The 113995-nt window shown below is 58.7% G+C and carries 111 protein-coding genes and 2 pseudogenes (1 of these 113 cut by a window edge); 44 read left to right on the top strand and 69 right to left on the bottom strand.

The features are described 5' to 3' along the window. The 20 genes from fliG to GHO32_RS09700 all read right to left on the bottom strand — a co-directional run. Positions 1 to 757, bottom strand: the 5' portion of a protein-coding gene (fliG, locus tag GHO32_RS09795; protein ID WP_048371424.1) for a flagellar motor switch protein FliG. Its footprint begins 266 nt before the window's first position; the window shows 757 of its 1023 coding nt (coding positions 1-757); the start codon lies at positions 755 to 757; its stop codon lies beyond the left edge, outside the window. Beyond that, positions 750 to 2540 carry a flagellar basal-body MS-ring/collar protein FliF gene (fliF, locus tag GHO32_RS09790; protein ID WP_048371426.1) on the bottom strand — a complete coding sequence of 597 codons (1791 nt, stop codon included), beginning with the start codon at positions 2538 to 2540 and terminating at the stop codon, positions 750 to 752. Before fliF ends, fliG begins: the two co-directional genes overlap by 8 nt. A gap of 15 nt (positions 2541 to 2555) precedes the next feature. Beyond that, positions 2556 to 2888 (bottom strand): flagellar hook-basal body complex protein FliE, encoded by a 333-nt coding sequence (fliE, locus tag GHO32_RS09785; RefSeq protein WP_153336188.1) that lies wholly within the window; start codon positions 2886 to 2888, stop codon positions 2556 to 2558. Positions 2889 to 3179: 291 nt separating this feature from the next. Then, positions 3180 to 4541 (bottom strand): sigma-54 dependent transcriptional regulator, encoded by a 1362-nt coding sequence (locus GHO32_RS09780; RefSeq protein ID WP_153336192.1) that lies wholly within the window; start codon positions 4539 to 4541, stop codon positions 3180 to 3182. A 5-nt stretch (positions 4542 to 4546) separates the two neighbouring features. Then, entirely contained in the window at positions 4547 to 5692 is a 1146-nt protein-coding gene (locus GHO32_RS09775; protein ID WP_153336191.1) for a PAS domain-containing sensor histidine kinase, read from the bottom strand. A 281-nt stretch (positions 5693 to 5973) separates the two neighbouring features. Then, complete coding sequence (locus GHO32_RS09770; RefSeq protein WP_153442825.1) at positions 5974 to 7449, bottom strand: sigma-54 dependent transcriptional regulator; 1476 nt, start codon at positions 7447 to 7449, stop codon at positions 5974 to 5976. 179 nt (positions 7450 to 7628) lie between these two features. After that, entirely contained in the window at positions 7629 to 7922 is a 294-nt protein-coding gene (locus GHO32_RS09765) for a hypothetical protein (RefSeq protein WP_048371434.1), read from the bottom strand. A gap of 18 nt (positions 7923 to 7940) precedes the next feature. Further along, on the bottom strand, positions 7941 to 8336 hold the full coding sequence (gene fliS / locus GHO32_RS09760; protein ID WP_048371436.1) for a flagellar export chaperone FliS: 396 nt from the start codon (positions 8334 to 8336) through the stop codon (positions 7941 to 7943). 96 nt (positions 8337 to 8432) lie between these two features. Next, positions 8433 to 9794 carry a flagellar filament capping protein FliD gene (gene fliD, locus GHO32_RS09755; RefSeq protein ID WP_153336186.1) on the bottom strand — a complete coding sequence of 454 codons (1362 nt, stop codon included), beginning with the start codon at positions 9792 to 9794 and terminating at the stop codon, positions 8433 to 8435. An 82-nt stretch (positions 9795 to 9876) separates the two neighbouring features. Continuing rightward, positions 9877 to 10227 (bottom strand): flagellar protein FlaG, encoded by a 351-nt coding sequence (locus GHO32_RS09750; RefSeq protein WP_153336185.1) that lies wholly within the window; start codon positions 10225 to 10227, stop codon positions 9877 to 9879. Positions 10228 to 10299: 72 nt separating this feature from the next. Continuing rightward, positions 10300 to 11784: a flagellin gene (locus GHO32_RS09745; RefSeq protein WP_153336184.1), complete on the bottom strand. Its 1485-nt coding sequence runs from the start codon at positions 11782 to 11784 to the stop codon at positions 10300 to 10302. 307 nt (positions 11785 to 12091) lie between these two features. Beyond that, positions 12092 to 13021: a ketoacyl-ACP synthase III gene (locus GHO32_RS09740; RefSeq protein WP_048386068.1), complete on the bottom strand. Its 930-nt coding sequence runs from the start codon at positions 13019 to 13021 to the stop codon at positions 12092 to 12094. 374 nt (positions 13022 to 13395) lie between these two features. Beyond that, entirely contained in the window at positions 13396 to 14985 is a 1590-nt protein-coding gene (locus tag GHO32_RS09735) for a flagellar hook-associated protein 3 (RefSeq protein WP_153336183.1), read from the bottom strand. Between the two features lie 14 nt (positions 14986 to 14999). Continuing rightward, positions 15000 to 17045, bottom strand: coding sequence for a flagellar hook-associated protein FlgK (gene flgK, locus GHO32_RS09730; protein WP_123752022.1), 2046 nt, complete (start codon positions 17043 to 17045; stop codon positions 15000 to 15002). 10 nt (positions 17046 to 17055) lie between these two features. Continuing rightward, the gene (gene flgJ, locus GHO32_RS09725) at positions 17056 to 18309 is read right to left on the bottom strand and encodes a flagellar assembly peptidoglycan hydrolase FlgJ (protein WP_153338216.1); all 1254 of its coding nucleotides are present in this window, start codon (positions 18307 to 18309) and stop codon (positions 17056 to 17058) included. Between the two features lie 10 nt (positions 18310 to 18319). Beyond that, positions 18320 to 19429, bottom strand: a complete 1110-nt coding sequence (locus tag GHO32_RS09720; protein ID WP_153336744.1) for a flagellar basal body P-ring protein FlgI — start codon at positions 19427 to 19429, stop codon at positions 18320 to 18322. A gap of 11 nt (positions 19430 to 19440) precedes the next feature. After that, positions 19441 to 20136, bottom strand: coding sequence for a flagellar basal body L-ring protein FlgH (gene flgH / locus GHO32_RS09715; protein ID WP_048371453.1), 696 nt, complete (start codon positions 20134 to 20136; stop codon positions 19441 to 19443). 21 nt (positions 20137 to 20157) lie between these two features. Beyond that, positions 20158 to 20943 (bottom strand): flagellar basal-body rod protein FlgG, encoded by a 786-nt coding sequence (gene flgG / locus GHO32_RS09710; protein WP_048371455.1) that lies wholly within the window; start codon positions 20941 to 20943, stop codon positions 20158 to 20160. A gap of 46 nt (positions 20944 to 20989) precedes the next feature. Further along, positions 20990 to 21730 (bottom strand): flagellar basal body rod protein FlgF, encoded by a 741-nt coding sequence (locus tag GHO32_RS09705; RefSeq protein WP_048371638.1) that lies wholly within the window; start codon positions 21728 to 21730, stop codon positions 20990 to 20992. 303 nt (positions 21731 to 22033) lie between these two features. Continuing rightward, positions 22034 to 23596, bottom strand: a complete 1563-nt coding sequence (locus tag GHO32_RS09700) for a sigma-54-dependent transcriptional regulator (protein WP_048371457.1) — start codon at positions 23594 to 23596, stop codon at positions 22034 to 22036. A 303-nt stretch (positions 23597 to 23899) separates the two neighbouring features. On the opposite strand from GHO32_RS09700, the gene phhA reads away from it, so the two are divergent. The 6 genes from phhA to GHO32_RS09675 all read left to right on the top strand — a co-directional run bounded on the left by phhA (position 23900) and on the right by GHO32_RS09675 (position 28139). Continuing rightward, on the top strand, positions 23900 to 24691 hold the full coding sequence (gene phhA / locus GHO32_RS09695; protein WP_123752020.1) for a phenylalanine 4-monooxygenase: 792 nt from the start codon (positions 23900 to 23902) through the stop codon (positions 24689 to 24691). 47 nt (positions 24692 to 24738) lie between these two features. Beyond that, positions 24739 to 25095, top strand: coding sequence for a 4a-hydroxytetrahydrobiopterin dehydratase (locus GHO32_RS09690; RefSeq protein ID WP_153336746.1), 357 nt, complete (start codon positions 24739 to 24741; stop codon positions 25093 to 25095). After that, positions 25095 to 26291, top strand: a complete 1197-nt coding sequence (locus GHO32_RS09685) for an amino acid aminotransferase (RefSeq protein ID WP_153329233.1) — start codon at positions 25095 to 25097, stop codon at positions 26289 to 26291. The genes GHO32_RS09690 and GHO32_RS09685 overlap by 1 nt, the downstream gene beginning before the upstream one ends. Positions 26292 to 26516: 225 nt before the next feature. Further along, the gene (locus GHO32_RS26820) at positions 26517 to 26648 is read left to right on the top strand and encodes a hypothetical protein (RefSeq protein ID WP_256665532.1); all 132 of its coding nucleotides are present in this window, start codon (positions 26517 to 26519) and stop codon (positions 26646 to 26648) included. Positions 26649 to 26738: 90 nt separating this feature from the next. After that, entirely contained in the window at positions 26739 to 26915 is a 177-nt protein-coding gene (locus tag GHO32_RS09680) for a hypothetical protein (RefSeq protein ID WP_153336747.1), read from the top strand. Positions 26916 to 26951: 36 nt separating this feature from the next. Further along, complete coding sequence (locus tag GHO32_RS09675) at positions 26952 to 28139, top strand: MFS transporter (RefSeq protein WP_048386086.1); 1188 nt, start codon at positions 26952 to 26954, stop codon at positions 28137 to 28139. A 36-nt stretch (positions 28140 to 28175) separates the two neighbouring features. Here the strand turns inward: GHO32_RS09675 and arfB are convergent, their stop codons facing one another. The 8 genes from arfB to GHO32_RS09635 all read right to left on the bottom strand — a co-directional run bounded on the left by arfB (position 28176) and on the right by GHO32_RS09635 (position 35637). Beyond that, a complete protein-coding gene (gene arfB / locus GHO32_RS09670; protein ID WP_048371466.1) occupies positions 28176 to 28589 on the bottom strand; it encodes an alternative ribosome rescue aminoacyl-tRNA hydrolase ArfB in 414 nt (137 codons plus the stop codon). Between the two features lie 87 nt (positions 28590 to 28676). Beyond that, positions 28677 to 30095, bottom strand: a complete 1419-nt coding sequence (locus GHO32_RS09665; protein WP_153336748.1) for an amino acid permease — start codon at positions 30093 to 30095, stop codon at positions 28677 to 28679. Positions 30096 to 30751: 656 nt separating this feature from the next. Continuing rightward, positions 30752 to 31948 carry a 23S rRNA pseudouridine(2605) synthase RluB gene (gene rluB / locus GHO32_RS09660; RefSeq protein WP_048371470.1) on the bottom strand — a complete coding sequence of 399 codons (1197 nt, stop codon included), beginning with the start codon at positions 31946 to 31948 and terminating at the stop codon, positions 30752 to 30754. Between the two features lie 144 nt (positions 31949 to 32092). Beyond that, positions 32093 to 32275, bottom strand: coding sequence for a DUF1289 domain-containing protein (locus GHO32_RS09655; protein ID WP_048371472.1), 183 nt, complete (start codon positions 32273 to 32275; stop codon positions 32093 to 32095). An 83-nt stretch (positions 32276 to 32358) separates the two neighbouring features. Continuing rightward, positions 32359 to 33291 (bottom strand): SMC-Scp complex subunit ScpB, encoded by a 933-nt coding sequence (scpB, locus tag GHO32_RS09650; protein WP_153336267.1) that lies wholly within the window; start codon positions 33289 to 33291, stop codon positions 32359 to 32361. A 12-nt stretch (positions 33292 to 33303) separates the two neighbouring features. After that, entirely contained in the window at positions 33304 to 34002 is a 699-nt protein-coding gene (locus GHO32_RS09645) for a ScpA family protein (protein ID WP_178113870.1), read from the bottom strand. 128 nt (positions 34003 to 34130) lie between these two features. After that, a complete protein-coding gene (locus tag GHO32_RS09640) occupies positions 34131 to 34760 on the bottom strand; it encodes an L-threonylcarbamoyladenylate synthase (RefSeq protein ID WP_178110058.1) in 630 nt (209 codons plus the stop codon). Positions 34761 to 34773: 13 nt separating this feature from the next. Next, positions 34774 to 35637, bottom strand: coding sequence for a PHP domain-containing protein (locus GHO32_RS09635; RefSeq protein WP_368668438.1), 864 nt, complete (start codon positions 35635 to 35637; stop codon positions 34774 to 34776). An 84-nt stretch (positions 35638 to 35721) separates the two neighbouring features. Between GHO32_RS09635 and GHO32_RS09630 the strand changes: the two genes are divergently transcribed. The 5 genes from GHO32_RS09630 (at position 35722) to GHO32_RS09610 (ending at position 39457) form a co-directional block, all read left to right on the top strand. Beyond that, complete coding sequence (locus GHO32_RS09630; protein WP_123752013.1) at positions 35722 to 36324, top strand: septation protein A; 603 nt, start codon at positions 35722 to 35724, stop codon at positions 36322 to 36324. A 1-nt stretch (position 36325) separates the two neighbouring features. Next, positions 36326 to 36625 carry a YciI family protein gene (locus tag GHO32_RS09625; protein WP_048371486.1) on the top strand — a complete coding sequence of 100 codons (300 nt, stop codon included), beginning with the start codon at positions 36326 to 36328 and terminating at the stop codon, positions 36623 to 36625. A 63-nt stretch (positions 36626 to 36688) separates the two neighbouring features. Continuing rightward, positions 36689 to 37366 (top strand): response regulator transcription factor, encoded by a 678-nt coding sequence (locus GHO32_RS09620; protein ID WP_048371487.1) that lies wholly within the window; start codon positions 36689 to 36691, stop codon positions 37364 to 37366. A gap of 251 nt (positions 37367 to 37617) precedes the next feature. Next, positions 37618 to 38046 (top strand): Spy/CpxP family protein refolding chaperone, encoded by a 429-nt coding sequence (locus GHO32_RS09615; protein ID WP_048371489.1) that lies wholly within the window; start codon positions 37618 to 37620, stop codon positions 38044 to 38046. 79 nt (positions 38047 to 38125) lie between these two features. Beyond that, positions 38126 to 39457, top strand: coding sequence for a sensor histidine kinase (locus tag GHO32_RS09610; RefSeq protein ID WP_368668437.1), 1332 nt, complete (start codon positions 38126 to 38128; stop codon positions 39455 to 39457). Positions 39458 to 39524: 67 nt separating this feature from the next. Here the strand turns inward: GHO32_RS09610 and GHO32_RS09605 are convergent, their stop codons facing one another. After that, the gene (locus tag GHO32_RS09605) at positions 39525 to 40085 is read right to left on the bottom strand and encodes an NAD(P)H nitroreductase (protein WP_048371492.1); all 561 of its coding nucleotides are present in this window, start codon (positions 40083 to 40085) and stop codon (positions 39525 to 39527) included. Positions 40086 to 40202: 117 nt separating this feature from the next. Here GHO32_RS09605 and GHO32_RS09600 point away from each other — a divergent pair, with 117 nt between their 5' ends. The 3 genes from GHO32_RS09600 to GHO32_RS09590 all read left to right on the top strand — a co-directional run bounded on the left by GHO32_RS09600 (position 40203) and on the right by GHO32_RS09590 (position 43402). After that, complete coding sequence (locus GHO32_RS09600; RefSeq protein WP_048371495.1) at positions 40203 to 41657, top strand: TrkH family potassium uptake protein; 1455 nt, start codon at positions 40203 to 40205, stop codon at positions 41655 to 41657. An 18-nt stretch (positions 41658 to 41675) separates the two neighbouring features. Beyond that, the gene (locus tag GHO32_RS09595; protein WP_153336270.1) at positions 41676 to 42431 is read left to right on the top strand and encodes an AraC family transcriptional regulator; all 756 of its coding nucleotides are present in this window, start codon (positions 41676 to 41678) and stop codon (positions 42429 to 42431) included. Between the two features lie 77 nt (positions 42432 to 42508). Further along, positions 42509 to 43402 carry a DMT family transporter gene (locus GHO32_RS09590; RefSeq protein ID WP_153336271.1) on the top strand — a complete coding sequence of 298 codons (894 nt, stop codon included), beginning with the start codon at positions 42509 to 42511 and terminating at the stop codon, positions 43400 to 43402. On the opposite strand, the gene GHO32_RS09585 is transcribed toward GHO32_RS09590, so the two are convergent. After that, positions 43396 to 43683 (bottom strand): SelT/SelW/SelH family protein, encoded by a 288-nt coding sequence (locus GHO32_RS09585; RefSeq protein WP_048386108.1) that lies wholly within the window; start codon positions 43681 to 43683, stop codon positions 43396 to 43398. The genes GHO32_RS09590 and GHO32_RS09585 overlap by 7 nt on opposite strands. Positions 43684 to 43753: 70 nt before the next feature. Between GHO32_RS09585 and GHO32_RS09580 the strand changes: the two genes are divergently transcribed. Beyond that, entirely contained in the window at positions 43754 to 45937 is a 2184-nt protein-coding gene (locus tag GHO32_RS09580; protein WP_153336279.1) for a patatin-like phospholipase family protein, read from the top strand. 94 nt (positions 45938 to 46031) lie between these two features. On the opposite strand, the gene GHO32_RS09575 is transcribed toward GHO32_RS09580, so the two are convergent. Together GHO32_RS09575 and recQ are read right to left on the bottom strand one after the other, a co-directional pair. Beyond that, positions 46032 to 46466 (bottom strand): MarR family transcriptional regulator, encoded by a 435-nt coding sequence (locus tag GHO32_RS09575; protein ID WP_048371505.1) that lies wholly within the window; start codon positions 46464 to 46466, stop codon positions 46032 to 46034. Positions 46467 to 46582: 116 nt separating this feature from the next. Next, a complete protein-coding gene (gene recQ / locus GHO32_RS09570; protein ID WP_153336272.1) occupies positions 46583 to 48712 on the bottom strand; it encodes a DNA helicase RecQ in 2130 nt (709 codons plus the stop codon). A 273-nt stretch (positions 48713 to 48985) separates the two neighbouring features. On the opposite strand from recQ, the gene GHO32_RS09565 reads away from it, so the two are divergent. After that, positions 48986 to 49573: a YecA family protein gene (locus tag GHO32_RS09565; protein WP_048371508.1), complete on the top strand. Its 588-nt coding sequence runs from the start codon at positions 48986 to 48988 to the stop codon at positions 49571 to 49573. A 4-nt stretch (positions 49574 to 49577) separates the two neighbouring features. Beyond that, on the top strand, positions 49578 to 49976 hold the full coding sequence (locus GHO32_RS09560) for a YbaN family protein (protein WP_178113866.1): 399 nt from the start codon (positions 49578 to 49580) through the stop codon (positions 49974 to 49976). A 30-nt stretch (positions 49977 to 50006) separates the two neighbouring features. Here GHO32_RS09560 and GHO32_RS09555 read toward each other — a convergent pair whose 3' ends face one another. Together GHO32_RS09555 and GHO32_RS09550 are read right to left on the bottom strand one after the other, a co-directional pair. Further along, positions 50007 to 50612 (bottom strand): tRNA-uridine aminocarboxypropyltransferase, encoded by a 606-nt coding sequence (locus GHO32_RS09555; RefSeq protein WP_153336273.1) that lies wholly within the window; start codon positions 50610 to 50612, stop codon positions 50007 to 50009. A 16-nt stretch (positions 50613 to 50628) separates the two neighbouring features. Beyond that, positions 50629 to 51522 carry a LysR family transcriptional regulator gene (locus GHO32_RS09550; protein WP_048371511.1) on the bottom strand — a complete coding sequence of 298 codons (894 nt, stop codon included), beginning with the start codon at positions 51520 to 51522 and terminating at the stop codon, positions 50629 to 50631. Positions 51523 to 51761: 239 nt separating this feature from the next. On the opposite strand from GHO32_RS09550, the gene speB reads away from it, so the two are divergent. The 3 genes from speB to GHO32_RS09535 all read left to right on the top strand — a co-directional run bounded on the left by speB (position 51762) and on the right by GHO32_RS09535 (position 54592). After that, positions 51762 to 52712 carry an agmatinase gene (gene speB / locus GHO32_RS09545; protein WP_123752006.1) on the top strand — a complete coding sequence of 317 codons (951 nt, stop codon included), beginning with the start codon at positions 51762 to 51764 and terminating at the stop codon, positions 52710 to 52712. A gap of 280 nt (positions 52713 to 52992) precedes the next feature. Then, positions 52993 to 53187, top strand: coding sequence for a hypothetical protein (locus GHO32_RS09540; RefSeq protein ID WP_153336274.1), 195 nt, complete (start codon positions 52993 to 52995; stop codon positions 53185 to 53187). A 25-nt stretch (positions 53188 to 53212) separates the two neighbouring features. After that, positions 53213 to 54592, top strand: a complete 1380-nt coding sequence (locus GHO32_RS09535; protein ID WP_153329257.1) for a sodium:solute symporter — start codon at positions 53213 to 53215, stop codon at positions 54590 to 54592. 79 nt (positions 54593 to 54671) lie between these two features. On the opposite strand, the gene GHO32_RS26815 is transcribed toward GHO32_RS09535, so the two are convergent. Both GHO32_RS26815 and GHO32_RS09530 read right to left on the bottom strand, forming a co-directional pair. Then, positions 54672 to 54797, bottom strand: coding sequence for a PA1414 family protein (locus GHO32_RS26815; RefSeq protein ID WP_256665531.1), 126 nt, complete (start codon positions 54795 to 54797; stop codon positions 54672 to 54674). Positions 54798 to 54922: 125 nt separating this feature from the next. Continuing rightward, positions 54923 to 55825, bottom strand: coding sequence for a LysR substrate-binding domain-containing protein (locus GHO32_RS09530; protein ID WP_368668436.1), 903 nt, complete (start codon positions 55823 to 55825; stop codon positions 54923 to 54925). 103 nt (positions 55826 to 55928) lie between these two features. On the opposite strand from GHO32_RS09530, the gene GHO32_RS09525 reads away from it, so the two are divergent. Next, positions 55929 to 57110 (top strand): MFS transporter, encoded by a 1182-nt coding sequence (locus tag GHO32_RS09525; RefSeq protein ID WP_153338215.1) that lies wholly within the window; start codon positions 55929 to 55931, stop codon positions 57108 to 57110. On the opposite strand, the gene GHO32_RS09520 is transcribed toward GHO32_RS09525, so the two are convergent. Both GHO32_RS09520 and GHO32_RS09515 read right to left on the bottom strand, forming a co-directional pair. After that, positions 57058 to 57987 (bottom strand): DMT family transporter, encoded by a 930-nt coding sequence (locus GHO32_RS09520; RefSeq protein WP_153335078.1) that lies wholly within the window; start codon positions 57985 to 57987, stop codon positions 57058 to 57060. The two genes, GHO32_RS09525 and GHO32_RS09520, sit on opposite strands and share 53 nt — an antisense overlap. Before the next feature lie 39 nt (positions 57988 to 58026). Further along, positions 58027 to 58863: a S1 RNA-binding domain-containing protein gene (locus GHO32_RS09515; RefSeq protein WP_048371524.1), complete on the bottom strand. Its 837-nt coding sequence runs from the start codon at positions 58861 to 58863 to the stop codon at positions 58027 to 58029. A 347-nt stretch (positions 58864 to 59210) separates the two neighbouring features. On the opposite strand from GHO32_RS09515, the gene GHO32_RS09510 reads away from it, so the two are divergent. After that, positions 59211 to 59390, top strand: a complete 180-nt coding sequence (locus GHO32_RS09510) for a hypothetical protein (RefSeq protein WP_048371526.1) — start codon at positions 59211 to 59213, stop codon at positions 59388 to 59390. Between the two features lie 182 nt (positions 59391 to 59572). Continuing rightward, entirely contained in the window at positions 59573 to 60295 is a 723-nt protein-coding gene (locus tag GHO32_RS09505; RefSeq protein ID WP_048371529.1) for a TorF family putative porin, read from the top strand. Between the two features lie 259 nt (positions 60296 to 60554). Here the strand turns inward: GHO32_RS09505 and GHO32_RS09500 are convergent, their stop codons facing one another. Beyond that, positions 60555 to 61901 (bottom strand): DEAD/DEAH box helicase, encoded by a 1347-nt coding sequence (locus tag GHO32_RS09500; protein WP_048371531.1) that lies wholly within the window; start codon positions 61899 to 61901, stop codon positions 60555 to 60557. A gap of 191 nt (positions 61902 to 62092) precedes the next feature. On the opposite strand from GHO32_RS09500, the gene GHO32_RS09495 reads away from it, so the two are divergent. Then, complete coding sequence (locus GHO32_RS09495; protein ID WP_153335079.1) at positions 62093 to 63376, top strand: mechanosensitive ion channel family protein; 1284 nt, start codon at positions 62093 to 62095, stop codon at positions 63374 to 63376. 50 nt (positions 63377 to 63426) lie between these two features. Here GHO32_RS09495 and GHO32_RS09490 read toward each other — a convergent pair whose 3' ends face one another. The 3 genes from GHO32_RS09490 to GHO32_RS09480 form a co-directional block, all read right to left on the bottom strand. Further along, positions 63427 to 63990, bottom strand: coding sequence for an alpha/beta hydrolase (locus GHO32_RS09490; RefSeq protein ID WP_153335080.1), 564 nt, complete (start codon positions 63988 to 63990; stop codon positions 63427 to 63429). 90 nt (positions 63991 to 64080) lie between these two features. Next, complete coding sequence (locus GHO32_RS09485) at positions 64081 to 64941, bottom strand: carboxylate/amino acid/amine transporter (RefSeq protein WP_153335081.1); 861 nt, start codon at positions 64939 to 64941, stop codon at positions 64081 to 64083. A 229-nt stretch (positions 64942 to 65170) separates the two neighbouring features. Continuing rightward, positions 65171 to 65770: an FMN-dependent NADH-azoreductase gene (locus tag GHO32_RS09480; protein WP_153335082.1), complete on the bottom strand. Its 600-nt coding sequence runs from the start codon at positions 65768 to 65770 to the stop codon at positions 65171 to 65173. Between the two features lie 175 nt (positions 65771 to 65945). Here GHO32_RS09480 and GHO32_RS09475 point away from each other — a divergent pair, with 175 nt between their 5' ends. From GHO32_RS09475 to aqpZ, 4 genes are all read left to right on the top strand, one after another. Next, positions 65946 to 66869: a LysR family transcriptional regulator gene (locus GHO32_RS09475; protein ID WP_048371541.1), complete on the top strand. Its 924-nt coding sequence runs from the start codon at positions 65946 to 65948 to the stop codon at positions 66867 to 66869. A 170-nt stretch (positions 66870 to 67039) separates the two neighbouring features. After that, positions 67040 to 67636: a peptidylprolyl isomerase gene (locus tag GHO32_RS09470; RefSeq protein WP_153335083.1), complete on the top strand. Its 597-nt coding sequence runs from the start codon at positions 67040 to 67042 to the stop codon at positions 67634 to 67636. Positions 67637 to 67726: 90 nt separating this feature from the next. Beyond that, positions 67727 to 69559, top strand: coding sequence for an ABC transporter ATP-binding protein (locus GHO32_RS09465; RefSeq protein WP_153335084.1), 1833 nt, complete (start codon positions 67727 to 67729; stop codon positions 69557 to 69559). A gap of 201 nt (positions 69560 to 69760) precedes the next feature. Beyond that, positions 69761 to 70504 carry an aquaporin Z gene (aqpZ, locus tag GHO32_RS09460; protein ID WP_153335085.1) on the top strand — a complete coding sequence of 248 codons (744 nt, stop codon included), beginning with the start codon at positions 69761 to 69763 and terminating at the stop codon, positions 70502 to 70504. An 18-nt stretch (positions 70505 to 70522) separates the two neighbouring features. Here the strand turns inward: aqpZ and GHO32_RS09455 are convergent, their stop codons facing one another. Continuing rightward, positions 70523 to 71647: a GNAT family N-acetyltransferase gene (locus GHO32_RS09455; protein ID WP_153335086.1), complete on the bottom strand. Its 1125-nt coding sequence runs from the start codon at positions 71645 to 71647 to the stop codon at positions 70523 to 70525. Positions 71648 to 71970: 323 nt separating this feature from the next. On the opposite strand from GHO32_RS09455, the gene GHO32_RS09450 reads away from it, so the two are divergent. Continuing rightward, complete coding sequence (locus tag GHO32_RS09450) at positions 71971 to 73263, top strand: putative porin (RefSeq protein ID WP_048371551.1); 1293 nt, start codon at positions 71971 to 71973, stop codon at positions 73261 to 73263. 113 nt (positions 73264 to 73376) lie between these two features. Here GHO32_RS09450 and GHO32_RS09445 read toward each other — a convergent pair whose 3' ends face one another. The 4 genes from GHO32_RS09445 to hrpA all read right to left on the bottom strand — a co-directional run bounded on the left by GHO32_RS09445 (position 73377) and on the right by hrpA (position 79519). Further along, a complete protein-coding gene (locus tag GHO32_RS09445) occupies positions 73377 to 73610 on the bottom strand; it encodes an anti-sigma factor (protein WP_153335087.1) in 234 nt (77 codons plus the stop codon). Next, positions 73604 to 74215, bottom strand: a complete 612-nt coding sequence (locus GHO32_RS09440) for an RNA polymerase sigma factor (RefSeq protein WP_153335088.1) — start codon at positions 74213 to 74215, stop codon at positions 73604 to 73606. Before GHO32_RS09440 ends, GHO32_RS09445 begins: the two co-directional genes overlap by 7 nt. 138 nt (positions 74216 to 74353) lie before the next feature. After that, a complete protein-coding gene (locus tag GHO32_RS09435) occupies positions 74354 to 75475 on the bottom strand; it encodes a beta-ketoacyl-ACP synthase III (RefSeq protein ID WP_368668435.1) in 1122 nt (373 codons plus the stop codon). A 132-nt stretch (positions 75476 to 75607) separates the two neighbouring features. Then, positions 75608 to 79519 (bottom strand): ATP-dependent RNA helicase HrpA, encoded by a 3912-nt coding sequence (gene hrpA / locus GHO32_RS09430; RefSeq protein ID WP_153335090.1) that lies wholly within the window; start codon positions 79517 to 79519, stop codon positions 75608 to 75610. Positions 79520 to 79690: 171 nt separating this feature from the next. Here hrpA and GHO32_RS09425 point away from each other — a divergent pair, with 171 nt between their 5' ends. Continuing rightward, positions 79691 to 80557 carry a DMT family transporter gene (locus GHO32_RS09425; protein ID WP_153329334.1) on the top strand — a complete coding sequence of 289 codons (867 nt, stop codon included), beginning with the start codon at positions 79691 to 79693 and terminating at the stop codon, positions 80555 to 80557. A 74-nt stretch (positions 80558 to 80631) separates the two neighbouring features. Here the strand turns inward: GHO32_RS09425 and GHO32_RS09420 are convergent, their stop codons facing one another. The 3 genes from GHO32_RS09420 to cysK all read right to left on the bottom strand — a co-directional run bounded on the left by GHO32_RS09420 (position 80632) and on the right by cysK (position 84006). Beyond that, entirely contained in the window at positions 80632 to 81498 is an 867-nt protein-coding gene (locus GHO32_RS09420; RefSeq protein WP_153335091.1) for a DMT family transporter, read from the bottom strand. 344 nt (positions 81499 to 81842) lie between these two features. Continuing rightward, complete coding sequence (locus GHO32_RS09415; RefSeq protein WP_123751988.1) at positions 81843 to 82781, bottom strand: aspartyl/asparaginyl beta-hydroxylase domain-containing protein; 939 nt, start codon at positions 82779 to 82781, stop codon at positions 81843 to 81845. A 250-nt stretch (positions 82782 to 83031) separates the two neighbouring features. Beyond that, entirely contained in the window at positions 83032 to 84006 is a 975-nt protein-coding gene (cysK, locus tag GHO32_RS09410) for a cysteine synthase A (RefSeq protein ID WP_153335092.1), read from the bottom strand. 198 nt (positions 84007 to 84204) lie between these two features. Between cysK and GHO32_RS09405 the strand changes: the two genes are divergently transcribed. Then, entirely contained in the window at positions 84205 to 85050 is an 846-nt protein-coding gene (locus tag GHO32_RS09405; RefSeq protein WP_123751986.1) for a MoxR family ATPase, read from the top strand. 21 nt (positions 85051 to 85071) lie between these two features. Continuing rightward, positions 85072 to 86250: a VWA domain-containing protein gene (locus GHO32_RS09400; RefSeq protein ID WP_153335093.1), complete on the top strand. Its 1179-nt coding sequence runs from the start codon at positions 85072 to 85074 to the stop codon at positions 86248 to 86250. Between the two features lie 474 nt (positions 86251 to 86724). On the opposite strand, the gene GHO32_RS09395 is transcribed toward GHO32_RS09400, so the two are convergent. From GHO32_RS09395 to GHO32_RS09370, 6 genes are all read right to left on the bottom strand, one after another. Beyond that, positions 86725 to 87642, bottom strand: a complete 918-nt coding sequence (locus tag GHO32_RS09395; protein WP_153335094.1) for a biotin-dependent carboxyltransferase family protein — start codon at positions 87640 to 87642, stop codon at positions 86725 to 86727. Continuing rightward, positions 87639 to 88343: an allophanate hydrolase subunit 1 gene (locus GHO32_RS09390; RefSeq protein WP_153335095.1), complete on the bottom strand. Its 705-nt coding sequence runs from the start codon at positions 88341 to 88343 to the stop codon at positions 87639 to 87641. Before GHO32_RS09390 ends, GHO32_RS09395 begins: the two co-directional genes overlap by 4 nt. Further along, positions 88340 to 89092: a 5-oxoprolinase subunit PxpA gene (locus GHO32_RS09385; RefSeq protein ID WP_368668434.1), complete on the bottom strand. Its 753-nt coding sequence runs from the start codon at positions 89090 to 89092 to the stop codon at positions 88340 to 88342. The genes GHO32_RS09390 and GHO32_RS09385 overlap by 4 nt, the downstream gene beginning before the upstream one ends. A 185-nt stretch (positions 89093 to 89277) precedes the next feature. Beyond that, positions 89278 to 89811, bottom strand: a complete 534-nt coding sequence (locus tag GHO32_RS09380; protein ID WP_048371575.1) for a DUF2937 family protein — start codon at positions 89809 to 89811, stop codon at positions 89278 to 89280. Between the two features lie 11 nt (positions 89812 to 89822). Beyond that, the gene (locus tag GHO32_RS09375) at positions 89823 to 90599 is read right to left on the bottom strand and encodes a class II glutamine amidotransferase (RefSeq protein WP_368668433.1); all 777 of its coding nucleotides are present in this window, start codon (positions 90597 to 90599) and stop codon (positions 89823 to 89825) included. Positions 90600 to 90635: 36 nt separating this feature from the next. Beyond that, complete coding sequence (locus GHO32_RS09370) at positions 90636 to 91130, bottom strand: hypothetical protein (protein WP_048386295.1); 495 nt, start codon at positions 91128 to 91130, stop codon at positions 90636 to 90638. Between the two features lie 100 nt (positions 91131 to 91230). On the opposite strand from GHO32_RS09370, the gene GHO32_RS09365 reads away from it, so the two are divergent. After that, a complete protein-coding gene (locus GHO32_RS09365) occupies positions 91231 to 93276 on the top strand; it encodes a S9 family peptidase (protein WP_153335097.1) in 2046 nt (681 codons plus the stop codon). A gap of 75 nt (positions 93277 to 93351) precedes the next feature. On the opposite strand, the gene GHO32_RS09360 is transcribed toward GHO32_RS09365, so the two are convergent. Next, positions 93352 to 93648 (bottom strand): hypothetical protein, encoded by a 297-nt coding sequence (locus tag GHO32_RS09360; RefSeq protein ID WP_153335098.1) that lies wholly within the window; start codon positions 93646 to 93648, stop codon positions 93352 to 93354. Between the two features lie 82 nt (positions 93649 to 93730). Here GHO32_RS09360 and GHO32_RS09355 point away from each other — a divergent pair, with 82 nt between their 5' ends. The 3 genes from GHO32_RS09355 (at position 93731) to GHO32_RS09345 (ending at position 95399) form a co-directional block, all read left to right on the top strand. Beyond that, positions 93731 to 94417, top strand: coding sequence for a spermidine synthase (locus tag GHO32_RS09355; RefSeq protein ID WP_048371582.1), 687 nt, complete (start codon positions 93731 to 93733; stop codon positions 94415 to 94417). Between the two features lie 52 nt (positions 94418 to 94469). Beyond that, the gene (locus GHO32_RS09350; protein WP_048386174.1) at positions 94470 to 94844 is read left to right on the top strand and encodes a YajD family HNH nuclease; all 375 of its coding nucleotides are present in this window, start codon (positions 94470 to 94472) and stop codon (positions 94842 to 94844) included. Positions 94845 to 94928: 84 nt separating this feature from the next. Further along, a complete protein-coding gene (locus GHO32_RS09345; RefSeq protein ID WP_048371586.1) occupies positions 94929 to 95399 on the top strand; it encodes an RNA methyltransferase in 471 nt (156 codons plus the stop codon). Here GHO32_RS09345 and GHO32_RS09340 read toward each other — a convergent pair. The 8 genes from GHO32_RS09340 to GHO32_RS09305 all read right to left on the bottom strand — a co-directional run bounded on the left by GHO32_RS09340 (position 95396) and on the right by GHO32_RS09305 (position 101617). Continuing rightward, complete coding sequence (locus GHO32_RS09340; RefSeq protein WP_048371588.1) at positions 95396 to 96445, bottom strand: AI-2E family transporter; 1050 nt, start codon at positions 96443 to 96445, stop codon at positions 95396 to 95398. The two genes, GHO32_RS09345 and GHO32_RS09340, sit on opposite strands and share 4 nt — an antisense overlap. 73 nt (positions 96446 to 96518) lie before the next feature. Further along, positions 96519 to 97337 carry a DUF4892 domain-containing protein gene (locus GHO32_RS09335; protein WP_153335099.1) on the bottom strand — a complete coding sequence of 273 codons (819 nt, stop codon included), beginning with the start codon at positions 97335 to 97337 and terminating at the stop codon, positions 96519 to 96521. A gap of 112 nt (positions 97338 to 97449) precedes the next feature. Further along, entirely contained in the window at positions 97450 to 98304 is an 855-nt protein-coding gene (locus tag GHO32_RS09330) for an alpha/beta fold hydrolase (RefSeq protein ID WP_153335100.1), read from the bottom strand. Positions 98305 to 98316: 12 nt separating this feature from the next. After that, positions 98317 to 99117 (bottom strand): alpha/beta fold hydrolase, encoded by an 801-nt coding sequence (locus GHO32_RS09325; RefSeq protein WP_153335101.1) that lies wholly within the window; start codon positions 99115 to 99117, stop codon positions 98317 to 98319. Positions 99118 to 99226: 109 nt separating this feature from the next. Further along, complete coding sequence (locus GHO32_RS09320; protein WP_153335102.1) at positions 99227 to 99670, bottom strand: hotdog fold thioesterase; 444 nt, start codon at positions 99668 to 99670, stop codon at positions 99227 to 99229. 121 nt (positions 99671 to 99791) lie between these two features. Then, positions 99792 to 100244 carry a phosphohistidine phosphatase SixA gene (sixA, locus tag GHO32_RS09315; protein WP_153335103.1) on the bottom strand — a complete coding sequence of 151 codons (453 nt, stop codon included), beginning with the start codon at positions 100242 to 100244 and terminating at the stop codon, positions 99792 to 99794. After that, positions 100241 to 100573 carry a DUF4389 domain-containing protein gene (locus GHO32_RS09310; RefSeq protein ID WP_153335104.1) on the bottom strand — a complete coding sequence of 111 codons (333 nt, stop codon included), beginning with the start codon at positions 100571 to 100573 and terminating at the stop codon, positions 100241 to 100243. Before GHO32_RS09310 ends, sixA begins: the two co-directional genes overlap by 4 nt. An 18-nt stretch (positions 100574 to 100591) precedes the next feature. Further along, positions 100592 to 101617, bottom strand: a complete 1026-nt coding sequence (locus GHO32_RS09305; protein ID WP_048371600.1) for an NAD(P)H-dependent glycerol-3-phosphate dehydrogenase — start codon at positions 101615 to 101617, stop codon at positions 100592 to 100594. A 236-nt stretch (positions 101618 to 101853) separates the two neighbouring features. Here GHO32_RS09305 and GHO32_RS09300 point away from each other — a divergent pair, with 236 nt between their 5' ends. The 5 genes from GHO32_RS09300 (at position 101854) to GHO32_RS09280 (ending at position 107211) form a co-directional block, all read left to right on the top strand. Further along, positions 101854 to 103752 (top strand): ATP-binding protein, encoded by a 1899-nt coding sequence (locus GHO32_RS09300; RefSeq protein WP_153335105.1) that lies wholly within the window; start codon positions 101854 to 101856, stop codon positions 103750 to 103752. Positions 103753 to 104000: 248 nt separating this feature from the next. After that, positions 104001 to 104516 (top strand): 3-hydroxyacyl-[acyl-carrier-protein] dehydratase FabA, encoded by a 516-nt coding sequence (gene fabA / locus GHO32_RS09295; protein ID WP_032859207.1) that lies wholly within the window; start codon positions 104001 to 104003, stop codon positions 104514 to 104516. An 11-nt stretch (positions 104517 to 104527) separates the two neighbouring features. After that, positions 104528 to 105748 carry a beta-ketoacyl-ACP synthase I gene (fabB, locus tag GHO32_RS09290; RefSeq protein WP_048371603.1) on the top strand — a complete coding sequence of 407 codons (1221 nt, stop codon included), beginning with the start codon at positions 104528 to 104530 and terminating at the stop codon, positions 105746 to 105748. Between the two features lie 126 nt (positions 105749 to 105874). Next, positions 105875 to 106291 carry an OsmC family protein gene (locus GHO32_RS09285; RefSeq protein ID WP_153335106.1) on the top strand — a complete coding sequence of 139 codons (417 nt, stop codon included), beginning with the start codon at positions 105875 to 105877 and terminating at the stop codon, positions 106289 to 106291. Between the two features lie 59 nt (positions 106292 to 106350). Beyond that, complete coding sequence (locus GHO32_RS09280; RefSeq protein ID WP_153335107.1) at positions 106351 to 107211, top strand: pirin family protein; 861 nt, start codon at positions 106351 to 106353, stop codon at positions 107209 to 107211. Positions 107212 to 107226: 15 nt separating this feature from the next. On the opposite strand, the gene GHO32_RS09275 is transcribed toward GHO32_RS09280, so the two are convergent. Next, entirely contained in the window at positions 107227 to 108546 is a 1320-nt protein-coding gene (locus GHO32_RS09275) for a Na+/H+ antiporter family protein (protein ID WP_048371609.1), read from the bottom strand. 305 nt (positions 108547 to 108851) lie between these two features. On the opposite strand from GHO32_RS09275, the pseudogene GHO32_RS27175 reads away from it, so the two are divergent. Both GHO32_RS27175 and GHO32_RS27170 read left to right on the top strand, forming a co-directional pair. Then, positions 108852 to 110141, top strand: a pseudogene (locus GHO32_RS27175) (HAMP domain-containing protein); the annotation flags it as partial. Positions 110142 to 110243: 102 nt separating this feature from the next. Next, on the top strand, positions 110244 to 110999 hold the full coding sequence (locus GHO32_RS27170; RefSeq protein ID WP_371924473.1) for a methyl-accepting chemotaxis protein: 756 nt from the start codon (positions 110244 to 110246) through the stop codon (positions 110997 to 110999). Between the two features lie 45 nt (positions 111000 to 111044). On the opposite strand, the gene GHO32_RS09265 is transcribed toward GHO32_RS27170, so the two are convergent. The 3 genes and pseudogenes from GHO32_RS09265 to GHO32_RS09255 form a co-directional block, all read right to left on the bottom strand. Beyond that, positions 111045 to 112364 carry a sensor histidine kinase gene (locus GHO32_RS09265; RefSeq protein ID WP_368668432.1) on the bottom strand — a complete coding sequence of 440 codons (1320 nt, stop codon included), beginning with the start codon at positions 112362 to 112364 and terminating at the stop codon, positions 111045 to 111047. Continuing rightward, positions 112363 to 113029, bottom strand: a pseudogene (locus tag GHO32_RS09260) (response regulator transcription factor); the annotation flags it as partial. The gene GHO32_RS09265 and the pseudogene GHO32_RS09260, both read right to left, overlap by 2 nt. Beyond that, on the bottom strand, positions 113029 to 113346 hold the full coding sequence (locus GHO32_RS09255) for a PepSY domain-containing protein (RefSeq protein WP_371924470.1): 318 nt from the start codon (positions 113344 to 113346) through the stop codon (positions 113029 to 113031). The pseudogene GHO32_RS09260 and the gene GHO32_RS09255, both read right to left, overlap by 1 nt. A gap of 186 nt (positions 113347 to 113532) precedes the next feature. On the opposite strand from GHO32_RS09255, the gene queD reads away from it, so the two are divergent. Further along, positions 113533 to 113889, top strand: coding sequence for a 6-carboxytetrahydropterin synthase QueD (gene queD / locus GHO32_RS09250; protein WP_048386287.1), 357 nt, complete (start codon positions 113533 to 113535; stop codon positions 113887 to 113889). Positions 113890 to 113995: the final 106 nt, after the last annotated feature.

The following is a 113995-nucleotide window of genomic DNA, read 5'->3' as shown; positions in this document are numbered from 1 at the left end:
GGTCGTCGACATCGGCCAGGTTGTTGAAGACGAACATCAGGTCTTCGATCTGCCCGGACAGGTCTTCGTCGATGTCGCGGATCGAGTCCATCAACTGCGCTTCCATCGAGCTGTCGAGGAAGTTCATGATGTCGGCGGCCCGCTTGATCCCGCCCAGCGAGGTTCGCGCGGCGTTGGAATTACCGGCGAACTGTTTTTCGAGGATCTGGTTGAGCTCTTTTAACGCCGCCGGTTGCACGGTGTTGAGCGAGGACACGCGCAGGATGATGTCCAGCCGCGCCTTCTGATCGAAATGGCCGAGCACTTCGCCCGCCTGATCGGGGTCGAGGTAGGCCACCACGATGGCCTGGATTTGCGGGTGTTCGAAGCGGATCACGTCGGCCACGGCGCGCGGCTCCATCCACTTCAGGCTGTCGAGGCCGCTGGTGTTGCCGCCCAGCAGAATGCGGTCGATCAGGCCATTGGCCTTGTCTTCGCCGAGGGCCGACGTCAGCATTTTGCGAATATAGCTGTCAGAGCCGACGCCGAGACTGGTCTGATCGCCGACGATTTCGACGAACTCGCTCATCACCTGCTCGACTTGCTCACGGTGCACGTTGCGCATTTGCGCCATCGCCACACCCACGCGCTGCACTTCTTTGGGCCCCATGTGCCGCAACACTTGCGCGGCATCGGCTTCGCCCAGCGACAGCAGCAAAATCGCCGCCTTGTCGACCCGGGTCAGCTTGGCATTGGCGGCAGCTCGGTTATCACTCATCGGCGTTGATCCACTCTTTGACGACCTGGGCCACGCGGCCCGGGTCTTCGGCTACCAGACTCTTGATGGCATTCAGTTGTGCGTCATAGCCTTCGCTCGGGCTTGGCAACATGATGCTTTGCGGCCCGCCCAGGCTCACGCGATCGTTGGCCAGCTCACCGTCCAGACCGCCCATGCCGGCCATTTCGGCATCGCTGCCGATGCCCGCCACCTGCTTGTTACGGCCGTTGCCGGTGATGTTGTTGAGCACCGGGCGCAGCACGCCGAACACCAGCACCAGAATAAACAGCACGCCCAGCACTTGCTTGACCACATCCCAGAACCAGGGCTGCGAGTAGAACGGGATATCGGCAATCACTTCGCCGCGCTCGGAAGAGAACGGCACGTTGATCACGCTCACGCTGTCCCCACGGCTGGCATCGAAGCCCACGGCGTCCTGCACCAGGCGGGTGAAGCGCGCCAATTGATCGGCGCTCCACGGCGTGCGGGTGACCTCGCCGTTGGCCGGGTTGACGATGGCCTGATCATCGATGACCACCGCCACCGACAGGCGATTGACTTTGCCCTGCTGCTGTTTGGTGTGGCTGATGGAGCGGTCGAGCTCAAAGTTGCGGGTCGACTGCGAACGCTTGTCGGCCGGGTATGGCGCCAGCATTGGCTGACCGGTGGCCGGGTCCATGATTTGCTGGCCGTTGGCATCCAGCAACGGCTGGCCCGGCTGTACCATGCCTGCGCCTGCTGCTCCGGCCTGACCGGTTTGCTGCGGCGCGGTGGCCGGGGCTGGCGGCTGATTGCTCAACGCCCCCGGTACGCCTTGCGGGCCGTTGCTGGCGGTGCGTTGTTCGTTGGTGGATTGCTCGCTGCGCAAGGCGGGCTGGTCAGGGTTGAACTGCTCGGAGGTGGACTCGACCGAGCTGAAATCAACGTCTGCCGACACTTCGGCCTTGTAGCGATCATTGCCCAGCACCGGCTGCAGGATGTTGTGCACGCGCTGGGTGAGCATGCCTTCCATGCGGCGGCTGTAATCAAATTGCTTGCCGGCCATGGTCAGCTCGGAGTTTTCCGCCTGATCCGAAAGCAGGTTGCCCTTTTGGTCGACCACGGTGACCTGGGACTTGATCAACTCCGGCACGCTGGTGGCCACCAGATTGATGATCGCCATCACCTGCCCCGGCTCCAGCGAGCGGCCAGGATACAGCTCAACCAGCACCGAGGCGCTGGGCTTGCGCTCATCGCGCACGAACACCGAGCTTTTCGGGATCGCCAGGTGCACGCGGGCAGCCTTGATGTTGTTGAGGCTAGAAATGGTCCGCGCCAGTTCGCCTTCCAGACCACGGCGATAGCGCGTGGCTTCCATAAACTGGCTGGTGCCCAGGCCCTGGTCTTTGTCGAGGATTTCGAAGCCGATGTTGCCGTCTGAAGGGGTCACGCCTGCGGCCGCGAGCTTGAGCCGCGCCCGTGAGACGTCATCGGCCTTGACCAGCAAGGCGCCGGAATTGGGTTCAACGGTGTAGGCAATATCGGCGGCGGCCAGGGTTTCCATGACCTGCTTGGCGTCCATCCCGGCCAGGCTGCCGTACAGCGGCCGGTAATCGGGCTGTTGCGACCACAACACCACGGCAAAACCGATTGCCACGCTCGCCGCCAGACCGACCATAAGGCCGACCTGACGCAACATGGTCATCTCGGCCAGGTTGTCCAGAAAGGACAAGCCGAACAGCGGCCCTTTGCCGCCACCCAGGCCTGACTTGGCCGGAACGTTTTCCGGAAGTGCATCTGCCATGACTTAATATCGCCCTTAAACCGGCATCTGCATGATGTCTTGGTACGCCTGAACCAGCTTGTTACGCACTTGCGTGATCGCCTGGAAAGACACGCTGGCCTTTTGTGAGGCCACCATCACGTCGGTCAGGTCGACACCGCTTTTACCGATTTCGAACGCGTTGGACAGCTGAGACGACGCTTGCTGCGTCTCGCTGACCTTGTTGATCGCGTTGCCGAGCATGTCGGAGAAGCTCGGTGCACCCGCTTGCGGAGCAGCCTGCACAGCCGATTTGGGTTGAGCCATGGCGTCCATTTGCATGGCCCGCATATCCAACATCAATCGATTAAATTCAATACCTTGGCTCATGGACAATGGCCTCCGCCGACCTGCATTTTTTTGACACTTTCACTGCTCGTAGTGAGGTATAGCAACAAGGGTGCCAGCTCTTTGTCGTTTTCGCACGATTAACGTTACAAAACATCGCAAAGGATAGGTTGAACATCAAAAGCCCCTCTCCCTGGCCCTCTCCCGAAGGGAGAGGGAACTGACCGGGGGATGCCGGTGCTTTGCTGCAATCTGCAAGTCTTGCTCTGAATCCAGAAACACCCGAGATAAAGCTCCCTCTCCCTCCGGGAGAGGGTTGGGGTGAGGGGTTTTTCAGGTTGCGGCAAACAAGTACGCCTCAACATCCATCCCCGCATCACGCATTTGCGCCAGCTTGTAGCGCAAGGTGCGCGGGCTGATGCCCAGACGCTCGGCCGCTTCTTTGCGCCGACCGCGCTCGGCACGCAAGGTGTCGATGATCATTTCAAACTCATGGCGGCGCAGGTCGTCGCCCAACGCGCCGGACGACTCGACCGGCGCCACCGCAGGCAGCGGCGCATACGTTACCGGCCCGGCCAGGCAGAAGTCGGCCGCTTCAATCAAGCCGCTTTGTTGCAGGATCAGCGCCCGCTGAATCGCGTTGTCCAGTTCACGCACGTTGCCCGGCCACGGGTAACCCACCAGGCACGCCTGAGCCTGCGCCGAGAAACGCACCGGGGCATGCTTCATTTTACTGATGTGCTTGGCCAGCAGCCGCTCGGCCAGCGGCACGATATCGGCGGTGCGTTCGCGCAACGGGCGCCAGGCCAGCGGGAACACCGACAACCGATAGTACAAATCTTCGCGGAAGCGCCCCGCCGCCACTTCCCCGGCCAGGTCACGGTTGGTGGTGGCGATCACGCGGATATCCAGGGCAATCGGCTTGCGCCCGCCCACGCGCTCGACTTCACGTTCCTGCAACACCCGCAGCAACTTGGCTTGCAGGCCCAGGGGCATTTCCGAGATTTCGTCGAGCAACAAGGTGCCGCCATCGGCCTGTTCGAACTTGCCCGCCTGCGCTGCAATGGCGCCGGTAAACGAGCCTTTTTCGTGACCGAACAAGGTGGCTTCGAGCATGTTGTCCGGGATCGCCGCGCAGTTGATCGCCACGAACGGCTGATTGATCCGGCTGGAATGCTGGTGGATGTAACGCGCCAGCACTTCTTTACCGGTGCCCGACTCCCCGGAAATCAACACCGTCGAGTCACTTTTAGCCACCCGCGCCGCCAGCGCCAACAGCTGCGTACTGGCCGGTTCAACCGCCACCGGGCCTTCGCTGTCTGCCGCGCCCAGGCTGCCCAGCGCATGGCGTGCCACCAGATCAAGCAAGGCTTTGGGTTCAAACGGCTTGACCAAGTAATCCGCCGCACCTTGACGCATGGCATCGACGGCACGCTCTACCGCGCCGTGGGCGGTCATCAACAGCACCGGTAACTGCGGATGGCTGGCGCGCAGGCGGCCCAGCAGTTGGTGGCCGTCCATGCCCGGCATGTTGACGTCGCTGACCACCAGGCTGAAGGCTTCGCCCGCCACCGCTTGCAATGCTTCTTCGCCGGAACCGACGGCCTTGAAGTCGTGGCCGGCCAACAACAGCGTGTCGGCCAGCGCTTCACGCAAGGCGCGGTCATCCTCGACCAGTAGCACTTTGATTTGCATCGCCATCAGTTAGCCTCCCCTGCAACGGCAATCAGCGGCAAGCTGAGCAAGGCACAGGTGCCTCGCCCCAGCCGCGAACGTAAGCCCAGATCACCCTGGTGCGCACGCACCACGGCGGTGACCACAGCCAGACCGAGCCCGGTGCCGGTGGCCTTGGTGGTGAAAAAAGGTTCGCCCAAGCGCTCCAGCACTTTGGGTTCGATGCCGCTGCCGCTGTCGCTCACGCACAGGCGCAGCTGGTTGTCGCGGGCATACAAGTGCACCTTGAGGCGCACCGCACCGGCTTGCAGGGCGTTTTCGATGAGGTTGAGCAGCGCGCCCACCAGCGTGTCGCGGTTGCACAGCACCAACCCGCCGTGCACATCGCACTGCCAACGCATTGACACACCCTCAACGTGGGGCTGTGCCGCTGCCTGCAATGCCTGCATCAAGGCTTTGGGGGAAACCCGATCCGCCAGCGGCAGTTCGCCACGGGCAAACACCAGCATGTCGCGCACCTGGTGTTCCAATTCGTGCAGGCGCTCTTTCAAGCGCCCGGCAAAGCGCTGCTGGGTTTCGACCGGCAGCGTTTGTTCAGTCAAATGGCTGGCGTAGATCAACGCCGCCGACAAGGGCGTGCGGATCTGATGCGCGAGGGAGGTGACCATGCGCCCCAGCGACGACAACCGTTCGTGCCGGGACAACTGATCTTGCAAGCGCCGGGTTTCTGTCAGGTCGTTGAGCAACACCAGTTGCCCCGGCTCCGGGTCCAGCGAGCGGGTGGCAATCGACAGGCGACGGCCGTCTTTGAGCGAGATTTCATGGCCATCGTCTTCACGCGGCGCGAAGCAGCGGGCAATTACCTGGCGCCACAATTCACCTTGCAGCGGCAACCCCAACAACTCGCACGCCGCCGGGTTGGCCTCACTGACCAGGCCGCGATCATCGATCACGATAACGCCGCCAGGCAGCAAGTCCAGCAGGTGCTGCAAGCGATTGGCCAGCCGCTGGTTTTCTGCCAGCTCAGCCACGCGCCGCTCACCGGCCAGCGCCAGCTCGCCTTTAAGCTCGGCAACCCGGGCTTCCAGCAGGCTGTAGGAGTCGGTCAACTGGGTCGACATCTGATTGAACAGCGAGAACGCCTGCTCAAGCTGCGCCGCGTTGGCGGGCATGTTGCTCAGAGACGCGGCAGCCCCTGCGAGATCAGGGACCGAGGACTGTTGGGCGGCGTGGGGCATGGGACGTTCTCGCTTGGCTGACCGTCATAAAACGGTTCGTTAACCCAAGCAAAGCAATACCCGTGCCCGAAAAATAACATTGCCGAACTGAAGGGGATTGTGTTGATGCAGATCAAAGGATTGAACTGGACCTTGTAGGAGCGAGCTTGCTCGCGAGCTTTTGTTTTAAAGATCAAAAGATCGCGAGCAAGCTCGCTCCTACAGTTAGGGCGGGGTTAGTCGTCGCCCTGCTCTTCGCCTTCGCGGCGGCTCATACCGTATTTGCGCATTTTTTCAACCAGGGTGGTACGACGGATCCGCAGGCGCTCGGCCGCGCGGGCGACGATGCCGTTGGCGTCGTCCAGCGCTTGCTGGATCAAACCTTGTTCCAGCCCGCCCAGGTAGTCCTTGAGGTCCAGGCCTTCGGGCGGCAGCATCGCGCCGGTGGTGAAGTCCGGCGTGTGGCTGTTGATGGCGACGCGCTCTTCCATGTCACTGCGCAAGCTGTCGACCAACTGCTCGTCTTCATCGTCGACATAACGGAATTTTTTCGGCAGCTCTGCCACGCCAATCACGCCATAGGGATGCATGATCGCCATGCGCTCAACCAGGTTGGCCAGCTCGCGGACGTTGCCCGGCCAGGCGTGGCGGCACAGGGACATGATGGCGCCCGAGTTAAAGCGGATCGAGCCGCGCTTTTCGTGTTCCATGCGTGAAATCAGCTCGTTGAGCAGCAGCGGAATGTCTTCCACCCGCTCACGCAAAGGGGCCATTTCAATCGGGAACACGTTGAGGCGGTAGTACAAGTCTTCGCGGAAGGCGCCGACCTCGATCATGCTTTCGAGGTTTTTATGAGTGGCCGCAATGATCCGCACATCGGCGCTTTGGGTTATGTTGCTGCCCACGCGCTCAAAGGTGCGTTCCTGCAACACCCGCAGCAGTTTGACCTGCATCGGCAGCGGCATGTCGCCGATTTCATCGAGGAACAGCGTGCCGCCATTGGCCAGTTCGAAACGCCCGGCGCGGCTGGTGATGGCCCCGGTGAACGCGCCCTTCTCATGGCCGAACAGCTCACTTTCAAGCAGTTCGGCCGGGATCGCCCCGCAATTAACCGGCACAAACGGCGCATCGCGGCGCTTGGAATGGTAATGCAGGTTGCGCGCGACCACTTCCTTGCCGGTCCCGGACTCGCCGAGGATCAACACGCTGGCGTCGGTGTCGGCCACTTGCTGCATCATCTGGCGCACGTGCTGGATTGCCCGGCTGGTGCCGACAAGGCTGCGGAACAGGTTGGGTTCACGATGCCGACCGCGCTCACGGGCCTGATCGTACATTTCACGATAGACCTGGGCACGGTGCAGCGAATCGAGCAATTTGCTGTAGCTGGGCGGCATTTCGAGACTGGACAGCACACGGCGACGCTGGTCGTCGGGCAGCTCGGTCGAAGAAATATCACCTAAAAGCAGAATGGGCAGGAACTCATCCCAGGCTGCGAGTGTCTTAAGCAGGCTTGAAATTCCGCCAGCAGCGCTCACCGTGCCAATCAGCACGCAGAGCACTTCACGGCTGGACGACAAGCCTGTAACCGCCTGCTCCCACTCGTGACTAGGGCTGGTTAAATTCTCTTCGCCGAGAAAACTTAAAATTACCGCCAAGTCATGGCGGCGGACGCTATCGTCATCGATCAGCAGAATTTTGGTTTCACGCCACATGCAATAGCAACTTCCCTAGTCAACTCAGCGCTCCGGATAATGTGGAGCACACTAGCCGCCTCGATCCTGTTGGATGTGTGAGGCGACTGAAACAGAATACGTACTAGTTAAGTCAAAAAAACATACACAGTCAAATTTATGACGCCGCAACAACGGATTAACCCTATACTTCTTATGCCTTAACCAAACAAATGGTAAACCTTTGAAGCATTTTTTGCTTGGTTGATCTGCGCCATTTGCTCGACTACCAGTTGCCGCTCATCGGTAGCAGCCTCCAGCAGCATGCGATACACCACTAACAACCCCTCCAGATTTTCGCGTAGCACCGCTTCATCCAGCGGGCGTTCGTCGAGTACTGTCTCAACACATTCACGGCACGCCGAGTCCAGCTCGCCGATGGCATCCCAATTGCGCGCGGCCAGGGCATCGATCAGCGCGTCGCGGGTTTCTTGAATTCGTTGCAGCTGGCTCATGACGCACTCCTCAGGCCATTAGATTGATTGCGGGGCGATCTCGTCCCAGCCGCTTTTCACCGTGATCAGCAGGCGCGCGACTTCGTCGATGATTTCAGGATCGTTTTTGATATTGGCCTGGGTCAGACGCACGGCCATGTATTCATAGAGGTCATCGAGTTGCTGCAGCGCCGCCTTGTCGTCGGTCTTGTCAGCATCCAGGCCTTGGCGCAAACCGCCAATAATGTCGACGGCTTTGGTCAGCAACAGTGCCTTCTGCGGGATATCACCACGACTCAACGCACCTTTGGCCTGGGCCATGCGCTCCAGACCGCCTTCCATCAGCATTTGAATCAAGCGATGAGGGCTGGCTTCAGAGATTTGAGCGTGGGAATTGACCTTCTGATACTGACGAAGGGCGCGCATCGGGTTCATGTTTCTACCTCATCACAAATGGGCTAAGTCTTACTTCTTATGTCGGCGCCGGGGCTCAAAGCTTTAGCGCTCAAGCCGCATCAGGCGCCCAGAACATCAACTATCCGACTTGGGGTTATTCAGCGAGTTAAGCGTGGTCATGATGCTGGAACTGCTGGCGTTGATCTTCGCGATCAGGCCGTCCATCGCCGTGTATTTGGCGGTCAGCGTGGTTTTCAGCGTGTCCATGCGGCTGTCCAGCGCTTTTTGCTGCTCGGTCAGATCGGTCAACTTGGTGTTCAAGTCGGCGGCACGGGTGGTCAGCAACCCGCTGGTGCCGACATAACTGTCCGTGGCCTTGGTCATGCGCGTGATCAAACCGGTGTCGCCGGTGAACACCTTGGCAATCTCGGTCGGACCATTGGGGGTCGCCACTGCGGCGTTCCACTTGGTGTCATCGAGGGTCAGCAAACCGGTTTTCTGATCGGTACTGATGCCCATTTGCGCCAGGTTGCCCACGGTGGAACCGCCGGAGTTTTGCAACAGCTCGCTACGAATGCCGTTGACCAATTGGCGCATTGACGAATCACCGGTCAACGCACCGGTTGTGGTCGTGGCCGCATCACCGGTTGCCGTTACCTTGGTCTGGGTGTTGATGCTGGTCATCAGTGCGTTGTAGGCACTGACAAACGACTGCACCGACGTTTTCAAAGTGGTGGTGTTAGACGCTACGGTAATGGTCGACGGCTTGGTGTCCAGCAACTCAAGGCTCACACCACTGATGGCCGAGGTGATCTTGTTGCTCTTGGACTCCATGGCAATGTTGTCGATGGTGTACTCGGCGTTGACCGGCGGTTTTCCGGCGTCATAGCCAGTTGCCAGCTCGGAATCGCCACTGAGGGTAATGTCCGTGCCCTTACCGGTGGTTTGCGAGCTGATGACCAGACGCGAGCCGTTGGCGTCGGTCAGCACGTTGGCACTGATGCCCTTGGACTGCAGCTGCGTGTTGATCGCGTCACGGGTCTGCTGCATTGTCGCACCCGCCGGGACCTTGACGTCGTAGCTGCTATCGGACTGCGAAATGGTCAGCGTGGTGTCTTTGCCGCTGGAGTTCACCACGGCAGAGCTGCCTTCGAACACCTTGCTGGTGACCTTTGAGGCCGTCGCCAATTGCGTAACGTTAAGCGCATAGGTACCGCTTGCGGCTTTATCGCCCAGAGTGACTTTGGAAATTTTCTCGTCAGAAGAAGTACCCGCAAGCCCGTTGAAACTGGCTTCCGTGTTGAGTTTGGCGATGGCCGTACGATACGTTTCAAGCGACGCCTTGACCGTGCCCACCGCAGACAGCTGAGTGGTGGTCGTGGTTTGCAGCTTGGTTATTTGCGCCTGCTTGGGGGCTTTTTCAGCATCCACCAACGCTTTGACGATCCCTACCGTATCGAAACCCGAACCGACGCCGGTAATCGTTGAACTGGCCATCTTTATTCTCCTTGTTCGGTGGCTGTCGCTTTATTGGCTAAGAACAGCGAAGCCACAAACACCATCACATTTCATGCCACCTTCAAGCGCTGGCGTTAAAAAGCAGGCTGTTGGGGTCTGCCAGATTTTGCGCCAACTTAAGGGCCACTTCTGAAGGTAGCTGGCGAATCACTTCACCGCTTTGGGTGGCGATGACCTTGACCACCATGATGCCGGTGGTGTCATCAATCGAAAAATCCAGCTGACGCTGGTGAGACTGCGCGAAGTCGCGTAAATCACTGACCGCTTTTTCAACCTCGATACGCTCAGGCGGCTTGCCTGGCGGCACGATGTCACTGGCATCAGCCCTGGCAATGGCGGCTGGTGCTGGCGCGGGGCTGGACGGCCCGACGGCGGTTGGGTAGGCGGAATTCAGTTTGATGCTCATGTCCATGTCATCACCTCACCACTGAAAAAACAAAAGGGCACGTAAACGCGCCCTTCCGTTATCAACCGTGCGCTGAAATTACTGAAGCAGCTTCATCACAGCGGATGGCAGCTGGTTCGCCTGGGACAGGATCGCAGTGGACGCCTGTTGCAGGGTTTGTTGCTTGGTCAGCTGAGCAGCTTCGGATGCGAAGTCAGTGTCCTGAACACGGCCCAGAGCAGCGGTCGAGTTCTCGGAGATGCTTTGCAGGTTGGCCACGGTGCTGTCGAAACGGTTTTGTACGGCACCCAGTGCAGCACGTTGAGTATCGATCTGCTCGATCGCACCCGACAGCGCCTGGATGGTTTTCTGAGCCGAGTTGGCGTCCAGAATGCTCAAGTCAGCAACGCTGGATTCTTGGCTGACGGCTTTTGTAACACCAAGATTCGGCGCAGTACCAACAGCGGCAGCAGCATCCAGACCCAACTCTTTCAGACCCGATGCGGTGCTGCCATTGCCAACCTTGATGTCCTTGGTGGAGAACAGACTCAGTGTGCCATCATCCTTCAGACTGGCTGTTACGCCGGTGCTTGCACTGTTGATGGACGAAACAACATCAGCAATGGACGAATTGGCAGCGAATTTGATATCGGTACCGTTCAGGTTGATAGAGGACGCTTCGGCAAGCTTAGGAGCGCTCGTGCCGGCTGCCAGGCCGATCTTGCTCAGTGCACCTGCACCATCAGCACCGTCACCGTTTTCCAGCTTGATGGATTTACCGTCAAGCGAAGTCAACTGCAGACGACCTTCTACTACTGTTGCTTTAACCCCGGTACCAGGTACAGGTGGTGTGTCAGCGCTATCAGCAGTCGCCTTGTTAATTTCACCAGCAACTGCTGTCGCATCAGCCAAAGCGGCTGTCAATTTAATGGTAGTGCCATTGATTTTGATATCTGCAGCACTGCCCAACCCCGCAGTACCATCAGCAGCACCAGGATAAGTCACAGCCTGACCCGTTACCGAAGCCGTCAACGAGGTCTTGGTACCCGAAATGGATGCTTCGCTCGAAGTACCCTTCAACGATGCAGCACTGATGTCGCTCATGCCGAAGGTGATGGTCTGGTTAGCATCCGCGCCGACCTGAAAGGATTGGTTCTGGAACGAACCGTCCAGGATGTTACGGCCACCGAAAGTGGTGGTTTGGGCAATACGGGTCAGTTCACCAGTTTTTGCCGTGAATTCTTGCTGCAGGGCAGCACGGTCGTCGGCGCTTTTGTCACCGTTGGACGCTTGCAGGGCCAGTTCACGCAGACGTTGCAGAATGTTGGTCGACTCTTGCATCGCGCCTTCAGCGGTCTGTGCAATCGAGCTGGCGTTGTTGGCGTTGGCAATCGCTACGGTCATGCCTTTGGTCTGCGAGGTCAGACGGTTGGCCATCTGCAGGCCAGCGGCGTCGTCTTTGGCGCTGTTGATTTTCAGGCCGGAAGACAGACGGGTCATCGAGGTGCTCAGCGCATCACCGGCTTTGTTCAGGTTTTTCTGAACGGTCAGGGACGTGACGTTGGTGTTTACGGATAAAGCCATGACGAAATCCTCATTAGATAAATACTGCGGCTTCCGGCCCTGGCAACCGCCGGGTGTGGCCTAGAGAACCTTCGTAATAGTTATCGTCGTGATGGCAGGATGCTTGAGGGCTTTTTTGATTTTTTTTACAGGCGGGGTTTCATGCCTTGTGTTTCAAGGGGTTGCGCGTTGCCTGTAGGAGCGAGCTTGCCTCGCGATCTGTTGATCTTCTAAAAGATCGCGAGGCGAGCTCGCTCCTACAGAGGCGATGGAACGCAAAACGCCCAAGGCTTTGCGGCCTTGGGCGTTTTGTGTTTCAAGCGAGTGTTTAGTCGCGATAGATGATCGCCGAGCCCCACGACAGGCCCACACCGAACCCGCTCAGCGCGACGCGCTTCCAGGCGGCGTCCATCACGTGTTTTTCCAGCAGCAACGGGATGCTCGAGGACACGGTGTTGCCGGTCTCGACCATGTCTTTGATGAATTTCTCTGGCTCGCTTTCTTCAAAACGACGGGCCACGGCGTCAACAATCGCTGCGCTGCCCTGGTGGATGCAAAACGCGTCGATGTCTGTGGCTTTGAGTTCGGACTCGTCCAGCAGTTCGTGCAGGTGCGCCGGGACTTTGACCAGAGCGAAGTTGAACACCTGGCGGCCGTTCATAAAGAACACGCCATCGCTGACTTTCAGGTGCGGTGCGCCCGAGCCGTCGGTGCCGAATTTGGCTTTGCCCAACTGCCAGGTGGCGTCTTCGCCCATCCAGGTGGCGGTGGCGGCGTCGCCAAACAGCATGGTGGTGTTGCGGTCTTCAGGGTCGACGATTTTGGAGTACGGGTCGGCGGTCACCAGCAAGCCGTTTTTCAGGCCCGCGGCTTCCATAAAGCCTTTCATGGCGTAGATGCCATAGACGTAGCCCGAGCAGCCCAGAGAGATGTCGAACGCGGCCACGTGGGTAGGCAGGCCCAGCTTGTCTTGCACGATGGCGGCGGTGTGCGGCAGGCCTTCGGCGTCACCGTTCTGGGTGACGACGATCAGCGCGTCGATGGATTCACGCGAGAGCTGCGGGTTGTTGGCGAACAGTGCGTTGACGGCTTCTACGCACAGGTCTGAGGTTTCCTGGTCAGCATCTTTACGCGGCAAGAAGGCCGAGCCAATCTTGCCCAGAATGAAGTCTTCGTCCTTGGAGAACTTCGCGCCCTGAGCGTAGTTGTCTACGCCGTTTGCAGGCACGTAACTGGCGATGCTTTTAATGCCAATCATTGTGGCTTCCCAATACTAATAGCTGGAGATCACCCGCTCAGCTAACCGAGGGGCGTTGACAATAAGAGGGCTTCGTCGCGCAAAAACAGCGGCGAAATGGGCACCTGACACCTGCAAAAAACCACACAAATCAGCTGAAAATAGCCCGGCGCCCGCCCAAACGTTTCACACGATACAGTGAAGATGCGCGTTGTGACTCATAGGTCACTCTAATTTGTGTGGTTTTATACAAAAGATTTCAGAGAAGTTGTAGTCGCTGTCGAGGCACGAGGCTGCGATGCGGGCCGCAGGACCGCCAAAACGGGGGTCGCTTCGCAACCCATCGCAGCCTCGTGCCTCGTGCCTCGTGCCTCGTCAGCGACTACGGGTTTAGATCACAGCTGGTTGAACAGGCTGAGCTGGGAGATTTTGACGAACGCCAGTTGCGAGGCTTCGAGCATGGATTTCTGGAAGGCCAGTTGGGTGGCCGCGCTCGCGGTGTCGGTGTTGCCGATGGCCGCGGTGGTGGAGTCGTTGGCCAGGCCCATGCTGGTGTTTTCGTCGAATTGAATGTCCACCGCGTTCAATCGCGCACCGATTGAGCCGCGTGCGGTATCGATGCTGGCGCTGGCGTTTTTCAGGTTGCCAATCGCGGTGTTGATTGCGTCACGCTGCATGCGCGAAGCCGCCACGTCTTTTTCACTCGGCACCACTAACGCCTTGCGCAGCTCGCTAATGGTGTCCAGCGCGCTCTGGCTCTGGTGGTTGTTGTTGCTGACGACAAACTGGTCGCCCGAGGCCGGGGTGCCGGTGAAGTCAAATTTGACGCCCATAGCCTCCAGCGAGCCATCGGCCAGGGTGCCCTTGGCAATCGACTTGCTGCTGTCGGTCAGCGGCTGTGCGTAGACCTCGTACTCGGTGGCGCTGGTGAACTTGATCACCGCACCATTGCTCGGAAAGCTGTCGCTGTAGGTGCCCGCGTTGCTCACGTTGGAACCGGTGATTTGCGCCGTCGAGCTGTTGCTCGGGGTGCGCGAGGCATTGAAGGTGTCGGGCTTGGCTTGCAGGGTGAAGGTATGGCCCTTGACCGCCGCGTCCTGGTCGGTCGGGGCAATGTCCTTGAGGTTCAGGTTGATGTCAAAGGACACCCCGCGCAGGCTGATGCTGTGCGCGCCCTCTTTGGTCGAATCGAACACGCCGTTGCCCGGGATCTCCGAGGTCACGTCTTTGCCGTCGGCATCTTTGAGGGTGTATTGGGTGCTGCTGGTGAATTCCAGGGTATACGGCTGGCCTGCGGCAAAGCTCTTGTTGAACACCGCGCTGGAGGTCACCAGACCCGATGACACCGCAACCACGCCCTTGTCCGGCACCACCGCGCCGTCCGGGTCGAGCATCGGCTGCAAGGTGCTCTGGGTGCGCCCGGTGTTCACCGAGTTCTCCATAAAGCTTTTGGCCGTGTCGCTGCCCGCCAGGGTCAGAGTGTCCGAAACCTTGAGGTTGAGCTGAGTGTCATCGCCCTGATAGGTGTAGGTGCCATCGTTGTTGCGGATGTACGGCTGGGTGTCGGTCTTGGAGCCCGAGAACATGTAGTTGCCCGCGGAATCTTTGCTGTTGAGCAGGCTGAACACCTGATCTTCGATGCTGCCCAGTTCGTTGGCCACCGCCAAGCGGTCGGCGTCGTTGGTCAGACCGCCCGCCCGCAGCGCCAGCTCACCGGCTTTTTGCAGGGAGTTATTGATGCTGTCGAGCACGCTTTCCTGGTTGCTCAGCGACGACTTGATGCTGTCCATGTTGGCGGAGTACTGGCCCAGCATGTCCTTTTGCTGCTGCAGTTGCAGCAAACGTGCGGCGCCCACCGGATCATCGGCAGCGGTCTGGATGCGCACGCCAGAGTCGATCTGCTGCTGGGTCTTGATCACCGACGAGAAGTTGTTCTGGTAGGTGGTGCTGGTCGACTCAAAAAACTGGGCAGTGGAAATACGCATCGTCGAGTGCTCCCTTAAAGACTGTTGATCAGCGTGCTGAAGGTTTCTTGCGCCGCTTTGATGATTTGCGACGATGCGGTGTAGTACTGCTGGAACTTGACCAGGTTGGAGGCTTCTTCGTCCAGGTTGACCTGCGACACCGAGTTGCGGGTTTGCGTGGCGTACGCCAGGGCGGCCGTGTTGGCGGTGCCGTCGACGCTGGCCTGGCTGGCTTTGCCGCCGACCTTGGAGACCAACTGGCTGTACGAGGTGCCGAGGCTCGCCCCGCCTCCACCGCCGGTCACGCCCACGGTCTGTTTGGTTTGCAGGCCCAACAGCTGGTTGGCGTTGCTGTTGTCCGCCTTGCCGTCCTTGTTGAAGCGAATATCAAAGCTGTCCCCTTTGGCCGGGGAGCCGCTGAGGGTGGTGTCGAAGTTGACGGTTTTCGGCGTGCCGTCCGGGTTGGTCACCGCCGCGCCCGAGGCATCAAGCACCGGCACCTTGATCGTGACTTTGTTGTCCTGGCCCGGAACGATGGTGCCTTCGCCGATCTTCTCGCCCTTTTCATTGAGGATGCGATAGCCCTGAGTACCGCCGCTGGCTTCGTCAAAGGCAATGCGCACCGGCATCGCACCTTCGATTTCGCTTTGCGCTTTGCCCAAGTCCGCGCCGCCATAAATATTCAGCGCTTGCGACAGGCTCAGGCCGCTCGCCGCGCCGGTGCCGCTGTTGGAGCCGCCTTTAACGGCCACCAAAGGCCCGGCGAACGCCAATTTACTGGCATCGGTCATTTGCACGTTGAGGCTGCTGGCGCCATTGGCGGTGGGGCTGACTTTGAAGCTGTCGCCCTTGCTCAACGCGCCGCCATTGAGGCTCATGCTGAAGCCGTCGATCACCGCCGGCGGGTCTTGATCGAGCTTGAAGGCGCCCATGTTGGTGCCGTCCGAGCGCTTGACCGTGTACTCGTTGTCGCTGGTGAACGTGACCTGATAGTCGTAGGTGGTCAGTGCGCCGCTGTTGGTAATTTTTACATCGAGGTTGCCCGAGCCTGCGCTGTTGCCAGTCGCGGCCAGGCTGCGCTGGCTGATGGCCTTGTCGCTGTTGATGCTGCTGAACAGAGACGAGCCAAACTCACCGTTGGCGTCCAGCCCCTGCCCCAACTGCTGGTTGAAGGCATCGGCCAACACAATGGCCGTGCGCCCCAGTTCATTGATGGACGGAGCCAGCACGTCTTCGCGATAACGCAGCAGGCCGCCGATTTTGCCGCCGGTGAGCACCGAAGTGACGTCGGAGCTGGACTGCGGGTAGTTGATCTGGATGCTGAACTGGCTTTTGTCGGTTTTGCTGGGCACCGCCGACAAGGTGTTCGAGGTATTGCCCTGCACCAGCGCCTGACCGGTGCCGAGGGTGATGTCGTACACGTTGTCGTGCTCTTGAACCGACACCCCGACCAACTCGTTGAGGGTGCGCACCGCTTCGTTGCGAGCATCCATCAGGTCGTTGGGAGTGTTGCCTGCGGTGGTGGCCTGGGCAATTTGCTTGTTCAGCGAGGCAATGGTGGCTGTGTGCTGGTTGACCATCGAGGTCAGGGTGTCCAGCTGGCTGTTGATGCCGTCGTTTTGCTGGTTGAGTTGAGTCGAAATCGAATTGAAGCGGTTGCTCAGGGTTTGCGCATTGGTCAGCAGCAATTGCCGCGTGGAACTGTCACCTGGCGCCCCGGCCGCTGTCTGCAAGGAGGCGAAAAAGCTGTTCAGCGCCGACGACACACCGGTGCTTTTGTCCGAGAGCAGTTTGTCGATCGAGCCGATCTGGTCGAGATACGCCTGGGCGTCGCCGTTGAGCGATGTGGTGGCTTGCAACTGGGCGTCGAGGTAGGAGTTGTACACCCGGCGCACGTCGGCCAGGGTGGTCCCGGTACCGATAAACACCCCGCTCACCTGTTGCGAGCCCGCGCTGCTCTGCACCACTTGCTGACGCGAGTAGCCCGAGGTATTGGCGTTGGCAATGTTATTGCCCACGGTTGCCAAGGCCCCTTGGCTGGCGTTAAGCCCCGACATCCCGATGTTGATCAAACTCGCCATGGTTCAAACCTTATAAATGCGTGAGAGAACCCGTCGAGACGTAGCTCTGGTAGGTTTTCATTTGCTTGGCAATCTGCGAAATCTTGCTCGCGTACTCAGGGTCGGTCGCGTAACCGGCCTTCTGCAATTCACGAACAAACTGCTCTGGTTTATCGGCTGCGTTGAGCACATCTTTATAACGATTGTTGCTCTGCAGCAGGGTCACCAGGTCGTGGAAGCTGTCTTGGTAGGAGTTGTAGGAACGGAAGTCCGCCGTCTCCTTGACCATCTGCCCGTCGCGAAACTCACTGGTAATGGCCCGCGCCTGCGCGCCCTGCCAATTGCCGGTGGCCTTGATGCCGAACAGGTTGTAACTGCTGTTGCCGTTTTGTTGACGCATCACCGATTTGCCCCAGCCGGTTTCCAGTGCCGCTTGCGCGACCAGGTACAGCGGGTCGACGCCGATTCGGTCGGCTGCTTGCTGCGCCATCGGCAGCATGGTGGCAACGAATGCATCCGGCGATTCAAAGGCCTGCTTGGCCGGAGCCAACGGCGGCTGGGCCACGGCGCGGCCATAAATCTGCATGCGCCCGTGCACCCCGGAGGCGCTGAGCATCGGTTGACGGCTGCCCTTGATCACCGCGTCCAGCGCCGGGCTGGTGCGGCCCGGTACGGTGCTGGTGTTGAGGGTGGAACGCGCCGGATCAGCCGACGGCACAATCCCGGCCAACAGGCGGTCGGTCAATTTGCTCGGTAACGCCAGACGACGCTGGTTAAGCATCGCCATGTCATTTTTGTGCCCGCCATCGACCGCAGGCGTGGCCACCCGCGCGGCCCACAAAGCGCGCTGGCCGTTGGAGCGCACGAACGGGCTGTTGGTGGTGGTCGCAGGCGCTGCGGCCTTGGTTTCTGCGGCCACAGCGGGCGTGGCGGGTACGTCACCCGGCACCACCGATTGGTTTTTCGACATCTGGCGCATCAGCACGTCGGCCAGGCCAATGCCGCCGCCCTGGCGTGACAAAGTCACCGACAGTTGCTGGTCGTACATTTCCTGATACTGCTTGGCCGCAGGCGTGTTCAGCGGGTTGTCCTTGCCCAGCACTTCGTTGGCCGAACGCATGGACTTGAGCATTTCGTTGAGGAACAGCGACTCGAATTCCTGCGCAACCTTGCGCATATTGCCGTCGCTGTTACGGTCGCCCACCTTCAGGTTGTTCAGACGATTGAGGTCGCTGAACGCCCCCGAATCGCTGTCACTGACGACGCCACTCTTACGCATGTCCATGCCGTTGGCCTCAGATCACGATCAGGTCGGCTTGCAAGGCGCCGGCCTGTTTCAGGGCTTCGAGGATCGCCATCAGATCCCCCGGCGCCGCGCCCACCTGATTCACCGCCCGGACGATTTCGTCGAGGGTGGTGCCCGGGCCGAACTTGAACATCGGCTTGGCTTCTTGCTGGGCGTTGATCCGCGAACGCGGCACTACCGCCGTCTGGCCGTTGGACAATGGGCCCGGCTGGCTGACGATCGGGTCTTCGGTAATGGTCACGGTCAAGCTGCCGTGGGTCACCGCCGCAGGCGATACCTTGACGTTTTGCCCGATCACGATGGTGCCGGTGCGCGAGTTGATAATGACCTTGGCCACGGCCTGGCCCGGATCCACTTCAAGGTTTTCCAGAATCGACAGGTAGTCAACGCGCTGGCTGGGGTCCAAGGGCGCGGTGACGCGGATCGAGCCGCCGTCAATCGCCTGGGCCACACCCGGCCCCAGCAGGTCGTTGATTTTGTCGACCACGCGCTTGGCGGTGGTGAAGTCGGAACGGTTGAGGTTCAGGGTCAGGCTGTTGCCTTGGTTGAAACCGCTGGGCACGGCCCGCTCAACCGAAGCACCGCCCGGAATGCGCCCGGCTGACGGTACGTTAACGGTGATTTTCGAGCCGTCACGGCCTTCGGCGTCAAAGCCACCGACCACCAGGTTGCCTTGGGCAACGGCGTAGACGTTGCCGTCAATGCCCTTGAGCGGAGTCAGCAACAGCGTGCCGCCGCGCAGGCTTTTCGAGTTGCCGATGGACGACACGGTGATGTCGATCACCTGCCCCGGCTTGGCGAACGCGGGCAAATCGGCGCTGACTGACACCGCGGCGACGTTTTTCAACTGCACGTTGCCCGAACCCGGTGGCACTTTGATGCCGAACTGCGAGAGCATGTTGTTGAAGGTCTGCAGGGTGAACGGCGTTTGCGTGGTCTGGTCGCCCGTGCCGTTAAGCCCGACCACCAGGCCATACCCAATCAGTTGGTTGGAGCGCACGCCGGAAATGCTGGCGATGTCTTTCAACCGCTCGGCGTGAGCGCCCAGGGTTGTCGACAGCAGCAGTACGGCTGCCAGCAGGTGCTTGAGGTTCGGCATGGTCGGTCCGGTCAGAAAGGAAACAGTGGGCTAAGGAAGAAGCGGTCAAACCAGCCCGGCTGGCTGGCATCGGCAAACGAGCCTGTCCCCGAGTAGGTAATGCGCGCATCGGCCACGCGGGTCGAGGACACGGTGTTGTCGGTAGAGATGTCATCCGCCCGGACCAACCCGGCGATTCGCACCAGTTCGTCGCCAGTGTTCAAGGTCATCCACTTCTCGCCGCGCACGGCGATGATGCCGTTAGGCAGAACGTCGGCCACGGTCACGGTGATCGAACCGGTCAGGCTGTTGCCCTGCCCGGCCTTGCTGTCGCCCTTGGTGGCGCGGCTGCCGCTGTAGCCTGCGTTGAGGCTCAGGTCGGCACCGCCCAACGGGTTGTTGGTGGTCATGCCGCCACCGAACAGCGAAGTCAGGCCGATGTTGGTGTTGCTGTTTTTACCGATGGCCGAGTTGGCGTTTTTGCTCGCCTGGGTGCGCTCGTTCAGGGTGATGGTGATGATGTCACCCACCCGGAATGCCTTGCGGTCGCTGTACAGGTTCTGTTCAAAACCGGCCTGGTAAATCGAGCCGTTGTTCGCCGCCGCCGGCAGCGGTGTGCGCGGCAGTACCGGGGCGTAGTACGGATCATTAGGGCGTGGCGGCGGGCTGACACAGCCCGCCAGAAAAGTAACGCCACCCAGTGCCAGAACAGAAATAAAGCGTTTCATGACCTCTCCCGCTTCACGTAATTACAGATTTTGCGTCACAAACGACAACATTTGATCGGCGGTGGAGATCACTTTGGAGTTCATCTCGTAAGCGCGTTGGGTGGTGATCATGTTGACCATCTCTTCAACGGTGCTGACGTTTGAGGTTTCGAGGGTGTTCTGCATGGTGGTGCCGAAACCGTTCAGGCCCGGCGTGCCGATTTGCGGCGCGCCGCTGGACGCGGTCTCAAGGAACAGGTTACCGCCCTGTGCCTGCAAGCCGGCCGGGTTGATGAAGTCGGCGGTTTGCAGGTTGCCGATGATCTGCGCAGCGGCGTTGCCGGGCACGGTGACCGACACGGTGCCGTCCTGACCTACGGTGAACGTCTCGGCATCGGCAGGCACGACAATCGCAGGCTCCAGGGTGAAACCGCTGGCAGTGACGATCTGGCCGTTGGAATCGAGGTGGAAAGTACCGTCACGGGTGTAGGCCGTTGTCCCGTCGGGCTGCATGATCTGGAAAAACCCGCGGCCATTGATGGCCATGTCCAGCGGCTGCTCGGTGGTTTGCAGGCTGCCGGCGGTGAAGTTCTTTTGCGTGCCGACAATGCGCACACCGGTACCCAGTTGCAGGCCGGAAGGCAGCTCGCTGTCTTGGGTCGATTGCGCGCCGGGCTGGCGTTTGATCTGGTAGAGCAAGTCCTGGAACTCGGCACGATCACGCTTGAAGCCAGTGGTCGAGACGTTGGCCAAGTTGTTGGAAATTGTCGTCAGGTTGGTGTCTTGTGCAGCCAAACCCGTTTTTGCAACCCACAGTGCCGGAAGCATGCGTGCTCTCCTCGTGCGCCGGTTTTTCGGCGCAACGTTTCAGTAATTAGCTCATGGCCAGGACGCGAGTCATGGCCTGGTCGTCTTCTTTGGCGGTGTTCATCATTTTGATGTGCAACTCGAACTGCTTGGACAGGGCCAGCACCGAGGTCATCTCTTCGACGGCATTGACGTTGCTGGCCTCCAGAAACCCGGAGGTCACCCGCACATTGGCGTCGAATGGCGCAGGCTGGCCGTTGGCGGTGTGGATCAGGCCGTCGAGGCCTTTAGTCATGGAGCGCAGGTCCGGTTGAACCAGCTTGATGCGGTCCACTTCAGCCATCACGCGCGGGCCTTCGCCCATGGCGCGAATGCTGATGGTGCCGTCTTCGCCCACTTCAATTTGCTGCTGCGGCGGCACGGCGATCGGCCCGCCGTTGCCCATGACCGGCATGCCATTGCCGGCCCGCAGAATGCCCAGCGAGTCGACATTCATGCTGGCGGTGCGCACATAGGCTTCGCTGCCATCGGGCGCCTGCACGGCCAGCCAGCCATCGCCTTTGACGGCGATGTCCAGGTCACGCCCGGTTTGCACCAGTGCACCCGGCGTGAAATCCGTGGCAGGTCGCTCGGTCATGGCAAAAGCCCGCGCAGGAAAGCTGTCGCCAAACACCGGCATCGAACGCGCCTGTTCCAGATCGCGCTGAAAGCCGTTGGTTGAGATGTTCGCCAGATTGTTGGCATGTGCCTTTTGCGCCAGAGCATTCTGACTGGCGCCGGTCATTGCCACATAAAGGTACTTGTCCACACTCATTCCTCTGCCTGACGGACGCTTGCCGCCCACCGCTGTACTGAATGGGTACTAGCAATTTGCGCACCAACTTTTTATTGACGGTGAAAAGGCCGTGCTCGTGGGGCTTGAGGGGGGTTATGTGGCGTCACAGAAATGGCAAACCGGCGTGGTTATGCCGGTTGCGGCAAAGGGCGGCCTGTTCGGCACAAAAAAACGGTGGGAGCGGGCTTGCTCGCGATGCAAGCGACTCGGTGTACTTGACACTGCGTGTCGATCCAATCGCGAGCAAGCCCGCTCCCACAAGGTTTTTGCGCGTTTTTAATCCCGACCAGGCTTGATGATGTCGTGCTCGCGCAGTTTGTTGGCGATGGTGGTGTGCGATACGCCCAAGCGCTTGCCCAGCAGGCGGCTGCTTGGGTGTTCGGAGTACAGGCGCTCCAGCACGGCTTTTTCAAAGCGGCCGACGATTTGGTCCAGACCCCCTTCCATCGAGAATTCGCCCAACGGTTGGCGCACGCCGTAGTCCGGCAAGCGGATGTGTTCGGCTTTGACCACACCGCCATCGCACAGCGACACCGCCTGGAACAACACGTTTTCCAATTGCCGCACGTTGCCCGGCCAATGGTAGTGGCTCAAGCGGTCCATCGCCGCCGGGGCCAGGCGCGGCAACGCACAGCCAATTTGCCGACTGGCCTGATCGAGAAAATGCTCGACCAACGGCTCAAGGCCATCCAGGCAATCGCGCAACGGCGGGATGTGCAACGACAGCACGTTAAGCCGGTGGTAAAGGTCCTGACGGAATTCGCCACGGGCGCACAGCTCAGACAAATCCACCTGCGTGGCGCACATCACGCGCACATCGAGGTAGACCTCTTCGTCGCTGCCGACACGGCGAAAGCAACCGTCCTGCAGAAAGCGCAGCAATTTGACCTGCAAGCGCGGGCTCATTTCGCCCACGCCATCCAGAAACAACGTGCCACCTGCGGTCAGCTCCAACAGCCCCAGCTTGCCCTCGGCCCGCGCCCCTTCGAATGCACCCGGCCCGTAGCCAAACAGCTCGGTTTCGGCCATCGACTCGGGCAAACCGGCACAGTTGAGCGCCATCAGCGGCGATTGCCCACGCGGGCTGGCCAAGTGACAGGCGCGCGCCAGCAATTCTTTGCCGGTGCCGGTTTCGCCTTCTATTAATAGAGGTGCATCCAGCGGCGCCATACGTCGGGCTTCGCGGACCACGGCGGCCATGACTTTTGAGCTTTGGAAAATACTGTCGAAGCCGCGCAACTCCTGCTTGCGCACGTTATAGATCTGCTCACCCAGACGGTCAGCCCGGTGCAAGGTGAGCACCGCGCCAGCCATGGCTTCGCTGTCATCGTGTTCCAGTTGCAGCGGCGCGATGTCAGCAAGGAACACATGCCCCTTGATCTTGACCCGCAGGCCGTTGATCCGCGATTTGTTGGCCCGTACCAGCTCCGGCAAGTCGAAGTCTTCGGCGTAGCGTGACAGGGCAATGCCCGGCACTTCATCGACGCGCACGCCGAGCAACTGCGCCGCTGCACGGTTGGCGGCCACAATCGAGCCGCCCATGTCGATGGACAGCACGGGGAATTCCAGCGCGCCGAGCAAGGCGTTGAGTTCCATGTGCCTGCGTTCGCTAGGCATCAGCCCTACGCGTTTGACGCCAAAAACCCCGGCAATGGTTTCAAACTTGGGGCGCAGCGCCTGAAACTGAAGGTTGATCAGGTTAGGGCAAAACAGATAGATCGCGTTGCCCTGATCGCCGCCCACCTCGCCGCGCTTGACGTTGATGCCGTAGGCCACCAACAGGTTGAGGATGTCACGCAGGATGCCAATCCGGTTTTGGCAGTGGACTTTGATACGCATGGGGCAAGGCTCGGCTATTGATCTGCTAACTGTAGGAGCGAGCTTGCTCGCTCCTACAGGGGTGTTTTTTTGTTCGGGAGAGCATTTTGCTGTCACGTTTTTTTGACGATTTTGCAATCACTCACGCAAGAATGACAGTTCAATTGCCCTGTCGTAACGAATTATTTACGGAATACGCACACCATTCCGGTAATAGACACGTTTCTCCGGCTGCATCCGACCAGCACTTGGGATATCACTTAACCCACGAATACGCGCCATCCCTGACAGAACAATAAAAACGATTTCTCTGCGGAGAGCACCATGAAGCAAACGAAATACGTCGCCCGTGAGCCGGATGCCAATGGCTTTATCGACTACACACCCGAGGAACACGGGGTGTGGAATACGCTGATTACCCGCCAGCTCAAATTGCTCGAAGGCCGCGCCTGCCCTGAGTACCTGCAAGGCATCGACAAACTCGGCCTGCCCCACGACCGTATCCCGCAACTGGGCGAGATCAATAAAGTGCTGGGCGAAACCACCGGCTGGCAAGTTGCCCGCGTGCCGGCTTTGATCCCCTTCCAGACCTTTTTCGAATTACTGGCCAGCAAGCAGTTCCCGGTGGCAACGTTTATTCGTACCCGTGAAGAACTGGATTACCTGCAAGAGCCGGATATTTTCCACGAGATTTTTGGCCATTGCCCGCTGCTGACCAACCCATGGTTTGCTGAATTCACCCACACCTACGGTAAGCTCGGCCTGCAAGCCAGCAAAGAACAGCGGGTGTATCTGGCCCGCCTGTACTGGATGACCATCGAGTTCGGGCTGGTGAATACCCCTGAAGGCAAACGCGTGTATGGCGGCGGAATTCTGTCTTCGCCTAAAGAAACGGTTTACAGCTTGTCTTCAGAACCTGAACATCAGCCATTCGATCCGCTGGAAGCCATGCGCACGCCGTATCGAATTGATATTTTGCAGCCGCTGTATTTTGTTCTGCCGGACTTGAAGCGCCTGTTTGACCTGGCCCACGAAGACATCATGGGCATGGTTGAAAAAGGCATGGAGCTGGGCTTGCATGCGCCCAAGTTCCCGCCCAAGCCGAAAGCGGCTTAACCCTTATTTTTTCAAGACCAATAAAAAATCGATTTCAGGAATACACCATGAGCACATTGAACCAAGCCCACTGCGAAGCCTGCCGCGCCGATGCTCCACAGGTCAGTGACGAAGAGTTGCCGATTCTGATCAAGCAGATCCCGGACTGGAACATCGAAGTTCGCGACGGCATCATGCAGTTGGAAAAGGTTTTTCTGTTCAAGAACTTCAAGCACGCCCTGGCGTTCACCAACACCGTTGGCGAAATCTCTGAAGCCGAAGGCCATCACCCGGGTCTGCTGACCGAATGGGGCAAAGTGACCGTGACTTGGTGGAGTCACTCGATCAAAGGCCTGCACCGCAACGATTTCATCATGGCCGCGCGCACCGATGACGTTGCCAAAACTGCCGAAGGTCGCAAGTAATGCACTTCTCAGCCATTGGCCGCGTGCCGGGCGATCCGATTCTGGGCTTGATCGACGCCTATAACCAGGACACCAACCCGAACAAATTCGACTTGGGCGTGGGCGTCTATAAAGACGCCAACGGCCTGACGCCGATTTTGCAGTCAGTCAAACAGGCCGAACAGCGCCTGGTAGATCAGCAACAGACCAAAACCTACATCGGCGGCCACGGCGACAGCCGTTTTGGCCAACTGATCAGTGAACTGGTACTGGGCACTGATTCGCCACTGCTGGCGGCCAAGCGTGCAGGCGCCACGCAAACGCCGGGCGGTACCGGCGCATTGCGTCTGGTGGCCGACTTTATCGCGCACTGCCTGCCAGGGCGCGGGATCTGGCTGAGCGACCCGACCTGGCCGATCCACGAAAGCATTTTCGCCGAAGCCGGGTTGAAGGTGGGTCATTACCCGTACGTGGGCCGCGACAACACCCTCAACGTGGCCGCCATGCTTCACGCCCTGGAGCATGTACCCAAGGGCGACGTGGTGTTGCTGCACGCGTGCTGCCACAACCCGACCGGCTTTGACCTGTCGCAGGACGACTGGCTGCAGGTGCTGGATGTCGTGCGTCGGCGCGAACTGCTGCCCCTGATCGACTTTGCCTATCAGGGCTTCGGCGACGGTCTGGAAGAAGATGCCTGGTCAACACGCCTGTTCGTGAGCGAACTGCCTGAAGTGCTGATCACCAGCTCTTGCTCGAAGAACTTCGGCTTGTACCGTGAGCGTGTCGGCGCGTTGATCGTATGTGCCAATGACGCCGAAAAACTGACCGATGTGCGCAGCCAACTGGCGTATCTGGCGCGTAACCTGTGGTCCAACCCGCCTGATCATGGTGCCGCCGTGGTGGCGACAATCCTCGGTGATGCGCAGCTCAAGGCGCAATGGGCCGCCGAAGTGGAAGCCATGCGCAGCCGCATCGCCCAGTTGCGCAGCGGTTTGGTCGAGGCGCTGACGCCGTTCGGTCTGGCCGAGCGCTTTGCGCACATCAACCAGCAACGCGGGATGTTTTCGTACACCGGGTTGAGTACCGAGCAAGTGCAAGTGCTGCGTGAAAAACACAGCGTTTACATGGTCGGCTCAGGGCGCGCCAACATGGCCGGGGTCGATGGCACCCGCCTGGAGCTGCTCGCCAAGGCCATTGCACAGGTCTGCCAGCACTAAAAAACCTGTAGGAGCGAGCTTGCCTCGCGATCTTTTGAGCGTTTAAAAGATCGCCAGTTCAAGCTCGCTCCTACAGGCCTGTTGCAAGATGAATAAATCGCCATAATCGGCGCCAGACGCAATAAAAAGACAAATTGTCACACTCCCTCCTGTATCCTGCCCTTGCTTTTTAAAAGCGCCGATTTACCCAGCGATTTAAAAACACACCTTACGAGGAGCGCGACGATGCACGAGATCCCAAACCTCCCCTTCCCAAGCCTGCATGAAACTCAGCAGCCAACCCCGCAACACACCAGTGGCGAAAACCCCGCACTGGAAGAGGCTCAAGACAGCCTCCAGGCCGACAGCGAAGACTGACCGGCCATCTATCAGGCGGTGCGAAAAGCTTCAGGTTTTTCATACCGCCTGACACAATTGCGGCACCCTTCTCTTCTCGCGGACAACAGCGTGACTGACACCTTCAGCGACACCCAGGCCAGCGTCCTGATCGGCACCGCCGAAAAAATGATCGAGCTCTGGGAGCGTCTCAGCCCACAAAAGCAGGCCCTGCTGCTTGAGCGCTTCGGCACCCAGGAAAACGCACTGGCTGCTTTAATTGCGACACAATTGGTTGCACCGTTGTAATCTGCACCTTACCGCTCCCCGCAGGACCCCTACCCAATGCCTGAAACACAACGCCCTATGGCAATCACGCTGCAAGTGGTTTCCATCGTTCTGTTTACCTTTATCGGCTATTTGAACATCGGCATCCCGCTCGCCGTATTGCCCGGTTACGTTCACAACCACCTGGGCTATGGCACGGTCATCGCCGGGCTGGTGATCAGCGTGCAATACCTGGCCACGCTCCTGAGCCGCCCTTACGCCAGCCGCATCATCGATAACCAGGGCAGCAAACGCGCGGTCATGTACGGGCTGGCGGGTTGCGGCTTGAGCGGTGTGTTGATGCTCACCTCAAGCTGGCTGGCGGCGGCACCTGCCTGGAGCCTGGCCAGCCTGCTGTTGGGCCGGCTGGTGCTGGGCAGCGCTGAAAGCCTGGTGGGTTCGGGGTCGATCGGCTGGGGCATTGGCCGCGTGGGCGCTGCCCACACCGCCAAAGTCATCTCCTGGAACGGCATCGCCAGCTACGGCGCCATTGCCATTGGCGCACCGCTGGGCGTGGTGATGGTCGGGCATTTGGGCATGTGGAGCCTGGGCGTGAGCATTATCGCCCTGGCCACGCTGGGCTTGCTGCTGGCCTGGCCAAAAGTGGCCGCGCCCATTGTCAGCGGCGTGCGCTTGCCGTTTCTGCATGTGCTGGGCCGGGTGCTGCCCCACGGTACAGGTTTGGCGCTGGGCTCGATTGGTTTTGGCACCATTGCCACCTTTATCACCCTGTACTACGCCACCAACCACTGGGAAAACGCCGCGCTGTGCCTGAGCCTGTTTGGTGCCAGCTTTATCAGTGCGCGGTTGCTGTTTGGCAACATGATCAACCGCCTGGGCGGCTTTCGCGTGGCGATTGCCTGCTTGAGCGTCGAAACACTGGGCTTACTGTTGCTATGGCTGGCGCCTGATCCGCATCTGGCCTTGGCCGGTGCGGCGTTGAGCGGTTTTGGCTTTTCGCTGGTGTTTCCGGCGCTGGGCGTTGAGGCGGTTAACCTGGTGCCCGCCTCTAGCCGAGGCGCAGCGGTGGGCGCGTACTCGCTGTTTATCGACCTGTCACTGGGCATCACCGGGCCACTGGTGGGCGCGGTGGCGGCAGGCTTTGGCTTTACCTCGATCTTCCTGTTTGCAGCACTGGCATCGTTTAGCGGGGTGCTGCTGAGTGTTTATTTGTATCGGCAGGCAAAGCTTGCACGAGGCAGCTAAGAACAACCCTCACCCTCTGGCTGAGGACTGTTGACTTTAAAAGTCCACCTTGCCCCGCCCAGCCTTGATGCTGCCGCGTTTGGTCTTGGATTCGAGGCGACGCTTTTTTGAGCCCAGAGTCGGCTTGGTCGGGCGGCGCTTTTTCTCGACCTTGGTCGCGCTCACGATCAATTCCAGCAAACGCTCCAGCGCATCCGCCCGGTTTTGCTCCTGGGTGCGGTATTGCTGCGCCTTGATGATCAACACCCCGTCACTGGTGATGCGGCTGTCACGCAGCGCCAGCAGTCGCTCTTTGTAAAAAGGCGGTAAGGATGAGTTGGGGATGTCGAAGCGCAAATGCATGGCGCTTGAGACTTTGTTGACGTTCTGCCCGCCCGCGCCTTGGGCACGAATGGCCGTCAGTTCGATTTCGGCATCGGGGATATGCACGTTGTTGGAAATCACCAGCATTACAAAGGTCCATCAGCAGGGCGTGCAGCATACCCCACAAACAACACACCCGGCGCGGTGGCCGGGTGTGTTGTTTAACCGATCAATTTACTTGGCCGGGCTGTAAACCTCAGCAGAGGCTTGTTCTACACGCTTGGGTTTCAACCAGTAGCAGAGCCCCATAAAGGCCACCCAAATCGGCATCGCGAACACCGAGATGCGAATGCCCGGGATCAACAGCATGATCACCAGAATGAACGCTACAAACGCCAGGCAGATGTAGTTGCCGTACGGGTACCACAGCGCCTTGAACAGCGGGGTTTGCGCGGTTTTGTTCATGTGCTGGCGGAACTTGAAGTGCGAGTAGCTGATCATCGCCCAGTTGATCACCAGCGTCGCAACCACCAGCGACATCAGCAGTTCCAGCGCGTCGTGCGGCATCCAGTAGTTGAGCAGTACCGCAATCACCGTCACTGCTGCCGAAGCCAGAATGGCATTGACCGGCACGCCGCGCTTGTCGATCTTGGCCAGCGCTTTGGGCGCATCGCCCTGCTGCGCCATGCCCAGCAGCATACGGCTGTTGCAGTAGGTGCCGCTGTTGTACACCGACAACGCTGCAGTCAGCACCACGAAGTTGAGGATGTTCGCTGCGGTGTTGCTGCCCAACATCGAGAACACTTGTACAAACGGGCTGCTGCTGTAGCTGTCGCCACCAGCGTTGAGGGTTTCAAGCAGCGAGTCCCATGGGGTCAGCGACAGCAGAACCACCAGCGCACCGATGTAGAAAATCAGGATGCGGTAGATCACCTGGTTGATCGCTTTAGGGATCACCGTGCGCGGCTTGTCGGCTTCAGCTGCGGTGAAACCGAGCATTTCCAGACCACCGAACGAGAACATGATGAAGGCCATGGCCATCAACAAACCGGTCACGCCGTGCGGGAAGAAACCACCGTGCGACCACAGGTTGCTGACGGAAGCCTGAGGGCCGCCGCTGCCACTGGTGAGCAAGTAACTGCCCAGGGCGATCATGCCGATAATGGCCACGACCTTGATGATCGCGAACCAGAACTCGGCCTCGCCAAACACTTTGACGTTGGTCAGGTTGATCACGTTGATCAGCACGAAGAAGGCTGCCGCCGAGGCCCAGGTCGGGATTTCGGGCCACCAGTAGTGCACGTATTTACCGACCGCAGTCAGTTCCGACATGCCCACCAGGATGTACAGCACCCAGCAGTTCCAGCCCGACAGGAAGCCGGCAAAACCGCCCCAGTATTTATGCGCAAAGTGGCTGAAGGAGCCGGCAACGGGCTCTTCGACGATCATTTCGCCGAGCTGGCGCATGATCATGAAGGCAATGAAGCCGCAGATGGCATAGCCCAGAATCATTGATGGACCGGCCGATTTCAGTACCCCGGCCGAGCCGAGGAACAGGCCAGTACCAATCGCGCCGCCGAGGGCAATCAACTGGATATGACGATTTTTCAGGCCGCGTTTAAGCTCACCTGATTGCGAGGTTTTTCCACTCATTGAAAGCGTTCCACACAAGGTTTGATGTGATTCAGTGCGATGTAGCTTGAGCACCAGAGGCAGTGATCGAAGGGTCTACAACACACATCAAACCCCAGCGCAGACGCCAAGAATCCAAGGTTGTTTCACGAGTCATGCGTCACCTGTTTGTTTTTATCTGTGACGGAATCGAACCCGCAACGCTTGTGGCGATGCGGAGTTAACAAGGCGGGTTAGCCTCGAGGTTTTGGCCACTCATCACGGGGTTGAGCAGCGCAAAAAGCGCGGGTACGCAATTGGGTCACAGTTAAAACGCGGCGCATTGTACACCCGCTCGTAGGCAAGATCCCATCACACCGCCGTTTGCAAGACGAAACAAGCCAATAAGTTGTCAGAAAAAGTACTAGCAGCCAGTTTTCCGGAAAGTATTCTTTACAGAAGGGGTGAAACAGGCTGCTGTGCCGGATAACCTGTTGATTTTGTAGAGATAGCTTTACGAGGCGTAAAGAAATATTTCCACCTACAACACCACGTCTGCGCAGGAGCGAGCTTGCTCGCGAGCTTTTAAAGATCAAAAGATCGCGAGCAAGCTCGCTCCTACAAGAGATGTGTGATTTGCAGGCATAAAAAAACGCCAACCCTTTGGGGGTTGGCGTTTTTTTCACAGCGCCGCAGGTTTACTCAGGCTTGCGACGGCCAAAGCCTGGACGCTGACCGGAACCGGACGGCGCGCCACGACGCTTGCCGGACGGCGCATCATCAACCAGCTTTGGGCCAGAGCGCGTCGGCTTGGCCGGGCGCTTGCTGATTTCGCTCGGACGCTCGGCGATCGGTGCACCGCGCCCTGCCGGTACACGGTCAGTGCGGCCGGACGGCTTGCGGGCCGGACGGGCAGACTCATCACGGGCCGGGCGACCTGGACGCTCACCTTCGATGTGCGGTTGACGCGCTGGACGCGGCGCAGCCGGCTCACCATTGGCCGGGCGCAAGGTGCGTGCAACACGGTCAGCACGCGGTACCGGGCGTGACGACTTGCGCTGCATACGCTCAAGCTTGTCTTTGCTCTTGGCGTTCATTTCAGGCAAGGCAACCGGCGTAAGGCCGACTTCAGCGCTGAGAATGTCGATTTCGTACTGGCTCATTTCGCGCCAGCGACCCATCGGCAGGTCAGAGTTGAGGAACACCGGACCGAAACGCACGCGCTTCAGACGGCTGACCACCAAGCCCTGGGATTCCCACAAACGACGTACTTCACGGTTACGGCCTTCCATCACCACGCAGTGGTACCAATGGTTGAAGCCTTCACCGCCTGGCGCTTGCTTGATGTCGGTGAAACGCGCAGGGCCGTCTTCCAGCACGACGCCCGCCTTGAGGCGCTCGATCATCTCGTCATCGACTTCGCCACGCACACGTACCGCGTATTCACGGTCCATTTCGTAGGAAGGGTGCATCAGGCGGTTAGCCAGCTCACCGTCGGTGGTGAACATCAGCAAGCCGGTGGTGTTGATGTCGAGACGACCGATGTTGATCCAGCGACCTTCTTTTGGACGCGGCAGCTTGTCAAACACGGTCGGACGGCCTTCCGGGTCGTCACGGGTGCAGATTTCGCCGTCGGGTTTGTTGTACATGATCACGCGGCGCACCGATTCGGCAGCCTCTTCACGCTTGATCACCTTGCCATCGATGGAGATGGCGTCATGCAGATCTACGCGCAACCCAAGGGTTGCATCCTTGCCGTTGACCTTGATGCGGCCTTGGCTGATCCAGCTTTCTACGTCGCGGCGCGAGCCGACGCCGATACGGGCGAGTACTTTTTGCAGTTTTTCGCCTGCCGGGCCAATTTCCTGGCTGTCTTTAGGGTCTAGATCACTCATCTGGGCACCTCCCGGTGTGTCAACTCAGGCGTGGCCTGAGGTGTTAAAAATTAAGCCCTGCAGCTCGAACGAGCGCGTGGGGGTCGCGAATCATACGCGGATGTTGGCCATTGCGCATCAATGTCGGGTGATGAAGCCGCTGACTTACTTCTTTTTCCGCCGGCCGGTGGCCTTCAGGGTCTTCAAACGCAGGGCGGCTTCGGCCAGCACGGCACGTTTTTCATCCTTGTCGAGTTTCTTCCAGCTTTTGATTTCACGCTTGCTGCGCCCACAGCCGATGCAGATGTCATCGGTGAATTTGCAGAGGCTGATGCAGGGGTCTTTCATGGTGGAGTCTCTCAAAATCCCTGTAGGCGCGAGCTTTTAAAGATCAAAAGATCGCGAGCAAGCTCGCTCCTACAAGGGGGGTGTCAGTCTTCGAGATCGCGGCGTTCTTGTTCGATGGCGTCGGCCAGGGCACGGGCTTCGAGTTCTTCTTCACTCAAGGCAGCCCGTGCTTCCAGGGCCGCGACGGCAGCACGCAAGCGATCACGCGCCAGCTCCGCCGCACTGAGCCGTGGCTCGACCTCAGGTTGCGGTTCTGGCTCAGGTTCTGGAGCTGGCTCTGGCTCTTCGCTGACTGCTGCCTCTTCCCTCAACAAATCATCAAAGTCAGTTTTAAGACCTTCTTCCATCGAGTCCAGTTCAACCAGCAAGGTGCGGAAGCTGGTCTCGTCCTTGGGCTCTTCAGGCTCCAGGCTTTCGTCGGCAAGGGCTTGCAGGTGCTCGGGCACAGGGGCGTCGTCGAAGTCGAGGATCGGGTCGGGCTCCAGCTCGCGCAGCTCGGCCAACGGCGGCAAATCGTCGAGGTTTTGCAGGTTGAAGTGGTCCAAAAACGCCTTGGTGGTCGCAAACATCGCCGGTTTACCCGGCACGTCGCGGTAGCCCACCACGCGGATCCATTCGCGCTCCAGCAGGGTCTTGACGATGTGGCTGTTGACCGCCACGCCGCGCACGTCTTCGATCTCGCCACGGGTGATGGGCTGGCGATAGGCAATCAATGCCATGGTTTCGAGCATGGCCCGTGAATAACGTTGCGGGCGTTCTTCCCACAGCCGCCCGACCCACGGCGAAAACTTCTCGCGAATTTGCAGGCGATAGCCCGAGGCGACTTCTTTGAGTTCAAAGGCGCGGCCATCGCACGATTTGCGCAGCACATCGAGGGCCTTTTTGAACACGGGCGGTTCAGGCCTTTCGCTCTCGTCAAACAGCTCAAACAGTCGCTCCAGGCTTTGCGGCTTTCCGGAGGCCAACAAAAAGGCCTCCAGCAGCGGCGCCAGTTCGCGGGGTTCAGTCAAATTCATGGTTTTAGCTCTTTATTCGGCTCGCGCCCGCACGTGGATGGCCGTGAAGGGCTCATTTTGCACCAACTCGACCAGCGACTCTTTGACCAGCTCAAGAATGGCCATAAAGGTCACGACCACGCCCAAACGCCCTTCTTCTGCGGTGAACAGCTCAACAAACGGCACAAAACCGCCGCCTTTGAGACGCTCAAGTACTTCACTCATGCGCTCTCGCGTGGACAGGGCCTCACGGCTGACCTGATGGCTTTCGAACATGTCGGTGCGGCGCAGCACCTCGGCCATGGACATCAGCAGTTCTTCGAGCGCGACGTCGGGCACCAGCTTGCGCGCACGCGCTTCGGGGGCATCGAGTTTGGGCACGATGATGTCGCGCCCTACCCGGCTCAAGCCATCAATGCCTTCCGCTGCCGCCTTGAATCGCTCGTATTGCTGCAAGCGGCGGATCAGCTCGGCACGCGGATCGCCTTCTTCCTCTTCGACCTCGGCCGAGCGCGGCAGGAGCATGCGTGACTTGATTTCGGCCAGCATCGCGGCCATCACCAAATACTCGGCGGCCAGCTCAAGGCGCACGGTTTTCATCAGCTCGACATAGCCCATGTACTGGCGTGTGATTTCCGCCACGGGAATGTCCAGGATGTCGATGTTCTGTTTGCGGATCAGGTACAGCAGCAAGTCGAGCGGGCCTTCAAACGCGTCAAGAAACACCTCCAGCGCATCCGGGGGGATGTACAGGTCCATCGGCATTTCAATAACGGCCTGGCCATAGACCATGGCAAACGGAAGCTCTTGCTGGGCACCGGCTTGATCATCAACCGCTTCTACTACGTCCAGGTCTGACATCAGGCCTCGACCATAAACGGCGTCGGATCACCACAACCTACCCGTACGATTTCGGGCTCGTCATTAACCAGATTAATCACGGTCGAGGCCTTATTGCCGCCAAAACCGCCATCAATAATCAGGTCGACGTGTTTTTCCAGCACATCGCGAATGAGGTACGGGTCTTCCATCGGCTCGGTTTCACCCGGCAAGATCAGCGTGACACTCATCAGTGGCTCGCCCAGTTCTTCGAGCAATGCCAGGGCAATGGGATGCTGCGGCACGCGCATGCCAATGGTGCGACGCTTGGGGTGCAGCAACAAACGCGGAACGTCACGGGTGGCGTTGAGGATGAAGGTATACGGTCCCGGCGTGTGCGTCTTGAGCAGACGGAACACCTCGGTATCAACTTTGGCAAACAAGCCCAGTTGCGACAAACCCGAACACATCAAGGTGAAGTTGTGTTTGTCATCCAGGTTACGCAGGCGCTTGATCCGCTCGATCGCAGACTTGTCGCCCATCTGGCATCCCACTGCGTAGGACGAGTCGGTGGGGTAGATCACCACGCCACCCTTGCGGATGATCTCGACTGCCTGTTTGATCAGGCGCGGCTGCGGGTTTTCCGGATGTATCTGGAAAAATTGACTCACGTTATGTTCCTGTTCAGTCGGTGGCAGCAGGCTGGTCATATTTGAATCGACACCACAATGGCGGCAGATCTTCCGGGACGGGGCGATATTCGCCGATCTCGGACCAACCTCCAGGGCCATGAAAATCACTGCCGGCACTGACCAGCAGACCAAATTCACGCGCCAGAATCGCCAGGCTGCCCACCTGATCAGCAGGTTGGTAGCCATTGACGACCTCAATCGCGTGACCTCCCGCTTGAATATAGTCGCCAATCAGCCGACGTCGCTTGCTGCGCGTGAAATCGTAGTGCGACGGGTGCGCCAGGCTCACCCAGGCACCGGCTGCACGCAAGGTGCCGACGGTCTCTTCAAGGGTTGGCCAATGCTGCTTGACGTCGCCCAGCTTGCCAGCGCCCAGCCATTTGCGGAACGCTTCGGCACGGTCTTTAACGTACCCGGCCTCGACCAGATAGTCGGCAAAGTGCGGCCGGGCCGGGGCATTGCCGCTGTCACCCAGGCCCTGTTGAATGGCCCGCGCGCCTTCCAGCGCGCCGGGCATGCCTTTAAGGGCGAGCTTGCGGCTGATTTCTTCTGCGCGCAGCCAACGGCCTTCATGCAGTTTGGAGATGGCCTCAAGCAAGGCCGGTGCCTGGGTATCAAACCCGTAACCCAGCACATGAATGGTCGCGCCACCCCAGGTACACGACAATTCAATGCCGTTTACCAGCGTCATGTTCAAGGCCAGCGCCGCTGCGCGGGCTTCTTCGAGGCCTTCAAGTGTATCGTGATCGGTCAGGGCCAGGACTCGCACACCTTTCTCGAACGCACGCGCGACCAGTGCCGCCGGCGCCAAAGCGCCATCAGATGCCGTGCTATGGCAATGCAAGTCTATTTCCACGGGGATTTAATAACCTCTAGCTGACGCTTTCGCTGTCATTGATGTTTGTTATTATGCCGCCACATCCTGCTTCTGGCTGCCACTGTGAAACAATTCATCGACTTCATCCCGCTGTTACTGTTTTTCGTTGTCTACAAAATCGAACCACGCGTCGTCGATTTCGCCGGGCATAGCCTGACGGTCGGGGGCATCTTCAGCGCGACAGCGATGTTGATCCTCAGCTCGGTGGTGGTTTACGGCATTCTGTTTATCAAGCAGCGCAAGCTCGAAAAGAGCCAGTGGCTGACCCTGATCGCCTGCCTGGTATTTGGCAGCCTGACCTTGGCCTTCCACAGCGAAACCTTCCTTAAATGGAAGGCGCCGGTGGTGAACTGGCTGTTTGCCGTGGCGTTTGCCGGTAGCCATTTCATTGGCGACAAGCCGCTGATCAAACGCATCATGGGCCACGCGCTGACCCTGCCGGACGCTGTCTGGACGCGCCTGAACGTGGCCTGGATCGGCTTCTTCCTGTTCTGCGGTGCGGCCAACCTGTTTGTGGCCTTCACTTATCAGAGCATTTGGGTCGACTTCAAAGTCTTCGGCAGCCTGGGCATGACCGTGTTGTTCCTGGTTGCTCAGGGTATTTATCTGTCGCGCCACCTGCATGACACCGATTCTGCACCGACCAACACCAAATCCGAGGACTGACATGCTCTACGCAATCATTTCCACCGACGTTGCCGACTCCCTTGAAAAACGCCTGGCCGCGCGTCCCGCGCATCTTGAGCGCCTGCAAGCACTGCAAAAGGAAGGCCGTGTCGTTCTGGCTGGCCCGCACCCGGCCATCGACAGCAATGACCCCGGCCCGGCCGGTTTCACTGGCAGCCTGGTGGTCGCTGAGTTCGACTCCCTGGTAGCTGCCCAGGCATGGGCTGACGCGGACCCTTACGTGGCTGCTGGCGTGTACGCCAATGTCATCGTCAAGCCGTTCAAGAAAGTCCTGCCCTAATCGCGGTATTTTTTGCCGGTCGCCGACGCGCAAAGCGTCGGCACTGGCTAAATCGAGTAAGACATGAGCGACCTGTTACTGATAGATGATGACCAGGAGCTGTGTGAGCTTCTGAGCAGTTGGTTAAGCCAGGAAGGCTTCCAGGTACGCGCTTGCCACGACGGCCTGAGCGCCCGCAAGGCGTTGCTCGAGGCCAGCCCCGATGCGGTGGTGCTGGACGTGATGCTGCCCGACGGCAGTGGTCTGGAGCTGCTCAAGCAACTGCGCAACGACCACCCTGACCTGCCCGTGCTGATGCTGTCGGCCCGTGGCGAACCGCTGGACCGTATTCTCGGCCTCGAACTGGGCGCCGATGACTACCTGGCCAAACCCTGTGACCCTCGCGAACTGACCGCCCGCTTGCGCGCTGTCTTGCGCCGCAGCCACCCGGCCGCCGTGTCCACCCAACTGGAGCTGGGCGATTTGTGTTTCAGCCCGGCGCGGGGCGTGGTCACCATCGACGAACATGACATTCCCCTGACCGTATCTGAAAGCCGCCTGCTTGAGGCGTTGCTGCGCCAGCCCGGCGAGCCGCTGGACAAACAGGAACTGGCGCAAATTGCCCTGGGCCGCAAGCTGACTTTGTACGACCGCAGCCTCGACATGCACGTGAGCAACCTGCGCAAAAAGATCGGCCCCCACCCCGATGGCCGCCCACGCATCATGGCCCTGCGCAGCCGCGGCTATTTTTATAGCGCATAAGAACCTGTAGCCGCTGCCGAGGCACGAGGCTGCGATGTGGGCCGCAGGACCACCGCCAAGGGCCGCTTCGCACCCCATCGCAGCCTCGTACCTCGTCAGCGGCTACAGGGTTTTCGCAGGGTTTGGCGTTATGTAAACCTCGCACCAAAACGTCTTTACCTAAGCTTTACGCTCGACTGACAGCCATTGACCTTGATCTCCCTAAACTGGGCGCATCCGGATTCACCGGAACCGTACTAAGGAGACACACCATGCGTAAGACTCTAATTGCTCTGATGTTTGCTGCAGCCCTGCCAACCGTCGCAATGGCCATGCCTGGTGGTGACGGCCCAATGGGTCCACGTCACGGCGGTGAGCACGGTCGCGGCGATGCCCCTTACAGCCAACTGGACCTGAGCCGCGAGCAGCGCCAGCAGATCGGCAAGTTGATGGGCGAGCAAATGCACGAACGTAAACAACTGGTTGAGAAGTACCTGGAAAAACTCCCGGCGGCTGATCAAAAGGCGCTGAAAGACGAAATCGCTGCCAAGCATCAGAAAACTCAGAGCGATATTCGTGCGCTGCTCAAGCCTGATCAGCAAAAAACGTTCGATGAGATGCAAAAAAAACGCGCTGAACGCCAAGCAGAATGGAAACAGTTCAAGGAGTGGAAAGCTCAGCAGGCTCCAAAAGCGCAATAATCTAGTCTGTTACCAAGCCCAACGGCCCCCCGGTCGTTGGGCTTTGGTCGTTTCAACCCTTTACCTGTGAGGAATTACTGTGCGTTCACTGTTTTGGCGGATTCTGGCCAGTTTTTGGCTGGCGATAGCCTTGGTCGCAGGGCTCTCGATTCTGTTGGGGCACATGCTCAATCAGGACGCCTGGATCCTCAGTCGCCACCCTGGCCTGCATAATCTGGCGCAACAGTGGACCGAACGTTTTGAAACCCAAGGCCCTGACGCTGCCCAGGATTTCCTCGAACGGCGCAAGCGTCGTTATCACATTGACGTCCAGGTGCTTAACGAAAGCGGCGACCCGGTGGTGGAAGGGACCTTTCCACGCCGCGCTGCGGTTTGGGAAGCCCGTCAGGGGCGCGGCAAGGAGCAACTGCCGTGGCGCCGCCTGACCGTCGAGTACACCAGCCCCAAGACCGCCGAAACCTACTTGCTGATTTACCGCATCCCGCACCCGGAGCTGGACGCCTGGCACCGCCAAAGCCTGATCTGGCCGCTGAGCGCGCTGGGGATTGCGCTGGTGGTGCTGACCTTGTTCAGTTTGCTGGTCACGCTGTCGATCACCCGCCCGCTGAGCCGCTTGCGCGGGGCCGTGCACGATTTGGGGCAAACCACCTACCAGCAAAACAGCCTGGCGCAACTCGCATCACGGCGTGATGAGTTTGGCGTACTGGCAACCGACTTCAACCGCATGGGTGCCCGCCTGCAAAGCTTGATCGGCAGCCAGCGCCAACTGCTGCGCGATGTGTCCCACGAACTGCGCTCACCACTGGCACGTCTGCGCATTGCGTTGGCGTTGGCCGAACGGGCCGGGCCAGAAGAACGCGAGAAGCTCTGGCCGCGCCTGACCCGCGAGTGCGATCGCCTGGAATCCTTGATCAGCGAAATTCTCGCGCTGGCCAGGGTTGATGCCGATCAGGCCAGCGCCGAGCCCATTAAGCTGAACCCTTTGCTCGCCACGGTCCAGAAGGACGCCTCACTGGCCGCCCCCGAACAACGGGTGCAGCTCAATGCCGAGCCTGACCTGAGCATCAGCGGTTGGCCGACCATGATCGAACGCGCCGTGGATAACCTGCTGCGCAACGCTCAGCGCTTCAACCCGCCAGAACAACCGATTGAGTTGACCGCACAACGCTCGGGCGACCACATCGCCATCAGCGTGCGCGATCACGGCCCGGGGGTGGCTAAAGAGTATTTGGCGCATCTGGGCGAGCCGTTCTTCCGGGCACCGGGCCAAACGGCGGCAGGCCATGGGCTGGGCCTGGCGATTGCCCGCCGTGCGGCAGAACGCCATGGCGGCAGGTTGCTGCTGGACAATCACCCGCAGGGCGGGTTTGTTGCCACGCTGGAGCTGCCGTTGGAGCCTAATGCCACTTAGCGGGCTTGATTCGCGATCTTTTAAAGGTCAAAAGATCGCAAGGCAAGCTCGCTCCTGCAGTAAACGCTTAGGCTGACCAGGCTTTGACGAATTCTGCGCTGTTCACTTTTGGTGCATCACGCAGGTCGTTCTGCGGGGTGCCCAGGTACAGGAACGCAACCACTTCTTCGCCGTCTTCCAGACCCAGACCCTTGGCAACGTGTGCGTTGTAGGACAGCTCGCCAGTACGCCACACCGCACCAATGCCTTGGGCAAACGCGGCCAGTTCAATGGCGTGGGCAGCGCAACCGGCGGTAATCAACTGCTCGGACTTAGGCACTTTGAAGTGCTCCTGCAAACGTGCCACGACCACTACCACCAACGGCGCCCGCAATGGCATGGCCCGCGCCTTGTCCAGTGCCGCCTGGGTCACTTCGCCGCCCTGCCCTTGCACCGCTTGGGCCAGGATTTCACCCAGTTGATTGCGCGCTTCACCTTCAACCGTCAAAAAACGGTAAGGCCGCAGTTGGCCGTGATCCGGAGCGCGCAAGGCAGCCGCGAACAAGACTTCACGTTGCTCGGCCGTCGGCGCAGGGTCCAGCAAGCGCGGGGCAGATACACGGTTAAGCAAAGCGTCGAGAGCCTCCATTGGCCACCTCCTGAAGAAAATGTGCGGCTATTCTAACGGTATCCATCGAAAGTCTGGCGGTTTACATCGCTCAGACCACAGGTAGAATGGCGCCCCCTTCAATCCCGAGCTGATTTCATGGCACTGCCGACTTTACGCATTATCGGTTTTGTAATCGGCATCTTCCTGATTACGCTCGCGGTCAGCATGTCTGTGCCGATGCTGACGCTGGTCATTTTTGACCGCATGAGTGATCTGCCGTCCTTTCTGTGGGCCAGCCTGATCACCTTTGTCGCCGGTCTGGCACTGGTGCTGCCCGGCCGCCCGGAGCAGGTGCACCTGCGCCCGCGGGACATGTACCTGCTGACGGTCTCGAGTTGGCTGGTGGTGTGCATTTTTGCTGCGCTGCCGTTTTTGCTGACGCAGCACATCAGTTACACCGACTCATTTTTCGAAAGCATGTCCGGGATTACCGCTACCGGCTCCACGGTGCTGAGCGGGCTGGACACCATGACGCCGGGTATTTTGATGTGGCGCTCGATGCTGCACTGGCTCGGCGGCATCGGCTTTATCGGGATGGCGGTGGCCATTCTGCCGTTGCTGCGCATCGGTGGTATGCGCCTGTTCCAGACCGAATCGTCTGACCGTTCAGAAAAAGTCATGCCGCGCTCGCACATGGTGGCGCGCCTTATTGTCGCCACTTATGTCGGCATCACCATTCTCGGCAGCCTGGCGTTCTGGTGGGCGGGCATGAGTGTGTTTGACGCGATCAACCATGCCATGTCGGCGATATCCACCGGCGGCTTCTCGACCTCGGACCAGTCTTTGGCCAAGTGGACGCAACCGGCGGTGCACTGGGTAGCCATTGTGGTGATGATTCTCGGCAGCCTGCCCTTTACCTTGTATGTGGCGACATTGCGCGGCCATCGTCGAGCATTGTTCAAGGATCAACAGGTTCAAGGCTTGCTCGGGCTGCTGGTGGTGACCTGGTTCGTCATGGGCACGTGGATGTGGTGGACCACCGACATGTCGTGGTGGGATGCCTTTCGTCATGTGGCGCTGAACGTTACGTCGGTGGTGACCACCACCGGCTTTGCCTTGGGCGACTATAGCTTGTGGGGCAACTTCTCGCTGATGCTGTTTTTTTACCTGGGGTTTATCGGGGGTTGCTCGGGCTCGACAGCGGGCGGAATCAAGATTTTCCGCTTTCAGGTTGCCTACATACTGCTCAAGGCCAACCTAAACCAGCTGATTCATCCCCGTGCGGTGATCAAGCAAAAGTACAACGGCCACCGCCTCGACGAAGAAATCGTGCGCTCGATTTTGACCTTTTCGTTCTTCTTCGCCACCACCATCTGCGTGATTGCGTTGGCGTTGTCGATGCTGGGTCTGGACTGGATGACCGCCCTCACCGGCGCCGCCAGTACGGTGTCTGGCGTGGGGCCGGGGCTGGGTGAAATCATCGGCCCGTCGGGTAATTTCTCCAGCTTGCCGGATGCCGCCAAATGGATTCTGTCGTTTGGCATGTTGCTTGGGCGTCTGGAGATCATTACCGTGTTTGTATTGTGTGTTCCGGCATTCTGGCGGCATTGATTCAATCAGAGGTTCAGCATGGGCCAAATCCTGTCACTGCGTCATTACCGCCAGGACGTGATCGCGCACAGCCATGAGCATGCGCAACTGGTGATCAGTTTGTCCGGCCTGCTCGACTTTGAAGTCGACGGCCGGGCCAGCCTGTTGCGCCAGCAGCACCTGATGGTGATCCCGGCCGGCGCCCATCATATTTGCGGCAGCGAACAAGGCAGCCAGTGCCTGGTGCTCGATGTACCGGGCCAGGACTGGCTCGGCGAGTCGCTGGGCAGTCATGCCGACGCCAGCCGACGCTTGCTCGACAACGCCGGGCACTTGAGCCTCGACGCCAATCAACACCAACTGGTGAGCTGGCTGGCCGCCAGCCCGGTGAACGACCCCTTGATCGCCCGGCAAGGCGCGATCCTCTTTCTGGCGAGCCTGAACAACGCTGTCGAGCCGGTAACTGCAAACCGTCTGCCTTTCGCCGCACTGGATGCCTACATTGAGCAAAACCTCGCTTACCCGCTTCAGGTCATGGATCTGGCGCGAGTCGCAGGTTTGTCCTGCGCGCGTTTGCACAGCCGCTTCGTCAGTGAATGCGGGCTGACGCCCATGGACTACATTCGCCAGCACCGCCTGAACACGGCATTGCAGCTTTTGCGCCACAGCGCCCTGCCCATGGGCGAAGTGGCCAGCCGGGTCGGTTACGCCTCGCAAAGCGCCTTCAGCGCGGCCATGCTGCGAGAATTTGGCGCGTCACCTTCGAGGCTGCGCCGCGAGTCTGGCGACAACTGACGCGAGTCTGGCGACAGACACCGCTCAAGCCCACAGCCTAGACTGCCTGCCTTGCCTATATCGACTTAAGGACTGCAATGACTCCGCGTACCGCCTTGGGCGCCCTGCATATTGGCGCACTGATGTTCGGCCTGACCGGCGTGTTCGGCAAACTCGCCGCCGCGTCAGCTTCCATTATTGTGTTTGGCCGGGCCGGTTTCGCGGTGCTGGCCCTGGCCTTCTTTGCTGCACTGGCCAAAAGCACCCGCTGGAAAAAACTGGCACTGCGCGATGCGCGTAACCTGCTGATCAGCGGCCTGCTGCTGGCCGGGCATTGGGTGAGTTTTTTTGTTTCGGTCAAAATTGCCGGGGTAGCGATTGCGACCCTCGGCTTTGCCAGCTTCCCGGCATTTACCGTGATCCTCGAAGGGCTGATCTTCCGCGAGCGCATCCGCCTCAATGAGGTGATTCTGGTGTTGCTGGTCAGCATCGGCCTGATTCTGGTGACCCCCAGCTTCGATCTGGCCAGCCAGGCCACCGAAGGGTTGATCTGGGCCATTGCCTCGGGCCTGCTGTTTTCGCTGCTGTCACTGAATAACCGGGCCAACAGCGGGCGCGTACCCGCGGTGCAGGCAGCCATGTGGCAAAACGCGGTGGTCGCCTTGTGCCTGCTGCCTTTTGCGGCACCGGGCCTGAGCGAAGTCCGGCCGCTGGACTGGCTGTGGATCGCTCTGCTCGGGGTGTTCTGCACAGGCGTGGCCCACAGCCTGTTTGTCGCCAGCCTGGCAGTAATCAAAGCGCGCACGGCGGCCGTGGTCTTTGCCCTCGAGCCGGTGTACGGCATCACCCTGGCGTGGCTGATATTCCACGAAACCCCGACGCTGCGCATGCTGGTTGGCGGGGTGTTGATCATCGTCGCGATTGTGGTGTCGAGCCGCATCAGCAGCGGCCCGACGCCGAAACAAGCCGTGCTCGATTCAGCCGCTCACTGAACCCGGTCGTTGTGCCCTAAATCACGCTGCGGGTCTATCTGATCGCGGACCCGCTGCTTGAGCACCTTGGCTTCGGGGAAGCCGCCATCGGCCTTGCGCTCCCAGATCTGTACGCCGTCACAGGTAATGCGGAACACACCGCCCGTGCCCGGTTCCAACGCCACTTGGCGCAAATCGTCAGCGAACGTACTGAGCAGCTCTTGCGCCAACCAGGCCGCGCGGAGCAACCACTGACATTGCGTGCAATAAGTGATGACAATTTGCGGCTTGCTGGCAGACATGTTTCTAAAACTCCTGGAGGTAAAGGCGCCGCTATAATAGCCGCCTTTGTCGTTTGCCCAGAGATTCATGATGCGCCGTCTGCTGATTTTCCTGCTTCTGTGTTTAAGCCCGTTGGCGCTGTTGGCGGCTGAAAAGCCCCAGCCCAAAATCGGTTTGGTGCTGTCCGGGGGCGCTGCCCGTGGCCTGGCCCACGTCGGCGTACTCAAAGCGCTGGAGGAGCAAGGCATTCATATTGATGCCATCGCGGGCACCAGCATGGGCGCGGTGATCGGCGGGCTGTATGCCTCGGGCTACAAGATCGATGAGCTGGAAAAGCTCGCCCTGAGCATCGACTGGCAAGAAGCGCTGTCAGACAGCCCCGCCCGCGAGGACATCCCGTTCCGGCGCAAGCAGGATGACCGGGATTTTCTGGTCAGACAAAAGCTCAGCTTCCGTGACGATGGCAGCCTGGGCCTGCCATTGGGCGTGATTCAGGGGCAAAACCTGTCACTGCTGCTGGAAAGCCTGCTGGCGCACAGCAGCGACGTGCGCGACTTTGACAAACTGCCCATCCCGTTCCGTGCCGTGGCCACCGACATCGTCAGTGGCGAGAAAGTGGTATTCCGCAAAGGCCACCTGCCCCAGGTGATTCGCGCCAGCATGTCGATCCCGGCGGTGTTTGCCCCCGTCGAAATCAACGGTCAGTTACTGGTCGATGGCGGCATGGTCGACAACATCCCGGTGGACGCGGCCCGCGAGATGGGCGTCGACCTGGTGATTGTGGTCGACATCGGTACGCCACTGCGGGGGCGCAAAGAGCTCAACACGGTCTTCGACATTCTTAACCAGTCCATTACCTTGATGACCCGCAGTAACTCTGAGGTTCAACTGGCCACGCTAAAACCGGACGACGTACTGATCAAACCGTCGCTCGCGAGCATTGGCGCGACGGATTTTGGCCGCTCGGAAGAGATCATCAATGCCGGCTATCGCGCGACGCAAATCCTTGAAAATCGCCTGGCCAGCTTGCGCCAGCCCGCCGATGCACAACTGAGCATCGCCCGCTCCGCCGAAGAGCGGACCCCGGTGATTACCGCGATCAAAATCGAGAACGACTCGAAAATCGACGATTCAGTGATCCGCTATTACATCCGCCAACCAGTCGGTGAACCGTTGGATCTCGCGCGCTTGCAACGGGACATGGGCACGCTGTATGGCCTGGATTACTTTGATCAAGTGCAGTACCGCGTGGTGCACAAAGGTCAGGAGCGCACCCTGGTGATCAGCGCCCGGGCCAAGCGCAGCGGCACCGATTTCCTGCGCCTGGGCATCAACCTCTCGGATGACATGCACGGCGACAGCGCCTTCAACCTCGGCGCCAGCTACCGGGTCAATGGCATCAACCGCCTGGGCGCCGAATGGCTGACGCGGGTGCAAATCGGCGATAAACAAGAGCTGTACAGCGAGTTCTATCAACCACTGGATGCGGGTTCACGGTTCTTTGTGGCGCCGTATATAAACGCTCAATCGCAGAACGTCGAGGCCATTCTGGATAACGACCCGATTGCCGAATATCGCCTTGAGCGCTATGGATTTGGCTTGAACCTGGGCCGCCAGATCGGCAACAGCGGTGAGATCCGCGTGGGCGTCGGTGAGGCATGGGGCAAGGCCGATGTACGAATCGGCGAGCGTGACTTGCCGAGCACCAGCTTCACCGAAGGCTTTTATGACGTGAAGTACTCGTTCGACTCGCTGGATAACGTTTACTTCCCGCACACGGGCGAAGACATCAGCTTGAAGTTTCGCCAGTTTGACCCGGCGCTGGGCTCGGACGAGCGTTATCGCCAATGGGAATTCAACCTCGACAAGGCCCTGAGTTCGGGGCCGAACACCTGGATTTTGGGTGGGCGTTACGGGCGCACGCTGGACCATGCCAATGTCGTGACCTCAAGCTTTTTGCTCGGCGGTGCGCGGCAGCTGTCCGGGTTCCGTGAGGATGCGATTTCGGGGCAGAACATCAGCTTGATGCGGGCTGTTTACTACCGCCGCCTGACCCCGCGCTCGTACCTGCCGCTTGATTTCCCGCTGTATGCCGGTGCGTCACTGGAGCGCGGCCGCGCCTGGAACAACGACAACGAGTTCGACAGTGGCTACATCAATGCCGCGAGCATTTTTATTGGCTTTGATACACCGCTGGGCCCGCTGAATTTCAGCTACGGGATTAACGATGACAATCAGAAGGCGTTGTATTTGAACCTGGGGCAGACGTTCTAAGCTGTGCCCTTGTAGGAGCGAGCTTGCCTCGCGATCTTTTAAACGATCAAAAGATCGTGAGGCAAGCTCGCTCCTAAAGGTAGAGGGAGGGAAGTCAGTTCTTTTCGAGGTTTTCGAGGATGCGCTTGTGCACGCGCATGCAGATGCGCTGCTCTTCTTCGTCTATGCCGACAAACAATTCCTGACGCAACGCGGTGGCGATGGCCTCGATCTGGGCGATCAAGGGCAAGGCAGACTCACTCAATTCGATTTTCTTGGCACGGCGGTCTTCCAGCACCGCCTGACGTTTGACCAGACCTTGGGCTTCAAGGCTGTCGAGCAAACGCGCAAGGGTCGGACCTTCAACCCCGACACTTTGCGCCAATTCCCGCTGGGTAGGCTTGCAGTCGAATCGTGCCAGATGCAGCAGCACCAGCCAGCGGGCTTGCGACAGGCCGAGACCGGCCAGGCGTCGATCCAGCTCCGCACGCCAGCCACGAGACATTTGGGCCAACTGCATACCAAAACGGTGTTGATCGGTTAACGGCATAAAAAACTCAATGTTTAGACTGAAAAAGAGTGAAACCAATTGTTAGTCAGCTAAGCATGGAGCTTGCACATAGGCAAGACCTGTATGTCAATCAATTCGTTACATGCCAATAACCGTTACATTTCGAATTCGGATTGCAGGGCGGCACGCACGCAATACAGCACCCCTTCCGGCACTCGACCTTTGAACTGTTCAGCGATGCTGGCCACGCTTGGCAACTCGCCCTCACCGTCCAGAAACGCGTCCTGCACTTCTTCCATCAGCTCTTCAGGCAAGTCCAGCGCTTGCTCCAGCGACAGTTCCTGACGCCCTATGGCTTCGGCCAACAGCGTGTAGACGTTCTTTTCAGAGCACTGCAACTGCCCGGAGATCTGCAGCGGGGTCATGCCGGCACGCGCCAGGCTGATCAGTTCGTGGCGGATGTCCGCGACCACTTTCGGGGCCTCGGCCTGCCCACCCAACACTTCGAGGAACGCCTCGCCGTAACGCTCCAGTTTGCGCGCACCAATACCGCCGACCTTGGCCATGTCGGCCAGCGACGTCGGCTGGCTGCGCAGCATTTCGAGCAACGTTGAGTCGGGGAAGATGACATAAGGCGGTACGCCGTGCTCTTCGGCCAGCTTGCGGCGCAAGGCACGTAGGGCCTCCCACTGCTCGCGCTCGTCGCCACGCACCAGTTGGCTGGCCGGGCTGGCAGAACTGCTTTTGACCGTGGTTTGCGGCTTGAGCTCACGACGCAGCTCAAGCGTCACTTCGCCGCGCAACAAAGGCCGGCACGTGTCGCTCAGACGCAAACCGCCGTAGCCTTCGATATCAATGTCGGCCAGACCACGGGCAACCAGTTGGCGGAATAAGGTGCGCCAATCGCCCTCGGATCGGGCTTTGCCTACGCCGAAGACCGACAGGTGTTGATGGCCCATGCTGCGGGTTTTTTCGTTTTCTCGGCCCAGCAATACGTCGATCAGGTGGCCGGTGCCATAACGCTGGCCGGCACGATAAATCGCTGACAACGCCTGACGCGCCGGTTCTGTGGCGTCCCAGGTTTGCACGCCGTCGACACAGTTATCGCAATGCCCACATGGCTGGGGCATGTCTTCGTCAAAATACGCAAGCAAGGTCTGACGGCGGCAGCGGGTTTCTTCGCACAGAGCCAGCATCGCGTCGAGCTTGTGATGCTCCAGACGCTTGTGGCGCTCGTCGCCTTCGGAGTTTTGCAGCATCTGCTTGAGCATCACCACGTCTTGCAGGCCGTAAGCCATCCAGGCATCTGCCGGCAAGCCATCACGGCCCGCACGGCCGGTTTCCTGGTAGTACGCCTCAAGGGATTTGGGCAGGTCCAGGTGCGCCACGAAGCGCACGTTGGACTTGTCGATGCCCATGCCAAAGGCGATGGTGGCGACCATGATCAGCCCTTCTTCATTGAGGAAGCGCTTTTGGTTGGCGGCACGGGTTTCGTTGGGCAACCCGGCGTGGTACGGCAAGGCCGGGAAGCCCTGGTCGCACAAAAACTGCGCCACTTCGTCGACCTTTTTACGCGACAGGCAATAGACGATACCGGCATCGCTGCGCCGCTCCGAGAGGAACGCCAGCAATTGTTTGCGCGGCTGCTCTTTGGGCACGATGCGGTAAAAAATGTTGGGCCGGTCGAAGCTCGACAAAAAACGCTCCGCGTTCTGCAAATGCAGGCGGGTGACGATTTCTTCGCGGGTGCGTTTGTCGGCGGTGGCGGTCAGGGCGATGCGCGGTACATGGGGGAACATCTCGGCCAACTGGCCCAGTTGCAGGTACTCCGGACGGAAATCATGCCCCCACTGCGACACACAGTGCGCTTCGTCGATCGCAAACAGGGCGATGTCCAGGCTCTGCAGAAAGGCCATCATGCGCGGCTGCACCAGACGCTCTGGCGCCAGGTAGAGCATTTTGACTTCGCCACGGCGGATCCGGTTGGCCAGGTCGCGCTGCTGATCGGCGCTCAATGTCGAGTTCAGGGAGGCGGCGGCGACGCCCAGTTCTTCGAGCGTGGCGACCTGATCGTCCATCAAGGCGATCAACGGCGAGACCACCACCGCCAGACCGTCACGCAACAGCGCCGGGACCTGGAAGCACAAGGACTTGCCGCCGCCGGTGGGCATCAGCACCAAAGCGTCGCCACCACTGGCCACGCGCTCAATAATGTCACCCTGACGGCCACGGAAACTGTCGTAGCCGAAGATGTCTTTGAGTACGCGTTGAGCCTGTTCGAGCATAGAAACTCCAGAAATCGCCGAAACACCCCTGCGTCAGCGGGACCCGGCGCGGCCTCAAGCGGCGTTTAAACCCTTGGGCGCAGAGCGCTGGAGCCGCTGTCTTGACCGCAGGGCATCACAAAACGCGGCAGTATACCCGAGCACTCCCCCCTACAGGGCGCTGTGATTGCAGTACCGATCACCGGGAAGTGATGGCAAATGTGCGCAACGACTGGCTTGGGCGCTCAAGAAAGCCTAGAATTCGGTATTGTTTATTTTCTAGGTAGTCCCTTAATGTCCTTCGCTGAGCAACTAACCCGCCTGCAAGCCTTCCTCGACGCTGACGAGCTGCATGACGAGGCGCTGGACTACGTAGCCACTCACGGCTACCTGACTGCCCTGTCCATCTGCGCTGAAGAAGTACCTGAGCGTGAATGGATCGACGCCATTTTCTCTGAAACCCCGAACTATAAAGACGACGCCCAGCGCGAAGAGATTGAAGGTTCCCTGGTTAAACTCAAGGACCACATCGCTCGCCAACTGGCGTCGGACGAAGAGTTCGAACTGCCGTGTGATCTGGACCTGGGCGACGAGCCAGATGAGTCTGATCTGCGCGGCTGGTGCATCGGCTTTATGGAAGGCGTTTTCCTGCGCGAAGCAGCTTGGTTCGAAACCGCCGAAGAAGAAGTCAGTGAAATGCTGCTGCCGATCATGGTCGGTTCGGGCCTGTTCGACGACCAGCCTGAATTCGCCGATATCGCTCAGGATGCCAACCTGATGGACGACATGATCGTGCAGATCCCGGAAGCCCTGACCGCCCTGTTCCTGCTGTGCCATGCCCCTGACGAAAAACCGGCCATCCTCAAGCCGCGTCACCACTGATTCAATGCCCGGCCCCTCGTTCAGCAGCCGTTCGCGGCTGCTGCGTTACGTTCTGTTTGCCATTGGCTGGCTGAGCGTAGCGCTGGGGGTTCTGGGGATCTTCCTGCCGGTACTGCCCACCACCCCCTTTCTGCTCTTGGCTGCCGCCTGCTTTGCGCGCAGTTCCCCACGGTTTTACCAGTGGCTGGTCGAACACCCTCGACTGGGGCCCTGGATCCGCGACTACCTCGACGGTAACGGCATCCCGCTCAAGGCCAAGGTCTATGCCATTGGTTTGATGTGGCTGAGCATTGGCGTCTCCTGCTACCTGGTGCCGTTGCCTTGGGCGCGAGGGTTTATGCTGCTCAGCGCGGTGCTGGTGAGCATTTATATCCTGCGCCAGAAAACCCTGGAAAAACGCTGAAGATCAAAAGATCGCGAGGCGAGCTCGCTCCTACGGAGGGGAGTTTGTGACGTGGTTGCGCTGGTAGGTCTCGGCGCCCATGGCTTCGATCTGCCCTTCAATCAGTGCTTCAAACGGGCGCAGCAGTGGTGCATAGGACGCAGGGGCTTCGAGGATGTCCAGCGCCTGCGCGATGGCTTCCACGGTCGACAAAGCCCCAGGCCCCGGCGCCTTGCGCAGGCGGTAACGGGACACCGCGCCCTCGGGCAAGGTCACCCGCGGCAACTGCGCCAGCAACGGGTTGAGGTGCAGCAATTTGCGCGCCTTGCGCCATGTGCCATCGGGTACCACCAACAGCAGTTTTTCAGTTGCCGCAGCAGCCGCTTGCAGCGGTTGCGCGTCCTCCCCCGGAAACAACAACCGCGCTTGATATCCCGGCGGGTTGAGCAGCGTATGCAAATCCTCAAACACTTCACCCACTCGCAGCTCAGCGTTGGTCAGCCCCAGAGCCGCCAACCGCGCGGTGTTCAGCGCATGATTGACTTCGCTGGGGTGCTGTAACAGCAAGACGCGGGTGTGGCTGTCCAGCTGTGGGATCAAGTCGCACAGGCAGTGCGTTTGCGGGCGCAAGCAGCGAGGGCATTGGGCACGGGACATAGCGATAACGCTCTCTTCAAGGTTGATTTAGCTGCGCTTTGAGCAGGTCGCGAAACGTTTGAATCAGCGGCTCACGGCTACGGCCACGGCGCACGATCATCGAAAACGGTGCCTGATATCCAAAGGTGGCCGGTAGCAGCACGCGCAAGTCACCCTTCTCGACCCACGGCTCGGCGTAATGCTCGGGCAAGTAACCAATGTAGGCGCCGGAGAGCACCAGGATCAGTTGAGCCTCCATGCTGTCGACGGTGGCCGCGCTGTGTTTAAAGCCGTGCCGTGCCAGCTCGGCCTGGCTCCAGTAGCCGCGCCCGACCATGCGTTGCTGGGTGATCACCGGCTCGGGGATTCGCCGCTCAGCGAACAAGGGGTGCCGCGTACTGCAATACAGCCAATGCTGTTCACGGTACAGCGGCTGGTAAACCAGACCGCTCATGCGCGACGAAAACGCACCGATGGCCAGATCAAGCCGGTTGTCTTGTACCCCGAGCTGCAATTCGTAAGGGCTCATGACGGACAGGTGCAAGTGCACCGCCGGGTGCTCCTGGCTGTAGGCGCCAATGGCTTCGGCAAAGGGCAAGGCTTTGTCGCTGACTGTGGAGTCGATCACCCCCAGGTTCAAGGTGCCGCGCAGTTCACCCTTGAGCGCGGCGGCGTACTGTTCAAAGCCTTCCAGCTCGCCCAATAGACGCAGGGTTTCCTGGTGAAACAGCTCGCCCTTGCTGGTGAGGCTGAACCCGCCGCGCCCCCGATGGCACAGCACCAGCCCCAGATTGGCCTCCAGTTGGCTCATGTAGGTGCTGATGGCCGACGTCGACAGGTTGAGTTCCTGCTGCGCCGTAGCGAAACCCTGGTGCCGGACCACGCTGGCAAAGATTCGCAATAGTTTTAGATCGGGTAAAGCGTTGGCCATGAATGACTCACTTTTCACTGTAGGAGCGAGCTTGTCTCGCGATCTTTTCACGATCAAAAGATCGCGAGACAAGCTCGCTCCTACCCGTGGCGCGTATATTTTAGGCTCGGAGTCTAACTCGGAGCTGCGCATTAGTTTAGAAAAATCTGAACTAAGTATTTGCCCGTAGGGATTCTTCCCGCCGCCGGCCTTTCGCAGAATCGACCGCCATAACCACAACAAACGACGAGGTCTTTCCCGTGGATAAAATTCTTCACCAACCACTGGGCGGCAATGAAATGCCGCGCTTCGCCGGCATTGCCACCATGATGCGCCTGCCCCATCTGCAATCCGCCGCCGGTCTGGATGCCGCCTTTGTCGGCGTGCCATTGGACATCGGTACGTCATTGCGCGCAGGCACCCGTTTCGGCCCTCGCGAGATCCGCGCCGAATCCGTGATGATCCGCCCTTACAACATGGCCACCGGCGCTGCCCCGTTCGACTCGCTGTCGGTCGCGGATATCGGCGACGTGGCAATCAACACTTTCAACCTGCTGGACGCCGTGCGCATCATCGAAGAAGCCTACGATGACATCCTCGAGCACAACGTGATCCCGTTGACGCTGGGTGGCGACCACACCATTACCCTGCCGATCCTGCGCGCCATTCACAAAAAGCACGGCAAAGTTGGCCTGGTGCATATCGATGCACACGCCGATGTGAACGATCACATGTTTGGCGAAAAAATTGCCCACGGCACCACGTTCCGCCGCGCCGCCGAAGAAGGCTTGCTGGACTGTGACCGTGTCGTGCAAATCGGCCTGCGTGCACAGGGCTATACCGCTGAAGACTTCAACTGGAGCCGCAAACAGGGGTTCCGCGTGGTGCAGGCCGAAGAGTGCTGGCACAAGTCGCTGGCCCCGTTGATGGCTGAAGTTCGCGAAAAAGTCGGCAATGGCCCGGTGTACCTGAGCTTTGATATCGACGGCATCGACCCGGCCTGGGCGCCTGGCACCGGCACCCCGGAAATCGGCGGCCTGACCACCATTCAGGCGATTGAGATTATTCGCGGCTGCCAAGGCCTCGACCTGATCGGTTGCGATCTGGTAGAAGTCTCGCCGCCTTACGACACCACCGGCAATACCTCACTGCTGGGCGCGAACTTGCTGTACGAAATGCTCTGCGTCTTGCCGGGAGTCACTCACCGCTAAACCCCGCCTCCAGACGGGATGAAGGGTTCGAGGTGCCCTCGTGCACCTCGAACAGCGCCCTCGCCGGCCTGCCGGCTGACCGGGCCGTTTTTGTGCATGACGCGGCCAGCGAGCGGCGCATGCAAGGGGAGCAATTCTTTAGCCAGGATCGCGCGGCTCCGGCCTTCAAGACCTGAGTCAGCACACAAGAACAAAAGGCCTTTGGCTGGCCTGTTACGAATGTTTGTCCGCTTTGCCGGAAAGGCTGCCGCCCCCTTAGCCAGTGTGATCGGAGATGATCATGAATAATAAAAACAGCCCCAATAATGCGGGCCACATTAATTCACCAGGAGTTGACCCGACTCCGAACAACGCACGCCGAACCGGACTCAGGGATGTATTTCGTCTGTTTTTGGGCAACGCGCGCGCCACGCAATACACCCAACGCCACACCCGAAACACCGGTGATGCCACCCATCGCCTGATCGCCTCATAAAAAAAATAATCGGAGACTCGCCATCATGGCTTTAGACCTAATAGTCGTCCTTATCTACGCTGCGGCAATGCTGGTGCTGGGTTACTACGGCATGCGCAAGGCAAAAACCCACGAAGAATACCTGGTCGCCGGGCGCAACCTGGGCCCGACGCTGTACATGGGCACCATGGCCGCCACAGTGCTGGGCGGTGCTTCAACCGTCGGTACGGTGCGTTTGGGTTATGTACACGGGATATCAGGCTTCTGGCTGTGTGCGGCCCTGGGTTGCGGGATCATCGCGCTCAACCTGTTCCTGGCCAAGCCGCTGCTCAAGCTGAAAATCTTTACCGTGACCCAAGTGCTGGAAAAACGTTACAACCCGATGGCTCGCCAGGCGAGCGCGGTGATTATGCTGGCTTACGCGCTGATGATCGGCGTGACCTCCATTTTGGCGATCGGCACCGTGCTTGAAGTGTTGTTCGGCCTGCCGTTCTGGGTATCAGTGGTGCTCGGCGGTGGCGTGGTGGTGGTGTACTCGACCATTGGCGGGATGTGGTCACTGACCCTGACTGACATCGTGCAGTTCGTGATCAAGACCGTGGGCCTGATGTTCGTGCTGCTGCCGATCTGTCTGTACCGTGTCGGCGGCTGGGATGAGTTGGTGAGCAAACTGCCAGCGTCGAACTTCAGCTTCACCAGCATCGGCTGGGACACCATCATCACCTACTTCATGATTTACTTCTTCGGCATTCTGATCGGCCAGGACATTTGGCAGCGTGTATTCACCGCCAAGACTGACAAGGTGGCCAAGTACGCCGGTACGTTCGCAGGGTTCTACTGCATCCTTTACGGCCTGACCTGCGCCTTGATCGGCATGGCAGCCCATGTGCTGATCCCGGACCTGGGCAACGTCAACAACGCATTCGCCGCCATCGTTAAGGTTTCGCTGCCGGACGGCATTCGCGGGCTGGTGATTGCAGCCGCCCTGGCCGCCATGATGTCCACCGCCAGTGCCGGCTTGCTCGCCGCCTCCACCGTATTGACCGAAGACCTGCTGCCCAAGCTGCGCGGCGGCAAGCAGTCGAGCCTGAAGATCAACCGCCTGTTCACCATGCTCACTGGCCTTGTGGTGCTGGCGATTGCTTTGGTGGTGAGCGACGTTATCAGCGCCCTCACGCTGGCCTATAACCTGCTGGTTGGCGGTATGCTGGTGCCATTGATTGGTGCGATCTACTGGAAGCGCGCTACGACGGCAGGCGCCATCAGCAGCATGAGCCTGGGCTTTATCACGGCGCTGATTTTCATGATCAAGGATGGTCTGGACGCCAATACGCCTATCTACTACAGCCTGGCTGTAGGGCTTATCAGCTTTATCGTGGTCAGCTTGCTGGATCGGCGCCCGGCCACAGTGGCCAGCGCTGCCTGATACCCACTTTCTTCAGCGGGCGCGACGTCGGAGCTCGTGCCCGTTTTTTTCGATATCAGGCGATCACGCTGCCACCGTCTTAACGGCGACGTTGCGGACGGCGACGCGAGTCTTCGACAGGGATCGGAATCGGTTGCAGTGGAGGCTCAATCAGGCCCAGTGCAACGCCGACGTCATGCAGCCAGTTTTTCAGTTTGTCTTTCATATTTCCCCCTTGGGGCCACACTTACGACCGGATTCCTTGGTCGCTTCGTACAGATAATAGTCCTAAGTCCTACAAGATGCTTGCTTAAGGTCAATGAACTTTAGGCTAATCCTCCTCTTTTCAAGTCAGGCCGATGCTAGTTGTGGTGCAACTTCTACGTTGCTTTTGAAGGACGCCGTCTGCTGCAACGTTATCCACGCATTCAAGTTGGCGCCCAGCATGCCCTTTCGCCACATCAACCACGTAGTGGCAGAGGCAAAAGGTTGTTTCAAGGGATGTACGCCGACACTTTCACGGCCCGGCAAGCTGGCCAGCATCGAAGCTGGCATCAACGCCACCCCCGACCCCGCCACCACGCACGCCAGCATGCCCTGATAGGACTCAATCTCCATCACACGGCCCATCGCCGCCCGGTCGCTGGCGTACCAGGCCTCAAGACGGGTTCGGTAAGAACAGCCCTGGCGGAAGGCGAACACCTCACGGCCCTGCACGTCCTGGGCGCGGGTGATGGGTGGATGATCCAGATCGCTGATCATCACCAGTTGCTCTTCACAAAACTCAACGCCATCGAGCCCGGCCAGTTCCAGCGGGCCGTCCACCAGCGCCGCATCCAGACGCCCGGTGAGCAAACCTTCGAGCAATTCCCCGCTCGGCGCCGACTGCACGTGCAGGTTCACTGCCGGGTAGGCGCGGTGGTAGCGGGCCAACAAAGCGGGTAAATGGATCGCCGCGGTGCTGTACATCGTGCCAAGGGTGAATTTGCCGGACGGCACGCCGCCCTGTACCGCGCCCAGCGCCTCATCGCGCAGGGCGAACAGGCGTGCGGTGTAATCGAGCAGCACCTTGCCCGCCGGGGACAATTGCAAACGCTGGCGCTCACGCATGAACAGCTCTACACCCATTTGCTCTTCAAGTTGTTTGAGCCGGGTCGACAGATTGGAAGGTACGCGGTGCAGACGTTCAGCTGCACGGGTGATCGAACCTTCTTCGGCCACGGCCTGAAAAATTCGTAATTGGCTGAATTCCACACCATTCTCCAAAACTGAATAAGTCACTCACTATTATTCAATTTTATAGAAAGTCAATCACCGCTAGCCTGACGGTCATTGTCACTGCCCGGAAATCAATAGCATGTCAGCCCTGACTCGCTTACTCGCCAGCTTTATCGCCCTCATGATGGCCATGGGGATTGGCCGTTTTTCACTCACCCCGCAACTGCCACACTTGATCAGCGAAGGTCAGATCGACTTGACCGGCGCCGGGCTGATTGCCGCCGCCAACTATCTGGGCTATTTGATCGGGGCGCTGGATGCCATTCGTGCCAGACGCCCGGAGCAAGTCCGTGGTCGACTTCACACCGGCTTATGGCTGTGCGTGGTGCTGACGCTGATTTCGTACTGGGCACAAGGCTTCTGGCCGCATTTGCTGCTGCGCTTTGGTGCCGGGGTGGCGAGCGCCTGGGTGATGGTGATGATCACCGCGCTGAGCCAGCAAATCGCGGTCAGTGCTGACCGCCCGCGCCTGGGCGCCCTGGTGTTCGCCGGGCCCGGCATTGGCGTGGTGCTGACCGGATTGCTCGCGCTATTTGCCAACGTTCAGGGGCAAAAATCGTCCATGTTGTGGCTGATCTACGCGGTGGCCGCCTTGCTCATGCTGCTGGTGATCATGCCGATCCTGCCACCCGCCAACGGCCTTGCTCCGCACATGCAGACGGCGCCCACAAGCCCACGCCACCCCGGTATCACCCGTCTGGGAGCCATTTATGCGCTGTATGGCTTGGGGTACATCATTCCGGCGACCTTTTTGTCGCAAATGGCCAGCGCGCAATTTCGCGGTCAATGGCAAGCCGATTTGTTCTGGCCAGCTTTCGGCCTGTGCGCGGCCATTGGCGTGGTGCTGATCAGCTTTCACCGGCCCTCGCCGCGCACCACTCGCCTGTGGCTGATGGCCGCGCTGTGGGTGCAGGCGGCCGGCGTGCTGGCATGTTTGCTGCCCAGCAGTGCGGGCCTGGCGCTGGGGGTGGCTTTATGCGGCACGCCGTTCCTGGCCTGCATGCCGCTGGTGATGCAAAGCTCGCGCGACATCGCCCCCCACGCCACTCAGCGCAATGCCGCCTTGCTCACCGCCTGCTTTGCCGTCGGCCAACTGGGCGGGCCTTTGCTGGCAGCCGTCAGCAGCCATTTCAGTGGCGGCCTGCACCCGGCGCTGATCATCGCGGCCAGCGGCCTGGTGCTGGCCGGGGTACTGGCCTTGCAACTGGTTAATTTTGTAGCAGTGCGCGCACCTTGCGACGCACCCACTGCTCCGCGCTGACAAAAGTGATACCTAGCAGCACCAGCACCGCGCCCACGGCGAAGTTGAAGCTTAATGGCTCATCCAGTATCAACACGCCAAAGGTCACCCCGAACAAGGGCGTCATAAACGAAAACACGGCCAGATTGGAGGCCAGGTAACGCTTGAGCAGCCAAAACCACATCAGGTAGCTGAAAAAAGACACCACCAGGCCCTGAAACAAGACGCTGCCAATGGCCAGCCCGGTAAAGCTGAAGTGGGTGATCTGCCCTGTGGCAAGGGCAATCACCAGCAGGCCGATAAAGCCCACGATCAACTGGTAAAACAGGGTCAGCGTGACCGGCGCCTCAGAGAGCCTGGAGCCGCGCACCACCACAGTGGTGACGCCCCAGGCCATGCCCGCCAGCACGCCGTAGGCATCGCCAAGCAAAACGTCGGGGTCCATATCTGCGAACGACATGCCGCCGGCAAAGGAGAATGCAATGCCCAGAAACGCGAGGAAGATCCCCAACCACTGCAGCGGCCGCAGACGCTCACTGGGCAACAACCAGTTCACCCCCAGCGCGGTAAAAATCGGCGCGGTATAGAGGAACACCGACATGTGCGCCGCGCTGGTCAGGTGCAGCCCCTGCGCGATAAAGAAAAACTCCAGGCCAAACAAACTGCCTGCGAGCAGTCCGCCGCGCCAAGTGGATGGCACCTGGTCCCAGCCACCCTTCCAGCAAATCACCAGCCCCACCAGCAGCGCCGAGATGCCCGAGCGGGCCATGGCCTGCATGATCGGGGAAATATCAGGTGCAGCCACTTTGATCAGTACCTGCTGGACACCCCAGATCAGGCAAAGCCCCAGCATGACTTGCAGTGCAAAAGCATCCGTTGCTCGCCGCGAACCACTCATAGCCACACCCAAAAGATAAAAACAGCGCAGGCCGCTGGTTTAAACCAGTTCGATGCGGTCCGCGTGGATCACAATCTTGCCTTCCTTGTAGAGCGCACCAATGGCCTTCTTGAAGTTGCCCTTGCTGACGCCAAACAGGTTGCTGATCTGCTCAGGTGCACTTTTATCACTGACCGGCAGTACGCCATTGTTTTCACGCAACTTGCTGAGGATCTTCGAGTTCAGGCTGCTGGAGGCCTCCTGACCGACCGGCTGCAAACTCAGGCTGATCTTGCCGTCGGCACGAACTTCCTTGATATAGCCTTTTTCTTGCTTGCCCGCGCGCAGGAACTTGAACACTTCGTTCTTGTGGATCAAGCCCCAGTGCTTGTTGTTGATCACGGCTTTAAAGCCCATGTCCGTGGCCTCAGCCACCAGCAGATCAACTTCCTGGCCCACCTGGTAGTTGGCCGGGGTTTTGTCCAGGTAGCGGTCCAGGCGGGCTGTGGCGGTGATGCGGCGTGTGTGCTTGTCCAGGTAAACGTGCACAACCACATATTCGCCAGCGGTCATCTGGCGTTTTTCTTCGGAATACGGCAATAGCAAATCTTTCGGCAGGCCCCAATCAAGGAAAACACCGATGCTATTAATTTCGACGACTTTAAGACTGGCAAACTCACCGACTTGAACTTTTGGTTTTTCAGTGGTGGCAATTAACTTGTCAGCGCTGTCCAAATAAACAAATACGTTAAGCCAGTCTTCGTCTTCACTGGGAATATCTTTGGGAATATAGCGATTGGGCAACAGGATTTCCCCGTCGGCTCCGCCATCCAGATACAAACCAAAGTTAGTGTGTTTAACCACTTGCAAACTGTTGTAGCGACCGATTAAAGCCATGTCCAATACCCTCATTACGTGGGCAGCATTCTACCCGAGTTTGGCCCGGCAAATTGGAGCCGCGCAGCAAGGCTTTCACATTTTTTACAAAAGGCCTGATTTATCAAGGATTTTTGCCACGACCCAAGGACCACTCGTCAGCCCGGCGCGCCCTCAAGCCCCTGCAGAGCAACGCAAAAACAACCCGATGATATGAATTAAAACAGCGAGTTAGCGGGCGCTTAGAGTGTTGATTATGTGCAATGCCAAGGTGCTTATAATATTTCAGGAGGATATTTAACAAGCAATTGTCAAGCATTTCAGTTACTATCGCTGGCCAAGTTATTTTCTACAGGTGAATAGCCGCCATGCGTGTAAAAGCATCCGCCAGCAAAGTAAAGCCAGCTCCCGCTGTTGAAACCAGTGATTCAATCAATGCGCAAATTGCCGCATTCTTGAAGTCCGGTGGCGAGATCCAGCAAATTGACAAAGGCGTCAGCGGCCAAACTTTCGGCGCATCCAAACAGATTTCGCTGGGTAAAAAGTAATACCCCCCGCTTTATAGTGGTCCTGATGCGCTTTGCCTTCCAAAGCGCTGGGACTCCTGAACCCCCTCCCCTCAAGAAATCGACGAACGGCCCCCATCTGCCGGCATACATCCGTATGCTTGAACCTGTCTAAACCAAGCCTTCGAGCCAATCACTGCATCCAGTTGTCAAGGGAGTGACCTATGCTCACACGAGCGTTACTGCTCACCGGCACATTGCTGTCCAGCGCAGCTGTCAATGCACAGGTGTTTTCACGCGAGCTGGGCGATTTCGACCTCAGAATGGGCACCCAGCCCAGCCGCAGCATGGCCCAAGGCCTCGTCAAGCCGACCAGCCCGGGTTCGACTTTCCATGGCGGCCTGGACCTCACGCACAACAGCGGCTGGTATGTCGGCCAATGGGCGCCCACCATGGGCCTCAAGCCCGGCAGCAATCTGGAAGTCGATTCGTACCTCGGTTACAAACACCCGTTTGACCAGACCCTGAGCTATGAACTGGGGATGATTCATTACAGCTACCCCAAGGTCAGCCCCATGGACAGCCAGCAGTTTTATGCGGGACTGACCGTGTTGGGCACGCGCTTTGGCGCAGCGTTCAGCAATGACCCGGATCGACGCGACAGCACCGTGTTTGCCGATCTGGGCGCCAATCGCACGCTAGGCGTCGGGGTGAGCCTGAAATACACCACCCACCAACTGGGCACGCCGGTATCCATCGCCGATGGCGGCAGCGTGCGTACGTTCAATGATTGGTCGATCACCTTCTCACGGCCCTGGATGGGCGTGAACCTGAACGTGATCTACAGCGACTCCAGCCTCGACGGCGGAGATTGCTCGGCGTACTCGGGGCAAAACCCGCAATGCGATGGGTTACTGACGTTCAAGGCTGAACGTACGTTTTATTGAGAGAGGGATTACAAAGCCGTCCCGTCTTCGACGCCGCGCTGTCGCGCATCAAACAGACCACTGTAGTCGCTGACGAGGTACGAAGGCTGCGATCGGCCTGCGTGGTTTAACGGAGCCTCTTACGGCTTAGATCAAGATCAAAAACCAGATCAAGATCAAAAGATCGCGAGCAAGCTCGCTCCTACAGGGTCTTATGAGCGAGCTTGCCTCGCGATCTTTTGCTCTTAAAAGACCGAGAGGCAAACCTTATCCGTAAACCTTACTCAGCAGCCGGGGCTTCTGGCTTGCGGCGCTTGAGCGGTGCCATGCCGTCCTTGCTGACCAGCGACAGGGCGTCGGTCTTTGGGCGGTTGGCAATTTTGCGTTTGGTCGGGGCCTTGGCGCCGGTCTTTTTCTTGTCGCCTTTGCCGTCAGTCTTTTTCTTCTTCACGCCAACGGCTTTGCCCGAAGCCTTGACCTTTTTCGGCCCGCTGTAGGTGCCTTTGACTTCTTTGATCACACGGCGCTCGAAGCTTTGCTTCAAGTAGCGCTCGATGCTGGACATGAGGTTCCAGTCACCGTGGCAAATCAGCGAGATCGCCAGACCGTCGTTGCCGGCACGGCCAGTTCGGCCAATGCGGTGAACGTATTCGTCGCCGCTGCGCGGCATGTCGAAGTTGATCACCAGATCCAGACCTTCAACGTCCAGACCACGGGCGGCCACGTCGGTGGCGACCAGAATTTTCACGCCGCCCTGCTTCAGGCGATCAATGGCCAGCTTGCGGTCTTTTTGGTCTTTCTCACCGTGCAAGACAAACGCCTTGTACTCCTGAGCGACCAGACGGCCGTAGATGCGGTCGGCCATGGCGCGGGTGTTGGTGAAGACGATGGCTTTTTGATAAGTCTCATTGGCCAGCAGCCAGTTCACGATTTGTTCTTTGTGCTGGTTGTGGTCAGCGGTGATCACTTGCTGACGCGTGGTAGCGTTCAGTTGGCTGACCTGGTTGAGCTGCAAGTGCTCAGGGTTGTTCAAGACTTTGCCGATCATGTCACGCAGGCCCGAACCACCGGTGGTGGCCGAGAACAACATGGTTTGCTGACGGTTCGGGCATTCGTCAACCAGACGCTGCACGTCTTCGGCGAAGCCCATGTCGAGCATGCGGTCAGCTTCGTCGAGTACCAGCACTTCAACTTCGTTGAGTTGCAGGTTGCCGGCGTTCAGTTGCTCCAGCAAACGGCCTGGCGTGCCGATCAGGATGTCAGGCACTTTGCGCAACATGGCGGCCTGCACCTTGAAGTCTTCACCACCGGTGATCAGGCCAGACTTGATGAACGTGAACTGCGAAAAGCGTTCAACTTCTTTCAAGGTTTGCTGCGCCAGCTCGCGGGTCGGCAGCAAAATCAACGCTTTGATGCTGACGCGGATTTTGGCTGGGCCAATCAGGCGATTGAGAATCGGCAGAACGAAAGCGGCGGTTTTGCCACTCCCGGTTTGAGCTGTAACCCGCAGGTCACGCCCCTCGAGCGCGAGCGGGATGGCCGCTGCTTGCACAGGCGTAGGCTCGACAAATTTAAGCTCGGCCACAGCTTTAAGCAGGCGTTCGTGCAGGGCGAAATCGGAAAACACGGGTGCTACCTCGAAGAAATGCGAAAAATCAGCGGCATAGAGTAACGGTTTCGAGCGCTCAGGCCGAGTTTCTTTGCACCAACGGCGCGAAACAAATGCTTTTTTAGGGTCTTTAGTCCAAAGACAGCCCCTAAATCGTCTTGAGATGGTCTAATCCCATGGCCATTTCTTTTGGGATAACGCTTTAACTTATGGATACTCAAACACTCTGGAGCGAATTTGAACGCCTTTGGGCCAACCTGGATCACTATCCTTGGCTGTCGTCCGTTCTGGGACTGATCGTATTGGTGAGCGTCGCCCTGCTCGCCGGTCACATTGCCCGCATCATTATCTTGCGCGTCACCAAAATGCTCGCACGCCAGCCAGCCCTGCACTGGGTCAGCGATTTGCGCGAACACAAAGTGTTCCATCGCGTGGCACAAATGACGCCGTCACTGATGATCCAGTTTGGCCGCAATTTGGTCCCGGACCTGAGCGACAACGGTCGCCAATTCCTCGGCAACCTGGCCCTGGCCATCACCATTTTTGTGTTGACGCGGGTCATCACCGCCCTGCTCGATGCCTTGCTCGACATCTACGCTCGCACCAACTACGCCAAGACCCGGCCCATCAAGGGCTATATCCAGCTGGGCAAGATGCTGCTGTATGTGTTCTCCGCGATCATCATTGTCGCCACCCTGATCGACCGCTCGCCGATGCTGTTGCTCTCGGGTCTGGGCGCCATGTCTGCGGTTATTTTGTTGGTCTACAAAGACACCCTGTTGTCTTTTGTCGCCAGCGTTCAGTTGACCAGCAACGACCTGCTGCGTGTGGGCGACTGGATCGAAATGCCCCAAGTGGGTGCCGACGGCGATGTCATGGACATCACGCTGCACACCGTCAAAGTGCAGAACTTCGACAAGACCATCGTCTCCATCCCGACCTGGCGCCTGATGTCCGAGTCGTTTAAAAACTGGCGCGGCATGCAGCAATCCGGCGGTCGACGGATCAAGCGCAGCCTGTTCATTGATGCCGCTGGCGTCGGGTTTCTGACCGACGAGCAGGAGCAGCGCCTGGAGCAAGTGCGTTTGCTGAGCGACTATCTGTCGCGTAAAAAAGCCGAACTCAAGAGCTGGAACGAAGCCCAGGGCAATGTGGCGGCGATGTCAGCCAACCGTCGGCGTATGACCAACATAGGCACCTTCCGCGCCTACGCACTGGCCTACCTGCGAAGCCACGCGATGATCCAGCCCAACATGACCTGCATGGTCCGCCAGATGCAAGCCACGCCCCAGGGCGTGCCACTTGAAATCTACTGCTTCACCCGCACCACGGTGTGGGACGAATACGAGCAAATCCAGGGCGATATTTTCGATTATCTGTTGTCGGTCCTGCCGGAGTTTGGCTTGAGCGTGTATCAACAGCCAAGTGGCAATGACTTGCGTCAGGGGCTGATGAACAAGATCAACCCGCCGCACGTAGCAGCTGAAGACTGAGTCACGGGTAAGTCGCCGCAGCCAGTGATGGCTGCGGCGACGTGGCAGCGTTAGCTGTGTTTGAACTGCGGATCACCGCTCAGTTCGAATAACAACTTGATGCCTTCGGGCCAGTCACCCAGGCCACTCTCATGATTGATGTGCCTGGCTTGCTGCAACCACACTAATTCACTGCCCCACGCCTCGCTGAAGGCTGTCGCGCGCTCGACGCTGACATAGGGATCATCCGTGCTGGCCACGGTTATCGAGTCAAAGGGCAGTTTCCCCAAGTGCATGGGTGAAAACCCTGACGTGCCTTGCGGATAACTCGGCGCTTCGGTGTCGCTGGGGGCTACCAGCAGCGCGCCGCGAACCCGGTTTTTGGCATCAGCGGGGTACTGCTGCGACCACGCCGCAATCAGGTTGCACGCCAGACTGTGCCCCACCAACACCACCGGTCGCTGGCTGGAAGTGACTTTGTCGTGTAATCGCTGAACCCAGTCAGCGCACACCGGCGTGTTCCAATCGTCTTGCTTGACCCGTTTCAGACCGCTGTAGTTCTTCTCCCAGCGCGTTTGCCAGTGATCTTCCCCCGAATTATTCAGGCCCGGCAAGATCAACACTTTGACTGTCATTCCCACTCCCCTTTAAGGCGTTAGATAGGGTCTGTTGACGTTTCATTGCGGTCGCGACGAGACGTCAACAGACCTTGGGCCTTAAGGACCTTAGCCCCTGATAGCCTTGCGGTCTAGCCGGCTGATCCACACGGCCAGCAGAATCACCGTGCCGCCTAACATTAACCTGCCCAACGGTTCGTGCTGGTTCCAGATCAGCAGGTTCAGCAGCAAACCCACCGGTACATGCAAGTTGTTCATCACCGCCAGGGTGCCGCCGCTGACCAGGCACGCGCCTTTGTTCCACCAGTACATGCCCAGCGCCGTCGACACCAGGCCCAGAAACAGCAACACGCCCCACTGCAACGGTGCGTCGGGCAAAAAGTGCGCTTTGCCAAACAGCAGGAAAGCCGGCAACACCACAATCAAGGCACCCACATAAAAGAACCCGAAACGCCGGTAGCCCGGTAGCTCACTCGGATAACGCACCACCAGTCGTCGGAACAGCACCTGACCGGCGGCATACGTAAAGTTGGCCAGTTGCAGCAGCAGGAAGCCTTTGAAGAAGTCCGGGCTGATGCTGTCGAACCGAATCACCGCAGCCCCGCCAACGGCCACTAGCGCGGCGACCAGCGCCCACGGATTGAAGCGCCGGTTCAGCGCATCTTCAATCAGGGTGACGTGCAGCGGCGTAAGGATGGTGAACAGCAGCACCTCGGGCACCGTGAGCACACGAAAGCTCAGGTACAGGCAGACGTAGGTGATACCAAACTGCAGGGCGCCAATCAGCAGCATGCCGCGCATGAAGCCGGGTTCGACCTGGCGCCAGCGTGTCAGCGGGATAAAGACCAGACCGGCCAGCACCACACGCACCAGCACGGCGAAGTAACTGTCGACGTGCCCCGCCAGATACTCGCCAATAAGGCTGAAGGAAAACGCCTGAATCAGCGTCACAACTAGCAAATAACCCATAAATCTCTCGCCCGGTATTGAGTGGACGCGACCTTAGCGGTTTTTCAGCACGCTGCGCTATCGGCCCGTAAACCGCAGGCAAAAAAAACCCGATCCAGCGTTAGAGCTGATCGGGCGATAGCACTCAAAGAAAGTGCCAAGGGAGGTTCGATGCGCGAACCGCTTGCTTGAAGGAGCAGTGAAGCGAATTAAGCCATGCAACGATTATCTGTTGATTAACAAACCCGGCTCAGGCCACATCTGAAAGCCTGGCTTTGGCTTGGTTCAACCCTTTTTCCTGGAAGTCGCCGCCCAGATTCATGCCTTCGGCATGGATAAAGGTCACGTCATGGATGCCCACAAAGGCCAGTACCTGGCGCAGGTACGGTTCTTGGTGGTCTGCGGTGCTACCCGCATATATCCCGCCGCGTGCGGTGAGCACGAATGCTTTTTTCCCGGTGAGCAGACCCTGGGGGCCGGTGTCGGTGTATTTGAAAGTCAGGCCGGCGCGCAACACATGGTCCAGCCAGGCTTTGAGGGTGCTGGGGATCGCAAAGTTGTACATCGGCGCCGCCAGTACCAGCACGTCAGCCGCCAGCAGCTCGTCGGTCAGCTCATTGGAGCGCTGCAAGGAAGCCTGTTCTGCGGCATTACGCTGCGCCTCGGGCTTCATCCAGCCGCCCAGCAAATCGGCGTCCAGATGCGGTACCGGGTTCACAGCTAGATCGCGCACAGTCAGGCGATCAGCCGGATGCAGGGTTTTCCAGTGACTGATGAACTGCTGTGTCAGCTCGCGGGAAAATGAATCCTGTTGGCGAGCGCTGCTTTCGATGATCAGAACATTAGACATGGGCGGTAGGCTCCATCTGTGAATGCTGTAAGGCGATGGAGTGAATCCTAGAGGGCATTTCATTGATGAAAAAGCGTAAATATCTGCTACAACCTATCTATAAATTTGTTTATTAATGAGTACCCTGTACAACAGGCTGCGGCCACACAACGACTCGTTACCAAAGGAATACAACGTGAAAGCGCCCCGCGTGACCCTTGACCAATGGCGCACGCTGCAAGCGGTGGTCGACCACGGTGGCTTTGCGCAAGCTGCTGAGGTGCTGCATCGCTCGCAGTCGTCTGTCAGTTACACCGTCGCTCGCATGCAAGACCAGCTCGGCGTACCGCTTTTGCGCATCGACGGGCGCAAAGCCGTGCTCACCGAAGCCGGCGGCGTTTTACTACGGCGCTCGCGCCAGTTGGTCAAACAAGCCAGCCAGCTTGAAGACCTCGCCCACCACATGGAACAAGGCTGGGAAGCCGAAGTGCGGCTGGTGGTTGACGCCGCCTACCCGAATGCACGACTGGTGCGCGCCTTGACCGCTTTTATGCCGCAGAGCCGTGGCTGTCGTGTGCGGCTGCGCGAAGAAGTCCTGTCGGGCGTCGAAGAGGTTTTGCTGGAAGGCGTGGCCGACCTGGCCATCAGCAGTTTCAATATTCCGGGCTACCTGGGCACAGAACTGAGCACCGTCGAATTCATTGCCGTGGCCCATCCCGATCACGCCCTGCATCGTATGCAACGGGTACTGCACTTCCAGGACCTTGAAAGCCAGTTGCAAGTGGTGATTCGCGACTCGGGCCGCCAGCAACCCCGCGACGTGGGCTGGCTGGGCTCTGAGCAGCGCTGGACGGTCGGCAGCCTGGCCACGGCCGCCGCCTTTGTGGGCAGCGGCCTGGGCTTTGCCTGGCTACCCCGGCACATGATCGAGCGCGAGCTTAAAGAAGGCGTGCTCAAAGCGTTGCCACTGGATCAAGGCGGTGACCGCCACCCGGTGTTCTACCTGTACGCCAACAAAGACAAACCGCTGGGCCCGGCGACACAAATACTGGTGGAGTTGTTGCGCACCTTTGATACCGCCCCCCTGGACGCAGCCTTTGCTGCCCCTGAACAGGCATAAAACAAAGATTGCAGCCATGACAGCGGTGGGCAGGAACATAGATCCCGAATATCCTGTCCAAGCTTCGCGGCTGGCCATTCATCAGTGCCAACCTCATCCCGTCATCTATTCAACACACAGCGCGTGCGTTCTCTGACGCTGCTGCTTTCACTTTTCAGGACTTTTGACTTATGTTGAAAAAAATTGTTTTTGCTGCCAGCGCCCTGCTCTTCGCCGCCAACCTGATGGCTGCGACGCCTGCGGCAAACAAAAAAGCGCAAACCCCACCTGCCCAAAAAGCCCCTCACGTGCTGCTGGACACCAGCTTCGGCCCGATTGAAATCGAACTGGACCCGGTAAAAGCACCGATCAGCAGCAAAAACTTTTTGAGCTATGTCGATAGCGGCTTTTACAACAACACCATTTTCCACCGCGTGATCCCGGGCTTTATGGCTCAGGGCGGCGGTTTTACCGGGCAGATGGTGCAGAAAACAACCCGCGACCCGATCAAGAACGAAGCCAGCAACGGCCTGCATAACGTGCGCGGCACCTTGTCGATGGCACGCACTTCCAACCCAGACTCCGCGACCAGCCAGTTCTTTATCAACGTGGTGGACAACGCGATGCTCGATCCGGGCCGTGATGCCGGTTACGCCGTGTTTGCCAAAGTCGTAAAAGGCATGGATGTGGTGGACAACATCGTTAACACCCAGACCACCAGCAAATCCGGCATGCGCGATGTGCCGATTGACCCTATCTACATCAAGTCTGCCAAACGCATCGACTAAGCCTAATCGCTTCGAATGCTGCGGGGAGCTTGACCGGCCCAGGCCGGTCATACCACTAAAGGAGAGCCCGCTCAGCGGGCGTCAGTGACCATGCTTTATCGTCGTTTTGAACAACTGATCGATATTTTTCGCGAAGCCCCCAGCGCCGAACCGCCCAACACTGTTTGGGCGTTTTACATCTATTACCTGCGCCAGGTCTGGCCACTGTTTGCCGCCTTGCTGATAGTCGGGCTGGTCGCCGCCTTGATTGAAGTTTCACTGTTCAGTTACTTGAGCACCCTGATCGATCTGGCCCAGGGCACGCCCAACACTGAGTTTTTCAGCATTCACAGCGGTGAGCTGATCTGGATGGCAGTGGTGGCGCTGATCATTCGCCCGGTGTTTTTCGGCTTGCATGATCTGCTCGTGCACCAGACTCTGAGCCCGAGCATGACCAGCATGATCCGCTGGCAAAACCACAGCTATGTGCTCAAGCAAAGCCTCAACTTTTTCCAGAACGACTTCGCCGGTCGTATTGCCCAGCGCATCATGCAAACCGGCAACTCGCTGCGCGACTCTGCCGTGCAGGCCGTCGATGCGTTGTGGCACGTGCTGATCTACGCCATCAGTTCGCTGGTGCTGTTTGCCGAAGCGGACTGGCGGCTGATGATTCCGCTGCTGACCTGGATCGTGCTCTACATCGGCGCGTTGTATTACTTCGTGCCACGGGTCAAGGAACGCTCGGTGGTGTCTTCGGATGCGCGCTCTAAATTGATGGGCCGGATCGTTGACGGCTACACCAACATCACCACCCTCAAGCTGTTTGCCCACACCAATTACGAGCAGCAATACGCCCGCGAAGCGATCATCGAACAAACCGAAAAAACCCAACTGGCCAGCCGCGTCGTGACCAGCATGGACGTGGCCATCACCTCCATGAACGGGCTGCTGATTGTCAGCACCAGCGGCCTTGCGCTGTGGTTGTGGAGCCAGTCACTGATCAGCGTAGGCGCCATTGCCCTGGCCACTGGCCTGGTGATTCGCATCGTCAACATGTCTGGCTGGATCATGTGGGTGGTCAACGGCATTTTTGAAAACATCGGCATGGTCCAGGACGGTCTGCAAACCATTGCGCAACCCGTTACGGTCAAGGACAAGGACAACGCACCACGCCTGAAGGTCGATCGCGGTGAAGTGCGCTTTGAACACGTGGACTTTCACTACGGCAAACAGAGCGGGATCATCAGCGACCTGAACCTGGTGATCAAACCCGGCGAAAAAATCGGCTTGATCGGACCGTCCGGGGCGGGCAAATCGACGCTGGTAAACCTGCTGTTGCGCCTGTATGACCTGCAAGGCGGGAAGATTCTGATAGACGGTCAGAATATCGCCGAAGTGACGCAAGAAAGCCTGCGCGAACAGATCGGAATGATCACTCAGGACACGTCTTTGCTGCACCGTTCGATCCGCGACAACTTGCTGTATGGCAAGCCGGACGCCACCGACGATGAACTCTGGGCAGCCGTGCGAAAAGCCCGTGCCGATGAGTTTATTCCTGCCCTTTCCGATGCTCAGGGGCGTACCGGTTTTGACGCCCATGTGGGCGAGCGCGGGGTCAAATTGTCGGGTGGTCAGCGCCAGCGGATCGCTATAGCACGGGTGTTGCTGAAGAATGCGCCGATCCTGATCATGGACGAAGCGACCTCGGCGCTGGACTCCGAAGTCGAAGCCGCGATCCAGGAAAGTCTCGAAACCTTGATGCAAGGTAAAACCGTGATTGCCATCGCTCACCGGCTTTCGACCATCGCACGTATGGACCGTTTGGTCGTCCTCGAAAAAGGTCAGATTGCCGAATCCGGCACCCACGCCGAACTGCTCGCACATGGCGGTTTGTATGCCCGTCTGTGGCAACACCAAACGGGTGGATTTGTCGGCCTCGACTGATCCAAAAAAACACAACCTGTAAAGCCCGCGCAACACATCGCCAGAGCCCGTCGTTAAAGGGCTCTGGCGTTTTTTTTGAGGTCTGGAAAATCCCCGGTCGCCTGCTGTAATGACGTAAAGATTCAGATGAATCTTGTCGTCAATTGCAGGATGCACAATCGTGTTTTTTGATCGATAGAGTTATCTATCCTGGATCCTTAAATGAACTTGCTCAAACGTTCGGCAACGGAGTTGGTGGGTACTTTCTGGCTGGTACTTGGCGGTTGTGGCAGCGCGGTGCTGGCAGCCGCTTTTCCCAATGTGGGGATCGGCCTGCTCGGTGTTGCCCTGGCCTTTGGCTTGACCGTGCTGACCATGGCGTTCGCCATCGGGCACATCTCGGGCTGCCACCTCAACCCGGCAGTGTCATTTGGGTTGTGGGTGGGTGGCCGTTTTCCTGCCAAAGAGTTGCCCGCCTACATCATTGCCCAAGTACTGGGCGGGATGATTGCGGCAGCCCTGTTGTACTTCATTGCCAGCGGCAAGCCCGGCTTTGATCTGGCAGCCAGTGGCCTTGCCGCCAACGGTTATGGCGAGCACTCGCCCGGTGGTTACTCAATGGTCTCGGGGCTGGTGTGCGAAGTGGTCATGAGTGCGATGTTTATCCTGATCATCATGGGCGCCACTGACAAACGGGTGCCGCCCGGCCTGGCACCGATTGCCATTGGCTTGGCCTTGACCCTGATTCACCTGATTTCCATCCCGGTGACCAATACCTCGGTCAACCCCGCGCGCAGCACCGGCCCGGCGTTGATAGTGGGCGGCTGGGCACTTGAGCAGTTGTGGATGTTCTGGCTGGCGCCATTGGTCGGGGCGGCCATCGGTGCCCTGACTTATCGCTGGCTGGGGTCTGTTGACGTGACATTGCAGACGAGCCAGCAACCGCTGGCCAGCGAACACGTTTAACCGCAAAACCGGCGAGAATCAGGCCTGCCGGTATGGCAGCGCCGTTCTCGCCTCTTCGGCATAGGCCAGCACGCCCTCTCGCTCACGCGCCAGAAAATCACTGACGGCAGCTTTCAAGCCCTGATGGCGCAGGTAATGCCAAGAGTGCGTAATCACCGGTTCAAAGCCGCGTATCAGTTTGTGCTCGCCCTGAGCGCCGGCATCAAACCGCTGGATGCCGTGAGCGATGGCGTAATCCATGCCCTGGTAAAAACAGGTTTCGAAATGCAAACGGTCAAACTCGGCCAAACAACCCCAGTAACGACCATACAAGCTGCCGCCCCCGATCAGGCTAAAAGCCATGGCCACCGGGGTTGAGCCTTGTTTGGCCAGCACCACGCGAATCGCTTCGGGCATGCGCTCGGCCAGCAAGCTGAAAAAGTCACGGGTCAGGTACGGCGTCTGGCGTCGCACCGCGTAGGTGTTGGCGTAGCAGGCGTAGACAAAATCCCACTGCACCTCAGTCACTTGCTGGCCCTCCAGCCATTCAAACTCGAACCCCTGCCCCGCCACTTGCTCGCGCTCTTTGCGCATTTGCTTGCGCTTGCGCGAACTCAGAACGTCGAGAAAATCCTGAAAATCGCGGTACTCGCGGTTTTGCCAATGGAACTGACAGCCCAACCGTTGCAACCAGCCAGGCTGTTGCGCCAACGCGGTATCCGCCAGCGCATCGGTGAAGTTGATGTGCGCGCTGGACAGCCCTTCGATCTCCAGATAACCGGGCAATGCGGCCAATAATTCGAAACCGTCTTCAGGCCGTGCGGCCAGCAATCGCGGGCCGCTCACCGGGCTGAAAGGCACTGCGGTCAGCAGTTTGGGGTAGTACTCGATCCCGGCCCGCTCACAGGCGTTCGCCCATTCGTGATCGAACACGTACTCGCCGTAGGAATGCCATTTTCGATAGCTGGGCAATGCTGCCAGCACGCGATCGTTTTCAACGTGCAGCAGGTGTTCAGACTGCCAGCCGGAATGCGCACCCAGACTGCCGCTGTCCTCCAGTGCACTGAGAAACCCATGGCGAAGGAACGGTTGCGCCACCGGCACCAGCGCATCCCATTGCTCGGCCGAGATGGCGGACAGGCTGTCCAGACGTTGTAACGGCATTCAAAGGCCCTGACCTGTTGCGTTAGAACGGCGATGTTAGCACCCGCTTATGACACTGCGCCTTTTACATTTCAACACAATGGCTGGATCCCTTAGAAACCCACGCCTGTAGATGAGTCGATTCAGCTCGAGAGTGCGTTGTCACAGAGTTGCTATCACTGTGCCACTTTTCTGTCATATCCAATCGTGATACTGGCGCCGCTTCTTAGAAGTCGGGGTTATGAGTGAGCGCTTATCAACCCACGTAAACATCAAATTAGCGAGCCCATAAGGGCCGAGTGTTTTTGGGGTGGCAACGTCCATCTCACTACTGGGAGATTCATATGCGTCTTGTTTCTACACGGATTGCGGCGGGACTGTGTGGCGGGCTGGTATTAGGCATGAGTGTTCCAGCAAGCGCTGGCGTTGATGCAAAACTACTGGAAATGCTCAAGGCAAACGGCTCTATTTCTGCGGCGCAGTACGCCGAACTGCAAACCGAGTTGACCAGCGAGAAACAAGCTCAACAAGAAGCCGCTGCGGATCAGGTTAAAAAATCTGACCTCAGCGCTTTCGAACAAAAAGTGGCCTGGGCTGCCAAAACCGAATTCAAGGGCGATGTTCGGGTCCGTCAGGAAACCGTCAAAATTGATGGCGAATCCGATGGCAAAAACCGTGACCGCCAACGTATTCGTGCTCGCCTGGGTGCTTACACCGAAATCAACCCGCAAGTGAACACCGGCATCCGTATCGCCACCGGCGGCAGCGACGACGCACGCTCCACCAACCAGGACCTGGACAACTACTTCGACAAGAAGCAGCTGTGGCTGGACATGGCTTACGTTGACTATCACCCGACAGCGATCAAAAACCTGCACCTGGTGGGCGGCAAGATGCCACAACAGTGGGTCAGCATGGGCGACGTGATCTGGGATAGCGACATCAACCCTGAAGGTGTGTCTGCCTCCTACAAAACCAACCTGGGCAGCAGCGGCGTCGAAGTGTTCGGCAGCACCGGCTACTACACCCTCAAAGACAACGTGAACGGCGATGGCGTGCAGTTCAAAAATGACTTGAGCATGTATGCCGGCCAGCTGGGTGCACGTTTCGCACCGACCGACAGCCTGAAAGTGACCCTGGGTGGTAGCGTTTACGGCTTCCACAACGACGAAGACAGCCGCTGCCCAACCACCGGCACCAAGACCACGCCGTGCGCCCTGGCCGTTAACGGCAACAGCACCAGCGAGTTCCGCCTGTGGGAAGGTTTCGGTCAGGTCGACATCGCCAACCTGCCGGTTCCGCTGTCGCTGTACGGCCAATACGTGCACAACTCCGAGACCGACAGCGATCAGGACGACGCCTGGTTGGTGGGTTTCAAGAGCAAGCTCAACGCCTTCAGCCTGGACTACAACTACCGCGACGTTCAGCGTAACGCTGTGGTCGGCGCCTTCACTGACTCTGACTTCGCCAACGGCACCACCGGTTCTCGCGGTCACAAGTTCAAAGTGGGTTACGAAATCGACAAGAACTTTGGTGTCGGCGTGACGTACTTCCTGACCAAGGCTGACTACGCAACCTCCACCCAGAAAGATGCCAGCACCAACACGCTGCAACTGGACGTAGAAGCCAAGTTCTAAACCGTTTCACGCAACAAACACGCCGCAGAACTCATTCAGCGGTGTGTGTTTACCCGCAGTGCGTGAATGCCGTCGGTCCCCATCCCATCCCCGACGGCATTTGCGCTTGCGCCCTACCGCTGACGCGATTGCTCGCTCAGCATCCGCTCAACCGTCGCGTCCAGGTCAGTGGGCTGCGGTTCGGGCAGCGCCTTCAACGTGGCACTCATCAAGCGCATTTGCCGGATAAAGCGCCGACAATTGGGGCAAAACAGCAAATGATGACGCATCTGCAAACGCTCACGAACACTCAACTGCCGGTCCATGTGGTCACTTGATCGCGCAACGTATTGCTTGCAGCTCAACATTCGCCTGTCTCCTCGAAATGCTCCACGGTCGCAAAGACTTTAAGCCGGGCACGATGCACCAGCACTCGGGCATTAGAGAGCGATATGTCGAGAAGATTACAAATCTGTTCCAACTCCAGCCCCTGGCGTTCACGCAATAGCAGCACCGAGCTTTGCAGTTGCGGCAGGCTGAGCAGCGTGCGCTCAAGGCATTCACGCAACTCTTGTTCCGTAAGCAGCGCTTCCGGGGTGTCCTGGTGCCAGGCATAAGGCCCCAATAACCAGTGGCCATCGCTGGCAAAGCGCTCATCATCAACTGTACCGTGGGGTGACGGCAGGTCGTCGAGCAAGACTTCGCGACGATTGTGTTTAAGGCGGGTTTTGGCAGCGTTAGCGGTGATGGTCAGCAGCCAGGTTTTGAGGCTGGAACGGCCTTCGAAGCCGCGCAGGTTGCGCACTACTGACAACCAGGCGTCCTGCACAACTTCATCGGCATGCCGACTGCCGACAATCGCATAGGCCACGGCGAGCATGGCCCCTTGATAGGTACTGACCAACTGCCGAAAAGCCTGTTGCTCACCGGCGAGCAGGCGCTGGAGTAGTTCAGAGTCGTCAGCAGCAGCCATTAACGCTCCCGGGGCAGAATCAACCACCCTGGTGGGAGCGGGCTTGCTCGCGATGCAAACAACGCGGTGCTCAAGACAAACCGAGCTGCCTGAATCGCGAGCAAGCCCGCTCCCACAGGATGTGGCTTTGGGCCTTGGTTATCGTTTACGCAGGATCACGCTGCCTATCGAGTAGCCGGCACCGAACGAGCTGAGTACCGCCAGCGAACCACTGGCCAGATCATCCTGGTAGGTGTGGAAGGCAATTACCGAACCGGCAGAACTGGTGTTGGCGTAGGTATCAAGGATCACCGGCGCTTCTTCAACCGACGCTTCGCGGCCCAGCAGGCGCTTGACGATCAGGTGGTTCATGCTCAGGTTGGCCTGGTGCAGCCAGAAGCGTTTGACGTCAGCCACTTCGACTTTGTTTTCTTCCAGGTGCTGGCCGATCAGTTCAGCCACCATCGGGCAGACATCACGGAATACCTTGCGGCCTTCCTGCACGAACAGCTTGTCCGGGCTGTCGGGGTTTTCGTCCGAAGCACGATTGAGGAAGCCAAAGTTGTTGCGGATATTGTTCGAGAAGGTGGTCAGCAGTTTGGTGCTGACGATGTCGAACTGATGACTGGAAGTCGCCAGGTCAGCGCGCTCAACCACAATGGCGGTGGCCGCATCGCCAAAAATAAAGTGGCTGTCGCGGTCACGGAAGTTCAAGTGACCGGTGCACACTTCCGGGCTCACCAGCAGCACCGCGCGGGCCTGACCCAGTTGCACGCTGTTGCTGGCCGTCTGCAGACCGAAGGTCGCTGACGAGCACGCCACGTTCATGTCAAAACCAAAACCCTGAATGCCCAACGCCTGTTGCACTTCAATGGCGATGGCCGGGTACGGGCGCTGCAGGTTTGAGCAGGCCACGATCACGCCGTCGATATCTGCGGCAGTCTTGCCGGCCCGCTCCAACGCTTGCTTGGCGGCACCGACGGCCATTTCGCAGAGCACGGACATCTCGTCGTTGGAACGCTCAGGTAAACGCGGGCGCATGCGTTGCGGGTCAAGGATGCCGTCCTTGTCCATCACAAAGCGGCTTTTGATACCTGAGGCTTTTTCGATAAAGGCAGCGCTGGACTCGGCCAGAGGCTCAATGTCACCGGCCTCGATTGCGCCAGCGTTGTCGGCGTTGAACTGTTGCACATACGCGTTGAAGGACTGCACCAACTCTTCGTTGGAAATGCTGTTGGCCGGGGTGTACAGGCCGGTGCCACTGATGACGACGTTATACACGGTCGTTCCTCTTATTCTGTTCAAGCCGAAAATAATCGTGTCAGGTAGTTATAGCCGCGAAGTTTGCCATAAATGGCAACATTTGGCCTGATTTGCCGAATCATGAAAACGCGCCCTCCGGCAGGATCGACCTTAAGCGTCCACCAGACTCCATTGCTTGCTCAACCGCTTATCCGAAATCGGCACTTTGGTACCCAATTGCTGGCCGAACAGCGACACGCGATATTCCTCCAGCCACCAGCGGTACAACTCCAGTTGCGGGTCGCGCTTGCCTTCCTGGGCATGCTTGGCTGCGCGCGCCTGGTACTGTGCCCACAAACCTGCCAGCTCAGCACTCCAGACCCGGTCTTTCTGAACCTGACCCGGCAGTTTTTCCAGGCGCATTTCAATGGCCTTGAGGTAGCGCGGCAGTTCTTTGAGCCACTGCGCCGGAGTTTCTCGAACAAAGCCCGGATACACCAAATGGCTCAGTTGCTGCTTGATGTCATTCAAGGCCACCGCCTGGGCCAGATCAATCTTGCCCTTGAAGCGCTTTTGCAGCCCGTGCCACAGCTTGAGAATGTCCAGCGTCAGTTTAGCCAGCTTCTCTGCGTGCTCGGTCAAGGCACCGCGCTTGCGCTCGGCCAACGACGCCAGCCCCACACCATCTCGCGGCAACGTCGCTTCGCCCTCAAGGATGCAGCTGTCGAGGCTGGCCAACAGGATGTCTTCAACCAGGCTCTCGACTCGGCCCAGCTCGCGGTACAACAAGCCCAGTTCGGTCTGGCCCGGCAACTTGCTGCGCAAGAACTTGGCAGGTTCAGCCAACTGCTGCATCAGCAAACGCTGCAAGGCCCGGCGGTGCTGATACTCCGCCTCGGCAGGCGTTGAAAAGCGCCCTTCCTTGACGGTATTGCCCTCTTCCACCAGCGCCGGGTAGACGGTCATCGACAGCCCGGCGATCTTTTGCTGGGTTTTCTCGGCCACCGGCGCAAAGACTTTGGCTTCGACAGGCTGCTGGCTTTTAGCTGTTTGCGGCACCGCCAAAGCCGCCTGACTGGCTTGCGCAAAGCGTGCCGTCAGTTCGGCAAGGTCACGACCTTCACCCAGGAACTTACCGTCGCCGTCGACAATTTCGAGGTTCATCTTCAGATGATTCTCAACCTGCTGCGCGGCTTCGGCCCACGCTTCGTCAGTCACCCGTGCGCCGGTCATGCGCAGCAGTTCACGGCCCAATGCCTGCGGCAACGAACCTTCTGCAAACGTCATGCGTTGCAGCGCGGCTTTGACGAAGTCCGGCACCGGGACGAAGTTTTTGCGCAAGGCCTTGGGCAAACTGCGCACCAGAGCAATGCACTTGGCTTCGATCATCCCTGGCACCAGCCACTCAAGACGCTCTGGCGGCAAGACCGGCAACAAGGGCGCCGGCACTTTAACCGTCACCCCGTCGCGGGGGTGATTGGGTTCAAAGTGGTAGCTCAATTCGAGGGTCAAATCCCCCAGGTGCAGGGTGTTCGGGTAGTGCTTGGCGGTGATTTCGGTGGCTTCGCGGGCCAGCACGTCCTCTTCGCGCATGATCAGCAACTGCGGGTCTTTTTGGCTATTGACCCGGTACCAGCTGTCAAAGGTTGCGGTCTGGTGGATCTCGGCGGGCAGACGTGCGTCATAAAACGCATACAGGGTTTCTTCGTCGGCCAGAATGTCACGCCGCCGCGCCTTGGCTTCTAGCTCATCGAGCTGTTCGAGCAGCTTGGCGTTGGCGCTCAGGCACTTGGCCCGCGACTGAATCTCGCCGCGCACCAGCCCTTCACGGATAAACAACTCACGTGACAGCACCGGATCAATCGGGCCGTAATGCACCGCGCGCCGACCGACCACAATCAAGCCGTACAGGGTGATCTGCTCGTAGGCCACCACTTGCCCGCGTTTCTTTTCCCAATGCGGCTCGAAGTAGTTCTTTTTGATCAAGTGCCCCGCCAGCGGCTCGATCCAGTCAGGTTCAATCTTGGCCACCATCCGCGCATAGAGCTTGGTGGTTTCGACCAGCTCGGCGGTCATCAGCCATTGCGGGCGTTTTTTGCCCAGGCCCGACGACGGGTGAATCCAGAAGCGGCGTTGACGCGCGCCCAGGTAATCGCCGTCTTCAGTTTTCTGCCCGATCTGGCTGAGCAAACCGGACAACACCGCTTTGTGCAGTTTTGGATAGTCGGCCGGCTCTTTATTGACGCTGAGCTGCATGTCGCGGCAGATCAAACTCAATTGGCGGTGCGAATCGCGCCACTCGCGCAGCCGCAGATAATTCAGGAAGTTCTTGCGGCACCAATTGCGCAGCGGGCTCGCGGTCAAGGCCTGGCGTTGCTCTTCGAAGCCGCGCCACACATTGATCAGCGCGGCAAAGTCCGAGTCCACATCCTTCCATTGCGCGTGGGCCTGATCCGCAGCCTGCTGACGCTCCGGCGGGCGTTCACGCGGGTCTTGCACCGACATCGCACTGGCGACGATCAACACTTCCTGCAAACTGCCCAGCTTGGCGGCTTCAAGCAGCATGCGGCCCATGCGCGGGTCCACCGGCAGGCGCGCCAGTTGGCGGCCCAGCGGTGTCAGCTGGTTCTCGCGGTTAACCGCTGACAGCTCTTGCAGCAGGTTAAAACCGTCGGTGATGGCCTTGCCATCCGGCGGCTCGATAAACGGAAACGCGGTAATTTCGCCCAGACGCAGGTGCAGCATCTGCAAAATAACGGCTGCGAGGTTGGTCCGCAGAATCTCGGGGTCGGTAAATTCCGGGCGACCGTTGAAGTCTTCCTCGGCGTACAAGCGCACGCAGATCCCCGGCTCGACCCGTCCGCAGCGGCCTTTACGCTGGTTGGCACTGGCCTGGGAAATAGCTTCGATCGGCAGGCGCTGCACCTTGGCCCGATAGCTGTAACGGCTGATGCGCGCGGTGCCGCTGTCAATCACATAGCGAATACCCGGCACGGTCAACGAGGTTTCGGCAACGTTGGTTGCCAGCACCACGCGGCGCCCCGGATGCGACTGGAATATCCGTTGTTGCTCGGCCGGTGACAGGCGCGCATACAAAGGCAGAATTTCGGTGTGTTTGAGTTGTGCCTTGCGCAGCATCTCGGCGGCATCGCGGATCTCGCGCTCGCCGGGCAAAAACACCAGCACGTCGCCGGGGCTTTTACGCTCGCTGCGCTCATGGGCGGCGATTTCATCCAGGGTGGCGATGATCGCCTGGTCGACACTCAAATCCTCTTCGACACTGTTGCCCTCTTCGTCCTGCTCAGAGGTCAGCGGGCGGTACCATGTTTCGACCGGGAAGGTACGACCGGACACTTCAACAATCGGCGCATCGTTGAAGTGTTTGGAAAAACGCTCCAGATCGATGGTGGCCGAGGTGATGATGACTTTGAGGTCCGGGCGCCGTGGCAGGAGGATCTTCAGATAGCCGAGCAAAAAGTCGATGTTCAGACTGCGCTCGTGGGCTTCGTCGACGATGATCGTGTCGTAGCGCTCGAGGTAACGGTCGTGCTGGGTTTCGGCCAGCAGGATGCCGTCGGTCATCAACTTGATCAGGGTGTTGGAATCACTCTGATCCTCAAACCGCACTTGATAGCCGACCAGCGCCCCCAGCGGCGTACCCAGTTCTTCAGCGACCCGGCTGGCAACGCTGCGCGCAGCAATCCGGCGAGGCTGTGTATGACCGATCAACCCATGCTGGCCGCGACCTATTTCGAGGCAGATTTTCGGCAACTGAGTGGTTTTACCCGAACCGGTTTCACCGGCCAGGATCAACACCTGATGCTTGAGCAACGCTGCCTTGATCTCGTCGCGCTTGGCGGCAATCGGCAGATTTTCGTCATAACGAATCAACGGCACGCTGGCCGCCCGCGCAGTCACCTGCGCGCACGAGGCCTGCACACGCTCGGCCCAGGCCGCCAGTTTGGCGTCATCAGGCTTCTTGCGCAGCTCATGCAACTGCCGCCGCAGCTTGTGGCGGTCAGCAATCATAGCGTGATCAAGGTTTTTCAACAGTTGGTTGATAGCAGGCGATTCGTCAGTCATCAGGTGCGCAAAAGTCTTGGTAAAGGCAGGCGGCGATTGTCGCAGATTTAAGCAGTTATGCACGAATCTGTAGGAATTACGCACAACCATTGCCTTGCAGGCTGCATCCCCTACACTGCGCGGCTTAATCCTTGTAAGAGAAACCCTGTGAGATTCGCAGATTTTGTACGCATGCTGTCGCTGGCCGGCATTTGGGGCGCCAGTTTCCTGTTTATGCGAATCATCGCGCCAGTGCTCGGCTCTATTCCCACCGCATTTTTCAGGGTTTCGATTGCTGCTACCGGCTTGCTGGTGATGTTGGTGCTGATGCGCGTCAGCTGGAACTTCGGCGGTAAATTGAAGGTGGTGTTGATCCTGGGCGTCATCAACTCCGGGTTGCCTGCCACGTTGTATTCGGTTGCGGCGCAAGTACTGCCTGCGGGATATTCGGCCATCTTTAATGCAACCACGCCGCTGATGGGGGTATTGATTGGCGGGTTGTTTTTCAGTGAGCAACTCACCCTCACCAAGCTGGCCGGGGTATTTCTCGGGTTATTTGGCGTCGGCGTGTTGACCGGTGCCGGGCCGGTGGCCTTTGACCTGAACTTGTTGATGGGCGCCCTCGCCTGCCTGCTGGCGACGATCTGCTATGGCTTTGCGGGCTTTTTGGCGCGCCGCTGGCTGGACCAGCAAGGCGGGCTGGACCCGCGCCTTTCGGCCATGGGCAGCATGCTCGGGGCGACCTTGTTTCTGTTGCCGTTGTTTGGTCTGAGCCTGCTTAATCAACCGCCAGCCGATTGGGGCGGTGCACGGGTATGGTTGTCGTTGCTGGGGCTTGGGCTGGTGTGCACAGCCTTTGCCTACATCTTGTTCTTCCGTTTACTGACCAACATCGGCCCGGTCAAATCCATGACCGTGACCTTTATGACCCCACCCTTCGGGATCTTGTGGGGCGCCTTGTTTCTGGGCGAACCGCTGTCGATCGCGCACCTGTACGGCGGCCTGCTGATCGCCGCAGCGTTGTGGCTGGTGCTCAAGCCCAATAAAAATGCCCTGTAGGAGCGAGCTTGCCTCGCGATCTTTTAAAAGATCAAAAGATCGCGAGCAAGCTCGCTCCTACAGGGTGATATGGGTTAACGGGTGGTTTTACGGAACACGAAGACCAGACCGATGATGATTAAGGCCATGCCGAGTACGCTCAGCAAGGCCAGTTTGTTGCCAAAGATCAGGTAGTCCATGACCGCTGTGACCGCAGGCACCAAGTAGAAAAGGCTGGTGACGTTCACCAGGTTGCCCCGGGCGATCATCCGGTACAGCAGCAAGGTCGCCAGCACCGACACCACCAACCCCATCCACAACACCGGCAGCACAAAGCCTGCGCCGTGTTCGAAGTGGAACGGTTGAAACGGCACAAACACCGCGCACAACAGCAACCCGGCCAAGTATTGCAACGGCAATGTGCCCAGCGGGTTCTGGGTAATGCGTTTTTGCATCAAAGTACCCGCCGTCATGCTCCCCAGCGCCAACAACGCACAAAGCATTCCGCCCCAGGACAAACCGGCCAGACCAATATTCTGATACACCACCAGAATCAAGCCGGTCAGCCCCAGCATGAGCCCCAACGAACGGCTAAAAGAGTGACGACGCTCCAGAATCACCGCCGTCAGGATCGGCTGCACACCCATCACCGTGGCCATGACGCCTGGCGTGACCTTGAGGTCCAGCGCCAGCAGATAAAAAATCTGATACGCGCCAAGCAACACCGTCCCGGTGGCCAGTGCGTAACCAATGGCTTTGGCGCCGCGTGGCATTTGCAGCTTCATCGACGGGATCAAGAGCACCAGCGCCAACAGAGCGATGGCAAAACGAATCAACAGAAAGGCAAAGGGCGAAGCATGGGCCAAGCCCCATTTGGAGAAAATCGCGCCGCTGCTCCACAGCAGAACAAACAGGCTCGTGGACGCCGCCGCAAACGCGGATTCTTTAGAAATCGAAAACATGGGTAACACCTGTCATCAGACATAAAAAGCCAACTCAGCCGAAGCTGAAATTCAATGGTTTTTTAGACGGGTACGGGCAGCCGAAAGCTCAGCTCAGCCCGCAACACCAACACCCGGTGGCGAAACAACGACGTTCACCACGGTGCGGCTGACAGGAGGGGGATAGTGGCTGATCTGCACAGGCTGTTTGCCTCCGCACGGCACCACGCCAGCAAAAACTGCTGGAACGACAACGCTGTGAGTAAGGGAAACCGGCATGTGCTGATTCTTTTGAAGAGAGTGGTATGAGCCATGGGCTCAACGAGCGCTGACTATAACCAGCGCTCGACATGAATTGCAATGGCTTATCCGAACAACCAACGCCACAGCAGTACCAGCACGATAACGGCCAGCACCGGGCGGGCGATGCGGTAGAGCTTGGGGTTGCGGCGTTTCCATTGTTTGACTACGCCGCTGAAGCGATCACTGAAGGTTTTGCTCCAGGCGTAGGCTTTGTTGATGCCGCCTACGCGTTCGTCGTCGAGGTTTTGCGGGGCTGTGGCTTTGCCCAGTTGCGCACTGACCCAGCGATTGATGCGGGTCATCAGGCGGCTGGTCAACGGGCGCTCGACGTCGCAAAACAGGATCACGCGGGTGATGTCGGTTTCGTTTTTCACCCAGTGCACGTAGGTCTCATCGAACATCACGTCTTCACCATCGCGCCAGGCGTATTCCTCGCCGTCAACGAAGATGCGGCACGCGTCGGAGTTCGGTGTCGACAGCCCCAGGTGGTAGCGCAAGGAGCCCGCAAACGGATCGCGGTGCGGGTTGAGATGGCTGCCGCCCGGCAACAAGGCAAACATCGCGCCCTTGACGTTGGGGATGCTGTTGACCAGCTCTACGGTTTTAGGGCACAGCAATTCGGCCGAGGGCAGCGGTTTGTCGTACCACTTGAGGTAAAAACGCTTCCAGCCTTTTTTGAAGAAAGAGCCAAAACCGGCGTCGTTATTCTTCTCGGCGGCGCGGATATAGCCTTCGTCGAACAAGTGCATGGCTTCTTCGCGAATGGCTTGCCAGTTGTCTTTGAGGACATCCAGCTCGGGGAATTTGCTGCGGTCCAGATAAGGCTTGGACGGCACGCCCGAGAATAAATACATCAGCGCGTTGTAGGGCGCAAAGAATGCGGAGTGGTTGACGAACTGGCGTAACACCGGCAAACGCGCCTTGCCGCGCAAATGCACGTACAGGATGCTGCCGACAAACAGCAGTATGAGCCCTGCCTTGATGGCGAAGGATAAGGTCATGCAACAACTCCTCGAAAATACCGTGCGGCACCAAAAGCCCGCCGTGGCAGCCCGCCATGATAAACACTACGGACGCAGGACAAAACCCGCGCATTCCAACATTCAGTCTTAAGTACTAAGCAATAACGGCGTAATTATGCATAAGCAGGCGTTTAGATCGTTTGATTTGAGTCATCAGTAACAGGTGGGAGCGGGCTTGCTCGCGATTGCGGCTATCGCGAGCAAGCCCGCTCCCACAGGACCTTCGGTCTTACTGCTGCAATTCCTGTTCGCTGAACAGGTCGCTGAACAAGAAGCTCGACAGGTAGCGCTCGCCCGAGTCCGGCAGGATCACGACGATGGTCTTGCCCTGCATTTCCGGGGTTTCAGCCAGGCGTGCGGCCACGGCCATGGCTGCACCGCCGGAGATCCCGCTCAAGATGCCTTCATCATGCATCAGACGCAGGGCCATGGCCTTGGACTCGTCGTCGCCGACCAACTCAACTTTGTCGAGAATCGACAGGTCGAGGTTTTTCGGCACAAAACCTGCGCCAATGCCCTGAATTTTATGCGGCGAGGGCTTGATCTCCTCCCCGGCCAGCGCTTGGGTGATCACCGGCGACGTGATCGGCTCAACGGCGACCGACAGAATCGGCTTGCCCTGGGTGTGTTTGATGTAACGCGATACGCCGGTAATGGTGCCACCGGTGCCCACGCCCGCGACCAGCACGTCCACATCGCCGTCTGTGTCGTTCCAGATTTCCGGGCCGGTGGTTTTTTCGTGGATCGCCGGGTTGGCCGGGTTATCAAATTGCTGCGGCATAAAGTACTGCTCAGGGTTGCTGGCCTGAATTTCAGCAGCTTTATCAATGGCGCCCTTCATGCCCTTGGCCGGCTCGGTGAGTACCAGTTCAGCGCCCAGCGCCTTGAGCACTTTGCGCCGCTCAAGGCTCATCGAAGACGGCATGGTCAGCACCAATTTGTAACCCCGTGCAGCAGCCACAAAGGCCAGACCGATCCCGGTGTTGCCGGAAGTTGGCTCGATAATGGTCATGCCCGGCTTGAGCACGCCACGGCTCTCGGCGTCCCAGATCATGTTGGCACCAATCCGGCATTTCACCGAATAGCCAGGGTTACGCCCTTCAATCTTGGCAAGAATGGTCACGCCACGCGGCGCAATTTTGTTGATCTGAATAAGAGGTGTGTTACCGATGGAGTGCGCGTTATCTGCAAAAATGCGGCTCATGGCGGGGTCCTTATGCACCTTTTGGGAAGGCCCCAAGGGTAGGCTTCACGGTTCATCGCGTCCAGTCGTGACGCCTCAGTCAGAGACTGAATAAGGCGTCTGCGTTCACCTGAGGCGGACGCCGCGTTATAGTCGGACATACTTTTTTGTCCCCCGCCCTGCCCTTGCAGGCCTGGATCATGGTTTGAGGAATTGCAGATGAAGTTTGAAGGCACCCGCGCCTATGTGGCCACTGATGACCTGAAACTGGCGGTCAACGCAGCGATCACCCTGGAGCGCCCGCTGCTGGTCAAGGGCGAACCCGGCACCGGCAAGACCATGCTCGCCGAGCAACTGGCCGAGTCCTTTGGCTGCAAGCTGATTACCTGGCACATCAAGTCCACCACCAAGGCCCATCAAGGCCTGTACGAGTACGACGCCGTAAGCCGCTTGCGCGATTCGCAACTGGGTGTGGACAAAGTGCACGATGTGCGCAATTACCTTAAAAAAGGCAAGTTGTGGGAAGCCTTTGAGGCCGAAGAGCGGGTCATCCTGCTGATCGACGAAATCGACAAGGCCGACATCGAGTTCCCCAACGACCTGCTGCAAGAACTCGACAAGATGGAGTTCTACGTTTACGAGATCGATGAAACCATCAAGGCCAAGGTCCGCCCGATCATCATCATTACCTCTAACAACGAAAAAGAACTGCCGGATGCGTTCCTGCGCCGTTGCTTCTTCCACTACATCAACTTCCCGGATCGCACCACGCTACAGAAGATCGTCGACGTGCACTTCCCGGATATCAAGAAAGAGCTGGTCAGTGAAGCGCTGGACGTGTTCTTCGATGTACGAAAAGTACCCGGACTGAAGAAAAAACCGTCGACGTCCGAGCTGGTGGATTGGCTCAAGCTGCTGATGGCCGACAACATTGGCGAAGCGGTGTTGCGTGAGCGCGACCCGACCAAAGCGATCCCGCCACTGGCCGGCGCGCTGGTGAAAAACGAGCAAGACGTGCAGTTGCTGGAGCGACTGGCGTTTATGAGCCGTCGCGGCAATCGCTGATTTTTCAAGAAGGCGATAAGCATGCTGCTTAATCTGTTCAATGAAATGCGTGCGGCCAAGGTGCCGGTTTCGGTGCGCGAACTGCTGGACTTGATCAACGCGCTGAAAAACCGTGTGACATTCGCCGACATGGACGAGTTTTACTACTTGGCGCGTACGATCCTGGTGAAGGACGAGCGCCATTTCGACAAGTTTGACCGTGCCTTCGGCGCCTATTTCAACGGCCTGCAAAACCTCAATGAACACCTTGAGGCGCTGATCCCTGAGGACTGGTTGCGCAAAGAGTTTGAACGCTCGCTGAGTGACGAAGACCGTGCGCAATTGCAGTCGCTGGGCGGCCTGGACAAGTTGATCGAGGCGTTCAAACAGCGCCTTGAGGAACAAAAGGAACGCCATGCCGGTGGCAACAAGTGGATCGGCACCGGCGGTACCAGCCCGTTTGGCTCGGGCGGTTATCACCCCGAAGGGATTCGGGTGGGTGATGCCGGAGCGCGTCAGGGCAAGGCAGCGAAAGTCTGGGAACAGCGCGAATACAAGAATCTCGATGATCAAGTCGAGTTGGGCACCCGCAATATCAAGGTAGCGTTGCGTCGCCTGCGCAAGTTTGCCCGCCAGGGCGCCGCCGATGAGCTGGATATCGACGGCACCATCGACCACACCGCTCGCGATGCCGGGTTGTTGAATATCCAGATGCGGCCAGAGCGGCGCAACAACATCAAGCTGTTGTTGCTGTTCGATATTGGCGGTTCGATGGATTCCCACGTGAAAACTTGCGAGGAGTTGTTCTCGGCCTGCAAGACCGAGTTCAAGCATCTGGAGTACTACTACTTCCACAACTTCATTTACGAGTCGATGTGGAAAAACAACCAGCGCCGCCACATCGAGCGCATCGCCACACAGGATGTACTCAATACCTACGGCGCCGATTACAAAGTGATTTTCATCGGTGACGCAGCGATGGGCCCGTATGAAATCACCCACGCCGGGGGCAGTGTCGAGCACTGGAATGAAGAGCCGGGCTACAAGTGGATGCAGCGTTTTATGGAGAAGTATAAAAAGCTGATCTGGATTAACCCGTATCCGAAAGACACCTGGAAATACACCGCATCAACAGGGATTGTGCGGGATCTGGTGGAAGATCGCATGTACCCGCTGACCCTGGACGGGCTGGAAGAAGGGATGCGGTTTTTGGCTAAGTAGCTTCATTTTTGTAGGAGGGGCCGCCCCGTCTTCGACGCCGCGCTGTCGCGCAGCAAACAGGCCGCCGAGTATCTTCAGCATCCCCCAATCGGTTCCCTCTCCTTCGGGAGAGGGCTAGGGTGAGGGGGCTCTTGACTTGAGTACATATCCGTTGCTGCGGCAACGGCCACTTAGGGTTCCGGCCTTACGCCGCGTCACTTTGCAAAAGCGGCAAAGTAACCAAAACGCTTTTGCCCCTACCCCTCGGTGCCTCGCTTTGGCTCGGCATGCCCTCACCACAGGCCTTGCTCCGTAGGCCCGCCGCGATCGGCCATCCATGGCCGTGTCGCGGCTAACCCGGCGTCCTGCCGGGTTACCCACTGCGCAAAACCTGCGTTCGGCCAGCGTGGTTTAATGGGGCCTTTTAGATCAAGATCAAAAGCAAGATCTAGATCAAAAGATCGCGAGGCAAGCTCGCTCCTACGGGGTTCGGGGTTAGGCGAAGTGTTGCATAAAAGCCTGGTGCTGACGCTGTGCGGCGTCTTGGGTGACAGGCCGCAAGTAGACGGTCTCCCCCGGCACACATTGTGCCAGTCGCGCCAGCGCCAGCGGGGTTAATGCCCCCAGGCGCGGGTAGCCGCCAATGGTCTGCCGGTCATTGAGCAAGACGATCGGCTGACCATCGGGCGGTACCTGGATCGCGCCCAGCGGAATGCCTTCGGAGATCATCGGCGCGCCCTGATACTCCAGCGCCGGGCCCTGCAGGCGGATACCCATGCGGTCTGCGCGGCTGTCGAGGGTCCACGGCTGATTGAAGGCATCGAACGTGCTTTGCCCACTAAACGCACCGATCTGCGCGCCCAGCACCACATCAAGCAAAGGGTTGGCGGTAAAGACCGGTTGTTGCGCTAGGGGGATGTCACGTAGCGCAAACGGCTCGGCGGTGTAATTCAGCTCATCGCCAATGGCCAACGCACGACCAAAACCATCAGGGCCACCCAGCTGCTCACGCACCACCGTTGCACTGCTGCCCAGTACCTGTGGCGCGACAAACCCGCCGGGGGCTGCCAGATAGGCACGAGCGCCCAACAGTGGCTGGGTAAAGCTCAGGGTCTGGCCTTTTTTCAACTCGACACGCCGCCAGGGCTTCAGTGCTTGGCCGTCGACGCTTGCCGCCAGATCGGCGCCTGCCAGCGCCAGGGTGCAATCACTTTGGGCAATCAGGCTCAAACCGCCCAAGGTGATCTCAATGACCGCCGCGCCTGGCGCATTACTCAATAGCCAGTTGGCCCACATCATCGATAACCAGTCTGCGGCTCCGCCTTGGGTCACGCCCAAATGTCGCACACCAAAACGTCCGGCATCTTGCAACAGGCACATCGGGTTGCTGGCCTTGATCAGTAAACGGCTCATGCAAAAGCCTCCTGAGGTGTGTCGTCACCGCCTAAACGGATGAATTCTGCGTGGGACACAGCCTCGAATTGCACGGTATCGCCGGGCTGCATCAAGCTGTAGCCCTCTCGATTGCGATCAAACAGAGCGCTCGGGGTGCGGCCGATAAGGTTCCAGCCACCGGGCGATTGCGCCGGGTAAGCCGCCGTTTGCCGCTCGGCAATACCCACGCTGCCTGCGGCCACACGTTTGCGCGGCGTGCTCAGGCGTGGCGCGGCCAAGGCTTCTTCGACCAGCCCCATAAAGGCAAAGCCGGGGGCGAAGCCCAGGGCGAACACTTGATATTCACGTTCGCAGTGACGGCGAATCACCTCACTCACGGGGCCACCAATACGCGCGGCCAGCAGCGAGAGTTCCGGGCCGACACTGAGGTCGTACCACACCGGCAGCACATGGCGCTGGCCTAGGCGTTGAGTTTCGGGACGCAGCTCCGTGATGGCTTGGCCGATCAACGCCCGGGCCTCGGCCGGGGTCAGCGCCAGGCCGTCGTAATGCACCATCAAGGTGGTGTAGGACGGCACCAGGTCTATCAGATGGTCGGCAAATACAGCACGCAGTCGCTCGCTGGCCGCCAGCATCCACGGCATGTTGCTTTCCGCGATCTCATCGAACAGACGCAGCATCAGGCAGTCGATAGCCACGACTTCGATCCGCGGTTTCATGGCTGCGCCTGCTGGTTCAGGGCTTCGCGAATGCGCCGCACGGCCGCCACCGAGCTGGCGTTGTCGCCGTGTACACACAAGGTCGTGACGTGCAGGTGCAAGGCGCTGCCGTCACTGGCCGTCAGGGGCTGGCCGGCGGCAATCGTCAGCGCTTGCTGGACGATGACGTCTGCTTGATGGTGGACGGCGCCAGGCAACTGGCGCGAGACCAAGTGCCCGGCGCTGTCGTAGGCACGGTCGGCAAAGGCTTCGAACCACAGGGTTACGCCAAACTCATCGCCAATGGCCTGGGCCGCGCTGTTGTCACGCGTGGCCATCAGCATCAGCGGCAAGCTGGCATCGTAGGCGGCGACCGCCTGAACCACAGCGCGCAACTGCGCGGGGTTGGCCATCATGTCGTTGTACATTGCGCCGTGGGGTTTGACGTAGCTGACGCGGGAGCCCTGGGCGCGGCATATGCCGTCCAGTGCGCCAATTTGGTAATGCAGCAGGTCTTGCAGTTCTTGCGCCGAGTAGGCCATGGAGCGCCGACCGAAGCCCGCCAAGTCTTGATACGCCGGGTGCGCGCCGATCAACACATTGTTCGCCAGTGCCAGGCCCACAGTTTTGCGCATGATCCCCGGATCACCGGCGTGAAAGCCGCATGCGATGTTTGCGCAATCAATAAATGGCATCACCTCGGCATCCAGGCCCAGGGTCCAGTTGCCAAAGCTTTCGCCAATGTCGCAGTTCAATAACAGGCGGCTCACGGTGATGCTCCTGTGGTCTTTTTAGAAATTAGATGCAGGCATTTTTCGACAGCAACAGGCGGTTAGTCCAACTAATAAAAGCAGGGTATGGGGATAAGAAAAGTTGATGGCTTGATGCTGCCTCGCGATTTTTTAAACATCAAAAGATCGCGAGGCAAGCTCGCTCCTACAGCGGGGCGCGGGGTTTAGCTGTTGCGTTCGCGGCGGGCGATGCGTTCGCGCTGGCGTTTGCCGCCCAGTACGACCCAGTCCACGAGCCGGAAAAAGCCTTCGATGATGAAGGAAAACAGCAATGCGCCGGCCATTGCCCAGCCAATGGCGGTGGGCGACAGCAGTACCTGGTAGGTGTAAGCGTTTAGGGTTTCCTGGCGGATGTCCGGGTCGGCGGCGTAGGCCACTTGCAGGGCACGGATGTACCACGGGCCTTGCATGGCCTGGAACTGGTCGTCGAGCAGGCGCTGACGGTTGAGCAAGGTGCTCAGGCTGGTGGCATCGCTGCGAAACACCGGGTCGTCACTGGCCTGGTAATGCGCCACCAGGGCGTGCAGGTCACCTTTGAAGAATTGGTTGGCGGTGTTCTGGAAACCGGCCAGCCCGGTCTGGGCTTCGATCAGGTGCGCTTCCACGCGGTTGGCGTAGTCATTGATAAAGCCCGGCACTTGCACGCCCAGTAACAGGCCCAGCGTAAACAGCACCAACCGCAGGTAGCTCAGCCACATACACGCGTCCTTTAATCAGTTTTACCGTGGCTGATGCGCTCACCACGGCGCCACAGGCTCCAGTGGCCAGGCTCATAGCGCGTCCAGACTTCGTTTTCAGTCAAAGGCTCGGTGGCGATCACGGTCACCACGTCGTCAGGCGTTGTTTCTGACTGGAAGTCGACAATCACGTCGACATCTTTCAACCGGGCTGGGCCAAACGGGGCGCGTCGAGTGATGTGCACCAGTTTGGTTGAGCAGTAGCAAAACAGCCAATCGCCATCGCTGAGCATGCAGTTGAACACGCCTTTGCTGCGAAATTCGGCGCAGGCCAGGGTCAGCACCGGGATCAGCTCTTCGACTTCAACCGGCTCCGGAAACGCTTCACGCACGCGGTTGAGCAAATCGCAGAAAGCCGCTTCGCTGTCGGTGTCGCCAATCGGCCGGTAGAAGCTGGCGATCGGCGAGAAGTCAGCCAATTGGCCATTATGGGCAAAGCACCAGTTACGGCCCCATAACTCGCGGACAAACGGGTGGGTGTTGGACAAGCAGACTTTACCGACGTTGGCCTGACGGATATGGCCAATCACCACTTCGCTTTTGATCGGATAACGCTGCACCAGCAACGCGACTTCAGAGTCGCAACTGGCGGCCGGGTCCTGGAACAAACGCAGACCGCGACCTTCATAAAAGGCAATACCCCAGCCATCACGATGCGGGCCGGTACGCCCGCCACGCTGCATCAAGCCGGTAAAACTGAACACAATATCAGTCGGGACATTGGCGCTCATGCCCAATAATTCACACACGCTCGCACACTCGCATTCAAGCTCAACGAAAAGAAATCAGACCCGCGGTTCAACCCGGTTCGAGCCTGCCGGACGCGGCGCTGGCGGGCGACCGTAACGGTCATCACCGGCCGAGCCGAATGGCTGGTCATCTTCAGGGTCAATGCTGCGGTTTTGCTCAGCGGCTGCGCTTTGCGCCTGACGCGCCTTGCGGGCACGCTCGATTGGCCAGCGAATAAACACAAACACCGCGTACAGGCAAAACGCAAACAGGGTGTACATCAACAAATCAGACGCAGCACGCCAGACGTTGTCACCCACCTTGAATGCCAGGTCCAGGGCCGAGATGGCCACCGCCGGGGCGAATTGATCTTTGACCGGGTCAATAATGGTCGGGCTGAACAGCAGCACCGCCATCAGGATGCGTAATGGCTCACGTAACCAGCGCCACATAAAGCGGGTCAGGCGGCACCATACGAGCAGGCAGCCTAAAGCGGCGAAGGCGTATAAGCCCCAGGCGATCAGATAGTCGTTCTCGGTCATGGTATCCATGGTCGGCAGGCAATGAAGCGCTATGATAACGGCTTTTCGAGAGTGCGGCTGCACCGCCGTCAGCGTCACTTCTATTCATTCAGATTTCAGAGAACGCTCAATGACCGAATCAGCCTACGCAAACAGCGCACCAATCGCACATAAGGTCGAGGGTTCTGACCCCTACGCATGGTTACAAAATCGCGATAGCAAAGAGGTTTTGGACTACCTGATAGCGGAAAACAACTACCAGGAAGCGCAACTGGCCGATCAGGCCGAATTGCGCGAAACGCTGTTTCAAGAGATCAAGGGACGGATTCGCGAGACAGATTTGTCGCTCCCCTCCCCTTGGGGCCCGTACCTGTATTACACCCGCACCCAGGCCGGTGACGAATACGCCCGCCACTACCGCTGCCCGCGCCCGGCCGATGACAGCCAACAGGTCGACGAAAGCGCAGAGCAGTTGCTGCTGGACCCGAACGCCCTGGCCAATGGCGGGTTTATTTCATTGGGTGCGTTCAGTATCAGCCCGGACCATCAGCGCCTGGCTTATAGCCTGGACACCAGCGGCGAAGAAACCTATCGCCTGTTCGTCAAAGAGCTGGCCACTGGCGCCGTCACTGAACTGCCCTTTGAGGACTGCGATGGCAGCATGACCTGGGCCAATGACAGCCAGACCCTGTTTTTCGCTGAGCTGGACGACACCCATCGCCCGCACAAGCTTTGGCGTCATACCCTGGGTGAAACCGGGGCTCATGAGGTGTTTCATGAAGCGGACGGGCGCTTTTTCCTGCATTGCTACCGCTCAAGTTCCGAACGCAAGCTCATTCTTTTGCTCAACAGCAAAACCACCAGTGAGACCTGGGTGCTGGACGCCGAGCAGCCGCAACAGGCATTTCGCTGTTTGGCGCCACGGGTTGAAGGCCACGATTACAGCGTCGATCATGGCCTGCACGAAGACCAATGGGCGTGGTTTATCCGCACCAATCAGGACGGGATCAACTTTGCGCTGTATTACGCGCTGGGTGACGCCCCGCAGCGCAGTGAGTGGCAACGCCTGATCGCCCATGACGACCAAGTCATGCTTGAAGGCCTGACGCTGAACGCCAAGGCCCTGTGCCTGAGCCTGCGCGAAGGCGGCCTACCGATTATTGAGATCCGTCCGAACGGTTTGCCGCCATACCGCGTGCAACTACCAGACGCAGCCTACAGCCTGTATGTGCAAGACAGCCTTGAGTTCCAGGGTGCGCACATCCGCCTGCGTTACGAATCGCTGAATCGCCCGGCGCAAGTCCGCCAGCTGACACTGACCGATGGCGAACAAAAGGTCCTTAAGGAAACGCCGGTACTTGGGCCGTTCAATGCCGATGACTATGTCAGCCAACGTTTGTGGGCCACTGCGCCGGATGGCACTCAGGTGCCCATCAGCCTGGTCGTGAAACGTGATGCGCTGGGCAAACCGACACCGCTGTATCTGTATGGTTACGGCGCCTATGGCGAAAGCCTTGACCCGTGGTTTTCCCATGCACGCCTGAGTTTGCTTGAGCGCGGCGTGGCGTTTGCCATTGCCCATGTGCGCGGCGGCGGCGAGCTGGGCGAAGCGTGGTATCGCGCGGGCAAGCAGGAACATAAACACAACACGTTCAGCGACTTTATTGCCTGTGCCGAACATTTGATTGATCAGGGGCTGACCCGCAGCGAGCAATTGGTGATCAGTGGCGGCAGCGCGGGCGGCCTGTTGATCGGGGCAGTGCTCAATCAGCGCCCGGAACTGTTCAAGGCGGCGATTGCTGAAGTGCCGTTTGTTGATGTGCTCAACACCATGCTCGACCCCGATTTACCGCTGACGGTGACCGAATACGACGAGTGGGGCAACCCGCAAGAACCGGAGGTCTACGACCGCATCAAGGCCTACGCGCCTTATGAGAATGTGGCGGCACAGGCGTACCCGGCGATGCTGGTGATTGCCGGGTACAACGACAGCCGTGTGCAGTATTGGGAGGCGGCCAAATGGGTGGCCAAGCTGCGCGCCACCAAGACCGACGACCATTTGCTACTGCTTAAAACTGAGCTGGAAGCCGGCCATGGCGGCATGAGCGGCCGCTATCAGGGCCTGCGCGACGTCGCGCTGGAGTATGCGTTTGTGTTTAAGGTGCTGGGGATTTAAGCCTTTGCGGTTGTCGGCCTGCAAGCAACGGGTTGCGCTGCAACCCTTCGCAGCCTGCGGCAGCGACTACGGCGGTCAGTCCGCCGGAATCTTGCCTTTCGGGTCTTTGGCTTCAAGCCCCGGTATCGGTTGGTCTTTGGGCGGTGGCTGCGGCAGGTCTATCGGCGGCAGCGGCACCAAGCTGCTGTTGCCGGGGGCAGGTTTGGGCGCTGCACGCGGGGTGACCTGCGGGTATGGCGTAGGTGTAGCAGTGCCCGGCGAACCCGGTGCGGGTGTGACCGGGACACTCGGAATGGGGGTTAACTCCGCTGCCTGAGCCGCACTTATCGAGAGCGCGCCCCACACAATGGCCGTTAGAATAGTGCGTTTCATCAATGACTCCGTTGCCAGACCAGCTTGTATGCCGTCAGGCTACTCGCAACCAGCTGATTTTGTCCTCTTCTATGAGACTTCCATGAAACGTTTTGTTTTGCTCGACACCACCCCGATCCCCGAAAATGGCGGCGCCTTGTGCCTGTTTGAGTATGGTGAAGACTTCGTTATCAAGATTCAGGGGGGTGACGGCGGCCAGTTGATGAACACCCGCATGCATGGCTCTGAAGATGCTCTGGCTGAGATCCCGTGCCGTAAAGTGGCCGGTCGCACGAACTCACGGGTGCTGATTGGCGGCCTGGGCATGGGCTTCACTCTGGCGGCGGCCCTCAAACATTTGGGCAAGACTGCCGAAGTGGTGGTCGCGGAACTGGTGCCGGGCGTTGTGGAATGGAACCGTGGCCCGCTTGGCGAGAAAGCCGGCAACCCTTTGCAAGACCCGAGAGCGGTGATTCGTGTCGAGGACGTGGCCAAGGTGCTGCAAGCCGAGCCCAACGGCTTTGACGCGATCATGCTTGACGTCGATAACGGCCCCGAAGGCCTGACCCAAAAAGCCAACAGCTGGCTGTACTCGGCCGGTGGCTTGAGTGCTTGCGCCAAGGCATTGCGACCCAAAGGCGTGCTGGCCGTCTGGTCGGCAAGCGCCGACAAGCAGTTTTCGGACAAGCTGCGCAAAGCAGGCTTCAAATCCGAGGAAGTGCAAGTCTTCGCCCACGGCAACAAGGGCACGCGCCACACGATCTGGATTGCGGAAAAAATCAAAGGCTGATCAACAGCTAAACTTCACGACATAACCGTCATTCGTCTTAAGGTGAACCCCCATGAGTTCAGCAAACCCACCCTCCCACACCGCCAAGCTGGACCGCATCCTGGCCGATGCTCAGCGTGACCGTGAAATGGGCTATCGCGACAAAGCCCTGAAAATGTACCCCCACGTGTGCGGACGCTGCACCCGTGAGTTCTCTGGCAAGCGCCTGAGCGAGTTGACGGTTCATCACCGCGACCACAACCATGACAACAACCCGCAGGACGGCTCCAACTGGGAGCTGCTGTGCTTGTACTGCCATGACAACGAACACTCGCGCTACACCGACCAGCAGTACTTTTCGGACAGCTCACTCAGCACCCCTAAAGTTGCCAAGGCTACTCATAACCCGTTTGCGGCGTTGGCCGGGCTGATGAAAAAAGACGAGTAAGGGGTTCTTGTCACCGGGTGTTGGCGCCGGTGGGCGGGCCATGTGCTGGTATACTCGCGTCTTTTTTCAGAAAGGCACCGGCACGTGGCAGACAAACGGTACAGCTGCATTGGTTTGTATAACCCCAAATCACCGGAAAACGTCGGCTCGGTGATGCGTGCGGCTGGTTGCTACAACGTGGCTTCGGTGTTTTACACCGGCAAACGTTATGAGCGCGCCCGCGACTTCATCACCGATACCAAGAAGATCCATCAGGATATTCCGCTGATTGGCATCGACGACCTCAAAAAAATCATCCCGCTGGGCTGCATCCCGGTCGCCGTTGAACTGGTCGAGGGCGCACGCTCTTTGCCCGAGTACACGCACCCGGACCGGGCGATTTACATCTTTGGCCCCGAAGACGGCTCGCTGGATAAAGAGGTGCTGGACTGGTGTGAGGATGTGATTTACATCCCCACCAATGGCTGCATGAACCTTGCAGCCACGGTCAATGTGGTGTTGTACGACCGCTTGGCCAAGGGCAAGAACACGCGTTCTGGCCCCAAGTTCGGTTAAGGTTTTTTACCGTACTGCTGGCCGGTGCTCCAATCGACCAGCAGGCTGTAAGCAATCGCCAGTAATGTCGGCCCGATAAACAGGCCAATAAAGCCGAAAGCAATCAACCCGCCAAACACCCCCAGCAATACGATGACCAGCGGCAAATTGCCGCCCCGGCTGATCAGGTAGGGTTTGAGCACGTTGTCGACACCGCTGATGATCAGCGTGCCCCAGATGCCCAGGAAAATCGCCATGCCATACTCGCCCTTCCAGGCCAGCCAGGCGGTGGCCGGGATCCAGACCAAGGGCGGGCCCATGGGGATCAGGCTGAGCAGGAAAGTGGCCAAACCGAGTACCAGCGCCCCCGGTACACCGGCGATCAAAAAGCCGATCAGCGCCAGCAAGGCCTGGGCTGCTGCGGTACCAATCACCCCGTTAACCACCCGTTGCACGGTGCCTGCCACCAATTCCTGATAGTAATCCGCACGCTCGCCGATCAACCGCACCAGCAGGCTATGGACGAACATCGCCAGGCGCGGGCCGTCCCGGTAGAAAAAGAACACGAAGACAATGCTCAGGGTCAGCTCAAGAATCCCGCCGCCGATCTGCGCACTGCGCGCCAGCAGCCAGTTGCCCACCTGCCCCAGGTAAGGTTTGACCGCCACGATCATGGCCGCACCTTGCTGATCGATGGTGTTCCACATGCCGACCAGCCGCTCACCGACCAGCGGAATGCCAGCAAGCCAGGTCGGCGCTTCGGGCAAGCCTTCAAGCTGTACATCTTTGACAAACGTGGTGGCGTCACGCACGTGGTCTGCCAGGTTAAAACCCAGCCACACCAGCGGCCCGGCCACCAGCAGCATCCAGCCAACGGTCAGGATGCTGGCGGCCAATGTTTCGCGACCATTGAGCCAGCGCGTTAAAAGACGCATCAAGGGCCAACTGGCGAATGCCAGCACCGCCCCCCAGAACAAAGCCGACCAAAACGGTGCCATCACCCACAGACTGGCGCCGAACAGCACCACGAGCAGGATCTGCACCAACAGGCGATCGTTATTGAGCATGTAGGTTCCGCAGACAATTGAGGGTTCGAATAGAAGCGACGACTACCAGAGTGTAGCCGCCGTTTTGCAGGGTTTAGCGCAATAACTCGAGATGCAGGCCCTTGGCCGGTTTGGTCCCCAGGTCCATGCGAGCGGCGCGTACACCGCCTTTGATCAAGGCATCACGCCAGGCCGCTGCGTGGGTGCCGGTCAAACTGACCCGGGAGGTGACATCAAGGTTCAATGCCCGGGCGATCAGGGTGACCCATTGTGCGCCCGGCTCACCGGTCAGTTTCGGGAAGTCCAGTTCGCCTGTGCTTTTCAACTGGCGTTGCAAGGTCGCTGAAGTGGGCAGCAGTTCTCCCAGATCGGCGCTCGCCTGGAGTTGCTCGACATGCAGATACGCTTTGCGCCCGCCCCGATTGATGCCATACAAGGCAACCAGTTGATTCTGCTCTGGCGCGGCCCGGCGCATCAACAGGTAGGACTGTTGATCATCCGCCCCCACGAGTTTGGAGTTGCCGAACACTTCATTGGCCCACAGGCTGCTTTCACCGCAGTCGCGGCCCTGACACCAGAACAGCAGCTCTGCGCCTTCTTTTTGCAAGGCTTCACGGGCCGCCGTAAAGGCTTCAGAGCCCGTATGCTCGGCGGGCAGTTCGTACGTCACGGCGGTGGTTTGACCACGGCTGTTGACCTGCCCTTCAAAGCGCAGGCGGCCACTGATTTTGCGGATCGAGCCCATGGGGTAAATGCGTTCGATGTCGGGCTTTACGCTGTAATCGACAATTTGCGCGTCGGCCAACCGCGGCAGACCTTGCAGGTCGTGGCTGCCTGGCACATCCGCAGCCCATGCCCAGGTACTCAGGCAACTCAGGCCCAGCGCCCAGATAAAACGAGTGGGTATGTTCATCGGCGTCTCACGGTTGAGAGCGGATGGCCTTTGCAGGGCGCAGCGGTGTAGTGATCCATGATGGTTGTCTCCCCTTTCAAGCCGCCAAGCCTCGACAGTTGGCCTGCGCAAGTCAAGGAGTGACGAAGAACCGATTGAAACAGTCTGCAACAAGGGTTGCCCCGGCTTCGTCATTCAGGTGCAAATGATGACCGCCGGCTAACCGCTCCAAGGTAAAGGGTAGACGATCCAACAGCTCAGGGTGGTTGACCAGCATGCCCTCTTCGGCAACCACCAACATCGTCGGGCAAGTGACCCGGCGCACGAACGACATGGCCTGTGCATCGGTCAGTCGAAGCGGCGACGGCAACGTCAAGCGGCTGTCACTGCGCCAGCTGTAACCTCCAGGCACGGGCATCAAGCCACGTTGGGCGAGCAACTCGGCCGCCTCGCGACTGACAGCCACCATGCCCTTCATGCGCGCTTCAATGGCTCGATCAAGGGTGGGGTGTACCGATTTGCGCTTGTGCCCATGGGCCAGTTGCGCCTCAAGGGCCTTGCTCATGTTCTCGGCCGCGTCAATGTCGGGGCCGCTGCGCAGTACGATGCCGTCGATCAGGGCCAAGCGGGTGACCCGCTCGGGGAAAGAGCCAGCAATGATCACCGAGACAATCGCGCCCAGCGAATGCCCCAACAGGGCAAACTGCTTCCAGCCCAATTGCTCGGCGACACACAGCACGTCAAACGCGTAATCGGCCAACGCATAACCCGCCCCACGCGGGCGGTGATCCGAGTGGCCGTGACCGGCGAAGTCCACAGCCACAATGCGCAACCCCGAAAGTTTGGGAGCCAGCCGGGCAAAGCTATTGGCGTTATCCAGCCAGCCATGCAGGGCGATGACCGGCAGCCCGTCTTGCGGGCCAAATATATGCGCTGCCAGCTCGATATGTGGCAGGCTCAGACGGATTTCTTCAACCACAGGGCTCATGCAGGGTGCTCTTTAGAGGCCGGGTTGACGCAGTTCCCAGCGGGCAAAAATGTGTTTGAGCAGATGGGCGGTTTCTTGCGGCTGCTCCAGCGGGAACATGTGCCCACCCGGCACGCTCAGCGACTCACCGAGAGGCAAACGCGCCACGGCGCGGGCATGATGGCGCATGACCACGCGGCTGTCTTGCCCACGCACCACGGTTAAAGGCACCTGCAATTGCAGGATACGTCCGGGACTGGTGTGGGGAACACCGCGGTAGATATTGATTTCAGTGGCCGGATCAAAGCTCAGGCGCAAGCGGTCATCAACGGATTGCAGGCCATGCTCGAGGTAGGCATCAAAACAATCGGGGTCGAAGCTGCGAAACAACGCCTTGCCCGCGAAGTATTCCCGTGCAGCTGCGCGGTCAGCAAACTCTTCACGACGCCCCAAGGTGCGACCTGCCGGGGTGAGGCGGTCGATAAAACCAAAACGCTTGGCGGCACGAATCATCCATTGGTCGGCCATTGTCAGCACCGGCGAATCCAGCATGACCACGCCTTTGTACAAGTGCGGGCAGCGTAACGCGGCGTGCAGGTGCAACATGCCGCCCAGCGAATGCCCGACGCCTAGCACAGGTTCGTCTTGTTGTTGCAGGTGATAAATCAGCTCATCGACCAGATTGCGCCAGTTGTTGTCCACCGGGAACCGCGGGTCGTGCCCGTGCTGCGGCAAACGGGCAACGCTGAAGTCCGGCGCCAGGGCGTCGAACAATTTGCCGTAGGTGCCTGAGGGGAATCCATTGGCATGGGCGAAGAAAATCTGCCGAGACATACAAGGCGTCCATACGTAGGAAGTACGCCTTATTGTCTGTAGGAATATTCCTCACAACAACGACTGTATGCGCCATGAAAGGCGACACAACGGCCATTATTGTGCCGAATCAGCGCGCTGGAGGTGTTTCGCCCAGCGGGACGACGGCGATGGTCAGTCGCGAAATGCAGTTGAGTTTGCCGTTGTCGTCGCTCAGACGAATGTCCCAGACATGGGTAGTGCGGCCCATATGCACCGGTTTTGCCACCGCAGTCACCCGCCCGCTACGCACGCCGCGCAGGTGGTTGGCGTTGACTTCAAGGCCCACGCAATAGAACTTTTTGGTGTCTATGCACAGGTAGCTGGCCATGGAACCGAGGGTTTCGGCCAGTACCACCGAAGCCCCGCCATGCAACAAACCGAACGGCTGATGAGTGCGGTGATCCACCACCATGCTCGCGGTGATCGACTGGTCATCGTAGGCATCAAAGGTAATGTCGAGCACGTCGCAGATGGTGTTTTTACGCATCTCGTTGAGGTACGCGAGGTCCGGCTGGGTGGTCCACAAACTCATGGGTCATTCCTTGCTCTGTGAGTGATGGCTGTCATTTTGTCGTAGGATTTTTCGACAACCTGAGCCCAACTATCTTTCACACGGACCTGATTCTGCAACTGTTGCTACAACGGGTGTTTTCCTACCGGGGGTTATGCACACTCAGCAAGGTCATGCTGCCGGCCAGCGGCCACTCCCCTTCAAGCTCCGCCAGGCTGGCAGTGTGCATTGGCTGCGGCTGGCGCACATGACCGTGCTGCAACAGGCTGATCAGCTCACCCACGAAAGGCTGATGGCTGACCAACAATACATTGCCAGTGTCTGGCAGCTTGCTGGCGGCGAACTTGGGCTCGCTTTCTGGGGTCAGCCACGGCACGGTCATGAGCTCAGCGGTGAATCCCAGGGCCTCGCGCACCAACTCAGCGGTTTGCTGAGCCCGTACGTACGGGCTGACCAAAATGCGCTCCAGGGGTTTGCCGATCAAGTGTGCGGCGCTGTAAAGCACTTGATCACGACCATGGGCGGTGAGTTCGCGCTCGGCATCACGTCGGGCATGATGTTCGGCTTCTCCGTGGCGCAAAATCCACAGCTTCATGGCTTGCTCTCGGTGCCGTTCGAAGGGGAAACGTAAGGGGCTTCGCCTTCTGGCGCACGCGGTGCTGGCCAGTCGGCAAAAGGCCAAGGCTTTTGCTCGGTGTGAAAGCTGCCAAAGCGCCCGATCTGGGCGAGATACAGGCTCAGGCTGTCACCAAAGTTCATCAGGCAGCCATTGGGTGCGCCGTACACCAGGCGATAAATCAATTGCACCAGCACCAGGCCGCCGAGCACCAGTTGCGCGACTTGCCAGACCAATAGAAAAACCAGCATCCACAGCACGCGTATCACGATGGATTCGTACTTGGGGGCGTTCTTGCTGTCACTCATGTGCTGCTCCTGTGCTGATCAGTTGAAACCACTGGTGGAGATAAAGTCGACATCGGTCTTGGGTTCTGCGCGCATCAACAGCTCGATCACCTGGTTGAGCGTACGGCCTTCAAACAGGATGGCATGCAGCCCGGCCACCAACGGCATGTAAACGTTCAGTTCTTGTGCTTTGGCCTTGAGCACCTTGAGGGTATTCACACCCTCGGCCACTTCGCCCAAACGGGCAACCGCATCTTCCAGGCTCAAACCTTGCCCCAACGCATACCCGACCTGATAGTTGCGGCTTTTGGGCGATGAACAGGTCACGATCAAATCGCCTACACCCGCCAAGCCGAGAAAAGTCATCGGGTTAGCGCCTTGGCTGACAGCAAAACGAGTCATTTCTGCCAACGCGCGGGTAATCAACATGCTTTTGGTGTTTTCGCCCATGCCCAGCGCCACCGCCATGCCGGCGATGATGGCGTAGACGTTTTTCAACGCCCCGCCCAGCTCCACACCGAAGCGGTCGGCGCTGGCATATACGCGGAACGTACGCCCGTGCAAGGCGCTCTGGACCTGGGTACAGAGTGCTTCATCAGCGCTGGCCACCACGGTGGCGGTCAATGCATGTTCAGCCACTTCGCGGGCTAGGTTAGGACCAGACAACACGCCGATGCGGGCTTGAGGGGCGATCTCTTCGAGGATTTCGCTCATCAGTTTAAAGCTATGGGCTTCGATGCCCTTGGTCAGGCTGACCAGCATTTTGCCGCTCAAACGCTCGGCATGGGGCGCAAGCACGCTGCGCAACGCGCTGGATGGCAGCGCCACAAAGCACAATTGGCAGCTCTGCAGCGTGGCTTGCAGGTCGGTGACCGGCTCGACACCCGGGTGAATTTTGATGCCTTTGAGGTAGCGCGGGTTTTCTCGATTGAGGCGCATCGCCTCGGCTTGCTCGGGGTCGCGCATCCACTGGTGCACACGATGACCGTTTTCTGCCAGCAAGTTGGCCACGGCGGTGCCAAAACTACCGCCTCCCAAGACCGCAATAGCGTGCTGTTCAGTCATATGCAATCCCGTCTTCCATCTAGCAGTGGCAATGCTCGCATTATACGGGCCGCCAGCCCTGCGACCAGCCCCATAGCGCATCGCTCTGGCACCGTTGCTTTAAAGCACAACTTGCCCGCCGCGCTGAACACTTAAAGCCCGATAAATAGGCGGCCCTGACTGTCAAAGTGTGACAGCTCAGTTACCATGCCGTTCTGAAGGTAGCTGAGATGCACCACTGAAGGGATTCATCATTCATGACGACACGTAGTCGCTGGGATATTCACACCCGCACGCAGATGATGAGTCTGGGCCCAGCTTTATTGATCACCCTGCTGCTGATCAGTTTTTTCACCTGTGTACGGATCCAGGACTTGCGCCAGGAGCTGAACTACACCGGCCAGTTGATTGCCAATCAATTGGCCCCGGCCAGTGAATACGGGGTCATTACCGGTAATGCGGTGATCCTGCAAAGCCTGATTACCGCCTCACTGAACACCCCCCACGTTGAGTTTGTGCAAATCCAGGACAGTGCCGGCAAGACGCTGGCTCGCGCTGAGAAAGCGGCGTTCTCCCCATCGCAAGGGGCCAAATTTGAGGTTTTTCAGGCACCGGTGCGCTGGCAGAGAGGCCACTCCGGCGATGTGTTTTTACGCAACAACCTGCAAGCCTCTGCGCCGGAAGAGGACTATCTGGGCCGCGTGCTGGTGGGCATGTCCAATGATGCATTCAGCAAACGCCAGCAAGAGATCCTGCTCAAAGCGGTGATTCTTGCGCTCTTTGCCCTGGGCTTTACCTTTCTCTTGGCACGGCGCCTGGCGGCGAACCTGTCCAAACCCATCAGCGACATGAGCAAAACCGTCAAGGCCATTCAGCACGGTGATTACAAGGCTCCCCTGCCGGTGGTTGACGATGGCGAACTGGGCAGCCTGGCCCAGCACATCAATAATCTGGCTTCGGGCCTTGAACAGGCCAGCCGTGAGCAGCAGACAGCTATGTCGCAATTGATTCAGGCACGCGAAGAGGCCGAGAGCGCCAACCGCGCTAAAACTGAATTTTTGGCGATGATGAGCCATGAGTTGCGCACCCCCATGAATGGCGTGCTGGGGATGCTGCAACTGCTCGAAACCACCGAGATGACTGAAGAGCAAAAGGAATACGCAGACCTTGCCTCGGCGTCTACTGAGCACTTGTTGAAGGTGATCAATGACATTCTCGACTTCTCGAGGATTGAACGCTCGACACTGGAACTTGAACACATTGCGTTCAACTTGCTGGATTTGATCGATAACTGCGCACAAACGTTCCAGTTCAGTGCAGGCCAGCGGGGTTTGCTGCTGCAACTGGCATTGCCTGAAGGCTTGTCGGCCTTGCACGTCCTGGGCGACCCGACCCGGATACGGCAAATTCTGGTGAACCTGATTGGCAATGCCTTGAAATTTACCGAGCGCGGCAGCGTCAGCATTGAAGCTAAATGGCAGCCGCTGGATCACCAACTGATTTGGTTCGTCTGCACGGTGCGCGACAGCGGAATCGGGATCAGCAACGAAAAACTTGAGTCGATGTTTGACGCTTTCCAGCAAGCGGACAGTTCGATATCCCGGCGTTATGGCGGCACCGGCCTGGGCTTGCCGATCGCCCGCACGCTGGCCGAGCGCATGGGCGGTACGTTGCGCGCCAAAAGTGAGGAGGGTCAGGGGTCGGTGTTCACCCTGGAGATTCCGCTGGAGCTGCACCAGCCCGTGACCCTGAGCCAACCGCCGGCGCTGGCTGCACAACCGCCCATGGGCCACGGCGGCAAAGTGCTGTTGGTGGAGGATAATCCGGTCAATCAGACGGTCATCGAAGCCACCCTGCGAAGCCTTGGCTACGAAGTGTGCGTGGTCAGTGATGGCGCGCAAGCCATTCACCAGGCCAATACCGAGGACTATGTGGCGATCTTGATGGACTGCCGTCTACCCATCATTGATGGCTATGAGGCCACCCGGCAAATTCGCCAATTGGCAGGCTGCAGGACGGTGCCCATTATCGCGTTGACCGCCAACGCCTTACAGGGAGACAGGGAAAACTGCCTGCAAGCCGGTATGAACGATTACCTTGCAAAGCCGTTCAAACGAACCGATCTGGAACAAATTCTGCAGTGCTGGGTCCAGTAACTTGTGGCTAAAGAGCCACCTGCGACTGGCGTAAAATGCAAAAGTGCGGCAGTCTTAGGCACCCGAATGGGCCCCTGAACCGGCCCGATTTAAATTTTCAGTGCACAAGTGTACATTCCTGTCCTTTGCGCTGTGACTTTCACTACAACGCAATAGTCTATGTGTAGGCTGGCGAACTGAGACAACATGTTTCGGTTGGTCGGGAAGATTTGCCCCACCCTGCCGCATGGGATTATTGAGGAGCTCGCATGACCAAACAAAACGCCTTTACTCGGGAAGATCTGCTGCGCTGTAGCCGCGGCGAACTGTTCGGCCCAGGTAACGCGCAACTGCCCGCCCCTAACATGCTGATGGTGGATCGCATTACCCATATCAGTGAAGAAGGCGGCAAGTACGGCAAAGGTGAATTGGTCGCCGAGCTGGATATCACTCCAGACCTGTGGTTTTTTGCCTGCCACTTTGAAGGCGATCCGGTGATGCCGGGCTGCCTGGGCCTCGACGCCATGTGGCAGTTGGTTGGCTTTTACCTGGGCTGGCAGGGTTTGCCGGGCCGCGGTCGTGCCTTGGGTTCGGGCGAAGTGAAGTTCTTTGGCCAGGTTTTGCCGACCGCCAAGAAAGTCACCTACAACATTCACATTAAACGCGTCCTCAAGGGCAAGCTGAACCTGGCCATTGCCGATGGTTCGGTAACTGTCGACGGTCGCGAGATTTATACCGCTGAAGGCCTTCGGGTCGGCGTGTTCACTTCAACTGACAACTTTTAAGGGTTATCCGCATGCGCCGCGTCGTTATCACTGGTCTGGGCATTGTTTCGTGCCTGGGCAATGACAAAGAGACCGTCTCCGCTAACCTGCGTGCTAGTCGCCCTGGCATCCGCTTTAACCCGGAATACGCCGAAATGGGTCTGCGTAGCCAGGTTTCCGGCTCCATCGACCTGAACCTCGAAGAGCTGATCGATCGCAAGATTTATCGCTTTGTTGGCCATGCAGCGGCTTACGCCTACCTGGCCATGAAAGACGCCATCACTGATTCGGGCCTGACCGAGGAGCAAGTCTCCAACCCGCGTACTGGCCTGATCGCCGGTTCCGGTGGTGCATCGACCCTGAACCAGATGGAAGCGCTGGACATCCTGCGCGAAAAAGGCGTTAAACGTGTCGGCCCATACCGTGTAACGCGGACCATGAGCAGCACCGTGTCCGCTTGCCTGGCGACACCGTTCAAGATCAAGGGCCTGAACTACTCCATCGCTTCTGCCTGCGCCACCAGTGCTCACTGCATCGGTCACGCCATGGAACAGATCCAGATGGGCAAGCAGGACATCGTTTTCGCCGGTGGCGGTGAAGAGGAGCACTGGAGCCAGTCGTTCCTGTTTGACGCAATGGGCGCGCTGTCCAGCAAGCGCAATGACACCCCAGAACAAGCTTCCCGTGCCTATGACGCCGACCGTGACGGTTTCGTCATCGCTGGCGGTGGCGGTATGGTTGTGGTCGAAGAGCTGGAACACGCTCTGGCCCGTGGCGCCAAGATCTACGCTGAAATCGTTGGCTACGGCGCAACGTCTGACGGCTATGACATGGTTGCTCCGAGCGGCGAAGGCGCTATCCGCTGCATGCAGATGGCAATGTCAACGGTTGATGCACCCATCGACTACATCAACACCCACGGCACATCGACTCCGGTTGGCGACGTGGCAGAGATGAAAGGCATTCGCGAAGTTTTCGCAGACAAGGCACCGCCGATCAGCTCGACCAAGAGCCTGTCCGGTCACTCCCTGGGCGCCGCAGGCGTTCACGAAGCGATTTACTGCATGCTGATGATGGAAGGCAACTTCATTGCGGGCTCCGCCAACATTGATGAGCTGGACCCGGCAGTTGCCGACATGCCAGTGCTGACCAAAACCCGTGAAGATGCAACGATCAACACCGTGATGAGCAACAGCTTCGGCTTCGGCGGCACTAACGCCACCCTGGTTCTGAAGCGCTGGGAAGGCAAGTAAGCCCTCCCCCGCTCACTGAAAATGCCCCGACCAGGTCGGGGCATTTTTTTTGCCCGATGGAACGTACAACCCGGTGCAGTGCTCTATAAAGATCAGGACCTTTATCACTCCACTCTGAGGTTTGCCATGACCGTTACCGTCAACACCGTGTCCCACGAAGGTTTTCGTCACAGCATTAAAATCGACGATTACGAAGTGTTTACTGATGTTCCCAAAGCGATCGGTGGCGAGGGTTCAGCCCCGTCTCCCCACGATTATTTCGACGCCGCGCTGGGCGCCTGCAAAGCATTGACGCTCAAGCTCTATGCGCAAAAGAAAGACATTCCGCTGACCGGGGTCACCGTTGAGGTCAAGCACGATGCCAGCGAAGAGCAACAAGGCAAATACGCGCTGCACGTCAAACTGACCCTCAAGGGCGTACTGACAGACAAGCAGCGCGAAGAACTGCATAAAGTCGCCGACAAGTGCCCGGTGCACAAGCTGATGACCACCGCTGACGTCACCATCGAAACGCACTTGTCAGAAGGCGCTTTCAGCCAGTAATGCGGGCCTCGCGAGCGTTGGGTTATGCTCAACGCTCCCTTTATTGCCTGGACAGGCCCATGCCGACATTCACCGTGATTCAACCGCGCGCCGAAGACGTTGAGGGCCAGCCTATCTTGCGCCCGCTGCCTTCAGCCAGAAGCCGCAGTGTCGGGCCGTTTGTTTTTTTCGATCACATGCTGGTCACCGATTACCCGCCTGGGCACGGCATGAATATCCAACAGCATCCGCACATTGGCCTTTCGACCCTGACTTACCTGTTTGAAGGCCAATTGCAGCACAAAGACAGTTTGGGCTCAGACCAGTTGGTCGGGCCCGGTGAAGTCAGCTGGATGACCGCAGGCGCCGCGATTGCCCATATTGAGCGTACCCCTGCCCCGCTACGCGAGCAGGGCTCGACCTTGCACGGCCTGCAGGTGTGGCTGGCGTCGCCTAAAGAACACGAGCAAGGCGCAGGCTCGTATAGCCATCACCCGGCCGACAGCTTGCCCGTGAGCGATAGCCTGGGGGTTCGCGTGCGAATGATTGCCGGGACAGGTTTTTGCCTGGCGTCGCCGGTACCGGTGCTTTCGCCGACGGTGTATGCCGAAATCCATATGCAAACAGCCACCACCCTGTTGATCCCTGATGAACATCAGGAGCGGGCGTTGTATGTGTTGCAAGGCGATATGCAGCTGGAAGGCCAAACACTGGAGTCTCACAGCCTGGTACTGCTGCCGGCCGGTGAAGCACTGACCCTGAGCGCAGACAGCGATTGCCACGCGGTGCTGATTGGCGGCGCGCCGCTCGATGGGCCGCGGCGCATGAACTGGAATTTCGTTGCCAGCGACCGTGAGTTGATTGAGCGGGCAAGAGCCCGCTGGGCAGCAGGCGATTGGCCGACCGTCCCCTTCGAGAACGGCCGGATTGAATTGCCCTGAAGACCTGAGACCGCCTTAGAGGATCATCGCGGCGGCCCAGCCGAATGCCAGCAGCGGCAGATTGTAGTGAAGAAAGGTCGGCACCACGGTGTCCCAGATGTGGTGATGCTGACCGTCGATGTTCAAACCGGAGGTCGGGCCCAAGGTCGAGTCCGACGCTGGCGAGCCGGCATCCCCCAACGCGCCTGCCGTACCGACGATGCACACAATCGCCATCGGGCTGAAACCCAACTGCACACAAAGCGGTACGAAGATCGCCGCCAGAATCGGCACCGTCGAAAATGAAGAACCAATCCCCATGGTCACCAGCAACCCGACCAGCAGCATGAGCAACGCGCCTACGCCCTGGCTGTGATTGATCCAGCCCGCCGAGGCTTCAACCAATGACTTCACTTCGCCCGTGGCTTTCATGACTTCTGCAAAGCCTGAGGCGGCGATCATGATGAAACCGATCATGGCCATCATTTTCATGCCTTCGGTGAACAGGTCGTCGGTCTCGCGCCAACGCACAATCCCGGACACCGAGAAAATCAGAAACCCGACCAGGGCGCCGATAATCATGGAACCCAGCCACAGCTGAATGATGAACGCGGACGCAATCGCGACTCCGGCCACCAGCAGGGTCAACGGGTTGTAGTTGATCGCGGTCTGTTCAACCTGCTCGATCTTGGCCAGGTCATATTCACGCTTTTTGCGGTAGCTGATGAACACCGCCACCAGCAGGCCAACCAGCATGCCCAGCGCAGGGATAGCCATGGCGTGGGTGACATTGACCTGGCTGATATCAACGCCACTTTTGCTGACGTTGGCGAGCAGAATCTGGTTGAGGAAAATATTGCCAAAACCAACCGGCAGGAACATGTAAGGCGTGATCAAGCCAAAGGTCATGACACAGGCGACCAGACGGCGGTCAATCTTCAGTTTGGTCAGCACATACAAAAGAGGCGGAACCAGCAGCGGAATAAAGGCGATATGAATCGGCAAGATGTTTTGCGAGCAAATCGCAACCACCAGCAATAGGCCGATCAACAGCCATTTGACCCGATTGCCACCGACTGCCTGCTGCTTATTGACCATCGCCAAAGCTCTGTCGGCCAGGGCATGAGCCAGCCCGGACTTGGCAATGGCCACTGCGAAAGCGCCCAGCAAGGCGTAGGACAACGCCACAGTGGCTCCGCCGCCCAAGCCGCTGTTGAACGCCTCGAGCGTGGCCTCGATGCTCAGGCCGCCCACCAACCCGCCAACCACCGCACCCACAATCAGTGCGATGACCACATGCACACGGGACAGACTGAGCACCAACATGATGCCGACCGCGGCAATTACTGCATTCATAGTTACAACCTCATAGTACGCACCACGATAAAAACACCGTAAAGCGGAAAACTCCGGGCAATAGACTGCTGTTCCAGTCGCCGGATTTGGAAGGGAGGGCTTATTTGAGGGCGCACACTTTGCAGGAGCATCGCCGCCTTGTCAAAGAGCAGGCCAGAAGCGATCGCCAGACCACTGAAAAAGCAATTTATCCCTAGTATTTACAGGGCTTTAGCGCAATTTTTTAACATGAAATTTCGCTTTTTGTCGTAAAGAAATGTGTCAAATGGCCGCTAAGGGTAAAAGCCTCTTTTTAGGATGTCTCCATGTCGCTCAGACAGCTTTCCATACAGTGGAAAATCACCCTGCTCGCCGGGCTTTGCCTTGTGGGTATTGTTGCCCTGCTGGTAGGGCTTTCTCTCTACCGCATGGAGTACACCTCCAACCTGGTAGAAGCCTCAAGCGCAAAAATGCTCAATGAGTCTGCCCAGGCGCGTATTGAAGCTCAGGGTGAGGCGCAGGCCCAAGCCATTAGCCGCCAATTCATGGACGCCTACCAATATGGAAACGGCTTTGCCCGCCAAGTCCTGTTTTTGCGTGAGCAATCTGAAAAGCGCTTTCTGGATGCCTTCGACCTGCGTGAGGACCTGACTCACCAAGTAAAAGCGGCGTTGCAGGCCAACCCTGACTTGCTCGGCCTGTCGCTGGTGTTTGAAGCCAACGCACTGGATGGCAAAGACAAGTTGTTTGAGCATCAACCCGTACTGGGCAGCAACGACAAGGGTCGCTTTGCCCTTTATTGGTCACAGCCGACACCCGGCAAGCTGACTTCAATGGCGCTGCCTGAAACCGATATGTCCGACACCAGTATCGGACCGAGCGGTCAGGCCAATAACTCATGGTTTACCTGCCCGCGTGCGACGCTAAAACCGTGCATTATCGAACCTTACTTTTATGACATTGACGGGCAACGGGTGCTGATGACCAGCATCGTTTTCCCGCTGATGATCGATGGCAAGGTGATCGCTTCGCTTTCCGTTGATATCAACCTCAACAGCCTGCAGGCCATGAGTGTGCAGGCCAGCAAAAAGCTGTACGACGGGCAAACCAACGTCGGCATCATCACCTCGGCAGGCTTGCTGTCGGGTTTCAGCGCGGATGCCAGCAAGCTCAGCCTGCGCCTGAATCAGGTCGATCCCGACGACGGTGGCAAGCTGACAGAATTGATGAACAGCGCGGGTCAGACCGAGAGCATCCGCAGTCATCAACGCTTGAAAGTGCTGACGCCGTTTTTGCCGATTCCTGGCAGCAAACCCTGGGGCGTCTTGCTCGATGTACCTGAAAAGGTACTGGTTGGACCGGCACAAGTGCTTCAGGCCGACCTGGAGGCGCGTAATACCACTGGCACCCTGATTGAGTTGGGGCTGGGTTCTCTGGCGGCGATCATCGGTTTGCTGTTGGTATGGCTGATGGCGCGCAGCGTGACTCGCCCGATACTCGGCGTTGCGCGCATGCTGGAGGACATTGCCAGCGGCGAAGGTGACCTGACGCGCCGTCTGGAGTACGACAAAAAAGATGAGCTTGGGCAATTGGCGGGCTGGTTCAACCGCTTCCTCGACAAACTGCAACCGATCATTGCTGAGGTTAAACGCTCCGTGCAGGACGCTCGCAGCACCGCTGACCAGTCGGCGGCGATCGCGACTCAGACCAGCGCAGGCATGGAGCAGCAATACCGCCAGGTGGATCAGGTTGCCACAGCGTCTCATGAGATGAGCGCCACGGCCCAGGACGTCGCCCGCAGTGCTGCACAGGCTGCTCAAGCCGCACGTGATGCCGATCAGGCTACACGAGAGGGCTTGACCATTATCGATCGCACAACCAACAGCATCGACCACTTGGCTGCTGACATGAGCGAGGCGATGGTGCAAGTGGAAGGGTTGGCGGCCAACAGCGAGAAAATTGGTTCTGTACTGGAAGTGATCCGCGCTATTGCCGAGCAAACCAACTTGCTCGCCCTGAATGCGGCGATTGAAGCAGCGCGTGCCGGTGAAGCCGGGCGTGGATTTGCCGTGGTGGCGGACGAAGTGCGTAACCTGGCGCGACGGACTCAGGAGTCGGTCGAAGAAACCCGCCAAGTGATCGAGCAACTTCAAGTGGGCACCCAAGATGTCGTGTCGTCCATGGGCAACAGTCATCGCCAAGCTCAGGGCAGTGTTGAGCAAGTAGGACAAGCGGTCACTGCGCTGCAGCAAATCGGCGAGGCGGTGACAGTCATTACTGACATGAACTTGCAGATTGCCAGTGCCGCTGAAGAACAAAGTGCCGTGGCCGAAGAGATTAACCACAACGTGGCCACGATTCGCGATGTCACCGAGTCGTTGTCCGGGCAGGCTAATGAGTCGGCACGGGTAAGCCAGTCGCTGAACTCGCTGGCGAATCAGCAACAAAACTTGATGGATCAGTTCCGCGTGTGATGTGACATCCAGGGGGGGCCGGTTGGCTTGAGCCACTGGCGCCTCTTAACGTTTACGCTTGTGCAGTTTGATAATCACTGACAAGCCGCCCAGCGGGCCGGTTTCAAGCCTCATCTCCCCTCCCCATGCCTCCACAATATCGCGCACGATGCCCAAGCCCAGGCCATGTCCGCTGACGTGTTCGTCCAAACGAGCGCCACGGCTGAAGACCTGATCACGCTCGGACTCAGGAATACCGGGACCATCGTCCTGGACCTCTATGACAAATCCATTCGGGTTTTGCTGAACACTCAGCTGAACCTGGGAGTCAGCCCATTTACAGGCGTTATCCAATAGGTTGCCGAGCAATTCGAGCATGTCTTCACGGTCCCAAGGCATCTGCAGCCCGGGTGAGGCATTTAACGCCAGGTGCAGGTGATCGCCATGAATCATGCCCAGCGTGGACATTAAGGCAGGCAGCTCTGCATCTCCGTCAAACTGAGCACCCGGCAGGGCATCACCGGCCAGCCGGGCGCGATTGAGCTCGCGACTCATCCGCTGTTGAATATGCTCAAGTTGCTCGCGCAAGCTTTGTTGCAACTGAGGGTAGTGCTCAAATTGCGGGTCATTGACCAAGCTGTATAAGACCGCCAGAGGTGTTTTTAAGGCATGCCCCAAGTTGCCCAGGGCATTTCGCGAGCGCTTTAAGGTGTTTTCAGTGTGGCTCAACAGGTGGTTTATCTGTGTGACCAAAGGCTCAAGTTCAAGGGGAACCTGAGTGTCCAGCTGTGAGCGTTGACCTGATTGCAATTGCACGATTTGTTTGCGCGCGGTCTCCAGTGGCCGGAGTGCCCGACGAACTGTGAGGCGCTGCATCAGCAGGATGATCATGAGCGCAACGATGCCAATGCCCAGACCAATTCTCTGCACTTGCTTGAAGCTTTCTCGTATTGGTGTGTAGTCCTGAGCCACTGTGATGGAAACAGGCTGGCCAAAGCGCAGGTAATCGCTGCGCAGGAGCAGCAACATCTGCCCCTCCGGGCCGGGTTGAAGCGTGCTGTCCAGCCCGGGCTGTTTGGGTCGGGGTAATTGTGCGTCCCACAGTGAGCGCGAGCGCCAATGTGTATCGCCAAATTCGATGCTGAAATAATGCCCTGAAAACGGACGCTGATAAGCAGGCGACAGGCGTCGTTCGTCCAGTTGCAAGCTTTGAGGACCACGGCTTAGCGCGACTAACAGGTTTTCGCTGTCAATCTGCAGGCCAGACTCTAAATATCGCTGAAGGCCATTTTCAAATAGCCAGAGACTGACCTGGCTCACCACCAGGCCCGATAGCAATAAGACACTGATCAGGCCAATGCTCAAGCGCCGCTGAATGGATTTCACCGATCACCAGACCCGAATATATAGCCCTGCCCGCGACGGGTTTCTATGACGGAGCGGCCTAGCTTGCGCCGCAAATGGTTCACATGAACCTCAAGCACATTGGAGTCGCGTTCTGTTTCACCGTCATAAAGATGCTCAGCCAAATGGCTTTTGGAGAGGATCTGTTGGGGGTGGAGCATGAAGTAGCGCAACAGGCGAAATTCGGCAGCGGTCAGTTGTACTTCACTCTCGCCGTGGGTAACAGATTGGCGAGACTCGTCCAGGTGCAACCCTGCGGATTTGAGCAGCGGCTGGTTCGACTGACCATGAGAGCGGCGCAGCAGCGCTTGTACACGCAGTTGCAGCTCTTCGGGATGGAAGGGTTTGGTCACGTAATCATCGGCCCCGGCCTTAAGCCCTTCAATCCGCTCAGACCATGAACTGCGGGCGGTCAGGATCAGCACCGGCGTGGTAAGGCCCTGTGTGCGCCATTGTTTAAGGACGTCGATACCGGGAACACCGGGCAACCCCAGATCGAGAATAATCAAATCGTACGGCTCACTTTGCCCCTGATAAAGGGCATCACGGCCGTCGGCCAGCCAATCCACCGCATACCCCAAGCGCGTTAGCCCACTTATCAATTCGTCAGCCAAGGGGACATGGTCTTCTACCAGCAACAACCGCATTAATCATCCACCTCATCTTTGAGTAGCTGGCCATCTGCGGCATTCAGCTTGAGCTCACGGACGACACCGTCCTGAGTCAGCAACTCAACTTCGTAAACATACTTGTCATCATCCTCTTCCAGCTCCGCTTCGAGCAGCTTGGCCTTGGGGTGATATTCGAATGCCTTTTGAAGCAGTTGCTCCAAAGGCAAGATGACGCCTTTTTCTCGCAAACGCAGCGCTTCGTCCTGATCCAGATCCCGGGAGAAGACCAAACAGGAAAACGTAATAAGCAGCAGTGCAACACAGCCACGAACGTACTGATTCACGGTGATCACTTACCTCCGGTGCATGCCACGTTAAAAATGCGGACTATAGCGTTGTTGGCTTAATTGAAACTGAATATGCAGGTCTGTCTGCCCGCTGGCCCGGAGCGTGATTGTCGTTAGCCATGCGTTAACTGTTAAACTGCCGTCCTGCATTCATCGCCCAAGCGATAGCCACCCTTTAGAGCTATAAACACTGTGGAAATTTTTAAAGAGTTTACCTTCGAATCCGCGCATCGGTTGCCTTACGTCCCTGAAGGCCATAAATGCGGTCGTTTGCATGGACACTCATTCAAGGTTGCGATCCATTTGAGTGGCGACATTGATCCTGCAACCGGCTGGATCCGCGACTTCTCGGAAATTAAAGCGATTTTCAAGCCGCTGTATGAGCAACTCGACCATAACTACTTGAACGATATTCCTGGCTTGGAAAATCCAACCAGCGAAGTATTGGCCAAGTGGATTTGGCAACAGCTCAAGCCCCTGCTTCCTGAACTGTCAGCCATTCGAATTCACGAAACGTGCACCAGCGGCTGCATTTATTACGGCGACTGAACGCCGGGACATAAAAAAACCACCTGAGCGGTAATGCCAGTCAGTTAAGACTGACTCATTGACCTTTAGCCCGCAGGCCGCAAAATCCGATGCTTGGAAACGAGCA

The sequence above is a fragment of the Pseudomonas sp. FSL R10-2189 genome (genome assembly GCF_009600325.1).
Lineage (GTDB): Bacteria > Pseudomonadota > Gammaproteobacteria > Pseudomonadales > Pseudomonadaceae > Aquipseudomonas > Aquipseudomonas helleri.
The sequence above is the reverse complement of the archived record's forward strand: the minus strand, read 5'-3'. Positions and strand labels throughout refer to the sequence as shown.

Coding starts and splice junctions, on each gene's coding strand:
- fliF (WP_048371426.1), bottom strand. CDS start 2,540: ATGGCAGATGCACTTCCGGAAAACGTTCCGGCCAAGTCAGGCCTGGGT.
- fliE (WP_153336188.1), bottom strand. CDS start 2,888: ATGAGCCAAGGTATTGAATTTAATCGATTGATGTTGGATATGCGGGCC.
- GHO32_RS09780 (WP_153336192.1), bottom strand. CDS start 4,541: ATGCAAATCAAAGTGCTACTGGTCGAGGATGACCGCGCCTTGCGTGAA.
- GHO32_RS09775 (WP_153336191.1), bottom strand. CDS start 5,692: ATGCCCGCCAACGCGGCGCAGCTTGAGCAGGCGTTCTCGCTGTTCAAT.
- GHO32_RS09770 (WP_153442825.1), bottom strand. CDS start 7,449: ATGTGGCGTGAAACCAAAATTCTGCTGATCGATGACGATAGCGTCCGC.
- GHO32_RS09765 (WP_048371434.1), bottom strand. CDS start 7,922: ATGAGCCAGCTGCAACGAATTCAAGAAACCCGCGACGCGCTGATCGAT.
- fliS (WP_048371436.1), bottom strand. CDS start 8,336: ATGAACCCGATGCGCGCCCTTCGTCAGTATCAGAAGGTCAATTCCCAC.
- fliD (WP_153336186.1), bottom strand. CDS start 9,794: ATGGCCAGTTCAACGATTACCGGCGTCGGTTCGGGTTTCGATACGGTA.
- GHO32_RS09750 (WP_153336185.1), bottom strand. CDS start 10,227: ATGGACATGAGCATCAAACTGAATTCCGCCTACCCAACCGCCGTCGGG.
- GHO32_RS09745 (WP_153336184.1), bottom strand. CDS start 11,784: ATGGCTTTATCCGTAAACACCAACGTCACGTCCCTGACCGTTCAGAAA.
- GHO32_RS09740 (WP_048386068.1), bottom strand. CDS start 13,021: ATGATTGGCATTAAAAGCATCGCCAGTTACGTGCCTGCAAACGGCGTA.
- GHO32_RS09735 (WP_153336183.1), bottom strand. CDS start 14,985: ATGCGTATTTCCACTGCCCAGTTTTTTGAGTCGACCAGCACCACCTAC.
- flgK (WP_123752022.1), bottom strand. CDS start 17,045: ATGGCGAGTTTGATCAACATCGGGATGTCGGGGCTTAACGCCAGCCAA.
- flgJ (WP_153338216.1), bottom strand. CDS start 18,309: ATGGACATGCGTAAGAGTGGCGTCGTCAGTGACAGCGATTCGGGGGCG.
- GHO32_RS09720 (WP_153336744.1), bottom strand. CDS start 19,429: ATGCCGAACCTCAAGCACCTGCTGGCAGCCGTACTGCTGCTGTCGACA.
- flgH (WP_048371453.1), bottom strand. CDS start 20,136: ATGAAACGCTTTATTTCTGTTCTGGCACTGGGTGGCGTTACTTTTCTG.
- flgG (WP_048371455.1), bottom strand. CDS start 20,943: ATGCTTCCGGCACTGTGGGTTGCAAAAACGGGTTTGGCTGCACAAGAC.
- GHO32_RS09700 (WP_048371457.1), bottom strand. CDS start 23,596: ATGCGTATCAAAGTCCACTGCCAAAACCGGATTGGCATCCTGCGTGAC.
- phhA (WP_123752020.1), top strand. CDS start 23,900: ATGAAGCAAACGAAATACGTCGCCCGTGAGCCGGATGCCAATGGCTTT.
- GHO32_RS09690 (WP_153336746.1), top strand. CDS start 24,739: ATGAGCACATTGAACCAAGCCCACTGCGAAGCCTGCCGCGCCGATGCT.
- GHO32_RS09685 (WP_153329233.1), top strand. CDS start 25,095: ATGCACTTCTCAGCCATTGGCCGCGTGCCGGGCGATCCGATTCTGGGC.
- GHO32_RS26820 (WP_256665532.1), top strand. CDS start 26,517: ATGCACGAGATCCCAAACCTCCCCTTCCCAAGCCTGCATGAAACTCAG.
- GHO32_RS09675 (WP_048386086.1), top strand. CDS start 26,952: ATGCCTGAAACACAACGCCCTATGGCAATCACGCTGCAAGTGGTTTCC.
- arfB (WP_048371466.1), bottom strand. CDS start 28,589: ATGCTGGTGATTTCCAACAACGTGCATATCCCCGATGCCGAAATCGAA.
- GHO32_RS09665 (WP_153336748.1), bottom strand. CDS start 30,095: ATGAGTGGAAAAACCTCGCAATCAGGTGAGCTTAAACGCGGCCTGAAA.
- rluB (WP_048371470.1), bottom strand. CDS start 31,948: ATGAGTGATCTAGACCCTAAAGACAGCCAGGAAATTGGCCCGGCAGGC.
- GHO32_RS09655 (WP_048371472.1), bottom strand. CDS start 32,275: ATGAAAGACCCCTGCATCAGCCTCTGCAAATTCACCGATGACATCTGC.
- scpB (WP_153336267.1), bottom strand. CDS start 33,291: ATGAATTTGACTGAACCCCGCGAACTGGCGCCGCTGCTGGAGGCCTTT.
- GHO32_RS09625 (WP_048371486.1), top strand. CDS start 36,326: ATGCTCTACGCAATCATTTCCACCGACGTTGCCGACTCCCTTGAAAAA.
- GHO32_RS09620 (WP_048371487.1), top strand. CDS start 36,689: ATGAGCGACCTGTTACTGATAGATGATGACCAGGAGCTGTGTGAGCTT.
- GHO32_RS09615 (WP_048371489.1), top strand. CDS start 37,618: ATGCGTAAGACTCTAATTGCTCTGATGTTTGCTGCAGCCCTGCCAACC.
- GHO32_RS09605 (WP_048371492.1), bottom strand. CDS start 40,085: ATGGAGGCTCTCGACGCTTTGCTTAACCGTGTATCTGCCCCGCGCTTG.
- GHO32_RS09600 (WP_048371495.1), top strand. CDS start 40,203: ATGGCACTGCCGACTTTACGCATTATCGGTTTTGTAATCGGCATCTTC.
- GHO32_RS09595 (WP_153336270.1), top strand. CDS start 41,676: ATGGGCCAAATCCTGTCACTGCGTCATTACCGCCAGGACGTGATCGCG.
- GHO32_RS09590 (WP_153336271.1), top strand. CDS start 42,509: ATGACTCCGCGTACCGCCTTGGGCGCCCTGCATATTGGCGCACTGATG.
- GHO32_RS09585 (WP_048386108.1), bottom strand. CDS start 43,683: ATGTCTGCCAGCAAGCCGCAAATTGTCATCACTTATTGCACGCAATGT.
- GHO32_RS09580 (WP_153336279.1), top strand. CDS start 43,754: ATGCGCCGTCTGCTGATTTTCCTGCTTCTGTGTTTAAGCCCGTTGGCG.
- GHO32_RS09575 (WP_048371505.1), bottom strand. CDS start 46,466: ATGCCGTTAACCGATCAACACCGTTTTGGTATGCAGTTGGCCCAAATG.
- recQ (WP_153336272.1), bottom strand. CDS start 48,712: ATGCTCGAACAGGCTCAACGCGTACTCAAAGACATCTTCGGCTACGAC.
- GHO32_RS09565 (WP_048371508.1), top strand. CDS start 48,986: ATGTCCTTCGCTGAGCAACTAACCCGCCTGCAAGCCTTCCTCGACGCT.
- GHO32_RS09560 (WP_178113866.1), top strand. CDS start 49,578: ATGCCCGGCCCCTCGTTCAGCAGCCGTTCGCGGCTGCTGCGTTACGTT.
- GHO32_RS09555 (WP_153336273.1), bottom strand. CDS start 50,612: ATGTCCCGTGCCCAATGCCCTCGCTGCTTGCGCCCGCAAACGCACTGC.
- GHO32_RS09550 (WP_048371511.1), bottom strand. CDS start 51,522: ATGGCCAACGCTTTACCCGATCTAAAACTATTGCGAATCTTTGCCAGC.
- GHO32_RS09540 (WP_153336274.1), top strand. CDS start 52,993: ATGAATAATAAAAACAGCCCCAATAATGCGGGCCACATTAATTCACCA.
- GHO32_RS09535 (WP_153329257.1), top strand. CDS start 53,213: ATGGCTTTAGACCTAATAGTCGTCCTTATCTACGCTGCGGCAATGCTG.
- GHO32_RS26815 (WP_256665531.1), bottom strand. CDS start 54,797: ATGAAAGACAAACTGAAAAACTGGCTGCATGACGTCGGCGTTGCACTG.
- GHO32_RS09525 (WP_153338215.1), top strand. CDS start 55,929: ATGTCAGCCCTGACTCGCTTACTCGCCAGCTTTATCGCCCTCATGATG.
- GHO32_RS09520 (WP_153335078.1), bottom strand. CDS start 57,987: ATGAGTGGTTCGCGGCGAGCAACGGATGCTTTTGCACTGCAAGTCATG.
- GHO32_RS09515 (WP_048371524.1), bottom strand. CDS start 58,863: ATGGCTTTAATCGGTCGCTACAACAGTTTGCAAGTGGTTAAACACACT.
- GHO32_RS09510 (WP_048371526.1), top strand. CDS start 59,211: ATGCGTGTAAAAGCATCCGCCAGCAAAGTAAAGCCAGCTCCCGCTGTT.
- GHO32_RS09505 (WP_048371529.1), top strand. CDS start 59,573: ATGCTCACACGAGCGTTACTGCTCACCGGCACATTGCTGTCCAGCGCA.
- GHO32_RS09495 (WP_153335079.1), top strand. CDS start 62,093: ATGGATACTCAAACACTCTGGAGCGAATTTGAACGCCTTTGGGCCAAC.
- GHO32_RS09490 (WP_153335080.1), bottom strand. CDS start 63,990: ATGACAGTCAAAGTGTTGATCTTGCCGGGCCTGAATAATTCGGGGGAA.
- GHO32_RS09485 (WP_153335081.1), bottom strand. CDS start 64,941: ATGGGTTATTTGCTAGTTGTGACGCTGATTCAGGCGTTTTCCTTCAGC.
- GHO32_RS09480 (WP_153335082.1), bottom strand. CDS start 65,770: ATGTCTAATGTTCTGATCATCGAAAGCAGCGCTCGCCAACAGGATTCA.
- GHO32_RS09470 (WP_153335083.1), top strand. CDS start 67,040: ATGTTGAAAAAAATTGTTTTTGCTGCCAGCGCCCTGCTCTTCGCCGCC.
- GHO32_RS09465 (WP_153335084.1), top strand. CDS start 67,727: ATGCTTTATCGTCGTTTTGAACAACTGATCGATATTTTTCGCGAAGCC.
- aqpZ (WP_153335085.1), top strand. CDS start 69,761: ATGAACTTGCTCAAACGTTCGGCAACGGAGTTGGTGGGTACTTTCTGG.
- GHO32_RS09455 (WP_153335086.1), bottom strand. CDS start 71,647: ATGCCGTTACAACGTCTGGACAGCCTGTCCGCCATCTCGGCCGAGCAA.
- GHO32_RS09450 (WP_048371551.1), top strand. CDS start 71,971: ATGCGTCTTGTTTCTACACGGATTGCGGCGGGACTGTGTGGCGGGCTG.
- GHO32_RS09445 (WP_153335087.1), bottom strand. CDS start 73,610: ATGTTGAGCTGCAAGCAATACGTTGCGCGATCAAGTGACCACATGGAC.
- GHO32_RS09440 (WP_153335088.1), bottom strand. CDS start 74,215: ATGGCTGCTGCTGACGACTCTGAACTACTCCAGCGCCTGCTCGCCGGT.
- hrpA (WP_153335090.1), bottom strand. CDS start 79,519: ATGACTGACGAATCGCCTGCTATCAACCAACTGTTGAAAAACCTTGAT.
- GHO32_RS09425 (WP_153329334.1), top strand. CDS start 79,691: ATGCTGTCGCTGGCCGGCATTTGGGGCGCCAGTTTCCTGTTTATGCGA.
- GHO32_RS09420 (WP_153335091.1), bottom strand. CDS start 81,498: ATGTTTTCGATTTCTAAAGAATCCGCGTTTGCGGCGGCGTCCACGAGC.
- GHO32_RS09415 (WP_123751988.1), bottom strand. CDS start 82,781: ATGACCTTATCCTTCGCCATCAAGGCAGGGCTCATACTGCTGTTTGTC.
- cysK (WP_153335092.1), bottom strand. CDS start 84,006: ATGAGCCGCATTTTTGCAGATAACGCGCACTCCATCGGTAACACACCT.
- GHO32_RS09405 (WP_123751986.1), top strand. CDS start 84,205: ATGAAGTTTGAAGGCACCCGCGCCTATGTGGCCACTGATGACCTGAAA.
- GHO32_RS09400 (WP_153335093.1), top strand. CDS start 85,072: ATGCTGCTTAATCTGTTCAATGAAATGCGTGCGGCCAAGGTGCCGGTT.
- GHO32_RS09395 (WP_153335094.1), bottom strand. CDS start 87,642: ATGAGCCGTTTACTGATCAAGGCCAGCAACCCGATGTGCCTGTTGCAA.
- GHO32_RS09390 (WP_153335095.1), bottom strand. CDS start 88,343: ATGAAACCGCGGATCGAAGTCGTGGCTATCGACTGCCTGATGCTGCGT.
- GHO32_RS09380 (WP_048371575.1), bottom strand. CDS start 89,811: ATGTGGCTGAGCTACCTGCGGTTGGTGCTGTTTACGCTGGGCCTGTTA.
- GHO32_RS09370 (WP_048386295.1), bottom strand. CDS start 91,130: ATGGATACCATGACCGAGAACGACTATCTGATCGCCTGGGGCTTATAC.
- GHO32_RS09365 (WP_153335097.1), top strand. CDS start 91,231: ATGACCGAATCAGCCTACGCAAACAGCGCACCAATCGCACATAAGGTC.
- GHO32_RS09360 (WP_153335098.1), bottom strand. CDS start 93,648: ATGAAACGCACTATTCTAACGGCCATTGTGTGGGGCGCGCTCTCGATA.
- GHO32_RS09355 (WP_048371582.1), top strand. CDS start 93,731: ATGAAACGTTTTGTTTTGCTCGACACCACCCCGATCCCCGAAAATGGC.
- GHO32_RS09350 (WP_048386174.1), top strand. CDS start 94,470: ATGAGTTCAGCAAACCCACCCTCCCACACCGCCAAGCTGGACCGCATC.
- GHO32_RS09340 (WP_048371588.1), bottom strand. CDS start 96,445: ATGCTCAATAACGATCGCCTGTTGGTGCAGATCCTGCTCGTGGTGCTG.
- GHO32_RS09335 (WP_153335099.1), bottom strand. CDS start 97,337: ATGAACATACCCACTCGTTTTATCTGGGCGCTGGGCCTGAGTTGCCTG.
- GHO32_RS09330 (WP_153335100.1), bottom strand. CDS start 98,304: ATGAGCCCTGTGGTTGAAGAAATCCGTCTGAGCCTGCCACATATCGAG.
- GHO32_RS09325 (WP_153335101.1), bottom strand. CDS start 99,117: ATGTCTCGGCAGATTTTCTTCGCCCATGCCAATGGATTCCCCTCAGGC.
- GHO32_RS09320 (WP_153335102.1), bottom strand. CDS start 99,670: ATGAGTTTGTGGACCACCCAGCCGGACCTCGCGTACCTCAACGAGATG.
- sixA (WP_153335103.1), bottom strand. CDS start 100,244: ATGAAGCTGTGGATTTTGCGCCACGGAGAAGCCGAACATCATGCCCGA.
- GHO32_RS09310 (WP_153335104.1), bottom strand. CDS start 100,573: ATGAGTGACAGCAAGAACGCCCCCAAGTACGAATCCATCGTGATACGC.
- GHO32_RS09305 (WP_048371600.1), bottom strand. CDS start 101,617: ATGACTGAACAGCACGCTATTGCGGTCTTGGGAGGCGGTAGTTTTGGC.
- GHO32_RS09300 (WP_153335105.1), top strand. CDS start 101,854: ATGACGACACGTAGTCGCTGGGATATTCACACCCGCACGCAGATGATG.
- fabA (WP_032859207.1), top strand. CDS start 104,001: ATGACCAAACAAAACGCCTTTACTCGGGAAGATCTGCTGCGCTGTAGC.
- fabB (WP_048371603.1), top strand. CDS start 104,528: ATGCGCCGCGTCGTTATCACTGGTCTGGGCATTGTTTCGTGCCTGGGC.
- GHO32_RS09285 (WP_153335106.1), top strand. CDS start 105,875: ATGACCGTTACCGTCAACACCGTGTCCCACGAAGGTTTTCGTCACAGC.
- GHO32_RS09280 (WP_153335107.1), top strand. CDS start 106,351: ATGCCGACATTCACCGTGATTCAACCGCGCGCCGAAGACGTTGAGGGC.
- GHO32_RS09275 (WP_048371609.1), bottom strand. CDS start 108,546: ATGAATGCAGTAATTGCCGCGGTCGGCATCATGTTGGTGCTCAGTCTG.
- GHO32_RS27170 (WP_371924473.1), top strand. CDS start 110,244: ATGGAGCAGCAATACCGCCAGGTGGATCAGGTTGCCACAGCGTCTCAT.